The 82169-nt window shown below is 46.8% G+C and carries 64 protein-coding genes; 19 read left to right on the forward strand and 45 right to left on the reverse strand.

The features are described from left to right. Positions 1 to 841: 841 nt before the first annotated feature. Together M2137_RS11255 and M2137_RS11260 are read left to right on the forward strand one after the other, a co-directional pair. The gene (locus M2137_RS11255; protein WP_280766542.1) at positions 842 to 1378 is read left to right on the forward strand and encodes a DsbA family protein; all 537 of its coding nucleotides are present in this window, start codon (positions 842 to 844) and stop codon (positions 1376 to 1378) included. Positions 1379 to 1709: 331 nt separating this feature from the next. Next, entirely contained in the window at positions 1710 to 2846 is a 1137-nt protein-coding gene (locus tag M2137_RS11260; protein WP_280766543.1) for a DNA alkylation repair protein, read from the forward strand. A gap of 12 nt (positions 2847 to 2858) precedes the next feature. On the opposite strand, the gene M2137_RS11265 is transcribed toward M2137_RS11260, so the two are convergent. Next, positions 2859 to 3497 carry a class I SAM-dependent methyltransferase gene (locus tag M2137_RS11265; RefSeq protein WP_280766544.1) on the reverse strand — a complete coding sequence of 213 codons (639 nt, stop codon included), beginning with the start codon at positions 3495 to 3497 and terminating at the stop codon, positions 2859 to 2861. 163 nt (positions 3498 to 3660) lie between these two features. Between M2137_RS11265 and M2137_RS11270 the strand changes: the two genes are divergently transcribed. The 3 genes from M2137_RS11270 (at position 3661) to M2137_RS11280 (ending at position 8504) form a co-directional block, all read left to right on the forward strand. Next, positions 3661 to 3858 carry a hypothetical protein gene (locus tag M2137_RS11270; RefSeq protein ID WP_280766545.1) on the forward strand — a complete coding sequence of 66 codons (198 nt, stop codon included), beginning with the start codon at positions 3661 to 3663 and terminating at the stop codon, positions 3856 to 3858. Positions 3859 to 4430: 572 nt separating this feature from the next. Next, on the forward strand, positions 4431 to 6968 hold the full coding sequence (locus M2137_RS11275) for a cellulase N-terminal Ig-like domain-containing protein (protein ID WP_280766546.1): 2538 nt from the start codon (positions 4431 to 4433) through the stop codon (positions 6966 to 6968). A 159-nt stretch (positions 6969 to 7127) separates the two neighbouring features. Next, positions 7128 to 8504: an MFS transporter gene (locus M2137_RS11280; protein WP_280766547.1), complete on the forward strand. Its 1377-nt coding sequence runs from the start codon at positions 7128 to 7130 to the stop codon at positions 8502 to 8504. On the opposite strand, the gene M2137_RS11285 is transcribed toward M2137_RS11280, so the two are convergent. From M2137_RS11285 to M2137_RS11310, 6 genes are all read right to left on the reverse strand, one after another. Then, entirely contained in the window at positions 8501 to 9007 is a 507-nt protein-coding gene (locus M2137_RS11285) for a hypothetical protein (RefSeq protein ID WP_280766548.1), read from the reverse strand. The two genes, M2137_RS11280 and M2137_RS11285, sit on opposite strands and share 4 nt — an antisense overlap. A 45-nt stretch (positions 9008 to 9052) precedes the next feature. Beyond that, entirely contained in the window at positions 9053 to 11239 is a 2187-nt protein-coding gene (locus M2137_RS11290; protein WP_280766549.1) for a TlpA disulfide reductase family protein, read from the reverse strand. A 120-nt stretch (positions 11240 to 11359) separates the two neighbouring features. Next, on the reverse strand, positions 11360 to 11722 hold the full coding sequence (locus M2137_RS11295) for a GntR family transcriptional regulator (RefSeq protein ID WP_280766550.1): 363 nt from the start codon (positions 11720 to 11722) through the stop codon (positions 11360 to 11362). Continuing rightward, the gene (locus M2137_RS11300; RefSeq protein ID WP_280766551.1) at positions 11719 to 12450 is read right to left on the reverse strand and encodes a hypothetical protein; all 732 of its coding nucleotides are present in this window, start codon (positions 12448 to 12450) and stop codon (positions 11719 to 11721) included. The genes M2137_RS11295 and M2137_RS11300 overlap by 4 nt, the downstream gene beginning before the upstream one ends. Next, positions 12447 to 13136 carry a hypothetical protein gene (locus M2137_RS11305; protein WP_280766552.1) on the reverse strand — a complete coding sequence of 230 codons (690 nt, stop codon included), beginning with the start codon at positions 13134 to 13136 and terminating at the stop codon, positions 12447 to 12449. Before M2137_RS11305 ends, M2137_RS11300 begins: the two co-directional genes overlap by 4 nt. Before the next feature lie 12 nt (positions 13137 to 13148). Continuing rightward, entirely contained in the window at positions 13149 to 13976 is an 828-nt protein-coding gene (locus M2137_RS11310; RefSeq protein WP_280766553.1) for an ABC transporter ATP-binding protein, read from the reverse strand. A gap of 1208 nt (positions 13977 to 15184) precedes the next feature. Here M2137_RS11310 and M2137_RS11315 point away from each other — a divergent pair. From M2137_RS11315 to M2137_RS11340, 6 genes are all read left to right on the forward strand, one after another. After that, positions 15185 to 16291: a 6-bladed beta-propeller gene (locus M2137_RS11315; RefSeq protein WP_280766554.1), complete on the forward strand. Its 1107-nt coding sequence runs from the start codon at positions 15185 to 15187 to the stop codon at positions 16289 to 16291. Between the two features lie 143 nt (positions 16292 to 16434). Beyond that, the gene (gene ileS / locus M2137_RS11320) at positions 16435 to 19854 is read left to right on the forward strand and encodes an isoleucine--tRNA ligase (RefSeq protein ID WP_280766555.1); all 3420 of its coding nucleotides are present in this window, start codon (positions 16435 to 16437) and stop codon (positions 19852 to 19854) included. Between the two features lie 112 nt (positions 19855 to 19966). After that, entirely contained in the window at positions 19967 to 20347 is a 381-nt protein-coding gene (locus M2137_RS11325) for a TraR/DksA C4-type zinc finger protein (protein ID WP_280766556.1), read from the forward strand. 115 nt (positions 20348 to 20462) lie between these two features. Continuing rightward, on the forward strand, positions 20463 to 21092 hold the full coding sequence (locus tag M2137_RS11330) for a lipoprotein signal peptidase (RefSeq protein ID WP_280766600.1): 630 nt from the start codon (positions 20463 to 20465) through the stop codon (positions 21090 to 21092). After that, positions 21082 to 21927, forward strand: a complete 846-nt coding sequence (locus tag M2137_RS11335; RefSeq protein WP_280766557.1) for a DUF4296 domain-containing protein — start codon at positions 21082 to 21084, stop codon at positions 21925 to 21927. The genes M2137_RS11330 and M2137_RS11335 overlap by 11 nt, the downstream gene beginning before the upstream one ends. 10 nt (positions 21928 to 21937) lie before the next feature. Continuing rightward, positions 21938 to 22258 carry a hypothetical protein gene (locus M2137_RS11340; protein ID WP_280766558.1) on the forward strand — a complete coding sequence of 107 codons (321 nt, stop codon included), beginning with the start codon at positions 21938 to 21940 and terminating at the stop codon, positions 22256 to 22258. Here the strand turns inward: M2137_RS11340 and M2137_RS11345 are convergent. After that, positions 22190 to 22948, reverse strand: a complete 759-nt coding sequence (locus M2137_RS11345; protein ID WP_280766559.1) for an RNA methyltransferase — start codon at positions 22946 to 22948, stop codon at positions 22190 to 22192. The genes M2137_RS11340 and M2137_RS11345 overlap by 69 nt on opposite strands. A gap of 77 nt (positions 22949 to 23025) precedes the next feature. On the opposite strand from M2137_RS11345, the gene M2137_RS11350 reads away from it, so the two are divergent. Continuing rightward, positions 23026 to 25380, forward strand: coding sequence for a BamA/TamA family outer membrane protein (locus tag M2137_RS11350; protein ID WP_280766560.1), 2355 nt, complete (start codon positions 23026 to 23028; stop codon positions 25378 to 25380). A 1261-nt stretch (positions 25381 to 26641) separates the two neighbouring features. Here the strand turns inward: M2137_RS11350 and M2137_RS11355 are convergent. From M2137_RS11355 to M2137_RS11410, 12 genes are all read right to left on the reverse strand, one after another. After that, positions 26642 to 28489 carry a hypothetical protein gene (locus M2137_RS11355; RefSeq protein ID WP_280766561.1) on the reverse strand — a complete coding sequence of 616 codons (1848 nt, stop codon included), beginning with the start codon at positions 28487 to 28489 and terminating at the stop codon, positions 26642 to 26644. 12 nt (positions 28490 to 28501) lie between these two features. Further along, positions 28502 to 29653, reverse strand: coding sequence for a hypothetical protein (locus M2137_RS11360; RefSeq protein ID WP_280766562.1), 1152 nt, complete (start codon positions 29651 to 29653; stop codon positions 28502 to 28504). A gap of 18 nt (positions 29654 to 29671) precedes the next feature. Further along, positions 29672 to 30904 (reverse strand): hypothetical protein, encoded by a 1233-nt coding sequence (locus M2137_RS11365; RefSeq protein ID WP_280766563.1) that lies wholly within the window; start codon positions 30902 to 30904, stop codon positions 29672 to 29674. 9 nt (positions 30905 to 30913) lie between these two features. After that, the gene (locus M2137_RS11370) at positions 30914 to 32056 is read right to left on the reverse strand and encodes a fimbrillin family protein (protein WP_280766564.1); all 1143 of its coding nucleotides are present in this window, start codon (positions 32054 to 32056) and stop codon (positions 30914 to 30916) included. A 5-nt stretch (positions 32057 to 32061) separates the two neighbouring features. Continuing rightward, positions 32062 to 33633 (reverse strand): fimbrillin family protein, encoded by a 1572-nt coding sequence (locus M2137_RS11375; protein ID WP_280766565.1) that lies wholly within the window; start codon positions 33631 to 33633, stop codon positions 32062 to 32064. Between the two features lie 52 nt (positions 33634 to 33685). Further along, the gene (locus tag M2137_RS11380) at positions 33686 to 34786 is read right to left on the reverse strand and encodes a fimbrillin family protein (protein WP_280766566.1); all 1101 of its coding nucleotides are present in this window, start codon (positions 34784 to 34786) and stop codon (positions 33686 to 33688) included. Between the two features lie 35 nt (positions 34787 to 34821). Continuing rightward, positions 34822 to 35898 (reverse strand): hypothetical protein, encoded by a 1077-nt coding sequence (locus M2137_RS11385; RefSeq protein WP_280766567.1) that lies wholly within the window; start codon positions 35896 to 35898, stop codon positions 34822 to 34824. A gap of 64 nt (positions 35899 to 35962) precedes the next feature. Continuing rightward, positions 35963 to 36916 (reverse strand): fimbrillin family protein, encoded by a 954-nt coding sequence (locus tag M2137_RS11390; RefSeq protein WP_280766568.1) that lies wholly within the window; start codon positions 36914 to 36916, stop codon positions 35963 to 35965. Continuing rightward, on the reverse strand, positions 36913 to 37773 hold the full coding sequence (locus tag M2137_RS11395) for a hypothetical protein (RefSeq protein WP_280766569.1): 861 nt from the start codon (positions 37771 to 37773) through the stop codon (positions 36913 to 36915). Before M2137_RS11395 ends, M2137_RS11390 begins: the two co-directional genes overlap by 4 nt. A gap of 87 nt (positions 37774 to 37860) precedes the next feature. Continuing rightward, the gene (locus tag M2137_RS11400; protein ID WP_280766570.1) at positions 37861 to 38535 is read right to left on the reverse strand and encodes a DUF3575 domain-containing protein; all 675 of its coding nucleotides are present in this window, start codon (positions 38533 to 38535) and stop codon (positions 37861 to 37863) included. Positions 38536 to 38887: 352 nt separating this feature from the next. Next, complete coding sequence (locus M2137_RS11405; protein ID WP_280749524.1) at positions 38888 to 39748, reverse strand: RNA polymerase sigma factor RpoD/SigA; 861 nt, start codon at positions 39746 to 39748, stop codon at positions 38888 to 38890. A 125-nt stretch (positions 39749 to 39873) separates the two neighbouring features. After that, complete coding sequence (locus M2137_RS11410) at positions 39874 to 41397, reverse strand: Do family serine endopeptidase (RefSeq protein ID WP_280766571.1); 1524 nt, start codon at positions 41395 to 41397, stop codon at positions 39874 to 39876. 502 nt (positions 41398 to 41899) lie between these two features. Here M2137_RS11410 and M2137_RS11415 point away from each other — a divergent pair. Beyond that, positions 41900 to 43144: a DUF1080 domain-containing protein gene (locus tag M2137_RS11415; RefSeq protein WP_280766601.1), complete on the forward strand. Its 1245-nt coding sequence runs from the start codon at positions 41900 to 41902 to the stop codon at positions 43142 to 43144. 66 nt (positions 43145 to 43210) lie between these two features. Here M2137_RS11415 and metH read toward each other — a convergent pair whose 3' ends face one another. The 8 genes from metH to M2137_RS11455 form a co-directional block, all read right to left on the reverse strand. Then, positions 43211 to 46930, reverse strand: coding sequence for a methionine synthase (gene metH / locus M2137_RS11420; RefSeq protein ID WP_280766572.1), 3720 nt, complete (start codon positions 46928 to 46930; stop codon positions 43211 to 43213). 84 nt (positions 46931 to 47014) lie between these two features. Next, positions 47015 to 47476, reverse strand: coding sequence for an SsrA-binding protein SmpB (gene smpB, locus M2137_RS11425; RefSeq protein WP_280751041.1), 462 nt, complete (start codon positions 47474 to 47476; stop codon positions 47015 to 47017). A 12-nt stretch (positions 47477 to 47488) separates the two neighbouring features. Then, positions 47489 to 48055: a Yip1 family protein gene (locus tag M2137_RS11430; protein ID WP_280766573.1), complete on the reverse strand. Its 567-nt coding sequence runs from the start codon at positions 48053 to 48055 to the stop codon at positions 47489 to 47491. A gap of 37 nt (positions 48056 to 48092) precedes the next feature. After that, a complete protein-coding gene (locus M2137_RS11435) occupies positions 48093 to 48851 on the reverse strand; it encodes a hypothetical protein (RefSeq protein WP_280766574.1) in 759 nt (252 codons plus the stop codon). A gap of 192 nt (positions 48852 to 49043) precedes the next feature. Continuing rightward, positions 49044 to 49829: a hypothetical protein gene (locus M2137_RS11440; protein WP_280766575.1), complete on the reverse strand. Its 786-nt coding sequence runs from the start codon at positions 49827 to 49829 to the stop codon at positions 49044 to 49046. A gap of 49 nt (positions 49830 to 49878) precedes the next feature. Next, complete coding sequence (locus M2137_RS11445; RefSeq protein WP_280766576.1) at positions 49879 to 51180, reverse strand: porin family protein; 1302 nt, start codon at positions 51178 to 51180, stop codon at positions 49879 to 49881. After that, entirely contained in the window at positions 51170 to 51718 is a 549-nt protein-coding gene (locus tag M2137_RS11450; RefSeq protein WP_280766577.1) for a sigma-70 family RNA polymerase sigma factor, read from the reverse strand. Before M2137_RS11450 ends, M2137_RS11445 begins: the two co-directional genes overlap by 11 nt. Positions 51719 to 52069: 351 nt before the next feature. Then, on the reverse strand, positions 52070 to 52351 hold the full coding sequence (locus tag M2137_RS11455; protein WP_280766578.1) for a hypothetical protein: 282 nt from the start codon (positions 52349 to 52351) through the stop codon (positions 52070 to 52072). 503 nt (positions 52352 to 52854) lie between these two features. Here M2137_RS11455 and ribF point away from each other — a divergent pair. From ribF to M2137_RS11475, 4 genes are read left to right on the forward strand one after another with little or no spacing between them, the layout of a single operon-like run. Next, positions 52855 to 53781, forward strand: a complete 927-nt coding sequence (gene ribF / locus M2137_RS11460; protein ID WP_280766579.1) for a riboflavin biosynthesis protein RibF — start codon at positions 52855 to 52857, stop codon at positions 53779 to 53781. Between the two features lie 29 nt (positions 53782 to 53810). Beyond that, entirely contained in the window at positions 53811 to 54878 is a 1068-nt protein-coding gene (locus tag M2137_RS11465; protein ID WP_280766580.1) for a M20 family metallo-hydrolase, read from the forward strand. Continuing rightward, on the forward strand, positions 54875 to 56371 hold the full coding sequence (locus M2137_RS11470; RefSeq protein ID WP_280766581.1) for an oligosaccharide flippase family protein: 1497 nt from the start codon (positions 54875 to 54877) through the stop codon (positions 56369 to 56371). Before M2137_RS11465 ends, M2137_RS11470 begins: the two co-directional genes overlap by 4 nt. Further along, positions 56368 to 57990 carry an asparagine synthetase B family protein gene (locus tag M2137_RS11475; RefSeq protein ID WP_280766582.1) on the forward strand — a complete coding sequence of 541 codons (1623 nt, stop codon included), beginning with the start codon at positions 56368 to 56370 and terminating at the stop codon, positions 57988 to 57990. The genes M2137_RS11470 and M2137_RS11475 overlap by 4 nt, the downstream gene beginning before the upstream one ends. A gap of 27 nt (positions 57991 to 58017) precedes the next feature. Here the strand turns inward: M2137_RS11475 and M2137_RS11480 are convergent, their stop codons facing one another. The 8 genes from M2137_RS11480 to M2137_RS11515 form a co-directional block, all read right to left on the reverse strand. Then, positions 58018 to 58707 (reverse strand): hypothetical protein, encoded by a 690-nt coding sequence (locus M2137_RS11480; RefSeq protein ID WP_280766583.1) that lies wholly within the window; start codon positions 58705 to 58707, stop codon positions 58018 to 58020. Between the two features lie 507 nt (positions 58708 to 59214). Further along, positions 59215 to 61068, reverse strand: coding sequence for a beta-L-arabinofuranosidase domain-containing protein (locus tag M2137_RS11485; protein ID WP_280766584.1), 1854 nt, complete (start codon positions 61066 to 61068; stop codon positions 59215 to 59217). A 35-nt stretch (positions 61069 to 61103) separates the two neighbouring features. Beyond that, positions 61104 to 62648 (reverse strand): alpha-L-fucosidase, encoded by a 1545-nt coding sequence (locus M2137_RS11490; protein WP_280766585.1) that lies wholly within the window; start codon positions 62646 to 62648, stop codon positions 61104 to 61106. A gap of 34 nt (positions 62649 to 62682) precedes the next feature. Further along, positions 62683 to 63069 carry an L-rhamnose mutarotase gene (locus M2137_RS11495; protein ID WP_280766586.1) on the reverse strand — a complete coding sequence of 129 codons (387 nt, stop codon included), beginning with the start codon at positions 63067 to 63069 and terminating at the stop codon, positions 62683 to 62685. A gap of 15 nt (positions 63070 to 63084) precedes the next feature. Further along, a complete protein-coding gene (gene fucP, locus M2137_RS11500) occupies positions 63085 to 64341 on the reverse strand; it encodes an L-fucose:H+ symporter permease (protein ID WP_280766587.1) in 1257 nt (418 codons plus the stop codon). Between the two features lie 53 nt (positions 64342 to 64394). Then, positions 64395 to 65315 (reverse strand): amidohydrolase family protein, encoded by a 921-nt coding sequence (locus tag M2137_RS11505; RefSeq protein ID WP_280766588.1) that lies wholly within the window; start codon positions 65313 to 65315, stop codon positions 64395 to 64397. A 4-nt stretch (positions 65316 to 65319) separates the two neighbouring features. Beyond that, the gene (locus M2137_RS11510; protein ID WP_280766602.1) at positions 65320 to 66336 is read right to left on the reverse strand and encodes a zinc-binding alcohol dehydrogenase family protein; all 1017 of its coding nucleotides are present in this window, start codon (positions 66334 to 66336) and stop codon (positions 65320 to 65322) included. Between the two features lie 37 nt (positions 66337 to 66373). Further along, positions 66374 to 67306: an aldo/keto reductase gene (locus M2137_RS11515; protein WP_280766589.1), complete on the reverse strand. Its 933-nt coding sequence runs from the start codon at positions 67304 to 67306 to the stop codon at positions 66374 to 66376. Positions 67307 to 67437: 131 nt separating this feature from the next. Here M2137_RS11515 and M2137_RS11520 point away from each other — a divergent pair, with 131 nt between their 5' ends. Beyond that, positions 67438 to 68298 carry an AraC family transcriptional regulator gene (locus M2137_RS11520; RefSeq protein WP_280766590.1) on the forward strand — a complete coding sequence of 287 codons (861 nt, stop codon included), beginning with the start codon at positions 67438 to 67440 and terminating at the stop codon, positions 68296 to 68298. A gap of 299 nt (positions 68299 to 68597) precedes the next feature. On the opposite strand, the gene M2137_RS11525 is transcribed toward M2137_RS11520, so the two are convergent. The 3 genes from M2137_RS11525 to M2137_RS11535 are packed head-to-tail and all read right to left on the reverse strand — an operon-like array spanning position 68598 to position 74238. Then, positions 68598 to 69974, reverse strand: a complete 1377-nt coding sequence (locus M2137_RS11525) for a glycosyl hydrolase family 28 protein (RefSeq protein ID WP_280766591.1) — start codon at positions 69972 to 69974, stop codon at positions 68598 to 68600. Between the two features lie 24 nt (positions 69975 to 69998). Then, a complete protein-coding gene (locus M2137_RS11530; protein ID WP_280766592.1) occupies positions 69999 to 72833 on the reverse strand; it encodes a glycoside hydrolase family 2 TIM barrel-domain containing protein in 2835 nt (944 codons plus the stop codon). A gap of 7 nt (positions 72834 to 72840) precedes the next feature. Continuing rightward, the gene (locus M2137_RS11535; RefSeq protein WP_280766603.1) at positions 72841 to 74238 is read right to left on the reverse strand and encodes a glycoside hydrolase family 28 protein; all 1398 of its coding nucleotides are present in this window, start codon (positions 74236 to 74238) and stop codon (positions 72841 to 72843) included. A gap of 202 nt (positions 74239 to 74440) precedes the next feature. On the opposite strand from M2137_RS11535, the gene M2137_RS11540 reads away from it, so the two are divergent. Continuing rightward, entirely contained in the window at positions 74441 to 76258 is a 1818-nt protein-coding gene (locus tag M2137_RS11540; RefSeq protein ID WP_280766593.1) for a YgiQ family radical SAM protein, read from the forward strand. A gap of 9 nt (positions 76259 to 76267) precedes the next feature. Here M2137_RS11540 and M2137_RS11545 read toward each other — a convergent pair whose 3' ends face one another. The 6 genes from M2137_RS11545 to coaBC all read right to left on the reverse strand — a co-directional run bounded on the left by M2137_RS11545 (position 76268) and on the right by coaBC (position 81917). Next, entirely contained in the window at positions 76268 to 76645 is a 378-nt protein-coding gene (locus M2137_RS11545) for a RidA family protein (protein ID WP_280766594.1), read from the reverse strand. A 13-nt stretch (positions 76646 to 76658) separates the two neighbouring features. After that, positions 76659 to 77396, reverse strand: a complete 738-nt coding sequence (gene rlmB, locus M2137_RS11550; protein WP_280766595.1) for a 23S rRNA (guanosine(2251)-2'-O)-methyltransferase RlmB — start codon at positions 77394 to 77396, stop codon at positions 76659 to 76661. 80 nt (positions 77397 to 77476) lie between these two features. Then, complete coding sequence (locus tag M2137_RS11555) at positions 77477 to 78040, reverse strand: hypothetical protein (RefSeq protein WP_280766596.1); 564 nt, start codon at positions 78038 to 78040, stop codon at positions 77477 to 77479. Positions 78041 to 78145: 105 nt separating this feature from the next. Next, complete coding sequence (gene recN, locus M2137_RS11560; RefSeq protein ID WP_280766597.1) at positions 78146 to 79807, reverse strand: DNA repair protein RecN; 1662 nt, start codon at positions 79805 to 79807, stop codon at positions 78146 to 78148. Positions 79808 to 79812: 5 nt separating this feature from the next. Further along, positions 79813 to 80718 carry a DUF4835 family protein gene (locus M2137_RS11565; protein ID WP_280766598.1) on the reverse strand — a complete coding sequence of 302 codons (906 nt, stop codon included), beginning with the start codon at positions 80716 to 80718 and terminating at the stop codon, positions 79813 to 79815. Further along, entirely contained in the window at positions 80715 to 81917 is a 1203-nt protein-coding gene (gene coaBC / locus M2137_RS11570; RefSeq protein ID WP_280766599.1) for a bifunctional phosphopantothenoylcysteine decarboxylase/phosphopantothenate--cysteine ligase CoaBC, read from the reverse strand. The genes M2137_RS11565 and coaBC overlap by 4 nt, the downstream gene beginning before the upstream one ends. Positions 81918 to 82169: the final 252 nt, after the last annotated feature.

Here is an 82169-nt window from a genome sequence, read left to right on the forward strand (position 1 = left end):
GTATATACCCTCCTAACATATATTATATGTATAGAAAGCATACACGCGTTTCTTGTACTACTTTGTTGATTATGTAATTGTTTCAAAGAACTCTTCTCTTTTATCTCACACCCACTTCAGGCATCAAAACAAGAAATTAAGGAGAAAAAAGAAGCAAATGATCTCACATTTGCGGGTGCAAAGATAGGGCTATAAAACATACAAAACAAAATTTATTGAGAAGTTTTTTCAAAGTTTTTTAGAGAGAATGCATCAATCAGTTGAAATCAAGAGAATTATAAATTATTTTTTTTGATATTCGACTGCATTGTTTGTGCAACGGCCTACAAAGACGACGTCCTTCTTGGGACACCTGCGAGTATCAGATATGAAAAGATCAACAACAAACACTGAATAGTTAGGTCCCTTATAATAATGTAAACAAACATTAAATCACCCATTTTCAACAAAACATCCAATTTACGATTTGTAATTTCGGTGGGAGTTTGCGCGCAAAAAAGCGGGACTTTGAAGACAAACTCCCGGGAGAAACACTTTTTAACGTATGGGATTGTAAGTAAAACGATCGTTTTGCTTACAATCTATATTTTAACATTTCATCATTTGCCATGCATCTTTTTGATCCTGAGCCCAATCAAAACAGAAATCGCTTAGCGATTCAAATTCATGCGCTGGTTTCTTTCAAAAATATGGGATCGTAAATATTTTCCCGGTTGGGGAATTTTTCCTCAAATATTCTCATTAATAAACACTTAACTAAAAGAACAAAACATTTATTTTGTATGTTATAAAGACATAAAGAAAAAGTACAAAACTGTTTTAGACAAAAAGAAAAAAGTGTATGAGTATTGACATTATTTCCAAGGATCATGTATTAGGCCACCTGAACGCCCCAGTAGTATTGATTGAATATGCCGATTTTCAATGTCCTTATTGTAAACGCGCATATCACATATTGCGAGAAGCTAAAAGAATTATGGGAGATCGCTTGGCCATTGTATTTCGTCACTTCCCTTTACAAGAGTTGCACGCGAACGCAGTTCATGCGGCCATCGCAGCTGAAACAGCAGGCGGGCAAGGTAAATTTTGGGAAATGCACGATGCACTTTTCGAACATCAGGATTGCTTGGAGGATATATGCCTGATTGAATATGCAGGTAAAATCGGACTGGATGTAAAACGTTTTGAGAAACGCTTCGGGGAAGACCCCTATTTTCATAAGGTGAACAGGGATTATGAATCCGGATTGCACAATGGAGTGGATAGCACGCCAACCTTCTTCCTGAATGGAAAAAAGTACGAAGGCAACTGGATGTCCGTTTCATTTATTGATCATCTGCAGGAATTGGCCGAACAGCATCTGAGCGTAACAAAATAAACGCACACAAGTAAGACCTTACTATACGTTCCTGAGCCGGGAAACAGCCGAAAGGTTGTTTCCCGGTTTCTTTGTAACTAATCCTACTATTCCAGTTTTTTTGTTTTTTTTAGACGGGTTGATTTCTAAGAGGAGTTCGACTCAGTGCTTGAGTTGGTCATTATTGGCTAATGTTTTATTTCCTATGATGATATTATATATATGCCGGAGAAGTTGTAAATTTGTAGATTAAGTAATTGAAAGCTTAGAATAAGAAGTACTAAAAGCTCCCTAAGAGAGTACAATTGAATATTTAGAAAACAATCCACTACAAGAATTAAAAGTATAAAATATGGCAGAGCCCTTTAAAAACATGTACAACAAGCAATTATTTGATCTGTTCACGAAAGACTTAAAGCTCATCATTCCCGACTTAGATACCCGTACATTCGTGTCGCAGGTAATGGACAAGGAGTGGGAAAACAGAGAACTCAAACAACGCACGGCACATATTGCAACAGTACTCAAAAGGTTCTTACCGGCAGACTACAAAGATGCAATGGCAAAAATACTCGAACTACTGGATCATATAGAACCCCGCTATCCGCATTGTTTCAAGATAGATGACACGAAGTTTGGCTTACTCTTAGAGTATGGAGGAATATTAGATAACTACGTAGAGCAATATGGGCTGGACGATTACGAGACCTCTGTTAAAGCCATAGAGAGAATCACCCAGTTCACAAGCTGTGAATTTGTGACCCATCAGTTCATTGTCAAATACCCCGATGCTATGATGGCACAAATGCTCATTTGGTCGAAGCATGCACATTGGGGAGTCCGTCGGTTGGCATCAGAAGGTTGCCGCCCACGCCTACCCTGGGCAATGGCTTTACCAAGCTTGAAAGCCAACCCTTCCCCTATCATTCCCATACTGGAAAATCTAAAAAACGACCCGGCACGGTTTGTGCGGCTGAGTGTTGCCAACAACCTGAATGACATAGCCAAAGACAATCCCGAAGTGGTGATTGATTTGGCAAAAAGATGGCAAGGAGAGTCCGAAGAAGTCGATTGGATCATTAAACACGGTTGCCGGACACTCCTTAAACAAGGCAATCCGGAAGTGATGGAGTTATTCGGCTTGGGTTATACGAAATATATAACTATTAAAGACTTTCAGATCGCAACCCCCAAAGTGGAAGTCGGCAGTTCGTTGGAGTTTAGTTTCAACCTATTGAGTAACAGCAACAAGGAAACTAAAATAAGACTTGAATACAGCTTGTATTACCAAAAGGCGAATGGCACCTTATCGAAGAAAGTTTGTAAAATCAGTGAGAAAGACTACGCCGCCAACTCAACCACACCCATCACTCGGAAACACTCTTTCAAGGTAGTAACCACCCGAAAACTTCACCCCGGACTTCATCAGGTCGCTGTTATAATCAACGGGAATGAATTTGCCAAACATGATTTCGAGCTGGTAGAATAAGGGAATTTCTGTTCAAATGACCTCCGGCTTTTTACATATAATGAGTGTAAACTTCATCGGAGGGCGAGATTTCATCTGTTTTACAGGTTCATCTATCTTCTGGATATCAATCGAACCGCAGTCGCGAAATTCTCGTTTTATGGAATCTTCGTCATAAAAAAACAATTTTGCACCCTTTATACGTTCAAACCGGTCTTTACTAAGCTGTTTTCCTTGCCCGAACGAGGCATCTTCTTTAGAGATGGTAGAAAAGACCATATATCCGCCGGGCTTTAACTGTTGAAAACAATCAACTATAAGTTTCTGCCTCTCATGCACATTCAACAAATGTATAAGGGCATAACAGAAAACAGCATCGTACAACTCGTCATCGAACGGCATATCGGTTACAGAGCCATGATACACTTTTGCCGTTTCGCCAAAATGTTTTTCAGCCAGTTCGATAGCCGTTTCTGATATTTCTATTCCAGTTATTTCAAAACCATTGTCAAGAAACGGCTTTGCATTTCTTCCATATCCGAATCCGGGGATCAGTATCTTCTTTATTCCGTTCTTGCGGAATAATTCCAATGCGATATAAGCAGAATCAGCCGCTTCCAATCCCCACATAATCTGCTTGTCCCTAAAACTTAATTCCCAAAATTCAACCATCTTATCTGTTTTTATCGTATTTGTTTACTTTCATCATCCTCCTCTTTTATAAAGGCATCTTTTAGTCCGTAAATATCTAAATAGTTTTTTGATTTGAGGATAAAAGCACTCAATAACAGTAATGTATTTACTAAATTTATAACCTTACATAAGAAGCCATAATATGAATATAATTACAGGAGCCAGCGGAAAGGTAGGTTCGGCATTAGTAAAAGAATTGGGTAACTTTGAGCATGAACAGAAAATACCGATGGTTTCACCACAGGATATAGCCAAGTTTATCGCTTCTGTTTTCATGAAGCCAACTTTTACTGAAAAGATTATTGAACTTATGCTGTTATGGCAGGCAGAGCATATTTAGATTTCTATTACCGTTACACAAAATTTATCTCATAAAACTATGGCTGAAGTATTTTACGATATATTCTTGCCATTATGGGAGCTTCCCCGTTGCTCTTAATCGCATTCTTTTTAATGTAGAAAAGAATTTTAAATGTACTACGTATAATGATTCGTTCATTTTCGCACACTAAAATCCAATATGTTAAAATATCGATTGTAAGCAAAACGGCCGTTTTACTTACAAACCCATACGTTAAAAAGTGTTTCTCCCGGGAGTTTGTCTCCAAAGTCCCGCTTTTTCACACGCAAAGTCCCACCGAAATTACAAATCGTAAATTGGGGGTTTCGTCGGAAATGGGCAAATTAACGTTTGTTTACATTGATTCACTTTACACTCTACGTCCTCCCAACTTTGGCTGAACAGTTGCCAATCTGCCTGTTATACGTTAAAAATGCGAAAATAATTTGCTGGTTTCGAGCGCGTATGCTTTCTTTGGTTTGCAAAAAATTTCCTTAGGGGAAAGCTTGATATATAGTCAGTTTTAGAGTAAAAACCATTCGTTTTTTCCAACAGGAGCAATATTAATGTTTATGAAAAAAGTACTATTCTTTTTAGCAATTGTATTTCTATCGGCATGCTCACAAGAGTCTGGCCAAAAGGAATTGATACTCAACGATCTTGAGTATTTCGAAACACAAGGATTTAATGTATTGGTGTACAACAACCCGTTTACCGGTGGGTTTAACGATGAGAAAACAGCCGGTTTGGAGTTGATCCACCATGGTGTGCGGACATCGACAGGAGGAGGCATCAGGCTTTCCAACACACCCGAGCAATGGGACCTTGTTCCTCAAATGAAAAACCGAGTTGTCAACAAAGAGGCAAAGACCATCGAGGTGACGCTTAGTTATCCGGATTACAATTTTGATGCTCGCATGGTTGTTGCCGCCAAAGGCAAAGGGGTGGAAATTTCTATTCATCTCGACAAACCCGTTCCCGCGGCACTTGAAAAGGCTGCCGGCTTCAACCTGGAGTTCCTGCCGTCGCAGTATTGGGGCAAGACCTACCTGATGGATGGACGCGTCAGTTTGATTCCACGTTATGCCGTAGGCAATACCGTTACGCGGCCTAACAGCGAAAAGCCCAAACAATACAAAGGTTATGTCACTTACGACGACAGAGGTACCGACCGCTTTGTCGATCCACTGCCTTTGGAAACAGGGCGTACGATCGTTCTGGCATCCGATTCGCCCGAGCGTATGGTAAAAATCACTTCCGAGGAGACCGACCTGTCGCTTTACGACGGCCGCATCCTGGCACAAAACGGCTGGTTTGTCGTGCGCAGTATGCTTCCGGCAGGGAAAACAGGGAAGGTATTGACCTGGACACTCGAAGGGAATACCATCGACAACTGGACGAGAGAACCGAATATTGGCTTCTCACAAGTGGGTTATATTCCTTCGCAACAGAAGGTTTCCGTGATCGAACTCGACAAAAAAGACAAACCTCTGGCGAAAGCATCTGTTTATAAAGTGGACGAAGGAGGAAAAGCAACCGAAGTATTCAGCGGCAAGGTGGAATCATGGGGTGACTACTATAAGTATCACTATGCAAAATTCGATTTCTCTGCGGTCAATACACCCGGTGTTTATTATATTAAATATGGTAATCTGCAGACAAATCATTTCCTGATTGCAGACAACGTGTATAACAAGATAACCGATGCTACCAGCGACATCTGGATCCCCATTCACATGAATCATATGTTTGTGAACGAGGGTTACCGGGTATGGCATGGCGAACCGTTCAAAGAGGGTTACTTGCAGGCTCCGCCTAATACCGACCACTTCGACCTGCATGGTCAGGGGCCGACCACCGACACCAAATACAAAGGATTGGAACATATACCGGGATTGAACATCGGTGGTTTCTTCGATGCCGGAGACTTCGATATCGAAACAGGAGCCAACATCGGCGTAGTACAGAACTTTGTGCAAACATGGGAATACTTCAAACCGCTGCGCGACCAGACTTTTGTTAGCCAGGAGCAACGTTATGTTGACCTTCACCGTCCGGACGGAGCGCCTGACATCCTGCAGTTTATTGAACACGGAACATTGCAACTGGTTGCCCAGGCAGAGATCCTTGGCCACATGGCGCAAACCCTCTCCAACTCGGTTCTCGACAACTACCACCACCTGGGCGATGCCGCTTCTATCACAGACGGCCGTATCTACGATCCGAGCCTGGGTCCTTACGAAGTATCTCGCGATGGCAAGAGAAGCGGTGTGAAGGATGATATGTGGGCCTTTACCAGCCGCAATCCGGGACTCGACCTGCGGGCTGCCACAATGTTTGCTGCTGCAAGCCGGGCTCTCGAAGGATACAACGACGACCTCTCGGCAAGAGCCCTGACACAGTCGAAAAAACTATTGAAAGAGGCGACCGAACTGTTGGCAAAACAGCCGGCACGTGGTGGCCGATCCGGTAGCGGAGGTGGAGATATGACCACCAACCTGCAATTGTATATCACCACGGGTGAGCAGCAATATATCGACAAATTCCTGGAACTCCTATGGCCGGCACTCGATCGCAACGTAAGTTCCACCATTCTGACCGCCCTGCACGCCATACCGCATCAGGATGCGGCTTTCAAAGAGAAACTCCGCCCCTATATGCTGAAATACAAGGAGTTTATCGAAGGACTTGATAATGATAACCCGTACGGAGTGCCTATCGGCATGGGCAACTGGGCAGGCAGCGGAGGCATTGTAAACTTTGGTACGACCATTTGCTTTGCCAACAAGCATTTCCCGGATATTATCGATGCCGGTCATGCGTTTAAAGCCACCAACTGGCTGTTTGGCTGCCATCCTTACCACAATTATTCGTTTGTGGCAACGGTTGGCGCTACCCGCCCCAAAGCAGTATTCTACGGTAACAACCGTGCCGACTTCTCTTTCATTCCGGGTAACGTGGCGCCGGGTCTTCTGTTCCGTCAGCCCGACCACTTTGAAAACTATGACGACTGGCCATTCCTTTGGGGACAAAACGAAGGAACTATCGGTGGAAACACGGCCTATCTGATCTTCGGAAGTGCTTTCAAAAACATCATTATTTCTGAATAAACAGAGACGATGATAATCCATTCACGACACATATAATCAGTAAGAGAGGCCCAAATCGTGGCCTCTCTTTTTTGCATGTATGCTAATTCTGTACTATTTTTGAGCTCATTTTTTAAAAACGAAAAACACATTTACAATTACAATCTTACACAAAGTCACATGGGAAAAACTAAAAATCAGTGGAGTAGAGCATTCAAAGTCGCGTGCCTTGTTGAACTTTTCGAGCGAGCCGCCTATTATGGCGTATTTATTGTTATCACCCTTTATCTGAGCAGAATCCTTGGATTCAATGATATTCAGGCAGCAAGCATTGCCGGCGTATTCTCTGCCTGCCTCTATTTGCTTCCTACCTTTGCCGGTGCGTTGGCAGATAAGATCGGCTTTCGTAGCTCGATGCTATTGGCCTTTTCTTTGTTGACACTGGGATATCTGGGGCTCGGCCTGTTTCCGACCATGCTTGAGTCGGCGGGATTGGTAGAATACTCGATGACGACCAAGTTTACCGGTCTGTTGGAAAGCAGCGCACGCTACGGCATATTGCCCATTATGGCGTTGATCGTTTTGGGGGGATCGTTTATCAAAAGTGTGATTTCCGGAACAGTAGCGAAAGAAACCACGCCCGAGAACCGGGCTAAAGGCTTTTCGATCTTCTATTCGATGGTGAACATCGGTGCCTTTTCAGGGAAAACCATTGTGAAACCTCTGCGCGATGCGATGGGGAACGAGGGACTTATCACACTCAATTACTTTTCAGCGTCCATGACATTCCTGGCGCTTATTGCCATCTGGTTCTTCTACAAAAGCACCCAGCATGCCGGAGAAGGGAAATCGTTCCGCGATATCTTCCGTGCCTTGGTGAAGGTGTGTAGCAACGGACGTCTGATTATTCTGATCTTTATCATTACAGGATTCTGGATGGTGCAACATCAGTTGTATGCGACCATGCCTAAATATGTGTTGCGCCTGGCGGGCGAAGGCGCCTCTCCCTCCTGGTATGCCAATGTAAACCCGCTGGTGGTGGTATTGACGGTAAACCTGGTGACGCAGCTTATGCGCAAGAAGACAGCACTTACCTCAATGACGTTCGGTATGTTTATCATGCCGGTGTCGGCGCTTTGCATGGCCTATGGGAATGTATTGGATCCCTCGCAGTCGATTCTGGGCATGCACCCGGTGGCCTTTATGATGGTGGTGGGAATTGTTTTCCAGGGATTGGCCGAAACATTTATCTCGCCTCGTTTCTTAGAATACTTCTCTCTTCAGGCTCCTAAAGGAGAAGAGGGATTGTATCTCGGCTTCAGCCATCTGCATTCTTTCCTCTCTTCGCTCTTCGGATTCGGGCTGTCAGGCTTTTTATTGAATAAGTATTGCCCCGAGCCCATGTTGTTCAATAGCCATGCCGAATGGCAGGCAGCCAGCGCAAACGCTCATTACATCTGGTATTACTTCGGAGCCATCGCCCTTGTTTCCGCTATTGCCCTGATTATTTACGGAATAGTGGTGAAGAAATTGGATAATCGGAAACAGGCTATTTAGAGACAGCCGCATCCATCTTCGGAACGGATAAGCTCATAACTCCATAAACGTTGCAGACGGTCAGCTTTTGAAAAGAAAAGCTGACCGTCTTCGCTATGTTGCTCTGGAGCATAGATATCGATATTGCCAAGGTAGATTTGCCCGTCGCTTTTATACACTGTCGGCACAAACAGATAAGAAGAGAGCGGATCTTTGGCGCCGGGCACATCCTGAATATACAGGTAATAATAGGTTTCTCCCTCGTATGCATAAGAATCAATGAAGCTCCGGGGATAAGAGATCCCACCTGTATAGTCGACCCGGTTATAGAAATCCAGGTTCTTGTCGAGATAAGCTTTCACATTGCTCTTTGCCTCATTCAGCCAGGGAACCCTGTTCATGGGATTATCCGTATCCTGATTCACTATTTCAAACCAGTCATATGAGTTGATACGCTCTTTCTGACAGGAGGAGAACGATACAGACAATAGGACAACCAACAGCCATCCCCCAAATGATTTCACGAATTTCATTTATACATACATGAACCTACCCATTCGGCAGGCAAGTTAATCATTTTCTTCTTTCAACACTTTTTCCAAAGTCTGCTCGAAATTATACATTTGGAAATTATCATCCATGATGCGCCCTTCGCGGTCGACCATCACATAGCGGGGGATACCATTGAATTTAAATAGCTCCCGCAGATATACGTAGTCATCCTGTTTTATCCGGTAGACGTTGGTCAATTCCTGTTCTTCAACAAACTTCTCATAATCCTTTAAAGGCGACTCTCTATCATTGGTGATAAAGAGAAAGGTCACATCCGGACTATCTTTGTATTTGGCGCGAGCCTCTTTTTGGCTTTTGATGCCGGAAATACAGGGCCCACAGGTGGTTGCCCAGAAATCGACAAAGATATATTTCCCTTTGAACTGGTCTGCCATACTGCGGAATATATCCGTTCCTTTCCCCGGAGGCAGCTTATAAGCTCCTTTCGACTGGGCAGCATAGGTGTCATTATATAATCGTACCGCCTCTGCTTTCAGGAAACTATGGGGAAGAGGCAGGATCAACTTGGCCAAGAAGTCCAATGCTTCTTCTTTTCCCAACTGCTCAAAATCAAATTTCATTTCACGCACCTTCGCTATATCATACATCAGACTGGGCGGCAATCCTAACACATGCGTATAGACAGAGTCTTTCTGTTGCCAAAGAGAGAGGTACATCGCCCCGAATTCCTGCTTCACATATTTTGCCATATATGCTTCAACCTGTTCTTTGTATTTAGCATTAAACGCGTTTGCGAGGCTCATAATCTCCTTTTGTTCCTCTTGACTCGGATCTTCTTTTTTCTCTGCCATCTTATTAGAATAGGCTATATATTCTTCATCGGAAGCCTCTTTCGGGAGCCCTAATTCATTGAATAGATAGTCAAACAGGCTTATCTTCGGTTGTGACATAACGACAAAGCTCCTTCCTCCTCTGAGTATATCCATATATTCAAAGCGGTTTATCAGTGTACTAAAGGATGAAGTCATCAGCAGTTTCTGGTCATTCAGGGGTATTTTATGCAGGAAATCATAGAAAGAGAGAGGCAAAGACTTCACATCAGTCTCCCCTTTCTGCATACGATCCATTTTATAACGCATTTCGTATTCAAGCAAATAAACATAGTATTGTACCATATTTTCTACCTGAATGATATCTCGTGTATGGGGAAGAAGCGCTTCCGTATCGAGAATTTTTTTGAGCGTTTCTTGCTTATTGCGCATAATCGAATCCAATAGAAGAACATAGTTGCCTGGTTCCAAAGAAATGTTATCATACAGTTTCATATAATCAACTTCAGGCAGACGGCTTTGGATACCTGCCAATTCCTTGTTGACCTCAGCCGCGGCACCGGCATATTGAATGTTTTCGAAACTATACCGGCGATTGCGGTAACGATCGGCCTTGCGAAACTCTTCCCAGTCTATCACCATCGACAAGGTCTGCCCCGGTTCGATATAGAAGTTGACAATCTGGTTCTGAAAAACAACATACTTATAGATCGGGTGTATCAACGGTATCTCGCCTTCGAAACGTCCGTCTTCATGTATCTGAATAACAACCGGCGAGCTTTCCCTCGTCAGCTCATTTTCGGCATAGACAATCCCCGACGCAAACCCGGCTTGGGGATGATAGCCCTTTATATACCCGATCAGCCGTGCCGGTTGACGAGAAAAGAAATCCTCACTATCCAGATCGATCAAGGTCTGCTGCGGTGCTTTCTTTAGTTCCTGTTCGATCCATTGGCGAACCTCTTCCGGCATCTCGCCTTTCGGTGCTGCTTTCGCTTTCGGATTCAAAGAAACTCCATACACAATGGTTCTGTCGCCTTCTCCGTAGTTTATCGTTTTTACCTTTTTGGAGTCTATCGGAGGGAAAATAAGGATCATGGTCGAGTCGCCCGATGCCGACATATAGATTTCTTTGTCCAGCTCTCCTTTTTCCATACCGGTAACGGTATAACGCTCGCCGGTATCCGCATCTTCAATAAAGGTAGCAGAGGGGAAACTTACCCACCAATGCGGAATAAATGTCGAATGAATATGCAGACGCGTCTCATTCGGAGTAATCTCTATTTTGGCTATATTCGTAATACCCGAAGCATTGAACTCATAAACCGGATTCGTAATAATCACATTCTTAGCCGATAGGCCGATCATTCCGGTAAGGAATAACACAAAAAACAACAAGATACTCTTTTTCATACGCGCAACGTTTTACTCATGTTTTATAAATATATCAAACACAAAAATATACGATTATTTAATAGTTTCGTATCGATTGTTCATTTTTTTTGAGTCTATCTATTTTTGGGGGATTTATATTTATTTGTTTATATACCGTTCATAAGCCTTTGAGAGATCTTCTACGCTTACACCCAGTAGCTGCATTTCCTTGAAAACCGTAGGCAGGATCTCTTCCACAAACTGTGTATAGCGCATTTTCCGGATCTCTTCCCCGGCCGAGGGCGAGACGAAATAGCCGAGTCCCCGCTTGTTATAGATAATTTCATTAGCTTGCAGACGCTCGAAAGAGCGCATCACTGTGTTCGGATTCACTTCCATTTCAACAGCCAGTTCGCGTACCGAAGGAATACGCTCGTCGGCTTTGTACTCTCCACTGAGGATACGATCGCATATCCGATCGGCAATCTGGAGGAATATCGATTGGTTGTTTGTATAATTCATCGGATCTGCATCTTTTTTAGTCGGACATACGCCGCATAGAATAAAAGAATAGAAAAGACATATAGGATCGTATTCATATGATCGACCAGGAAGTATAGGGGATTCTCTACCGCTATATAGGGTATCGTTACATCACCGGTAGAGAAGATATTCGTGAACAGATACATCTTCAGATAGGAATAAAGTCCGACGACAATCGCTTCCACGGCCATAGCAACGACCAATGCATATTTACGGAAAGATACTTGCGCTAAGAAGAAATAGGCAAAATGGAAGATAATCAGCGCAAGAGTTCTCATTGCAAGCGGAAATCTAAAGCCATCTATTGAAACGTTTGATGATTCCATACCAAATAAATGGACGATAGGTCTGTCGTTCAAGCGAAAGGCAACTTGTGTAGAAAACCAAAATACAAAGATAAAGATGCCTATATAGAGTAATCCGACAATCAATAAAACTGTATACTTCTCTAAGGTAGAAGCAGGCAAAGTCAGCCACCGGCCTCTTAAAAGATGTATTTTCAGGCCGACATACCCAAAATAGCTAATTATTGTAAAAACAACCCCAAGCATAAAAAGATTCCTATGCGTGTGAATACTACCATTCCACATCAGTAGCAGGTAACCTATTAGCAACAAGGCGATAGTCAACAGAAACGATTTCTTGTGCTCGATCCAATCTGTTTTCAGAATCAGACCAATGCGTTTTATATTAAATGTATTGTTCATCGTTGTTGTTTTTTAAGTTGTACATAACCGATATACAAGAAAAGGAGAGCAAATAGATAAAAGATGATATCTGTCTGTTGCCCTAAGATATAATACGGGGCATCAAACACATGGAAAACAGAACCCATTGTGTAGATTTCCCAATGGCCATTCATCAGACAATCAACAATAAAGGTCAGCCCCCCTAAAAACAAGGCCTCTATCAGGAAAGCAGCTCCCAGCGCATTTTTTCTAAAAATCGTCGTTATCATTAAACAGTAAGCAAAATGGAGAGTTATAAAACCAAACCCTTTCAAAGGTTCTGCGAGTTGCTTCATGGAGTAAATAGGTGCATCTTGCAACAAATAGAGCACGACACGAACGAGGTGAAAAAGAAGTAAAAATGCACTGACATATACGATGCCGGCTATTAACAGAGCAACATATTTTTCCAGCGTTGTCGCCGGCAGTGTCAACCAAAGGCCTTTTGAGTGATGTATTTTTTGGTCGGCATAATTCTGATATACAAGCAAGGTCAAAAACAATCCAAACCATAAACCCGTAAACTGGGAAGGCTCTGTTCCCGACCGCATCACAAGTAAAGAAGGAACTATCATACAAACTGCTAAAGAAATCAGTTTTGTATATTCTTTCCAATCTGCGCGTAAGATCCAACCGACACGTTTTATATTGAATTCAGCATTCATCGTCGCTTCCGTTTAACGGGTGAATATTCGATTGATTTCTTTCGGCTGTTGTGTGACAGCCTGAAACAGGAGTTCCAAGGAAACAGGCGTCTCTTCATTCAAGACATTTTCGCCTACGCCCATGGTGCCCATTGGTGTCTGTTCCGTGTAGAACACGTTGTCGTCGGCAGTGACCGGACGGAAGAACAAACGCTTCGAAACTTCGTCTAAGGAGCTGTTCAGAAGAATACGCCGCCGCTCCATAATCAAGACCGAATCGATCAGACTCTCCAGGTCGCGCACCTGATGTGTGGAGATGATCACCGTCTGCTCATCGTTCATACTCGATGCCACCAGGCGGCGGAAAACGGCTTTCGACGGAATATCCAAACCGTTGGTCGGTTCATCCATCAACAACAAAGGGGTATGAGCAGCCAGTGCCAGCGTGATAGCCGCCTTTTTGCGTTGCCCCAGCGACATCTTCGACATCCGCCTATCGGTCTCTATTTCAAACGATTCGATACAGGTATCCCATATATCTTTCCGGAAATCGGGAAAGAAGGGCGCATACATACGACCATATTCCACGATCGTGACATCCGGCAAACTCACCTCTTCCGGCAACAGATAGATTTGCTGTAGAAATCCGACCGCCCTTTCTTTCGGCACATAACCCATCACACGGCAATCGCCCTGTTGCGGAAACAACAACCCACACAACACATGCAACAACGTTGTCTTCCCCTCTCCGTTTTTGCCCAATAGGCCGTAAATATGCCCTGGAGTCATTTTCAGGTTTAACTTGTCAAGCACCGGAGTGTTTCTTTTGTAAGCAAAGCTTACCTCTTTTAATTGAATCATATTTTTAAATTTTTAGTGTATTAGTTCATTAGTACACCGCAAATGTAAGTCTTTTTTCAAGACAAACAAGTATTTTTCTATTTTTTTCGATCCGGAAAGCAAAAAAAAGAACAAACACCCTTTCAAACGCCCATTTGACAATACATAAATATAAAGGCGACTATGATAATATGTCAAATTGAATCCCCACCGGTATATAATGATTTTGTCACTTTACAATAATGTGAATATATGTTAATTTGCCCGTTTTCGGCGAAACCCCGAATTTACGATTTGTAATTTCGGCGGGAGTTTGCGCGCAAAAAAGCGGGAGTTCGGAGACAAACTCCCGGGAGAAACACTTTTTAACGTATGGGATTGTAAGTAAAACGGGCGTTTTGCTTACAATCCGTATTTTAACATTTCGAGAGGGTGGAGTGCGAAAATGAACGGTGAGATCGTTAAATTGGATAGGATGTAAAGATGTCATCTCTTTATGCGAGGCTTGCCGAGCTATCAATTGCCGTCGGTTTCAACCGACGGATCAAGGATGTTTTTCTTCATGGCTTTAGCCAAAACATATTACACATTTGGCTAAAGCCATTTCATTTTGCCTTCTCTAACCGTCGGTTGAAACCGACGGCAATTGATAGCTCGGCAAGCCTCGCATAAAGAATGAAAAATCTTTACATATTACATAATTGGAAGATCTCCGCAGATGTCCCGGGAGGGACATCATCTTTGTAGGCCGTTGCTTTAGCATCGGTATATATGTCCCAAATCCAAACCGGGCGTGCCGCAGGTATGCCATCATCACAGATCGCGTACCTGCGGCACGCATATAATGGAATTCAATGCATTAATACCGATGCTAAAGCAACGGCCTACAAAGATATACAACCGTTCCGGTTGCACTATCCACCTTCACATATTACAATATTTGAATACCCTTTCCTGTTTCGCCCCAACTAACCACTAATCACTAATTCCTTTCTCCCTTCTCCTTTCTCCCTTTTCCCTATTCCCATCCTCCCATTCTCCCATCCTCCCATCTCCTTTACTTCGTGTAATACCTCCTCCATATAAGTTTACAGATAAATCCTCCGACATTCTTTTTCTTGAAAGAATTTATACCTATTTTCACTCGCTAAATAGAGACATTATTCCATCTTCTTTCATGGCATCCATGCGGAAGATTATTTTAATCACAGCGTAATAGTTCAATAGTTATGAAAAAAGTTTTATTCATTCTTTTTGTGTTAGCCCTGTTCTCTTGCAAAAAAGCGAATACTTCGCAGGGTGGCAAAACCGACAGCGCGGCAGTGACAACGCTGAAATTCAATCCCAAAAAGTTTGTTTCTATTTACGACACGCCTTTCTTTGAAAAGAAAAAGGTAGTAACATTAGAGGTTTCAGACGAATCTTTAGTTGCCGGATATCCCTCTTTATTTCAGGACGAAACTCATTTTTATATTTACACCCCCAACCAGCCGGCTCCGGTTCTCCGGTTCGACAAAAAGGGGCATTTTGTAAATGCCATTGGAGCCATAGGAGAAGGCCCGGCGGAATATGTTTTATGTTCGGATGTCTTGTATGATGAAAAAGAAAAGCTGATCAATATATTGACAGATGTAAAAATAAAACAATACAAGCCTGATGGTGCTTATCAGCAATCGATCGATCATGATTTGCCGGCCAGTACTTTTGTAAAAGACGAACAGGATGATTGTTATTGGTTCTATATCGGCAACAACAGCATGTATAGTCCCTATAAGTTGTTTAAACGGAATTTCCGGACAGGAACGGTCGAAAAGTATTTATATGAAGAGTCACAATTATTCCCTATGATAGAAAATAATTTTTCAAAATGTGGAACAACTACCTTTAGGGAGACTTTCAATAACAAACTGTACCATATCGCAAACGGGCAGTTGACGGAACGATTCACTGTTGACTTCGGCTCCTTATCACTGCCCGCTTTCATACACCAGGAAGATCCTATGTCGGTGTTAGACAAACTGAATAATACACATTACGCCACCATAAGAGGGTTTTACGAGAACGACAACTACGTCTATCTCCTTATCTCCGAAAAAACCAAAGAGGATCCGATTCCCTTCTTTTACCATTGGATCATTAAAAAGGAAAACAATACAAGTCTGTTAATCAAACAGGTCAAACATCTGTCGGAAGAGTCCTATCTATTCTTCCCTCAGTTTCTGACAGACGATGATGATCTTTACTTTATCGGTTACATCCTGGAACAGGAAGAAGCGTTGGGTAATCCCGAAGAAAACCCTTCTATTGTCAGTATAAATCTGAAAGAACTGTTGTAAGGGGCGGTGAATACAGGCTTGTTATAAGGCCTGCATTTCTTATGGGAATTATATGAATTCCTTTGCTTTCTGTCTTTTCATTGTCGAATAATATGAGTACCTTTGCGCAATTTTTAATGTGAGTCATAAAGTTTGAAGAAAAGATGAATAAGAAGTTTACCGAATATTCGAAGTTTGACCTGTCGGGTGTGAATAAAGAAGTGCTGAAAAAGTGGCAGGATGGCGACATCTTCCATAAAAGCCTTCAGATACGCGAAGGCAAGCCGTCGTTTGTGTTTTATGAAGGGCCTCCTTCAGCCAATGGTATGCCGGGTATTCACCATGTGATCGCACGCTCAATCAAAGATATATTCTGCCGCTACAAGACCATGAAGGGTTTCGAGGTGAAACGCAAAGCGGGTTGGGATACCCATGGGTTGCCTGTGGAGCTGAGTGTGGAAAAGGCATTAGGGATAACCAAAGAGGATATCGGTAAAAAGATTTCGGTGGCCGACTACAACGCCGCCTGCCGGAAGGATGTGATGAAATACACCAAAGAATGGGAAGACCTGACGGAGAAGATGGGCTACTGGGTGGATATGGATGACCCGTATATCACCTATGAGAGCAAATACATCGAGACGTTGTGGTTCCTATTGAAGGAGCTTTACCAAAAAGGACTTTTATATAAAGGATATACCATTCAGCCCTATTCTCCGGCTGCCGGGACGGGGTTGAGCACACACGAATTGAATCAGCCGGGATGTTACCGGGATGTGAAAGATACGACCTGTACGGCGCAATTCTATATTCAGGATCCTAAGCCTGAGATGACGCAGTTTGGCGATCCTTTCTTCCTGGCCTGGACAACGACTCCCTGGACATTGGCCTCCAATACGGCGCTTTGCGTTGGGCCGAACATTACCTACGTGGCTGTTCAGTCTTACAATCCCTATACGGGTATGCCGATCACGGCCGTACTGGCTAAAGACCTGGTGCCTGCTTATTTCAGTGAGAAGGCAGCCGATCTGGCATTGGAAGACTACAAGCAGGGCGACAAACTGGTCCCTTTCAAGGTAGTAGGCGAATGGAAAGGTTCCGAATTGGCCGGCATGCGTTATGAGCAACTGATCCCCTGGGTGAATCCGGGCGAAGGGGCTTTCCGCGTGATCACCGGTGACTTTGTGACGACCGAAGACGGTACGGGTATCGTACATATAGCGCCCACCTTTGGTGCCGACGACGACCGGGTGGCGAAAGCCAACGGTGTGCCTCCCCTTATGATGCTCGACAGAGAGAAGGTGATGCGCCCCATGGTCGATCAGACCGGAAAGTATTACCGCCTGGAAGACCTGGATCCTATCTTTGTACAAAAACATATGAACGCGGCTGACTACGACCCGTTTGCGGGAAGTTTCGTAAAGAACGCGTTTGATAAAAACCTGACCGAAAAAGACGAAACACTGGATGTACGTCTTTGCATGATGCTGAAGGTGCAGAACCGTGTGTTCCGTATCGAAAAGCAGGTGCACAATTATCCGCACTGCTGGCGTACGGATAAGCCGGTGTTATACTATCCGCTGGATAGCTGGTTTATTCGCACCACGGCCTGTCGCGACCGGATGATCGAACTCAACAACACGATCAACTGGAAACCGCAGAGCACCGGAACAGGGCGCTTCGGTAAATGGCTGGAAAACCTGCAGGACTGGAACCTGAGCCGCAGCCGTTATTGGGGTACTCCGCTGCCGATCTGGCGCACGGAAGACGGATTGGAAGAGATCTGTATCGGCTCGGTAGCCGAACTGATGGAAGAGATTCGGAAGTCGATCGATGCGGGTATCATGGAAAATAATCCGTTTGCAGACTTTACCCCCGGTGATTACTCGGAAGAAAACTATAAACGGATCGATCTGCATCGTCCGTATGTGGATGAGATCGTATTAGTTTCAACCAGTGGCAAACCGATGAAACGTGAGGCAGACCTGATCGACGTGTGGTTTGATTCGGGCGCTATGCCTTATGCACAGATTCATTATCCGTTTGAAAATAAAGAGATTCTCGATAATAAAACCGTTTACCCTGCCGACTTTATTGCCGAAGGGGTCGACCAGACACGCGGTTGGTTCTTTACCTTGCATGCACTGGGCACGATGATATTCGACAGCGTAGCTTTCAAAGCGGTGGTGTCCAACGGACTGGTGCTCGATAAGAATGGCAATAAGATGTCGAAACGCCTGGGCAATGCGGTGGATCCGTTCGATACAATCGAAAAGCATGGATCCGATCCGTTGCGTTGGTATATGATTACCAATGCCTCGCCTTGGGACAATCTGAAATTCGACGCGGAAGGAATGGACGAGGTGCGCCGTAAGTTCTTCGGTACGCTTTACAATACCTACTCTTTCTTCGCCCTTTATGCCAATGTGGACGGATTCGACTACTCCGAAGCCGATGTAGCCTGGGAAAAACGGCCGGAGATCGACCGTTGGATCCTCTCTTTGTTGAATTCGCTGGTGAAGGATGTCGATGGCTATTATGACACATACGAGCCGACACGTGCCGGACGGGCTATTTCAACCTTTGTCAACGATCACCTGAGCAACTGGTATGTGCGTCTGAACCGTCGCCGTTTCTGGGGTGGAGGCATGACGGAAGATAAATTGTCGGCCTATCAGACGCTATATAGCTGTCTGGAAACAGTGGCTAAACTGATGGCTCCGATTGCTCCGTTCTATGGCGACCAATTATTCCTCGACCTCGTGGGCGTTACCGGACGCGAGAAGGTAGAATCAGTGCATCTGGCTGATTTTCCGGCTTACGACGAGGCGAAAATCGACAAAGTACTCGAAGAACGTATGCAGATGGCACAGGATATCTCTTCTATGATATTGGCCTTGCGTCGTAAAGTGAATATCAAGGTGCGTCAGCCGCTCCAAACCATTATGGTTCCGGTATTGGATGCGACCCAACAAGAACATATCGAAGCCGTAAAAGCGCTTATCCTCAATGAGGTGAACGTGAAAGAGATGCAGTTTGTTGACAATGCGGCTGGTATTCTGGTGAAGAAGATCAAGCCGGACTTCAAGAAACTGGGACCGCGTTACGGAAAGATTATGAAGAGTCTTGCGGCGGCTATTCAGGCGATGACGCAGGATGATATCAACCTGTTTGAAGCCAAAGGCGCGTTTACCTTACCCGTCGAAGGACAGGAGGCAACCCTGGAGTTGGCGGATGTGGAAATCATCTCCGAAGATATCCCCGGATGGCTGGTGGCCAATGAAGGCCGTTTGACCGTCGCGCTCGATATCACCATTACGGAAGACCTGCGTAAAGAGGGCTTGGCACGCGAATTAGTGAACCGTATTCAGAACCTGCGTAAGAGTAGTGGCTTTGATATTACGGACAAGATTCAGGTGACTCTGCTCTCATCCGAAGAGATGGATGCGGCTGTTCAGGCATTTGGCGATTATATTTCCAATCAGGTATTGGCCGAATCGATCGAGGTTGTTGATGTGATCAGTGACGCTATCGAACTCGATTTTGAAGACTTCCAACTGTCTGTTCGGATAGAAAAGGTATAATAAATACCGCTTGGGTATAGAGAGTCTCGAAAATAGAATTATATTTGTATATAGTAAACAAGTATTGCATATAGAGAAGAAAATTAATTGTTGAACCGAAAACAGTAGAACCATGGCAGAGAAAACAAGATATTCGGATGCTGAACTCGAGGAGTTTCGCGCCATTATATTAGAAAAGTTGGAGAAAGCGAAGAAAGATTATGAATTGTTGCGCTCGGGAGTAACCAATTCCGACGGCAATGATGTGTCAGATACTTCGCCTACTTTCAAAGTATTGGAAGAGGGAGCCGCCACCTTGTCGAAAGAGGAGGCAGGCCGTTTGGCACAGCGTCAGATGAAGTTTATCCAGAATCTGCAGGCCGCTTTGATCCGTATTGAAAACAAAACCTATGGTGTTTGCCGTGAAACCGGTAAGCTGATCCCGAAAGAACGCCTGCGTGCGGTGCCGCATGCCACATTGAGTATTGAGGCAAAGCAGGGTGGAGCAAAGTGAAAATTGATAATTGAAAATTGATAATTGGCAGACCGTTCGTTTAGCGGGTAAGGCAATTGGCAAGGAAGATTTGTCGTAATTGAGATAATTAATGAAAAATTCAACAGGAACTTTTATCAATACACATAAAGGATGGGGAGCAGTGTTTATTGTAATGCTGCTCCTTCTGCTTGACCAGGCGTTGAAGATCTGGGTAAAGACTCACATGGAGCTGCATGAGAGCATCCGGATCACATCGTGGTTCTATATCTACTTCACGGAGAACCCGGGCATGGCATTTGGGATGGAGGTGATGAGTAAATTATTCCTCTCCCTGTTCCGGATCGTAGCGGTGGGATTCATTGGCTATTACCTGTACACACTGGTAAAGAAAGATTTTAAAATGGGCTTTATCGCGACAATAGCCCTTATCTTTGCCGGAGCGATTGGTAATATTGTCGACTCTGTTTTCTACGGAGTGATCTTTGATCATAGCTACGGACAGGTGGCGACACTCTTCCCGGAAGGCGGCGGATATGATACCTGGTTGCATGGAAAAGTGGTCGATATGTTCTATTTCCCGTTGATTGAAACGACCTGGCCCGATTGGATGCCTATCTGGGGAGGCAAGGAGTTTGTCTTCTTCCGTCCGATCTTTAATCTGGCAGACTCGGCCATTTGCGTCGGAGTCTTTATCTTACTCTTGTTTTACCGGCATACCCTGTCGGTAAGTTTGTCGAAAGAAGAAAAAAAGGATGTGGAATAAGCAACACATACTCTTTCATTTTTTTCAGAAAACCCTGCTTTCACACCTGAAAAGTGGAGGTGGGTGTCTCTTTGTATTGTCTTTTTTCTTTTTAGGGCTGGCTTGTAGCAAGGCACCGAGCGGTATTCTCTCGGAGAAAGAGATGCAGCGGGTGCAAACGGATATGATGATTGCCGATGCCCTAACCAATATAAACTATAAAGATTTCTCGAACGATACGGCTAAAATTGCCTTATACGAATCGGTCTTCCGTAAGCATAAGATTACGCAGGCGGTGTATGATAGTTCGCTGGTTTGGTACGGGAAAAACCTCGATATCTATATGAAGATGTACGATCGTATGTTGGCAGATGTCAACCGGCGTATCCGTGATCTGGGTGATATACAGGCAGATGCTGCTCCTACCTCGAACCGTGACTCGGTCAACATCTGGCCTCGCCGCAGCTTTATGGTATTCCAACCTAAAGCCTTGTTCAATGGGGTTACTTTCGATATCAAGCCGGAGCAGAACTATGCTTCGGGCAGCTCCTTTGTGTTGGGTATGCGCGTTTGGGGTATGCCGGACGATATGCGTTCCCATCCGGAACTGCGTATCAGTGTGGTGCAGCGTGATACGATCCTGACCGAGCAGGCAACAATCGAAAAGGACGGCTACTACGAACTGGCCTTATCCTCTATGCCTACCCGCCAGGTGCAACGTGTTTACGGATATGTCTGGCTGAACAATAACGACTCTGCCTATCATAAGATTTATATTGACGGGCTGAAGCTTACGCGTTATAACTACGGCACCACTTTTGAAACCCAGTGGGGCGAAGCCGAATCGACCGAATAACCCCTCTCTCATGCGTCGGATAGCCTCCCATTTTATCTGGTATCGCCATGTCTACACTTTACATTACCTGGAAATTGACGAGCGGGGATGCTTCCGCGGTGTGTATCCTTTATGTGAAGAGATAGCCGGTACCGCCTTCTTCGACGGGGTATTAATCCCTGTTCCTATCGATTTAAAAGAAAATTTCCATCCGGACGAATGGGAAAGTGCCACGGAGAATCTCCGGATAGGTGATCCGGTTCAGGTGATCCGTCTAACCGGTTTAGAGGCTTCGGCGGCGAAACTCGGCGCATACGATGGCCGTTGCCGTTGCCACATTGAGCGACTCTGAGGTGTCTCTGCCGGCAGGAAAGCTGGGGATAAATAGTTTTTCGTTCACCAAGGCCTCTATCTCAGGAGAAATGCCATTCCCTTCATTGCCCATAATAAGGATACCTGTTTCGGTAAGCTCCTTGGTGTAGATATTCTCTCCATCCAACAATGTACCATATAGCGGTATATTCTTCTCCTTTTGCTGCGTAAGCCATTCGACCAGATCGGTATAAACCACCTTGACACGGGCAAGCGCCCCCATGGTAGCCTGCACCACTTTGGGATTAAACACATCCGCCGTGTCAGGACTGCACACAATCGACTCCAGGCCAAACCAATCGGCTATGCGAATGATCGTGCCTAAGTTGCCGGGATCCTGCACCCCATCCAAGGCCAGTACCAACTGACCGGCCGTATCGACCGCTTCGATCGACCAGTCGGGTTGCCGGAAAACAGCAATCACATCCTGCGGGTTCTTCAACAGGCTCGCTTTGCGGATATCCTCTTCATCAGCGTCAAGTAATTCGCGGGCGGGCAGGTCACCCTGCGTCGCCAGCCAGGATGATTTGGCAAGGATAAGTTCCGCTTCGAAAGCAGGCAACATGTCGGCCACCAGTTTGTTTCCTTCGGCCAGAAAAAGCCCCGACTCGTTCCGTTGCTTTTTCTTTTCTAACGATTTGATCTGTTTAACCCTGTTTTTGCTTATCATATTTGCCTGTTTTACGCAGCAAAAGTAGATGAAATTATTTAATTTCAGTACTTTTGCTTTCTAAAAGCAAAGAAAGGATGAAAGGTTTGGTGCGTTTACTTTGTTGCTTGATATTTGCAGCTGTTTTAGCTTCCTGTAGCTCTACTAAATTTGTGAGCGAAGGAGAATATCTGCTTGACAAGGTGCAGATCGATTCCGACAATCCCGACTACAAACCGACCGACCTCAAGCCCTACCTTCGACAACAACCCAATTTTAAGCTCTTCGGATTGGTCAGATGGCAGCTTTATGTCTACAACTGGTCTGGCCGCAACGATAAGAACTGGGTCAACAAACAACTCCGTCGAATCGGTGAAAAACCTGTATTGCTGGATACTACTTTGGTCGAACAGTCGGCGGACGAACTGAGCCGTTTCCTTTACAATAAAGGCTATATCAACGCAGAGGTAAATGCTTCTGTCGATACGTCCCGCCATAAAAAGGCAACCGTTACCTATCATATCACATCCAACGATCCGTATCGCATTCGCCAGTACAATATGGAGCTCGACGATCCGCGCGTCGATAGCATTGCCCATTTGCAGCCACAACACCGCTCGCGCTTGTCCGCAGCCTTCCGCTCCGCACCGGAGGGCCTTACCCCTTTGGTCAAAGAGGGTGCCCTTTTCGACCGCGATCTGCTCGACCAGGAGCGCCAACGCCTGACCACCCTCTTCAGGCGGCATGGCTACTATGCCTTCAACCGCGATCACCTGGCCTATTGGGCCGATAGCTCTTTCCAACAAAATGTGGTGGATATGGGCATGGTGTTGCGCCCATTCAGACGGTATCAACCCGACGGGACATACGTCGATACGCTTCACCGCCCGTTTTATATCCAGGATGTCACGATCCTGACCGACTATAACGCCCTGGATCTCGATGCCGATTCGCGCTTCACGCAGACCGATTCGGTGACAAACGGTAACATACATATACGTTATGGTATTTCGGGCAAGAGCATCCGCCCCGGTGTTTTGCGCAATGCCACCTACTTAGTGCCCGGCCAGATCTATAACGAGCGACAGGTCGAGCAGACCTATTCCGCCTTCTCTTCCTTGCATGCCTTGAAGAATACCAATATCCGCTTTGAGGAATTTGAAGAGAACGATACCCTGAAATTGCATGCCACCATCCTGACATCACCGGCCAAACCGCAGAGTTTCGGGGTCGACCTGGAAGGAACGCATAATGCCGGTGACCTGGGCTTTGCCTCCAGTCTCAGCTATCAACATCGCAACCTCTTCAAGGGTGCCGAAGTGTTTACTGCCCGTATCCGCGGTGCGTACGAATCGCTTTCGGGCAACCGGGGCAGTGGACTCGACAGCTATTGGGAGTATGGAGGAGAGGCCTCCATCCGTTTTCCCAGCTTCCTCTTTCCGTTCATCAGTCATGATTTCAAACGTAAGCTGCGTGCTTCGACAGAATTGAGGGTCAGTTATAACAACCAGAGGCGTCCGGAGTATGAACGGGCGATCGTGTCGGGAGGCTGGAACTATATCTGGCAGGATAGGAGCAATGCACTGGCGCGCCATACCTTCAAACTGTTGGATGTCGATTATGTTTTCCTCTCGCGTGTGCAGAGCTCTTTTATCGATTCCCTGCCGGCTTCCATGGTGTTGTATAATTATTCTGATCAGTTTATCGTTTCCTCCGGCTATACCTACTCGTTCAACAGCTATACGCCGCAGAACCGTATGCGCAATACCCATTCATTGCGTATCTCTTTCGAAGCAGCCGGTAATATATTGTACGGCCTATCTTCTCTTTTGAATGCCGACAAGGACAAAAACGGCCGTTATAAACTGCTTGGTATCAATTATTCTCAATTTGTGAAGGGAGATGTCGATTTCAGCAAGGGAATTATCCTCGACAACCGCAACCGCCTGGCCTTTCATGTGGGAGTAGGAGCCGCCATCCCGTATGGCAATGCCGAGATGATGCCTTTCGAGAGACGTTATTTCTCCGGAGGAGCTAACAGCGTGCGCGGTTGGTCGGTGCGTACCCTGGGGCCGGGAAGTATGCCACGCACATCGGCGACCAATTTTGCTTTGCAGGTGGGGGATATACGTCTCGATCTCAACCTGGAATACCGCACCAAACTGTTCTGGAAGTTTGAACTGGCCTCCTATATCGATGCCGGAAATATATGGACTATTCGCAAATACGAAGACCAGCCGAATGGTAATTTTGAATTCAAACGTTTCTACAAAGAGATAGCCGTCTCTTACGGCTTGGGGCTTCGACTCGACTTCGACTTCTTCTTAGTGCGTTTAGACACGGGAATGAAAGCCTACAACCCGCAAGAACGCGGCGATCGCCAGTGGCCCCTCCTGCATCCAAAACTCAGCAAAGACTTTGCCTGGCACTTTGCTGTGGGTTATCCGTTCTGATCATTTCCTCCTAACTATCCCTTTCCCCTTCCCCTATTCTCTTCTGGGGAATCGGTGTAGCTAAACAGCGACAAGAACCAATTTCTCTTCCAGTAAGGTAAGAAGAGAAAACTTGTACCTGCTGCATATTGTGCCGCGGGAGCCACACAGACACGATGAAGGAATAACGGGCGGAAAGGTTGTTTTCCGGTACGTTGTAAATTAAATAGGGGTAGCTTCGATTATCCTCTTCTTCTTCCAATTCTTCCATTCTTTCAGTAACAACAACGAACGATCCTTTCGGAAAGTTCTCTTGATGGAGTGAATAAGCGATGTTGGTCGTTCCTCCTTCAAGAGTCGGAAAGCCATTGACAGCGGGGGGGAGCTATACGGACTAAAGACACATGGTTTGGAGCCAAATATACATCCTATATGCATCGAAGGATGCCGGCTCAAAAAGCGCTTATTGCTATTGCACGCAAAATACTGATGATCGTATGGCATATTGTATTGCACATAAATGCATATTTACCTATTGAAAAAACCTCTTTTGAGGATCGGATATACCTAAAGTCAGATCAGAAGGGATCCTGGAGTTATTTAATTATAAAGGAAATGTTAAAATATCGATTGTAAGCAAAACGGCCGTTTTGCTTACAAATCCATACGTTAAAAAGTGTTTCTCCCGGGAGTTTGTAAAAAAAGCCCTGCCGGTTCGGAAAAAAAGTCCCGCGTTTTTGACAAAATGATATTTGGCTAAGGCCGATCTTCGATTCGCTTAGCGCAGCGTAAAGCAATTTGATAATCGCTTAACGAGCGAAGCGAAGTGCAAAGCAAAATGATATTTGGCTAAGGCCGATCTTCGATTCGCTTAGCGCAGCGTAAAGCAAAATGATATTTTGGAAATCTTCAAAAAGGGAAGGATTGGAAGATCGTGTTATTGACAATTTTTGGTGACAAAATTTCTCCTCCTTAGCAAAGGAGGAGTACCCGAACGAAGAGAGGGGGAGGTGGTTTGATCATTTATATATTTGTCAACAACATAACATATATAGAGTTACACCAAACCACCTCCCCCCTCGTACCTCGGGGTACTCCTCCTTTGCTAAGGAGGAGAAATTTGGATACTATTTTGTTACTAAAAAACCTTCACATTTTCCCAGATTGGAAGATCAATAGCAATCGCAGAATAGTTACAAGAGGTCACTTTTCTTCCTTTAAGGCAAGAAGAAGAGAAACGTAAAAATCTGAGTTTTAATGGAGGGCAGCCCTTTGTCTTTGCTTATCGGAAGTAGGTGATAACAACATATCCGTTGGAAGATGGCCGTGTTGTATTGGTTGGAAGGGTGAGGCCGGGGTTGGGCGCTTGAGTAGCGACATAATTCTGGCCACCTTTGCCACCGCCGCCGCCTCTGGAGTTTGATCCTCCACCAGCTTTTCCTCTTGCTCCGCCATTTCCTCCGTATAGGTATCCACCGCCACCGCCGCCACCGGCTCCGCCCCACGCGGCAACCCCACTTCCGGTCTCACCATTAGCTCCTGCACTACCATTAGTGTCGCTACTCGCTGTTGTAGCTCCGGCTCCTCCACTATTAGAGGCATTATCCCCATTGTCGGCATTACCATCACCTCCCATGCCACCGCTGCTGCCGGTACCTGTTGAATTTCCACTACCACCACCACTGCCTGCTGCACCGCCGGAGCAAATTAATGTTCCGCTCAATGCGTTAGATGAAAGCACGAATGTAGCTGCTCCGCCTCCTCCTCCTGCTCCGGCATAGTTATAGCCTGAAAGGCCTACCCAACCTCCACTGGCATCACCACCTTTTCCTCCATTCCCATAACTCCAATTATTGGTTCCTCCATTTGCCCCGGTTCCAGATCCTTGATCACCAGAAGCCATACTAGCTCCGGCTGAACCTACATATATAAACAATGGTGTATCTTTCTCTAATTTATATAACCCGGACGCTTTTATCGCTTTTCCTCCATCTCTTTGAGTGTTCGAAGACCTCTCTCCTTTTCCGCCTTTACCTCCATCACCTCCCCAGGCTTCGATATAGTAGTAGCCGGATTTAGAAACCGTAAAACTTGTACCTGCTGCATATTGTGCCGCGGGAGCCAGACGGATCCGGTGAATCTTGCCTCTTTCGAAGTTTACTCCGGAGGTGGTGTATAATGTTTTGTAAGCATTACTGGAGGAGGCCGTAGTGAATGTGAATGTTAATGTTTGTCCGGATAGATCTTTCACGGGCATAGGGATATACACTGCGCTTCCATCGCCTGCGGTAAGGCCGCCATCCGATATATTGACAGTCACGCTGTTGGAACCTCCTGAAAGTGTATAGGTGCTATCCAGCGGATTGTACTGCATAGTGCCATTGATACGGGTTGCATCGCTTGTGCTGCTTCCAACCGTCATGGTAATAGAAGTGACGGCATCCGGCATAAGCCGTACATCCATCTCGATGGCTGCATAGGAGAGGATATGCTCGTAGTCGAAATGCAGTCCGCCCAACTGATAAACAGGGTCTACATCGCCTTCGGGGAAAAATATCTCCGGTTCTTCATTCTTTACAACAGCAACCATGGGTGCATACTTCGCCGGTACAAATGTATTGGACGCGATGGTGTAGGAACTCAGCATCGTGAATTGCAGGGTAGAAGGGAAAGAAGCAGAAGCCAGGCCATTGATGTTATGGGGAAAGAAAGAGTAAAAGTCGAAATGGGTTCCCGCATCCATTAAGTTTTGGTATTGGACTTGAACAAGATCAGTTAGAAAAGTGGTACGCAGGGCAGGCTCCAGATTCATTGCTGTCAGCTCCATATTTTTGAAGCCTGAAACAATATTTACTGGCTCATTCACCTTCGTGACAGACATAACCACTTGATCTCCCTTGTCCCACCAATACTCATACGTATCCAGATTCAACGTGGCACGCGTATCGGGCATTTCCCCTTTTGTCTGGCTGCGTCCTCCGGACACGATGAAGGAATAACGGGCAGAAGGGTTGTTTTCCGGTTTCCCTTTTTCATTATTCTTATAGATACCTTCTTCTTGCGCGCACGACAAGGCACACAAAGCAAGGATAGCCATCCATATTTTCCGTATATATAGGTTTGTCTTCATTACTCAACAGTATTAAAACTCATATATATCCTCTCCATCTTCCGGTGATTCCAGATCTCCGCTTATTACCACATTCAGATACATCCGGCGAGAATCGTCCTGCACATTGGAAACACCGTCCACATAAACGTTTACTCTGTATATACAGTTACGATCGATATCAAAATTACCATACAATGGAGTACTATTTTCGTATCCCTTACCAACAAGCACGTAGGTTTGAAGCACCTCGTTATCTTCAGCATTTCCCTGAAAATTGAATTCAAAGGCGAATTTAGGAGCCTTTGCCTTTCGATCTTTCGCATTCAAATTCGCAACAGTTCCCCTACGGTTCTCGAGACAATAGACTTCAAGGTAATGCCATTCATATCTATTAGGAGGTTGTTCCTCGATGGGGTGGTTAACAACGCGGCGAATATCAGTTAGGGAAGAGCGGTTGTAACCTGCAGTAACAGGCGTAAGGGATTGGGGATAATCATCTTTAGCTCCAATTTCATCAATGGTCGTGTGACGTTCGACGATCCAGGAGTAGGCGGGAAGATTGTTTGAATAGCACGAGAGCAATTCCACACTGGAAAGATTATTTCCCGAAGCATCCACCAGATTGTATATATTAACTTCCATTTTGGAATACAGGCTGCGCAGTTTGAGTGTAACAGTCGTTGTCTGGATTGGATTGTTTAATGTAACTACTGCAAACGGACTGGTTTTGGAACCACTGATCATCGGCATTTTAGTAGGTGCTTTACCTGGTTCTGCCGAAGAGATAAAGTATTTATTGTTAAGGTGAGCTATATTGGTTACATCATCGAAATAGGTCTCCGCCGTATAGTCGTCGGGGCAGTTGGCATCGACGAGGTTAGCGATAACAAATACCCGGTAGGTACCGCCCCTTTTTAAATATACTCTCTCGCCGTCGGTATACTTGATAGTCCGGCGATGAAGCACCTTATCCTCGGTTCCGTCAAACACGATAATGGTAGCGTTTTCAATCGCGGTTAACGAGGGATCGATACCGGCACGTGACACCTGTACCGATCCGTTTAACCCCACCAGTTCGATAGCAACCAGCTCCTCTTCTTCGATCGGCAGCTCCGTCTTACTGCATCCTGCGAAGAGGACCAACAGCAACAAAGCATATATTATATATCGTATCGTTTTCATCTTCATATCTCAAATCTGTTAATCGTATCGCTGATCGAACCACCATTCCTCCGCCTCGGCCGCTTCGAGTCGGATCTCCGCCGTTTCTAATAATTTGAAGGCCAGGTTATATATTTTCCCTGCTAACGGCATGACGCCAGTCTTCTCCGGATCGAAGTCATAAGTAACATACACCGGATTATTCTTACCTCGGATGGAAGTAAATATACTGAACGTATAGGTTTGCGCAGGCATAGCAAGCATATAGCCGAATTCCACCGCTGCGGCCGTAGCGTAGGTAGTAGGTAGTGACAAAGAGCCTGTCACCGGATTACCGTTCGTGTCTTTGGGACGAACTGCCGGGTATTCGGTGGTTAATCCCCGCTCCGCGTCGAAAAGCTCATCATCATATTTACCTGCGTCAGCCTGTTTACCTATATTCAATCCTATTCTCTTTGGCTGATTAATAAGTTTCACGGAGTCGATGGTGCCATAAAGACTTTTCGCCAGTGCGCTCTCGGCAAAGAAATGACACCGCAAGGCGGTGAGCTTGTGCGAAAAGGTCAGTGCCTCAGTGAAGGGATGCTCAATATTTCCTCCTCCCATAGTCGAAGCCATGATGTCCTGACTTCCGTCTACCTCGAAGACTACCGCCGCCCCTAAAACATCATCCCAGATGATGGTTCCATTCTCATCCTCTTCAACGTTTTCAATATCATAGATAGCATGATAGGGATAGAATGCCACCATGTAATAGTAGATCCCCATCTCGTCGTAAAAAACCTGTTGAATGGCATCTCCCTTACGGTTGGTATATTCGATATTTCCCGTCCAAACGGTAGGGCCGGTGGCACCGGCATGAGGATCGGGGGTTATAGGGTCATCGGATGCTTCTTCGGTATAATTTCCAGGTTTGTCGTTTGGGGATTGCCCCCCGAAGAACCCGTAGTCAAGGTAAGTAGTCGGGTCATTCCATTCCGCGACGGTAGGGGGAGTATTATTTTCGTAAGAACCAAACTCTATCGTCACGATCCCTATTTTCAACTGATAGGGCGGGAGCCCGTCGCTGTTTGGAATGGGATGAATCATACCACCGGGATCGTTATACTCGTCATCGGCGCGCGTGGGGATACCCGGAGCCGGCAAAGAACCGCTCAACTCAACACGTGCCTTTTCGGGTCTCTTTGTCGGAATGGGTGTATCTTCCTCATCGTTGCATCCAAAGAGCAGCGTCAGGCAGCATAAGGCGATTATATAGAGCGTTTGTCTCATATCCAATTATTAAAATCCCTCAATCTCCCGTAGTGTCTCATCTTCCAGCCATTCATCTATGGGGTTACTACTCTGAAATTCAATCCACGCCCCCGAGATGGATAACTTCACAATGAATGTCATCACATAGCCCGGCTTATTCAGCTTCACGTCAGGGAAAGGCATCGTTATATAATGTTCCGTATTCGATGGGGAATCCGAGGCATCGTGATGGATGAACGCGACGTTTACCGCCGTAAAATTCTTACTAAGCTCGATATTCTGCGGAATGATCATCAGGCAATTTGCATAATCTCTTCCACCCATAGGCTCTAATGCACCGGCATCTACCATCAACGGATCTTCCCATAGGTAGTCGAACGCGTAGTCTGCGGGTTCGTATCCTTCATCATCATTCAATTCGGGTATATTGGTCCAGGTGGCGGTAGCCATATCAAACCGGCCGGTATTGATAATGCGTCCCGCTGTCATATTAAATTCGGTGACTTCGTAGCGTTCGACCTCGTTCGGTAAAGGATCATCATTCTCTACCAAAGGGGCAATCATAAAGCGAAGCCAGAGCAGCGCGTGCTTCATGTTGTACTTCACGCTGCCATTGTTTTTTTCGTAGTTGATGTTTTGCACATCCGCATTATATTCCGAATAGAGCAGGTCGATCTGCTCGCTCATATTTTCCGGTACGCTGTAAATTAAATAGGGGTAGCTTATAGTATCCTCTTCTTCCAATTCTTTTATTTTCTCAGGAACAACAGCGAACGATCCTTTCGGAAAGTTCTCTTGATGGGGTGAATAAGCGAAGAAGGTATTCTTTATCGCTGGGTTGGCGGGCCAATAGGCTATGGGGGTGTAACTCCAGGATGATAACTCACCGGTCTCTTCATTCACAACCATTCGTTCGGCAAGCGCGTTATCGAATAGGTTGGGCGCTGTCTTACCATTAAAATCGTCCGTTCCCGTTGAGTAACCGATAATGCCAAGCGAGAGTATCTGGTCGGCCGTAGTCGTAACCTCCGCTTTGGTCAGGTCGGCATCTACATATAAACCGATCTTACGCGAGTTGTCCGGTGGTGTAGGCTCCTCTGCTTGTTCTTTGTCGCAACCCCATAACAGAGTTGCAAACAGGAATAATCCGATATATATATTACGGTTCATCATCATCATTTTTTTCTTATGATAAGCGTTCCTGGGTTGGTAAGCACATCCGATGGGTTGATGTTGGTCGTTCCTCCTTCAAGAGTCGGAAAGCCATCGACAGCGGGGAGTGTGGCAGACGTGGTGCCGTCTACATCATCTATCTCATAGCCTCCTTCACTTGCCCATTTCTCCCAGTCGATTCCCGGATGATCGCCTGTCTTGATCGTCTGTTTGGCTGACACAAGATCCCAATTCTCTTGATAATTCTTCAGGACAACAGTAGATTGCCTGGTTGGGTCATCATGATCATTGGGGTCGGTGGGGTCGCCGTGGTACGTATCCCATTTGCGAATCAGTTTCTTCATGTCGAACATAACATGCTGCCCCGTCTTGAAACTGGATAACAGACCCGCAGTGGTCAGCACTGCCACATCAAACTCCATATCGTGGGTTACATCGTTCACACCATACAAGCCAAAATACTTGTATGTATGCGAAAAACTATTTGCGTTGATCTTATTGAGTACATCCAGGGCGAATAGCATGTTTTCCGCATCTTTTTTTCTGTACATGGTAAGCATAATCGTTTGCAACACAAGGCTGGTAGCCCACTCGCCGATTGTTATATCATCGGAATCAGCCACCTCGACGCTGATTTCGTTTCCCCGGAAGTTCAAGGTGACATTAAATGAACGGCCTTGCGTAGATCCTTCAAAGGGAGTACTCTCCGTTTTCAGATCCAGTCCAATTGTTTTGTCGCTTCCATTGGAGGTCTTAATGCGCAACGTATATTCATTGCCGTCACCTGCCGTAACCGGCGCAGCAAGGATATAAGCTTGTGGTGCCAGATCATCACTCTTCAGGGCGATAGGGATCCCGGTAGAATAGTTTGAAACCGGTGTATCGTCTGCTACCAGATGTGCGCTTAGCGTGCTGATACTATTGTCTACCGAATAGGCGGAGTTCACGGGAACCGCTGCTCCCATATTCGCAGCACCCAATGATACGGTTACTTTGTTTTTGGTATTCGTCAATTGTAAATCCGTAATATCTCCCCAAGCCGCCGGTATACCAGCGTTTTCAGTTACCAGTGTGATATGCAGCTTTGTCAACAGGTGGTTGAATGTAAATTCCGGCTTCTCCGCCGCCTGCGAGATGTCCGAAGAGGTTTGCAGGGCAAACATCACATCCTCTTTACCGGTAAAGGTAAAAGAGGCGGTGGTAGTCGGAGAAGCGCTCCAGCCGGTAGCTGGATAGAGGCCGCAGAAATAAAGCGAAGAGCCATCGAGTTCATAAAAACTCTTTCCCGAAAATCCTTCCGTATCATACGGTGTTCTTCCTGCCCCTGTGAAGGTCATCGTGCCGTCGGCATGAAGCTTGCCGGTTGACGCCGTATAATCACCGGAGGTTTTCGAGGCAAGTACCCGCGCCTTTAACGGACTATCCACGCTCGGGCTCGTCTCGTTATAGGGCGCTTTGGTCTCGACGGAAGGTTGACGCAGGGAGGTAGCACTGGCGACAATCTCCGCCCCCGTATTGCCTCCGATGAAGTCAGGGTCATTGTCTGAACAACCAGACAAGAGCCCTAATCCCATCAAACAAAGAAATAGTATGTGTCTACCCTTTTTCACGCTATAAGTTTACTACTTATTCTACATCTACCGCAGCGCCGCCCGATGCAACCCATTCCGCTACAGTAGCCGTAGCCGTAATGCCTGTTGCTTGGAATGTTAATGCGATCTCAAAAGATTTACCTTGGGTAGATCCCGTAAATTCAGTAGATGGCGCATCCTTTTGCCTTAAATTTATCTTTACTTCACGACCTCCCGTATAAGTAGAAGAATAGATTTTTAATGTAAAATCAGCTGTTCCGGTTGCTGTGATGGGTGCCACCATAGCGTAAGCGTTAGGAGAGTCAGGGAAATTAGTGCCCAATGTTATAACTTTATCTCCATCTCCACCAGTTTCTACTTCTGAAACCGCAACATCTGTTCCCGTATGATAGAAGGGGATAACGACCGTTGTTGATCCACTTTTGGAAGGAACCACGGCTGGTATAGGGGTGCCTTCTGCCGGCTTTGTTGCCATCGTTACTGTTACCGTATTAAGCGGTTCTACCGCTGCTCCTCCAGCTTTTATTAAATCTATCCCTGTGATATTCCCCCAAGCAGCTTTCCCATCAGTATCCGCTTTCACAGACACATTCAACAGGGTCAATAGGTGATTGAATTCCAGATTAGGAACAGTTCCACCAAGAGCAGCATCTTTTGTATTGGATACCTGCCAGGCATACATTACATCTTCTTTACCGGTAAAGGTAAAAGAGGCTTTTTTAACAGCATCACCGCTAGCATCCGAAGCAGGAAGCGTCCATGTATCATACGGATGGAATCCGCTGAAATAGATAGCTGAATTACTCCCTGGATAATAGGTGGTAGTGGAAGGAGTAGTTTCATAACCTACCGCAGTAGGCGTTCCTTCAGAGCTTATGAAAATCATTTTTCCGTTTGAATAAAGAGACTTATACTCAAGCGATGTTGCTGAAGAAACAACCCGTGCTGTCAAATTCGCAGTTGTTCCCGGCGTTGTATCCATATACGGTGCCTTTGTCTCTACGCCAATCGCCAGGCTTTTGGCGCTTAGGGTGATCGCTACCGGATCGGTCTCTTCGGGTATCAGTTCATTATCTCCCGAGTTACAGGCACTCAACAGACAAATGGATAATGCGAATACTAAATACTTTTTCATTTTTGTATGTATTTAAATTGTTCTTTATTTATTTTTTATTCGATAGTACCTGCTCCTGTTCCGCCGGCTACCCAATCGGTCACTGTTGCCGTAGCTTTGATTTCTGTTCCTTTGAAAGTAAGCGTAACATTAAAAGCATATCCCGCCGTATTTGTTACTTCAGCATTTTTTGGGGTAAGCTGTACTGTAACAGGGATGGCAGTCGTGGCAGTCGTTGTTTTTATATTCAGTACATAAGCGTTTTGTGCGTCTGTACCAGACAGCGTAACCGGTGTTACCAATGAATAAGCCACCCGTGCTGCTGCAGTGGGGATTTCAATACTTTTCTCTCCCAAATTGGCAACAACAGTATCTTTAGCATGATAGGCAGTTGCACCTGCTTTGTAGAAAGGAATAGTTCCGGTAGTACCGAATGTAACAGCGTTTGTAGAGAAAGTCACGGTTGCGATCGTATTTACCGCAGCAAGCCCTGAGCTACCCTTTGCCTGCGTTAAACTAAGATCGGTGATTTTGCCCCAGGCAGCAGATGTTTCTGCTTTAGCCGTAGCATCATCACCGCCTGCCACCACCAATATATTCAGTTTTGTCAGCTTATGTGTGAAGGCTAACGTAGGATAAGAAGGGGTCGTGCCCGTTGCTGCAGATTTACTGGTACTCACTTGCGCCGCTGTCATAATATCGCTCTTCCCGTCAATCGGGTGAGTCGTTGCTGTTCCAAAAGTGCTCCATCCGCCGGTGCCAATGGCAGCCGGATAAAGCCCCACCATATAGATGGTCTGATCCCCGGGAAAAGATTTGTTTCCACCGGTTTCGATAGAGGCAAAAGCGACAGGTGTTTCTCCATTAGCCGTAAATGTCATCGTCCCGTTTGTATGGAGCGCTGAATAATTATCTTCTGTTTTAGAGACCAACACCCTTGCGGTTAAATTGTTGGTGCCGCTAATCGCCCCTTCAAACGGTGCTTTTGTTTCCACCTCCAAGGTCAACGCTTTGGATTTAGCCATAATTGCTACCTCCTGCGTGTTGTCAAAACCGTTGTCATCCTTTGAGCAACCGGTCCATGCCGTAGCCATTCCTATGGCGGCTACCATCCATAAATAACTTTTCTTCATGATCATTCTTTTTTAAATTATTACTTGTTTTTATTATTTTCTTCTTTTATAGTTGTTTTTACGCTTATCTATCTATCGTGCCCGATCCTTCGCCTCCCTCTTTCCAGGGGGTGACCCAGGCGGTCGTTTCTATATCCACCTCTATCTCTTCCTCTTTTTTCCGGAACGTCAGGGTGATCTCATACGAATGCCCCGCGGCAAAAGTGGATTCACCCAGAGGGGTTATGCATACATCCCGGAATATGCCTTTGTTGTCGGTCGCGATGTCCAGATAGAACTGTCGCAATCCGGGTTGCAACATCAGGCTGCCGGCAATCTTCTGTGGCTTCTCCTCTGTGCCCGTTATCTTCACGGGATAGGAAGAGGGGAGAGCAATATGTTGCGGATTAGACCAATCACCCAAATTGCCATCTTCGATATACAAGACAGAAGAGGTATTGACATCCCTGAATGTGATACTTTCTATGGCCGTTTCGCTAAAGTCACCCTCATCGATCAAGACAAAATGGAACTGGCTCAACAGATGGTTATAGGCTAAAGAGGCCGGTATTTTATTGTCGGATCCGACCACCGGATCGGCATACATCAGGTCTTCCTCGCCTGTCAGGGTGAAGTGAAGTAACGGAGCGGCTCCCGTTTGCTCTTCCATATAGTTCGCCCCTGCTTCGCCGGTCGGCGCATACGGATAATAGGAGTAGAAACGTACCTCTTCGCGGTAGGGATAATAATAGGTTCCTTCCCACTGAAGCCTGCCTGTCTCTGTATCGACAGCAGTTGTGCGCACATGGGGCATCACCGCCGGTAGCGACCAATCGGTGATGGCATAGATGCCTATCCGGTCGCCCATCTTGGCCAGGTCGGAGAGATCGTTGACGGAGGCACGCGATTCATAGGCATCAGTTTTCACCCCCAGCGTTATTTTAGCGCAAGAGGGCACCGGTGCCGTCTCCTCTTTCACGCAAGAGAACAGGGCGCAGATGCCAAAACAGGCTACTATGAATCGTTTAGTTTTCATCATTCTGTTATATCTCCCGTACCTTTTCCCTCTTCCCAGGGTTTAACCGTTGCTGTCAGGCCACCGTCGATCACCTCCAGCTCTACCTCAATCTCAACGGGAATATCGATTGGTATATCACCTTTGTTGCTGTCCAGTATGTCGGTTATAACCTCGCTCAGGTCGACCTCTGCCCAATAAGTGTTCGATTCGTCGTCTTCGAGTACCACATGCATCTTGTTATGATAATGCGTTCCATTGGACGGATTATAGAGTCCCAATAGGTGAATAACTGCCGTAGCCGTATTATCCTCGCTTAGTTCAATGTCAAAAGGGATCTTCCAGTCGGTCTCATCGCCAACGGGCAGTCCGGTCGCCAGGTAAACAGCATAATAAACACCTTCGAGCATACCACTTATGCGCTGATATTCATCGCCATTTGTAACACTAAACTGTAGGAAAAGCGTTCTTGTCAGGGCATACATCCGGGAATGTACGATTGTTTCCTCTTCGGCAGTAACCATGGCTGATTCCACTGCCAGGCGGAAGGCGTTTTCGGAAGGGAGGAGTTCTTTGGCGTCAGTTTTTGTCTGATCGACCCGGATAGCGGTTGCTTTCGCCTGATGGTAATCATCGAGATCCGTAAAGTCGAGACCCAAGGTATTGGTGTTATGGCTGATAAGGGAATAAATGCCTGCTTCGGTAGTGATACTATATTCCGACGAAGCGGTTTCCAGGTGTAAGGGGGTCGCCTCCATCTGGTAGAGATGGGTATTAAGCACAGGGGTTACCTCTTGTTCTTCCCACTCGGGATAAACATGCAGTATGCCTTTTGTCTCCTTAGTCTTCTCTTGCAACGTAGCTTCCGTGCAAGCAATCATAAAAAGAACAAAGACAAATAACCCTATTACTAAAAATCGATTCCTTACTTGCATTCAATTATATCATGAATCACTGATATCTTTCCCCTAAAATCGGTAAGCCAGGCTGATATTCCACTCCATGACTCCCCATTTGTTCGCTTTTTCTTCTCCGATATAAAATTTATCAGGATCGCTCCACTCATACGCGCGCGCGTTAGAATCTCTATATCCCGCGCGAACGCCTGTTTCAACACCTAATCCTTTATAAATAGTCCAATAGTATCCAACAGAAAGCCCAGCCTGCCAATATTTTCCGGTATAATTATCCGTTGGGCGGGTCGCATTTGCTGTTTTACTCTTATTGCGCACATCGTAATCTCCGGCTCCTATAAATGCCCCGACATAAAGCCCGGTATTTTTATTCCCCATCAACCAACGACGTGGCTCCATACTATAACCAGAAACGCCCCAAAATGTTCGCTCAGCCCCGTAATTCCAATACGCGTACATCGCAGACGCTTGTAGCGACCACTGGGAAGAAATGAAATATTCAACTGTGAGATTAGGGGTAAAAGCGGTATGCTTGAACTCCGATGTGAATCCGATCCAACGTAAACTGTTTGTTTTAAAGGCTAATAGAGGAGATTCCTTTTCTTTTACTTCCTGAGCACCTGATTCAAGAATCTCTTTTTTTTGCTCAGCATGAAGCGGAACAAAACTCCATAGTATAAAAATCAACACATGCAATATACCCCTACTCTTATTGTAAGCATTATTCATTAATACGCTCTATTATAGAACCATATACACCCTTCATCAAACAATAACAAAAAATTTCCCCCTTATATTCAATAAAGTTTGTACACTTACCTGTTAAATTAAAAATACAGCCAATGAATTTCCACACTTATCCTTCTACAAAGGAAGGCATTTTATTTGATAATACGAAAAAAACCAGCGATTTATCATTGGTTTTCTCTACAAATTGATCATTTCACACTTCTTTCGCTTCATTTATAGTCCGAAGCACCCACCTGGGAGCCTCTCGTCCGCTGAAAAAGAAGGGATAAGAACAAAAAAACTGCCACCCCTCAACGGGATGGCAGCACAAATAATTTCTTTTGAAGAGGTTTTACCCTAAATAAGTTTTTAGGAGCTTGCTACGTGTTCCTTGTCTCAATCTTCTGATTGCCTTTTCTTTGATCTGGCGGACGCGCTCTCTTGTGAGGCCAAATTTGTCGCCAATCTCTTCTAATGTCATTTCCTGACAGCCAATACCGAAAAACATTTTGATTATCTCACACTCTCTTTCGGTCAATGTAGCAAGCGCTCTATCAATCTCCTTAGCTAATGATTCGTTCATCAACGACCGGTCGGCGATCGGAGCATCATCGTTCACAAGTACGTCTAAGAGGCTGTTGTCTTCGCCTTCCACGAACGGAGCATCCACCGAGATATGACGTCCGGACACCTTCAGGGTATCGGAAATCTTATCAACAGGGATATCCAATTCATCTGCCAGCTCTTCGGGAGAAGGACGACGTTCGTTTTCCTGTTCGAATTTCGAGAAGGCTTTGCTGATCTTATTCAGCGAACCTACCTGATTCAACGGGAGACGAACAATACGTGACTGCTCTGCCAACGCCTGCAGAATAGACTGGCGAATCCACCATACCGCATAAGAAATAAACTTAAAACCACGCGTCTCGTCGAATTTTTCTGCCGCTTTAATCAAACCCAGGTTGCCTTCATTAATCAGGTCGGGCAAACTTAAGCCTTGATTTTGATATTGCTTTGCAACAGAAACAACGAAACGCAAATTGGCTCTTGTCAATTTCTCTAATGCTTTACGGTCTCCTCTTTTAATAGCCTGTGCCAATTCTACTTCCTCTTCCACCGTGATAAGATCTTCACGCCCAATCTCTTGGAGATACTTATCAAGGGAAGCGCTTTCGCGATTGGTAATGGACTTGGTAATCTTTAGTTGTCTCATCCAATTTGTTTCATTGAAAATATGGGGTGCAAAGTTACACTTTTTTTCGGATAAATTGGCTGAATGCACCCCACATCCAGCCAATTAAGTACCTTTAACAATCTTTTTACCCAAAAGACGAACGCCTATTCTGCTAAATCGATCGCATAATACCTCGAACGTCCATTCGGATACATCCCTTTAATAAACAACACCTGGTCATCCGTCGACTTCATCACATTCTCCACAATCTTTTCAAATTCCTCCGGAGTAGACACGCGTTGATCATTCACGACCATGATAATATATCCTTTCGTAATACCGGTTTCTTTAAACTTTCCATTGGAAACACCGGTCACCTCGATACCATATCGAATACCATATTGTCTTTTCTGACTATCTGTCAGTTCCTTAAAGGCAGCACCCAACACATCGGCCACATCACCACGGTTCTTCACCACCTCCGTATTGCCCTGCGCATTTCGCAACTCTACGGTAAAGGTTTGTTTCTTACCATAACGGTCTACTTCAACCTTCACCTTATCACCCGGACGATACTTACTAATCTGTTCCTGCAATGCGCTTGCCGTACGGATAGTTACATTATTCACGCCAACAATCACGTCACCCACTTCCATACCGGCTTCCCGGGCAGAGCTGCGATCGGTAAATTCGGCAACATACGCACCTTCCGTCACCTTCAGATTTTCCTTGTCTTTTTTCACTTTTTCATCCGAAGAGAAAGGCATATTTTGTATATCAAGCATAGAAACCCCCATAATAGCCCGTTGCACCACGCCGTACTGTTTCAGGTCTGCCGCTACTTTTCCGGCAATACTGATAGGCACCGCAAAGGAGTATCCGGCAAAATTTCCGGTTTCCGAATAGATCGCGGTATTGATACCCACCAGTTCTCCTTTCGTATTCACCAAGGCGCCCCCACTATTACCCGGGTTCACCGCTGCATCTGTCTGGATAAACGACTCGATTCCGCCATTCGTGCGGGTGATACCACCACGTCCTTTGGCGCTGACAATACCGGCGGTCACCGTCGATGTCAGGTTGAAGGGGTTACCGATAGCCAATACCCACTCACCCACTTTCAGGGCTTCCGAGTCACCAAACGGGATCGTTGCCAGGTCGTTTGCCTCAATCTTAATCAGGGCAATATCGGTTTGCGGATCGGCCCCGATCACTTTCGCCGAAAATTTCCGGTTATCGTTCAGGGTCACTTCCAATTCATCTGCCCCGTCGATCACATGGTTGTTGGTCATAATATAGCCATCTACCGAGATGATCACGCCCGAGCCCGAACCCACACGGGGTTGCGGTTGCATCTGTCCGCGACCGCCAAAGCCAAAAAAGTATTCTTCCAGCGGATGTACATATTGCCTTCCGCTACGCTGCTGCGCTTTGGCCGTTGCTTTAATATGCACAACAGCATGCACCGAGTTCTCCGCAGCTACCGTAAAATCGATATTCTCTGCAGCCACGGTGTTATAATTGGCATAATGAAATGGTTGTTGTTTAAACCCATATTCCGAGTCCACCGAATAGGTCGGCTCCGACAATTTTTTATTTGTCAGGTATGAACTCGTACCAATAGCGGCACCTACACTAATAGCTGCTACTGCCACAACCCCTAATAGATTCTTCCACGCTTTCTTCATACACTTTCAATCTTTTAATTAAACACTTAATTTTAACATTTTATTTATGCACAAATAAACTCAAAAATCGTGCTGTTATTCCCTACTCCACCTCCTTTTTCAACTCTTTTAACGCCTTACAGGCTCCGCTTAACGGGGATTAACAGTACTGTGCATAACAATGTACTCATTTCGAATCCTCCTGCCATTTCGACAGTCGTCCATATATAGAACAGACAAACTTCCCGAAGGTTTAAACCATTTTGTCAGTTTAAGTCTTTTTTAGGATAATGCAAGCAATTTGCTGGCTGAGCATGGTCGCCTGCAAATTCTCTCGACAAAAATAACGCCGACAGAAATAACAATTTTGATAGAACACTATAAATCCCGTAGATGAATAAGAGGGGGAATAGTTACGTTAATTTCAATTAATCGACTATTTATGGTATTTTTGTAATTCTCAAACATAAGTAAAAATCTAAAATACAAACACATGAAACAAATCAGCAAAATCATCACCGTCATGACCACAGCGGGGTTTCTTTTCCCTTCTTGTATCAGTTCACAACACAACACGCTGACGGAAGCAGAAAAAGCCGAAGGATGGCAGCTATTATTCGATGGGGAAACCATGCAAGGCTGGCGGGATTACAACGGAACCACGCTGACTGAACCCTGGCATGTGGTAGATGGTTGCATTCAGGCGGTAGGTAAGGGAAGCGATGGGAACGGCTATATCGTGACCGAGAAGATGTATGAGAACTTCGAGCTTTCCTGGGACTGGAAACTGACGAAGGGGGGAAATAGCGGCATGTTGTATCATGTGGTGGAACGCCCGCAATACAAAGTGCCATACGTGACCGGGCCAGAATATCAACTATTGGATGTGCCTAATTTCGAAGGTGAATTGGAAGAATGGCAAAAGTTGGGCGTCGACTATGCGATGTATCTGCCTGACCAGTCGAAAATGAAGGTGAATCCGTACGGAAAATGGAACAACTCGAAGATCGTTTTCGACAATGGCCATGTGGAACATTGGTTGAACGGGCAAAAGATCCTTGAGTTTGAGGCCTGGACAGACGACTGGCATAGCCGTAAGAACAGTGGTAAATGGGCGAATGCTCCGGAATATGGTTTGGCCAAGAAGGGAGTAATCTGCCTGCAGGATCATGGCGACCCCGCCTCGTTTCGCAATATCAAGATCAAAGAGCTTCCACATAAACCAAGCAAAGAGAGGTTGCTTTTCAATGGCATCGACCTACACGGATGGGAAGCCTACGGAACGGAACTCTGGTATGTAAAAAACGGTTTATTGTATTGTGAGAGCGGACCCGACAAACAATATGGCTACCTGGCCACGCGTGATTACTACGACAACTTCGACCTGACGGTTGAATTCAAACAGGAGGCCGACGGTAACTCCGGCGTGTTTATCCGTTCTTTCATTGAAGAGAAGGTGAAAGTGAACGGCTGGCAGGTTGAAGTAGCGCCAAAGGGACACGGAACGGGCGGCATTTACGAATCGTACGGGCGCGGCTGGATCGCACAGATTACGAAAGAACAGGAGGAACACCTGAAAGTGGGCGACTGGAACACGATGCGTATCAAGGTTGCCGGCGACAACATAAAAACATGGCTGAATGGCCATCCGATGATCGACCTGACAGACGAGAAGATAGGCAAAGGCCAGGGACGTATCGCGTTGCAGATCCACGACGGAGGCGGCATTAAGGTGGCATGGAGAAACCTGATTCTTAGTGACGAATGATGAATTATGAATGATGAATGATGAATGATGAGAATTCGCGACTTTTCATAATTCATAATTCATAATTCATAATTTATTCACCATCTTACGTGCCTCCTCCTCGGAGAGACGACGGCGGGAGGCATAGTCGGCAAGCTGGTCTTCGCCAATGGCTCCGATGAGGAAATAATCGGCTTCAGGATGGGCGATATAGAGTCCGCTGACAGAGGCTGTCGGCAACATGGCACCGTTCTCCGTCAGGCGAATGCCGATGCGGGAGATATCCAACAGGCGGTCAATCGTGAAGTTCAGTCCCTGATCGGGCAAGGATGGATAACCAATGGCCGGACGGATCCCTTGGTAGTGCGCTTTGAATAGCTCTTCCACCGGTAAAGACTCCTCGGGGGCATATCCCCAGAACTCCGTTCGTACCTTTTTATGGAGGTACTCGGCAGTGGCCTCGGCCAGGCGGTCGGTTACTGTTTGCAACAACAGGGCATTGTAGGTATCGCCATCGGCTTCAAACTGTTGCTTCAGGTAATCCATGCCGGCTCCTCCGGTTACGGCAAAGGCGCCCACATAATCGGTTCTGCCTTCTGTTCGCGGCATCACATAGTCGGCCAGCGAGCGGCAAACCGCTTCGTCGCGCTTGGCTTGCTGACGCAACATCGGGAATGACTCCTCGCCTATATAGAGCGTATCGTTCTCACTATAAGCTGGAAAGAGGCCGTAAACCGCCTTGCAATATTCCGCTTTCAGTCCGACAAGGCGATCCAACAGGCGGTTGGCATCCTTATAGAGCTGCATCGCTTCAGCCGCTTTGCCTCTTTTCTCTTCCGGAAACGAGGAGAGCCAGGAGGCACGACAGGCATCACAACCGTGCAAACGGGTGATCTCCGCATAGGAGGCGCCTAACTTCCAGGCGGAAAAGAAATAGGTCCAATTGATATAAGGAATGACCTCTTCCACGGGGATATAGGAAATTTCCTGGATTCCTTTCTGTTGAGGCTCGACAGGCGAATAGGTTTGCCAGTCGATTGAAATTCGGTTTTCACGCGCTTTTTGCAAAGAAAGAAGAGAAATCTCTTTCTGGTTTACGCCCAAACACAAGGCTTCTTGCTCTTTGTTTAATTCTTCGATAAAAGCATCGCGTGTCAGGGGATTTAATAGTTTGGCAGCCACCAATGGAGTCTGCGACGCATCGACCACATGGATCACCGGATAGTTATAATGAGGAGCGATCTTCACAGCCGTATGCAACTTAGAGGTCGTGGCTCCACCGATCATCAACGGAATCTGCAAACCGGCTTTCTGCATCGCGTCGGCTACCTGAACCATCTCGTCCAACGAGGGGGTAATCAGGCCGGAGAGGCACACCAGATCGGGTTTTTCCTCGATGGCTTTGCGGATAATCTCTTCTGCCGGCACCATAACACCCAGGTCGATCACTTCGTAATTGTTGCAGGAGAGGACGATAGAGACGATGTTCTTGCCGATATCATGCACATCACCTTTCACGGTGGCAAACAATACCTTACCGGCTTTCGAGGAGGCCTCGGCGGCTTTCTGCTTTTCAATGACCGGTTGCAGAATGGCAACCGCCTTTTTCATCGTACGGGCTGTCTTCACTACCTGCGGGAGAAACATCTTGCCTGCCCCGAAAAGCTCACCGACCCGGTTCATTCCGTTCATCAGCGGGCCGTCGATAATGTCTACCGCCTGCGGATATTGCTGCAAAGCCTCTTGGATATCGGCCTCCAGCCAATCGGTAAGGCCTTTCATCAAAGCCTGCTCCAGTCGTTCGCCGACCGGGCTTTCGCGCCATATCTCTTGTTTCTTTTCAAGTGTATCGGGTGTTTGTGGCTGTTGGTTCTGCGCATAGGTGATCAATTCGTCCACCGCTTCCGCACGGCGCGCCAGGATTACATCCTCCAAAAGACTGCGTAATTCGGCGCTTATATCATCGTATTGTACAGCTGTCGAAGGGTTCACAATGCCCATATCCATGCCTTTCGCTATGGCGTGGTAGAGGAATACGGCGTGCATCGCTTCGCGCAAATAGTTATTGCCCCGGAAAGAGAAAGAGAGATTGCTGATGCCGCCGCTGACTTTAGCGCCCGGCAGGTGCTTTTTGATCCATTCCACCGTACGAATAAAGGCCAGGGCATACCCATTGTGTTCCTCGATACCGGTGGCAATCGCCAGTACATTCGGGTCAAAAATGATATCCTGCGGAGGGAATGCTATCTTCTGTGTGAGCAAACGGTACGCCCGTTCGCATATTTCAATCTTGCGCTCGTAGGTGTCGGCCTGCCCTTTCTCGTCGAAAGCCATGACAACGACGGCGGCTCCTAAGCTGCGAATACGCGTTGCACGAGCCAGAAACACCTCTTCGCCCTCTTTCAGTGAGATGGAGTTGACGATGCTTTTGCCTTGTACACACATCAATGCCTGTTCGATCACCTCCCACTTCGAGGAATCGATCATCACAGGGACACGGGCTATATCGGGCTCCGCGGCGATAAGATGCAGGAAGTGACACATCTCCTTCGCGGTATCCAGCATACCATCGTCCATATTGATATCGATCACCTGCGCACCATCTTCCACCTGCTTGCGGGCAATCGAGAGGGCTTCTTCCTGTTTCCCCTCTTTAATCAGACGAAGAAACTTGCGTGAACCCGCCACATTGCAGCGTTCACCGATATTGATAAAGTTATTTTCCGGTTTTATTTCAAGCAGTTCCAGACCCGACAGCCAAAGATCAGTCGGCTTTTCTGCCGGGATATGCGGCTTAGCTCCCCGTACAAAGGCAGGGTATTGGGCGACATGATCGGGCGTCGTGCCGCAGCATCCGCCTAAGATATTCACTAATCCCTCTTCGACAAACGGCCGGACATGCGTAGCCATCAATTCAGGCGTCTCATCGTATGTGCCGAAACTATTGGGAAGCCCCGCATTTGGGTAGGCACTGATATAGTAAGGTGCTACGCTGGCCAATTCCTTCAGGTAAGGTTTCATATCGGCCGCGCCAAACGAACAATTCAATCCGATGCTAATGATCGGCGCATGCTGCACAGAGGCCAGAAACGCAGCCAGTGTTTGTCCGGAGAATGTGCGCCCCCCTTTCCCGGAAAGGGTGACGGAGAGCATGATCGGAAGCTCTTTATCTTTTTCTTTCAATACATCCACAGCCGCTTCCAATCCGGCTTTGGCATTGAGCGTATCGAATACGGTCTCGAAAAGAAGAATATCCACGCCTCCATCCACCAATGCCTCGATCTGTTCCTTGTAGGCGTCGTAAAGATCGCGATAGCTTACCGCCCGGTAGGCAGGATCATTCACATCCGGGCTCATGGAGGCGGTCTTATTGGTCGGACCGATAGAGCCTGCCGTAAAGAGTATACGATCGGTGCCGGCGGCACAGCTGTCTACCGCCTCCCTCACTAACCGGGCAGCGGCCAGGTTAATCTCCCGTACCTGTTGTTGCATGCCATAATCAGCCAGTGATATGGCATTGGCATTAAATGTATTAGTAGTGATTATATCCGCGCCGGCTCGCAGGTAATCCGCATGGATGGAAGCAAGCACATCGGGGCGTGTCAGGCATAAAAGATCGTTATTCCCTTTTTGTTGTTCCGGAACGTCGCGGAATTGCTCTCCCCTGTAATCTTCTTCCGTCAGTTGAAAGCGTTGGATCATCGTACCCAATCCGCCATCCAAGACGAGGATGCGAGTTGATAATTGATGACTGAATATGGATAAAGGAGAGGAGGGTGAAGGGGTTATTTGCTTATTTGTATGCATATTGTCAAAGTAATTATAGTGTAGAGGATTTATTGTCAATAGCTTATCAGTCATCCATTGTCAATTATCCATTTAAAAACCGCTTTAGCGTTTAAACGCCCTGTCCATTTCGCGTTTATCGTCACGCTCTTTGATCGATTCGCGTTTGTCATACACCTTCTTTCCTTTCCCGATGGCGATGACGACTTTTGCCAATCCCTTTTCATTGATAAACATGCGGGTCGGAACAATGGTAAAGCCACTATTTGTTGTCGCGCCCTCCAATTTGCGTATCTCCTTGCGGTTCAATAACAGCTTTCGGTCGCGTCGTGCCGTATGATTATTGTAGGTGCCGTAAAAATACTCCGCGATATACATATTCTTGACCCACACTTCGCCCCTTTCCACTACGCAATAGGTATCCACCAGGCTACCTTTCCCCAGGCGAAGGGATTTGATCTCCGTTCCCGTCAGGACTATGCCTGCCGTAAACGATTCGAGCAACTCATAATCAAAAGTTGCCCGTTTATTTTTGATCTGTATGTTATTTGATATCTTTTCTTTCATTTTTTCGCTATTTCAAAAACGTAATCCGGGCATCAATAGCTTCAGAATAATCTCAATCACATTCGGCACAAGCAGAATCATACCCGTAACCACCGCTACAAACTTCACCTTCTCGTTCTCTTCAACCTGCATATAGGCGGGTGCCCCTTCCCAAACGATATAGAATGTATAAAGAACAAATATTTTCAAAAAGAAAAACTCCGGAACCAACATCAACAGAGCAGTAAGCGCAAACAGGAAGGAAGAGGAGTAACCTACAAAATACTGCCAGCGTTTCAGGTCTTTCTCGCGCTTAAACCATCCGCTACCTATCTCATTCAATAAATAGACCGTCAGGTGATATCCGCCGAAGAAAGCAACCAACGTGCGGATAGAGGCTTTCAAGGCCACCTCCACATCGAACTCTTTCCGGGTTACTAATATTCCCAAGAATGCAGCCACCGTAAGCAATCCCATCAAAGGATACACGAATCGTCCCAGAAAGTCTTCCTTTCCTTCTTCCTTATTGGCCAGTTCTTCCCAGGCTTTTCTGGGTTGCCAGGCGAGCGAAACGACCCATTTGAATATCTCTTTAAACATAATTTCGTCACACAATTGGTTCTACAAAAGTAGCGAATTAATCGATTTCCGATAACAGAACACCATACAAAGCGGTAGACGACCAACTCAAAACACTATCGCCATCTACCACCTGCACCCGGTTTGCATATTGAAACCGGAAAAATAACGAGTCTTTTCCTGCTTCCTGCTCTTTCAGGGCAGCTTCTTTGAGGAAAGAGCCCAGATTCAATGCATGTATCTCTGTTACAGTCGACTTCAGCGAGTCAACCCCTCCTTCACGAATGGCACGCAGACAGAACTCGTAATAGCGGCCTGTTTCTTCCGTTTCACGGAACACACTATCGCGGTTAAACGCCAGCGTAAAGGCTTCCGTTTGCCCTTCGCGGTGTTCTTTCTGGTCGATATGCACAAAAAAACGTCCTTTCAGAAGTTGTCCTTTATTCATATTCAAGGTCAGAAACTGCTCGTTTGCGGAAGGAACCGTATCGGGAAGCGCCTCTTCCGTCTCCTCCAACTGATGTTGTCTGACCGGTTCCAAGGTCGACATTTCTACGGTATAGACTCCTGACTTCGCAGGCTGACTGAAATCGGCTTTAAATTCGACTAAGAAACAATCCCCAGCCTGGCTTCCGTTTAGTTCCGGAAAAGATATCTGTCGGATATCCACTCCGTCTGAGGTAGACAGACTCAAAGAGGGTTCTGTTGTAACCACGCCATAGCGGAAATACCCCATACGGTCGCTCGACTCGCCCATACAAGACGTAAGGCAGAATAAAAGCAGTAGATAGAAGCTATTGAATAAGAAATTTCTCATGACGGATGCCTTTTAGCTGGGGCAAAGATAGTGAATGTTGAATGCAGAGCCAAGCTTGCTTGAGCTATGCTGAGGCGCATCCTATCTTCGCAGCATTTATATTGCAAATATACGAAAATAAACAAAAAGAGGCGTAACAATGCAGAAACTCTGCCATGTTACGCCTCCGATTATCGCTGAAATGGTTTATTCTTATTGCTGTGGTGCGTCAACTCTTAATCTGTAAGTAGTCACATTATCCCCCCAAACAGGAGCACCGGTCTCTTCATCAAAATCTTGCACATGTTTGAATTCAAGGGCAAAGATTGTTCTTCCTGCCGCATATTCTTTATCATTAATCCGCGTAAGATGGCCATAGGTATAAAAAGGACTGATATCGGCTAAATCCTTATCACTTCCTTCGCCTTCCGTTTCCATAACACCTCGTACATAGAAGGTATATACGTAAACCCCGTCTTTCATAACAGGTTCCGCAGAGGGATCATAGTATAAAGACCAGCTATTTTTCTGTTTTTCCTTTCCAACATATACAGGTGTCAGAAAAAGATAATCGCCAATAGCCGCAAAATATTGTGGCGATTCCACACCATAGGCTCCGTGTTTTAAGGCTATTTCACCCGGCAATGCTTCATCTAAATTAGAAACTACCGGATTAAAGTTTCCCTTGTCTAATTCAACCGGTTTCTGCAACAGGGTAACATAAGCAAATCCATTGGTTGCACTATTCGCATTATTCGGATCGGCTGTGTCATATTCGAAATTCAACCAAACACAATCGCCGTTCATCAGTGTGTCAAAATCCGTAGCATAAAGCGCTCCCCATCCGTAAACATGTGCAACATTCCTAAACATAGCGCCGTTATTTATCACACCAAATCCATACCCTTCTGTTACCGTGTTCGTATCCCCCAAACAAGAGGTAAGCAACATAACTACGGCAGCCATCATGGCCACTCCCAACATCTTAATCTTTTTCATTTCTTTTTTTACTGTTAATAAATTGTATGATTCATATTTGTTTTTTCATCTAAAATCCCAAACGGAAACCCAGCTGCACACTCAGATTAAATGGTTTTTCCGAATAGATGATCGGATTATCGCTCTTTTCGTCCATAAAGCTACTGCCATTATCGAAATGATAGCCGGCTCCCACTTCGCCATAGGCACTTAAGAAACGAAGAAGCGGATAGCTCACGCCGGCGCGCGCATTCACCGAAAGCAATGGTTCTTTCATTCGTGTGGATTTCTTACTATCGTCCCAGGTCACATTCTGTGAGTTTATATCACGCACCAGTTCACCCTTCTGAGTACCTGCCACGTTCAATTCCGCCAACACACCTGCCGAAGCATACACCATAAACCGATTCCATTCTGCAATCTTATAGGTAACCGACAGAGGAATACCGACCATGTGCAGCTGTTGTTTCACCTTCACCTGATAGCCTCCTTCCACCGGTGTCGTATTCCAGTTAGAAGAAAGATAAGAATAATTCAGACCGCTTTGCAATGCCCAGCGATCGTTCAGGTAATAGTTGATACCCAAGCCAAAAGAGACTGGTTTGTTGTGATGAATATCCGTTTTAGGCAGCGGCTTGTCTTCCGAGGCGGCATTCAATATAATCAGATCCTCGCTGCGCAGTCCCATGGTGCTTACCATGTAGTTCGGCACCGAATTGCTGGCTCCTACCGAGACACCACCCGCTCCCATGCCAAAGCCCCAACGGCGGGGTACTTTTTCTTTTTCCGCCGGGCGGGTCGCCGCATCGGCTAAAAGGACAGGAGCTTCCTGCTCCCTGTCGCCAGGAGATTTCGAAGCCACATCTTCACGCTGCTTATCCACTTCACTTGTGGCTTCCGAAACCTTCCGTTCATCATCACCGACATCTATAGTCTTCAACTCTTTATCCTCTTCACTTTTCCCAACCGGGAAAATCTCTCTCACTTTTCTTATTTCTTTCTTTCCGGCAGATTGATTGGCCAAAACCGGGCGAGTGGCCAGTTCCGGTTGAACCGCCTGATAAGTATCATCCACCACATCTACACCTTTCTCCATCCGTGTCTTGACCTCTTCTGTCCGGCGTTCTATTTCCTGAGCAATCTGCGGCGAAACATCTTCTGAGTCAATCATAAACAGACCGCCTATCGTAAGCAAGATAGCAATCGCCGCGGCCGCCACCCAGACTCCGGCTTTCCGATAGAAGGGAACAACCCTGCCAACTGGAAGTCTGCCTGCAATGGCATCCCAATCACTGTCTATCGTTTCGGCCTCAAAATCATATAATTTCGACCGGAACAGATCATCAATACTATCTCTTTCTTTATCGTTCATGTACATTATCCTCAAATAATTCATTAATCTTACGTTGTAGTATCTGTTTGGCACGAGTGTATTGCGAGCGCGAAGTACTTTCAGTTATACCGAGTGTTTCCCCGATCTCTTTATGCGAATAGCCCTCGATCGCAAATAAGTTGAATACCGTACGAAAACCCACCGGCAGCTCATGCACCAACTGCATCAATTCACCGGCTGTCATGGCTGATATCACCGTATTGTCGGCAGAGGCCAGCTCCGCCGTGTTATCGAGATCGGTTGATTCCCGCAATACATCTGATCGCCTCAGATATTCCAACGCATTATTAACAAAGATCTTTCGCATCCAACCTTCAAACGAGCCTGCACTGGCATAAGAGTCCAGACTGGTAAACACTTTTACGAAACCATCCTGAAGCAAATCGCGGGCGGTCTCCCTATCGCTTATATAGCGCAGGCAAACTCCCAACATCTTGCGGGAATATGTCTCGTAGAGCTCTTTTTGAGCCCGTCTGTTCCCCTTCCTACAACTCTCTATCAGTTGTTTCTCGTTCATTCAGTCGTGCCATCACTGCCTCCGCAGAGGCCATACAATTAGTATGATGTTTGTAAATACAGAAACGCTGCATGGCTTACAAAAATCGTCTGTCAAAAAAAACAAAAACGATTTTCGCTTTTGCAAAACAAAGGCAAAGATAAGGGCAAGCAGATAATAACAGTTCGTTTGATAAATATATTTAACGTATATCCACCTGCTATTTTCCGAAACAGTCCACTATCTTTTTTTCAAAAAAATAACGGAACACTAAAGAGTGGGGGTACTCTTTAAGTTCCGTTAGAGGGGGTGTATATAGTAAAGGGGGTTAGTGAAGCACCTTTTTAATATCAAACAAGTACATACTTCACTTTAAAAACTTCTATATAAAGAAAAATCCTCATGCAAATCACGAAAAGTCGGATTATAATAGCGAATCGTATGATACAGGCCTTTGCTACTTAATGTATTCAGAAGCTGCTTATGAGCCAACCCTTCATCGGTCGAATTAAATTGCTCAAAGTAAAGCAATTCACACCCGTCACTTTCCTGTAACACTTGGGAGAAGGTCTCTGCCGACCGAATACACAAAGGGTGGTCAGTCCCCTTTTCCCGGTCTATGTAGACCCAGCAATAACGATTCTCGCATTTCATGATTAAAGAATTTATCCAGTTGAACACAGAGCAAAGATGAAAAGAAAAGCATCAACGCATGTTGCAAATTAGAAAAAACTTGTTTCAATTTCAAAAAAAGCACATCTGTTTGTGTCTTTTTACATCAATTTTAAACGGACTTTTGTCTAATCTATTACAAAACAGTCGATTTACGCTGATTGCATTCTTCCCTTCCGGAATACAACAGTTATGTGAAACAGGTTCGATATACAAGAGATGGCACCCTATACCTAAAAAAATCTCATGTTTTTTTGAGCCTTGAGAATTCTTTCTCACGATTTTTTCGACCCTGAGAAAAAGTTCTCCCCCGCGTGAGAAAAAATTCTCTGGGGCTAAAAATTTGTGAGAATAATGAAACTTCATTTTGTTGATTGGAATAAGAAGAAAAAGGAACGTCCTGTCCAAATAAGAAATGCCGGGCTGTTTGTAGGCAAAAATAGCTATCTTTGCTCCTATATTCTATTGTAGTGGATATTTTCCTGATGAAAATTATTAAAGACACGAAAGAATTACAAGGTATCGAACTGGCTGTTACGGCCGGTTTCTTCGATGGCGTACACAGAGGGCATCGCTTCCTGATCGAACGTTTACAAACCATGGCGTCACAAAGGGGTCTTCCCACGGCGGTCATCACCTTTCCACAGCATCCGCGTAAGGTACTTCAGGCGGATTATCAGCCGAAACTTCTGAATTCCTTTCCGGAAAAACTGCAACACCTTGAAGAAACAGGGATCGACTATTGCATCCTGCTTGACTTTACACCGAAATTATCGCGGTTGACAGCCAAAGAGTTTATCCGTACGATCCTGGCCGATCAGCTGCATACCAAGCTATTGCTTGTCGGCTACGACCATCGCTTCGGGCATAACCGGGCAGAGGGGCTAACGGAATATATGGCTTACGGGAAGGATTGCGATATAGAAGTCTTGCCGGGTGAAGAGCTCGAAGCGGGAACATCCGCTGTCAGTTCTTCGGAGATACGACGGCAACTCCTTTCAGGCCATGTAGAAACGGCTGCCCGCTTGCTCACCTATCCCTACCAGATCAAGGGGCATATCGTCGGCGGTCACCAGGTAGGGCGCAAACTGGGTTTCCCTACGGCCAACATCCGGGTGGATGAACCCTTCAAAGTGATCCCGGCGATCGGCGTCTATGCCGTCAGCGTGTATATACAAGACAATGTCTATGCCGGCATGTTGTATATCGGCAGTCGCCCTACGCTCAACAATGGAGAGGATATTACGCTTGAGGTCAACATTTTCGACTTCAATGAAGATATTTACAATAACGAGATTAGCGTTTCGTTTATTCATTATGTGCGAGGAGACATCCGGTTCGATTCTCTGGAAGCCCTGAAAGATCAATTGGAGAAAGACCGTCAGACGGTAAAAGCACTGATGCAGGGTTGACCGGATAGTTTCACGAAAAACACCATACAATGGAACATTACTACGAAGCAATCGATATACTGAAAGGCATGATCCGCATACCTTCCTTTAGCCGGGAAGAGGAGGCGGTGGCTAATTTTCTGCAGGAAACCTGGCAGAAAGCAGGGCATAATGTTCACCGGAAGGGAAATAACCTTTGGCTGATTGCACCCGGATTCGACTTTTCCAAGCCGACCATCCTGTTGAATTCCCATATCGATACCGTAAAACCGGTTGCCGGATGGACAAAAGACCCCTTTGTTCCTACGGAAGAGGAGGGCGTGATCTACGGTCTGGGCAGCAACGATGCCGCTGCCAGTGTCGTGTCTCTGTATGAAACATTTGTCGTTATCAGCCGGAAACAACAAGCCTATAACCTGATATTTCTAGCCTCTTGCGAAGAAGAGGTATCCGGAAAGCAAGGCATCGAATCGGTATTACCTGACCTGCCCCGTATCGATTTCGCCCTTGTCGGCGAACCAACGGGTATGCATCCGGCCATCGCTGAAAAGGGATTGATGGTATTGGACTGCACCGCCATAGGCAAATCGGGCCATGCCGCCCGCAACGAAGGCATAAACGCCATTACATTAGCCTTGAAAGATATCGAATGGTTCAACTCTTATCAGTTCCCAAAGCAGAGCGAACTCCTGGGACCTGTAAAGATGACCGTAACCATGATACAGGCGGGCACGCAACACAATGTCATACCGGATCGCTGTGAGTTTACGGTAGATATCCGCACCAACGAGTATTATCCGAACAAGGAGCTCTTCGAATTGATCGCAAAAGCGGTTGATTGCGAAGTAAAAGCGCGTAGTTTCCGACTCAATTCCAGTTCGATTTCTCCGGATCACCCTTTTGTTGCCAGGGCGGTTATGATGGGAAAAACACCTTTCGGTTCCCCTACCCTGAGCGATCAGGCGTTGATGTCGTTTCCTTCCGTCAAGATCGGTCCGGGCGATTCCGCTCGTTCCCACTCGGCCGATGAATACATCGAAGAGATAGAAATCAGGGAAGCTATCGATACATACGTGCGATTACTGGATGGATTACATCTTTCTCATGGCGATAAATGAAAGGATTAATCAACGATACAAGCAACCAGACACAGGTTTTCTGGATCGGTCTCGGTAAACTGAGTTCATTTGCGCTTGCCTTTGTCAGTGCCGCCATCCTGTCGCGCTACCTGAATAAAGAAGATTACGGCACCTACAAGCAGGTGATGTATATCTATTCCGCTTTTGTTCTTATCTTCACCGTCGGGCTTCCGGAAACGCTTACCTATTTTCTTCCCAAGCTAACCAAAAGCGAAGGGAAACATTTAGTCAACCGGTTTGAGTTGACATTCGTACTCCTGGGGCTTATTTTCTCCGCTTTTATCTATTTCTCTTCAGGTATTGTAGCAGACATACTCAACAACCCCGCCTTGGAAAAGGCATTGCGCATCTATGCTCCTGTTCCGCTACTGCTTATGCCGACCTTCTCTATCGAGAGCGTTTACCTGCGGGAACAGAAAACCCACTACCTGGCCATGTACACGGTCTTTTCCCGTATCGTGGTATTACTTAGCATCATACTGCCGGTTATCCTCTACAAGGCCGACTGCGAAACGGCCTTGCGTGGATTGGTTCTCTCCTCTTTCCTGATGCTTCTGGCTGCTCTTTTTCTTATCTACCGTCCATACAGAGGCTACCGTGCGGAGCCTTCATCGCTTCACCTCCGGGATATAGCCGCCTATGCTATTCCGCTTATGGGCGCCGACTTATGCATTATGCTCTCCGGTTCGGCCGATCAATTCTTTGTAAGCCGCTACTTCGGTGAGGTCACCTTCGCGGAATTTGCCAATGGGTATATGCCATTTCCACTGGCTCCTATGATCACTGGCTCGGTAATGGCGGTGTTGATCCCGTTGTTCTCCCGCGCCAATACGCCACAACTGTTCGGGGAAGCGATCGGTTCGTGGCAAAAGGCAATTCTGAAAACAAGCCTGATCCTATATCCTTTATTAATATACAGCCTTTTCTTTGCGACGGAAATCATTGTTTTCATTTACGGAAAGGAATACAATGTTTCGGCCATCTATTTCCAGATAGCCCTGATAAGCAATTTTGTCAATATATATCCCTTCCTACCTATTATCTTAGCGCTGAAAAAGATGAAGATATATGTCGGTTTTTACCTGATATCAGCTATTTCTATCTGGTTGACGGAAGCCGTCACCATCGTTCTCTTTCCGTCGCCCGTCGTTATAGCCTGTGTGTCGGCTGCAAACTCTATCTTGCTATACGTCGCCTTTTATAGCTATATCAGATACAGGCTTCACATCCATGTGTTTACAAAAAAAACGGTTTTATCGCTATCAAAAATAATCGGTCACGCCATCCTGATCATCCTGCCCGTCAGGTTGTTGCTATTCCCCCATATCGAAACATTGCCTTTATTATTGAACCAGACGATCGCATTCGGCCTGTTCTTTCTGGCAATTCTTCTTACCGGGAGATGGCTGGGGCTCGATTACAAAAGCATTATATGGCCTATATTTCAATCACTATTAAAGAAAAAAGAATGATACATATAGATCTTTACAGAAAAAATTGGATCACCCAAGGCGCGGTGTCAACCATCGGCTGGGCCGAATGGATGGGGAAAAGCTACACCGGAGAAGCGTTTAATCAATTGATCCTATCCAGTATCCGCCAAAAAGAATACACCCTTAGCCAATTGGCCTCCGGATTGAATGGAAACTATGCCATTGTCATACATTCAAAGACCTCGGCATTCCTCATCTCCGACCATATCCGCTCCTACCCTCTTCTCTACTTGAAAGAAAAAGGAGATATCTATATTACGGACAATCTATTGGCTTCTTTTGAAAAATATGACTTGACCCCTACTGTTGATATCCGCAAAGCCGAAGTGTTTCTGACAGCAGGAATGACATTGGAAGACTCGACCATTTACGAAGATATATATGCCCTTCAGGCCGCTGAGATAGTTCGAATAAACGATCAGGAGACAGAGAAGAAGCGCTATTTCACCTATTCTTCGAATTTTGATCCGAAAAGAAAACTATCTGTCACAGAAGAGGTGGAAAAGCAAAACGAACTCTTCACCCGCCTGTTTCGCCGTATGCAGGAAAGTGCTCCGGATGTACGCAACTGGATCGTTCCGTTGAGCGGCGGACATGACTCCCGGATGGTGATCAATCAAATGCATAAACTGGGTGTCAAAAACCTGATTTGTTATTCCTATGGTTCGCCCGGCAATAAACAATCCCGCTTGAGTCAGCAAATTGCCGACGCATTGGGTTATGCCTGGCACTTTGTGGAATATACACCGGAGAAATGGCAAGAGCTACGCGAAAGTCCTGATTTCGATCGTTACTTCGACTTCGCGTTCAATGGTGTGAGCGATCCGCATATTCAAGACCTATTGGCTGTATCCGAATTGAATAAGCAAGGCATTCTGCAACCGGGCGACATCTTTATACCCGGCCATACGTTTGATTTCCTCACCGGAGCCTATTGCTTCGACGGGATAGAGAAACTGCGATCCAAACAGCAGGTCTACAACTACCTCGCCCCCTACTTCAATCAATGGGAATCAACGAAGAGAGGCGCCACAGTCTTTGAGGAGTTATCGGCTATGATCGAACATTTTCAGCAGTCGCCACGCAACTTTCCCGAATATTTTCACTGGCAGGAACGCCATGCCAAATTCATACAAAACAGTGTGCGGGTTTATGAATATTTCGGGTTCGACTGGCGTACGCCACTTTGGGACAAAGAATTGATGGCGTATTGGCAACAGATTCCGGTCAAAGAGAAGAAATATCGGCGCTTCCTTTATGCCTGTGAGAAAAACGGATTGTATGAAGAACCGCTTCGTTCGATTCCCTTCGACATGAGAATGAGGCCGGCAAGCACAAAAACAAAATTAATAGCTGCGCTGCCCGATTCCTGGAGGCGCAAACTAACCTATCACGTACGAAAAGAGACACCTCGTTCGGATGATGCCCTCTATATGGTGTATGCCGCCGGTTCGCCCCGTTTCCCGGAACAGATGCCATACGACAAGCTGCCCAACAGGCTACGTCGTTACCTGAAACCTTATGTAAAACGTCCCCTGCATTGGTTTCCGGACAACGACAATAATACCTTATACGCCATCCGAAAGGTTCGATTTTGAAGCTGTTTTGAATTTTATGGGAGCTTCTTAATCTGTTTGTACAGAGTCAGGAAGCAATTCCGGAACAGAGTCTTTTTTCACCCATAGCGTGACCAAAGGCAAAGGCAATGCCTCCTTTCTCCGGTGGTAGGTGGCCGAATCGCTTGCCACGACTAAACGTTCCGTTCGGGATGTAGCATAGCTTTGCATCTTTTTCTTTTGTTCCCGAGAGGGATTTTCGTTGTAATTCTTCAGATTCTTCGCCGTCAGGGAGTTTTTATAGAACTGGCGGTATGTTTTGCTGAAGAGCATATTCAACGGATGCACAAAATCAGTCTGAAAAACACCTGCAGGTCCCTCAAACGTAGTACCTCCCATCGGAAGCTCCAAAATCGGAGGGGTTGGTGGATTAAAGAAACGGATAAAAAGAGCCGGAGGCAGATCCGTCCAGTCGAATTCACGGGGCACAGCCGAATCAATCGACTGGAAGTATTCTTCAAAATCAATCAATAAGGGCAACTCCCGCGCCGCTTCCATCATGGGTGTGACCGGCTTGTTCCCAGGGTTAATCAATAACCCCTTCTGAATAGCATCCATGGTTTCCGGATTCAACCGCAAGGTATCTTTCCCGCTCAATACATTTTTCAACCACAGGGAATCTGTCAGCGTCCATTGTGCCCATAGGTTCCCTACCGTAAGAAAACCAAAGACTAAGAAAAAAAGTAATCGTCTGTTCATCTGCACGTGTATCTGCTGCAAAAATAAAACAGTTTTTGACGTAAGCCACTATATTTTAATTAATTTACCTTTACGATAAGTATTCTTAAGGGTTTTTAGCCGATAGAAGCCAACCCGAAAAGGCTAACGCGTATTAATGTAAACAAATGTTAATTCACCCATTTTCACCAAATACCCCAACTTACGATTTGAAATTTTCGCGGGACTTTGCGCGCAAAAAAGCGGGACTTCGGAGACAAAGTCCCGGGAGAAACACTTTTTAACGTATGGAATTGTAAGCAAAACGGCCGTTTTGCTTACAATCAATATTTTAACAATCGGAAATCGCTTAGCCGTAGGCGCAGAGCAAATAACATTCGCTTCCCGAAGGATCAGAAGCAATTGGATTTTTGGGGTCTGGAACTTACATCACCCTATGGGTTATTTGTCGCTTATTCTAACTTTTTTCCCGGAGGAGATGGTTATTGTGAAATCATATCTGTTCGATTTGCTGTCAGGTCGGTCGATTCAATAATTCCGGATGGTCGCATAGACACCATACGACTCCTTATCTATATCAAAGAAGGGACGAAGCGGGTATGTGTTTCCGTCGTTCACTAAGCGGAAGCGTGCCTGTTCCTCGTCCGTAACAGAGAGATTTGTCAACAGCTCTTCCGCCCTGTTTCCTTTCAAGACAACCTCTTTGTTGCTCTCGAAAGCCAAAAGCATTGGGCCGTAATAGATGGCAAATACCTTCGGGGTGTCGGGCATGGCCTTCAGGTGGAAGTCATAATGGAATACAAGCGTTACCTCATCTTTGTCGCGCCAAGTCCGGTTTAATTCGAGGTAAGAGGCGGGCGATGTGTTGACCGCTTGTTTCTCTTTGTTGACATACACTTCTACCTCATTCGCCCAGGAGGGGATGAATAGTTTCAGGGTGAATGTCGATTTCTGTTTGGTTGAAACCGTAAAACGAACAGCTTTGTCTTTCGGAAAATGGCTATCCTGCGCCAATCGCACTTTCTTTTCTTTCCAATTCACTTCGGAAGGGGTATAGAGATTCACCCAAAGTGCCGAATCATCATGATAATAAATGCCGGAATTAAGTTGCGAAAAAGCCTCGACAGACGAGCCACTACAACAGAAGAAATCATTCTCTTTCAGGTATTTCTTATTACGTGGCGAACCCAAAGGCAGATGATACACATAAGAACCGCTATGATCACTTTGCGTCGGAAGCACGGCATTGTAGAACATATTCATATAGACATCCGCATAAGCCGGGTCGGCTGTCCACGAAAAGAGATACGAGGTCAGCTTTTGCGTATTATGCGACACGCAGCTCTCGGCAATCTCCTTGCTTAAGGTATTGCAAAGATGATCGGGTTCGCCCCAATGTTCCGCCGTGACAGAGGTCGGGGTGGTCGCAATCGGCCGCGGACCACTACTCGAACCATTCGCATAGGCATGCCGGTGAATAAGCATATCCCAGAAATGAATAACAGCGTTATGGTATTTTTCTTCTTGGGTGATGGAATAGCGTTCGGCAAAACCATTGACAAGCACCAAGTGGGTGTTGGCATGAAGTCCCGACAAAATATCTTCATTCCGGGACAATGGCGTGAGAAACCACTCCGGATCGAACAGCTCAGCTAACGCCAGATATTTCGGATCGCCGGACAGTTTGTACAACTTATACAACAGTTCATTCATGGCGCCCATCTCATTCTGCGGATTGGCAACAGCCGTGTACATCATTTTCCGGATCGTTTCTTCATCTAATTTGGACATACGATTATCGGCATAGGAGGCCATACCAAGCAAGATATCATACGCTTTTTTATTGCCCGTCCGGGTGTAAACGTCCAATAAACCCTGCATAATCTTCTGGTAGGTGTAATAAGGCGCCCAGACTCCTGTGAACTTCTCCTCCAACAGCTCGAAGCTCTTCGCAGGGAAAGCGCTTAAATAACCTCCTCCCAGGGCTTGTTGGCATCGGTACAATTCATCGATCAGGTATGTCAGGCGTTCATTTAGTTGCGGATCCTGGTATTTCTCCACTAAGGTGGACACAGCAGAGAGATAATGCCCCACGAAATGTCCTCTCAAGCCAATACCCGGAGATTCCCAACCATCTAAAGGCGTAGCCTCCGAGGGCAGACCGGCTGTCACCCGGAAGTTATGCAACAATCTGTCGGGATCCAATGATTTCAGGTAGGCCGTGTTAAGCTCTTCCCGGTCTTTTACCCAGGAAGGCTTTAACACAACCTCTTGCTGGCTAAAGGAGGAAACCTTTTCTACCGGCTGCTTGTATGTCGGATTCTGCGCAAATGAATAAAAACAGACAAACGATATGATGCCTGTAATAATAGTTTTTCGCATATAATTCTTTTATTAAAAATCCTTCTCCTGTGTTCTTACGAACCATGCTTCATCACTTCGTTGACTGCTTCGGATGCCAGATGCTGGCCAACCGGCTTATCGAAAGTAATCTTGAAGGAATAGGCATATGCACAAGGTTTGTTCTTCGGAAAAGAGAGCTTCAGCCCTTTATCGGTCTGTTCCCAGGCGATCTTCTCTTCGGATCCCAACAGTGTGACTTGCTGTATCTTCGCATCCGCGATAGCCTCCTTATCTAAAGAGGTGACAAATACGCCTTTCTCATCCCAGTTCAACACAATGGCATAGAAATCATTGCCTTTGGTTGTGAAACGAATATCGCGTGTGCTGTAGGGCGTGGCCGTATTATCCGTAAAAGAGCCTTTTGTCGGTTCAGCATCTCCTTCGCCAAATTTCTTCCAGCAACGCGTACTGTAGATAGCCTCTCCGTTTACCTCCAGCCATTTTCCGATCGAGAGCAATACCGCTTTCTGTTCGTCCGTAATGGTTCCGTCGGCACGAGGGCCGATATTCAACAACAGATTCCCGTTTTTACTGACGATATCAATCAAATCATGCACGATCTGTTCCGGGGTTTTATTCTCTTCACCATCGATATACGACCAGGATCTCTTTCCCACCGAGGTGTCGGTTTGCCAGGGAAACTGCATCATCTTACCTGACTTGCCGCGCTCCACGTCCCATACATGTATATGGGTCGGATAGCCTTGCTTGGTATTTACCGCCACTTGGTCGCCCCAATCCAGGGCATTGTTGTAATAATAGGCCAAAAACTTATTGAAATAGGGCATCAGCACCGGGTTATTCACTGTCCAGTCGAACCAGATCAGCTTGGGTTCGTACTTATTGATCAACTCATACGTGTGGGTAAGCCATTCACGGGCAAGCTCTTCTGTATACTTTTCGGTTTCATAGCGGCGACCGTAGAGCGAGATACTCATATCCTGCACATCTGACGGAAACTGCATGCCGCCATTGAAGAACCAGGCATTCTCCGCCCTGTGGGTAGACAGACCGAAGACAAGTCCCTCTTTTTCGACAGCCGTCTTCAATAAACCCACAATATCTTTCTTCGGTCCCATTTTCACGGAGTTCCACTCATTGAGATCACTATCGTACATGGAGAATCCATCGTGGTGCTCGGCTACGGGCACAACATATTTAGCACCGGATCTTTTAAACAGATCAGCCCATTCGTCGGCATCAAACTTCTCCGCCTTAAACATCGGAACAAAATCTTTATACCCGAACTCCGTGTGAGCGCCCCAAGTCTTTATGTGGTGTTTATACTCCCGGCTATCCTGCAGATACATAGTCCGGGCATACCATTCACTGCCGTAAGCCGGCACGGCATACACACCCCAATGGATGAAGATACCAAACTTCGCATCGACAAACCATTCGGGGAATTGATAATTCTCCGCCAGGTTATCCCAATTGGGCTGAAACACTTCCGTGCCTTTAGGCGAAGCGACGGAATCAATGTTGTAAGAGACTTTTTTCTCCGGTTGGCAAGCCACAAGACAAACCGGCACTAACAACGCTGTTAAAAGTTTTTTCATTTCTAATCTAAGTTTTAAAGTATAACTGTTTTGACTACTCATACAGATGGAAAATCCGATCCATCTGCTTCCATTTTTCCGAGGAACTCGCCTTGGGATCAGCCACCTGAAAGATCGACATATACTCTTCCCATTCGGCTTGACGGGGAAGGGTTGCCAGCTTTTGGAAGGCCGTCTCCCATTCAAAGTCCAAAGGGGTCTCGACGATCATAAACAACCGTGTTCCCAACAGGTAGATCTCCATTTCCAAAATACCGACCGACTGGATGCCTTCTTTGATCTCCGGCCAATGACAAGCTTCGCTATGTCGTTTCACATACTCCTGTATTAATGCAGGATCCTCTTTCAGATCCAATGTCTGGCAGTAACGTTTTGTCGGAACGGAATAGATCTTTTGCGGATATCCTTCTTCTTTTTTCATCTTTATTGTATCTGTTTAATCTATAACCTTATACCCTTTCCAACCATAATAGGCACAGAAAATGAAACATATCAACGGAACAAAGTAAGCCAGATGGTAGAATTGTTCATTGATATCCATCAGATGCCCCGTAAGCGGTGGAAGCACAACATTGCCGACAATGGCCATCACTAAGAAAGCAGAGCCGCTTTTCGTCTTGCTTCCCAGCCCTTTGAGCGCCAGGGAGAATTGAGTCGGATACATAATCGACATAAAGAAAGAGACACCCAGCATGGCATACAAACCGATCATGCCACCGAAAGCCATAATAACGCCGCATAAGAAGATATTGGCAAGCGCGTAAACCACCAGCATATTCTGCGGTTTGAAACGAACCATCAACAGCGTACCGATCCAACGTCCAAGAAGGAATGCCAGCATATACAATCCGAAATAGGTCGTAGCCGTACCTTCCGACAGGCCGACATATTTGCAACAATAGATCAGGAACATGGCATTGATCGCCGTTTGCCCACCATTGTAAAAGAATTGCGCAATCACTCCCCAACGCAGATGAGACGATTTGAGTACACTGAAATCAATTAGTTTCTCCCCTTTCGCATTGCCTTCTTCCTGTCCACCTTCCTGAATTTTCGGCAAATGCGAGAAGATAAACACCACAGCAATCAGAATCAACACAATAGCCAACACCAAATAGGGCGTCTTCATGGCATTGGTCTCGAATTGAACAAAGCCTTCCCAACCGCCTGGATAGCTGGCCGGTATCGTTTCACGGGTATAATCATGCCCGCTTAACACCAATTTACTCAAAAACATCGCAGCAATAAAGGCACCCAACCCATTGAACGATTGTGCCAAATTAAGCCGACGCGGAGCCGTAGCCGGGTCGCCTAAAACCGTTACGTAGGGATTAGCTGCCGTTTCCAGGAAGCACATACCCGTCGCGATAATAAAGAAGATCGCCAGGTAGGCCCAGTATTCTTGAATAATCGCAGCCGGAAAGAACAACAATCCCCCTAAGGCAGCGATAGACAATCCCACGATGATACCTGCTTTATAGCTGTAACGCTTCATAAACATGGCAATCGGAATGGGGAAGATAAAGTAGGCAATCCAATAGGATGCCTCTGTGAGCGATGCCTGGAAGGCACTCAACTCAAAGGTCTTCATCAACTGACGGATCATAGTCGGCAACAGATTGCTGCTTATGGCCCAGATGAAGAACAGACTGAAGATAAGTGTTAAAGCGAATGTTTGCTTTTTCTTTTTCATGGATTCAATAGTTTTTCTAATAGTTTTTCTTTTACCGGAAGAGTCCGGCGGATTTATTCCGACATATTCTTAATATAGGGAAGCTGCGGCAGGTTCTTTAGTCCATAGAAAGCCTCCGCATTTTTCCCCAGGAATAAGGATTTTTCCTCTTCCGAAAGCAGATTTGATTTGATAACAAAATCGTATGACATCCGATAAGTAATAGCAACAATCGTGCGCGGATAATCGGATCCCCACATCAATTTCTCCATACCAACCAGTCCGGCTGCTTCCTGAATAGCCCGAACGGCTCCGGTGAAGGGATAAAACTCGTCATTAAACAACCAGGTGATACCACCCGATTCGATCCGGACATATTCGTTTCGTGCCAATTTGATCTGTTCCTGCCAGCCTTCTCTCGTCACCATTCCGAAATGCCCGATAGCAATCTTCAACGAAGGGCATTCGGCAATGATCTCTTTCATCTCGGCTACCTGCTCCGCTCCATCGGCCAGGTCGATCGAAAGGATGATGTTATTCTTTTCCATCAAACGGAACATATCCATCATCTCCTTTTCGGTCAGCCATACTCTGCCCGCTGCTGTCACCAAACGCTGTGCCGGTATCTTGATAGCCCGAAATCCCTGAGCAATCAGTGCTTCCGCATGGGCGTAATAACCCGGCTTGCGGGCATCGACCATACCGCAACAAAAGAAGCGATTCGGATATTGCTGTTCCACCTTCAGGAGGTACTCATTCTGCATACCATCGATATACTCCTGCGTAATAACAGCCGCCGACACCTGGGCATAGTCCATATTCGCCAGAAAAGCCTCCGCCGTATTCCTGCCATCTACCAGAAAGGGCGGGATCATCTGGCGTATTTCTCCCATAAACTCGGAACGCCCGTTTTCAAGCGTCCTGATCTTCTTTCCTTCCACTATCGCCTCTTGGTGAAGCCAAAGGTGGGCATGCGCGTCGATTATCGGATACATATGATCAAAACTCTATTAATAAGCGGAATACCTCTCCCGGATTGATAGCCCATTTTTCCAACGCCTCCAACGCCTTTTCAGGGGCATATATCGCTGTAATCAGTTCGTCCACCGGGCAGTTTCCCCGTTTCATATACTCCATCACCGCTTTGAAGTCGTTCGGCATCGCATTGCGGGAGCCACGGATATCCAATTCTTTCTTCACAAAATAGGAGGTATCGAACGGAATATTTTCTTTGGCATAGCCGATATACACCACTCGTCCGGTGAAAGCCACTTCCGAAATGGAAGCCACATAGGTCTCCGGACGGCCAACGGCCTCGATCACCACATCCGCACCAGCGCTGCCAGTGATCTCCATCACCCGCTCATGCAGGTTCTCTTTCAAGGTATTCACGGAGTATTGCGCACCCAGGCGCTCGGCCAGATCCAGTTTCCTGTCATCCACATCGACCGCAATCACCCGCGCACCACGCAAGGCGGCACGCACAATAGCCCCTAACCCGATCATACCGCAACCGATCACCATCACCGTATCGCTATCGGTCACCTCTGCGCGATTGACCGCATGAAACCCGACACTCATCGGCTCCACCAAAGCAAAGTCGCGTACCGAAATGGCATCGTCGGCAATCACCTTTTCCCAAGGCACAAGCAGGTATTCCGCCATAGCGCCATCACGCTGCACACCCAGGGTCTGATTAAACTCGCAGGCATTCGGCCGACCGTTGCGACACGACGGGCAATGGCCGCAATTAGTATACGGATTCACCGTGGCATGCATACCCGGCTGTAAATGATCAGGCACATCCTCCCCCAGTGCTTCCACCACCGCCCCGATCTCATGACCCGGAACAATCGGCAGCTTCACCAGCGGATTCAGCCCTCTGAACGTATTCAGATCAGAACCGCAAAATCCTACATAGCCTATCTTTAGTAACACATGGCCAGGCTTCACCTCCGGCTTTGGCATCTCCGTCACCCCTGCCCTGCCCTGCTCAGTTATTTGTATCGCCTTCATCATTATCAATTAACAATTATCCATTATCAATTATCAATTAACTATTCACCCACGTATCTCTAAACCCCGGTTCAAAGATCCGTTTCACCTCAGCCAATAGCTCTTCATTCAGCGGTGTTTCGGCATAACGGATCGTTTTCAATACATTTTCCGGGTTGGTGGTGCTGAACAGCGTCGTGGCAATGCGCGGATTATTGACCGAGAATGCCACCGCTAATGCTTCGATAGAGGTTCCTTTCGATTTACAATAGGCCGTAGCCTTCTGCGCCAAACGCTTCAATGCCTCCGGTGCCGGATGCCAATCGGGCACACCCCGTTCGGTCAACAGCCCCATCGAAAAAGGAGAGGCATTGATCACCCCGATCTCTTTCGATTCAAAATAATCCAATGAATCCACCAACGCATCGTCGTTCAGGGTGTAATGACAAAAAGAGAGCACACTCTCCACCGTTCCGGCCGGCACATGATCGATCACATAGTGGAAATGCCGCAGATTCAGGTTGGTAATTCCTACATGTTTCACCACTCCCTCGCGACGCAGATCCACCAGGGCAGGCAACGTTTCGTTGCATACCTGCTCCAGGTCAGCAAACTCTATATCGTGGATATTGATCAGGTCGATGTAGTCTACATGGAGTCGCTCCATACTTTCGTATACGCTTTCTTTGGCTTTACGCGCTGAATAGTCCCAGGTATTTACCCCGTCCTGTCCGTAACGGCCTACCTTTGTCGAAAGATAATAACGGCTGCGATCTATATTTTTCAATGCTTTTCCCAATACGACCTCCGCTTTCAAGTGTCCGTAATAGGGAGAGACATCGATGAAGTTAATCCCGTTATCGACCGCCGTATGCACCGCTTCTATTCCTGTTTCTTCTTTTAAAGAATGAAAGACACCCCCCAGGGAAGAGGCACCAAAACTAATCGCAGACACCTTCATGCCTGTTTTTCCTATTTCTCTGTATTGCATGGTATATATTTAACGTGAAACCTTGTTTTGCAAAGCTACAGGATGTCGATTTCTTTTTCTTTGTTATTATCGACCAAAACTTGTACTTTATCGATATAATTCCGTATGTTTACACCTCAATCGTCTTGATAATGATCAGAAAAGAACTGAAGAGAGATTTCATTTTATTGAATGTGGGCTATGCCTATCATAATGCGGACTGGAACTGGAAAAACATACATAGTCCCTTTGCCCGGATACATTATGTAAAAAGCGGAACCGCGAAGATCATACGGGAAGATGGTTTCTCCGAACTGAAAAAGGATCACCTCTACCTGACCCCTTCATATACCAAACATGCCTATGAGTGCGATGGCATGCTGGAGTTATACTATATACATCTATATGAAGACCTCGGGAAAAACATCAGCCTCTTCGACCAGATTGATTTCCCCGCGGAGATAGAAGCTGACCCGTTGGATATCCAGCTGATAGAGCGGTTGATCCGGATCAACCCGGAAAGAGAATTGCAGTATTACGATCCGAACTCATACGATAATTCTGCACACGTAGCCTACAATATGGCGCTCCAGCAAAAGACCCCGCTGGCTTTTGAAATGGAATCGCATGGTATTATCCAGCAGATCATCTCGCGCTTCCTGGCTCGTGCCGTCTTTAAAAACGAACACATGGAGGAGCGTATCGTGAGAAGCCTGCACTATATCCATAAAAACATCGACAAACCCATAGAAATAGAGCAACTGGCTGAGATCTGCTTCCTCACGAAAGACCATTTCATCCGCCTGTTCAAAAAAGAGATGCATTGCACCCCCGGCAAATACATCAACCAGAAAAAGATCGAAACGGCTCAGTTAAGGCTATTGCTCAACCAGGAGCACATCAAAGACATCGCCTATGGACTGGGATTCGATAACATCTCCTACTTCAACCGCCTCTTCTACAAAATGACCGGCGAAAGCCCCGGCAGGTATAAAAAACAAAGGATGCTTTAAAAAAAACAGCAATCATTGTATAGGTACTTAGACTCCGTAACGATTGCTATAATAACGTGAACAAATGTTAATTTGCCCATTTTTGACAAAACCCCCAATTTACGATTTGTAATTTCCGCAGGACTTTGCGCGCAAAAACGAGGGACTTTGGAGGCAAACTCCCGGGAGAAACATTTTTTAACATACCGGATTGTAAGCAAAACGGCTGTTTTGCTTACAATCGCTATTTTAACATTTGAAAAATCGGAATGTGAAATCCACCGTCAAAATGAGGGTGAAGGACCATAAAGAATCGGGAATTATTCCTCCCATTGATTCTTTGTTGCATTGTCGGAAGCCGACTTTTTCCGGTCGCCGGTAAACGGTTGGTTGTTGATGGTGACGTTCTTCAGTGTCAGATCCCGGATCATACCCGTTCCCTCGGCAGAAATCTTGCCGGCGTTGACCTGCAGATTCTCAAAAGTGAAGGCGGAGAGCTGATACTGGTCGGATTCGATCACGTCGAAAGCGGTAGTGCATTCTAATTGAATGTTACGCATCACAATATCATTCGCATAGGAAACACGGATGCCCTCCTCCCCTTTCAGGTCGAAGAATTGCGTCCAGGGCTTCACATCGAGCATACTGCGCGTATTTCCTGAAATATCTTCCAGGCGAATGAACTCATAATGTTGCGGCGTGTCGGGACGCATCTTGAGCTGAAGCAGCCGATGAGCGTCTTTGACCGTGGAACGGCGAAACAGGATATTGTAATTGTGAATCGCTTCGCTGCCGCAGGTCAGGGCGCTATGGCAGAAGCCGTAGGTACAGTCTTCGATCAGGACATTGCGGTTCTCACCGTTGTTTTCGTCCTTGTCGGCAAAAGGTCCTTTCCCGCCTTTCAGGGCAACCGCGTCGTCGTTGACCGCCATATAGCAGTTCTTGATCAGGAAGTCGGTGCATACATCGATATCGACCGCGTCCGTACTGGGCGCCTTAACCGGACTAGCCGGCGAGGTAATGGTGAGATCAAGCAATTTCACCCGGGAGCATTTATAGAAATGCGTGGTCCAAAAAGGAGAATTTTGCAGGTGAACACCCGAAAGTTGCACGTTTTTACTATTAGAGATATAGACCAACCGGGGGCGCATCTCGTCCATATTGGTGCATTTGGAATTGAACTGCCGCCGCAACCAGAAGGCTTTCCAGTAGCGTAGTCCGTTGCCGTCGATCGTTCCCCGTCCGGAGATCGTAAACCCGTCGACTCCGTCTGCATTGACAAGCGCCGCGAAGTATTTCAATGTCTGCCCCTCCATGCGGGTCATAACGAGCGGGAAGTGGCTGATATCATCGCTTCCTTTCAACACCCCGCCCTCTTCCAGGTGCAGGTGCGTGCCCTGACGGAAGAAAAGCGAGCCGCTCAGGTAGGTTCCCCGGGGAACGACCACCACTCCCCCGCCCTGCTGGTGAGCTTGGTCAATAAGGGCTTGTATCTTATCTGTTTGCAACAGGGTGCTATCGCCAACAACGCCATAGTCCGTCAGGCGGTAGTGTTTTCCTAACTCGTTGATATTCGTTGGTTGCGTCTCCTTAAACCAGTTGGGTATAGGTGTCCCGTCAGGAAAGAGATCCTGTGCGGAGATGGCAAAGCAGGAGATAGAAACGAACAGGGTAATCCAAAAACTACGATTCTTCATTTTTCTTTTGTTTGTTATCATGCTCTACTTTTCAACGCTGAAATCAAACCAGAGATCCATGTGTACCCCTTCGTCGCCCACCTTGATCCGGATATTGGAGGGCTGGCTTTTCGGTCCCTGCTGAGAGATCGGTTTGAAGCAGCGCATAGCCGGTATTTCATACAGGAAGGATATATCTCCTTCCGGAAATTCGGGATTGGCCGACCAGTTTGTTTTATTATCTTTCGGTTCTTCGGGCGTGAACACGCGCATAAAGACACCGTCGCTGGCGCTAAATACGGTAAAAGGCGACTCCGTCGTATGGAGGCGGCTCCAATACATATTGCCATGATAGCCTTTAAATTCCGGATAAACCAGATTATTAAAGTCGGCTCCGGTCATTGTGTTGTTGTATTCTTTTTCCCATACGCCGTAGTTGGCGCCGCGGATACGGTTTCTCCACACACGGTAAGGGCCACGGCCGAACCAGTTCATGCCCTCGACCTTTTCTTCGGGGTACGAGAAGGTGAATCCGAAGTTCGAGATATGATCTTCAAAAACCGCCTCATCGAAACCTTTTCCGGGATTGGACTTATTGAGTGTCACGGCGTACATATGAAGCAATCCGGCGGGCGTCATTTCCCAACGGATGGAATCGACCGCACCCAGGTAATAGGCTGTAAACACCGCCTTCTCGCCTTCCTGGCGATACTGCACCTCTCTCACGCGGGCTTTCATGCCTACCGGTATCGGACCATTGGCAAACGAAACGATGCCTGCCTTGTTTTTCACCTCGGTGATCAATCCGTCCGCTTCGTTAAAACGCACCGTCACATCCTGTCCGGAAAGGACTACCTGGCCGTTCTCCTGATGCACGGTGGCTCTGCCCGCCTGGTTTACCTCAGCCAATTGCCCCTGCGTGTATTCGCCGGCATAATGGATAGGCCATGTCCAGGTACAGATCTCTTCACCATGTCTGTCCCGGGCGGTTATCTCCAGGATATCACCCTGGAAGAAATTGGCGGGCAACTGCATGCGCGCTTTGCCTGCCTCACGCGGATCGATGGCAGGAAGAGTTACTGTTCCGGTCGCTATCTCTTCCGGTTTTGCCTCTTTCATCAGCGGAGAAGGCGCCGTAAGCACCCGGTAAGCCATTTTGCAGGTGTTGAGATTGGAGAACAGGTAATCGTTGCGCACGATAAACTCCCCGTTAAACGACGGAGTGATATAGAGCTGTTCGAACTGGATCGGCGCCCACACATCGCGCACCGTGTAATAGCTGCCCTCTTTTTGGCGATAAGGTCCTACGATTCCGTCCGTACCGTTCGAACCATCCGAATCGAGTATGCCTCCTTTGTCGCTGCGTCTGACCGCGTTATCGGAGAAGTCCCACATAAAGCCTCCGGCAAAAAGCGGATGAGCCGTGTACTGGTTCCAGAAGTCTTCCAATCCGGCACCGTGCCCCTGGTCGTACATACCATGTTGAAATTCAGTCGGCATAAACACCTTATACCCGTTTACAAAGCGAGCCACCCCTGTGAGGAAAGTCGGATAATGGTGGGTATCCAGGTTATCGAAGTCAGCCCAGGCGTGGATCACATGGCGCTTTTGCGGATCGTATTGACGGTAGACCGAGCCGAGATCGTGGTTGAAGCCTCCCTCATTACCATTGCTCCACAGGATAATAGAGGGATGATTCACATCGCGTGTCACTAATTCCTTCACCCGCTTAGTGCCAATCTCCGTGCCGTAGGCATTCTGCCAGCCAGCCAGTTCGGAAACCACAAAGATCCCCAACGAGTCGCAAACGTCCATAAAGTGTTTGTCCGGTGCGTAATGGAAGCGCACGGCATTGATATTCATCTCTTTTATCAGCTTCCCATCCATCAGGCTCACCGCTTCGTTGGTAGTACGTCCTCCGTCGGGATGGAAGGAATGGCGGTTGATGCCTTTCAAAACCACCTTAGTCCCGTTCACATAGAGGCCATCTTTGACGCGGAATTCCACCGTGCGGAATCCGATACGCTCTTTATAAATATGCTGTGTTTTATTGTCTTTATCCTTTAGTTCCAGCTCCAGCCAATAGAGATTAGGCGTTTCCGTGTTCCATACATCCACTTGATTCCATTTGTATTGCACGGCATGTTCGCTTCCCGCTTTCAGGGTAACCGATTGCGAATCGGCTTTTTGCCCGTTTGCCTTTACCGGCGTCAGATGCGCTGTCAGGGTATATCCCTCTTCCAAGGGCGAGGTAAACACATCGGCATACAACGATCCATCGGCTTTGGCATCGACTGCCATCCGTTCGATATGTACAGCCGGCTTCGCTTCCAAGTAGACCGGACGATAAATACCGCCAAATATCCACCAGTCGGCTTTGCGTTCGGCCGCATTCACCAGCCTATCGGACGATTCTTTGCTGACCTTTACCTCCAGATCGTTCTTGCCATTTTTTATTTTGTCAGTAATATCATAGGAAAAACGGTTGAATCCACCCTGATGAATCTCACCGGCGGATTGACCATTCACCAACACCTCCGTATCGGTCATGACCCCTTCAAAGACAATCGTTATCTGTTTACCTTTCCATCCGGACGGGATCTGGAAGGTAGTGCGGTAGATACCGGTTTCCATTGGCGGGTTTTTGATACTTCTGTCTGTATACCACCGCCCGTAGCTGTATTCACCGAATCCCTGCAATTCCCATTGTGAGGGCACTTCGATCTTCGACCATTTCTTACTGTTCATACCATCGCTGCAGTAGAACTTCCAGGTTTTCGTATCTCCCAGGCCTTTGCCCGACAGGTAAAATATCTCCGTTTGCTGAGCTATGGCAGAATAGGAGATCAAAAGACTGATTAATAGGATAATCTTCTTCATATATTTTTTATTTATTATTCAAATAACGATCCAGGGTAGAGGCAGCTTCGGTGTTGATCTCATCGTAGGTGATACCCTCCAACAGGACATTCTCCGCATGCGTGATACGTCCCACCTCATCGGTCACCACACCCACATGCACATTCTTTATCTCTATATCCCTGATCGGCAGGCGTTCATCACCCTTGATCTCATAGACCATCTTGGCCGAAGCACATTCGATTTGATTCATATGAATGCCCGCGATGCGGGTGATACTCGTCTCGTAGGTCGGCACCAGGTCGCGCCATTGGTAGAGCACCTCGGTATCGATCTCGAACACCCGCAATGTCTCACCGGCTGTCACACGATCCATATAGATATTCTCCACAAAGCCGCCGCGACGGTGGTTGGTCTTTACAAAGAAAAAGCGGTGTACGGAATTAGGTGCGTCGCAGTCGTGCATATACACATTGCGTACGCCGCCCGACATCTCGCTGCCGATACCCAACAGGGTGTGTCCGGCAAGAATCTTACAGTTGCGCACCACGACATTCTCACTCGGTGTGTTCAATCGCCAGGCATCGCGGTTGCGTCCCGCCTTGATCACAATGGCATCATCGCCCTGATCGAACAGGCAATCTTCCACTAAGAAGTTACGGCTCATTTCCAGGTCTACCCCATCGTTGTTGTGTCCGTGTGCCTTTACATCTAAGTTGCGCACCACGCCTCCTTCACACATATAGAGGTGAACCGTCCAAAAAGGGCTTTCGCGGATCTTGAAGCCATCGAGCAATACGTTTTTACAACGATTGAAATGGATCAGGTGGGGACGAAGATTATTTTCTCCTGTTGCCATCTGACGCTCTTCCACAGGCACATCGGTAGAGGCCATGGTGTAGAGTTGCGCCAATGCATCCATGTGAGGTTTCGGACGGCCAAACCATATTTTCCAGGTATCCATACGGGGCTTCAGCGTACCGGTGCCGGTAATGGCTACATTCTCGCAATCGAAAGCATACAACAGGGGCGAATAATTATAACATTCCATCCCTTCCCACGAGGTCATGACAGCAGGCAGGTAGTCGGCCGGATTGTCCGTAAAACTCAGGACGGCGCCTTCGGAAAGATACAGGTTCACATTACTCTTGAAATGTATCGGTCCGGTAAGCCATTCGCCGGCAGGAACCACCACGCGGCCTCCTCCTTTTCTGTGGCAGGCATTGATGGCTTTGGCGATGGATTCGGTATTGATCACCTCTCCACCCTCAACAGCGCCATAGTCAATTATATTAAAATCCTTTTGCGGATAGACAAACACTTGGATAGGTTCCATCGGAAAGGGAGCTTCCACTTCGATCGTTTCATACCGGGGGGCAGGGGCTGTGCATGAAAGGAGAAATAGTCCCAGGCACATCCAGCTCATGTTTTTCAGAAAATTCATCTTAACTCAATCTATTATTTTGTTATTAAATCAGATTTCAGGTTGCTTTCCAGCAATGACAAAAGTAGCGTAAACCTCTAAACCCCGACACGTAAATACGTACAATAACCTGTAAAATGGTGCATCCACAATATAGATTGTCCCCGATCAAAAGGGCAATTCGGAAATTTCCTATCTTTGTGGCATGAATCATCTATCACCGCAGGCATGGCTCCCAACTACCAAGAAGGAGATGGAGACCAGGGGCTGGGATTGGGTCGATGTGATCCTTTTCTCGGGCGATGCCTATGTGGATCATCCGTCGTTTGGCGCGGCGGTGATCGGGCGTATATTGGAGGCGGAAGGACTGCGCGTAGCCATTGTGCCGCAACCCGACTGGCGGGGCGACCACCGTGACTTTAAAAAACTGGGCGTGCCGCGCCTCTTCTTTGGCATCTCGCCCGGAGCGATGGATTCGATGATCAACCATTACACCGCCAACAAACGACTGCGCAGCGACGATGCCTACACACCCGATCGCCGTGCTGGTATGCGCCCCGACTACCCTTCGATTGTCTATACCCGCATCCTGAAAGAGCTCTTCCCGGATGTTCCCGTTGTATTGGGAGGCATCGAGGCTTCGCTTCGCCGCCTGACGCATTACGACTACTGGCAGGATCGCCTGAAACCGGGCATACTGGTTGAGAGCGGCGCCGACCTGTTGATCTATGGCATGGGCGAACTGCCACTCAGAGAATTGGTCACACGACTAAAAAAAGGAGAGCCCTTTGCCGCCATCAAAGACATCCGGCAAACGGTCTACATCGCAGATAAAACAGCCATTTCACCGGACGATATCGAACTTTTTTCGCACGAAGAATGTCTGAAAGACAAACTGAAACAGGCAAAGAACTTCCGCCATATCGAAGAGGAATCCAATAAGTGGGAAGCCAAACGCCTATTGCAAAAGGTAGGCAAACAGACCTTAGTGGTGAATCCGCCCTTCCCGCCTATGACGGAAAAGGAGATCGATGCCTCGTTCGACCTGCCCTATACCCGCCTGCCCCACCCCAAATACAAAGGGAAAGAGATTCCAGCGTTCGAGATGATCAAATTCTCCGTCAATATGCACCGGGGATGTTTCGGGGGCTGTGCCTTCTGTACGATCTCTGCCCACCAGGGGAAATTTATCGCGTCGCGCAGCAGGGAGTCGATCCTGAAGGAGGTGAAAGCGATCACACAAATGCCCGATTTCAAGGGATACCTAAGTGATCTAGGCGGTCCGTCGGCCAATATGTACCGAATGAAAGGCATCAATCAGGAGATCTGCCGACAATGCCGGAAACCATCCTGCATCTTCCCGGTGGTCTGTAAGAACCTGAACGCCGACCATGCCCCGATGTTGGAGATATACCAGGCGGTCGACAATCTGCCGGAGATAAAGAAATCGTTTATCGGAAGCGGTGTGCGCTATGATCTATTGTTGCACCGCTATGGGGAGGAAAAGTTGAACCGGTCGGCACGCGCCTATACCGAAGAGTTGATCGCGCGGCATGTATCAGGACGTTTAAAAGTAGCGCCGGAGCATACACAGACGAATGTATTGAATATGATGCGCAAGCCGCCTTTCGCGCAATTCCATCAGTTCAAAAAAATATTCGATCGTATCAATCAGGAACAGGGATTGAACCAACAATTAATTCCCTACTTCATCTCCAGCCACCCGGGATGCAGCGAGGCCGATATGGCGGAACTGGCCGCCATCACCAAAGGGCTTCATTTCCAACTGGAGCAGGTGCAGGACTTCACGCCCACCCCCATGACCTTGGCAACGGAGATCTATTATACGGGATACCACCCCTACACGCTGGAGAAAATATATACGGCTCATACCAAAGAAGAGAAACTACGCCAACGGCAGTTCTTTTTCTGGTACAAGCCGGAATTCCGCCGTCAGATCATGCAGGCATTGCAAAAGATCGGACGGAAGGATCTGATCACTAAACTGTTTGGAAAACGCTAAACAAAGGTATTACTTCGCTGCGATAAATTCGATCTCCACCAAACCATTCTTCGGCAGCGTCTTGACAGCGACAGCCGAACGTGCCGGGAAGGTGCCTGTGAAGTTGGCAGCATACACCTCGTTTACTACCGCAAAATCGGCCATATCCGCCAGGAATACGGTTGTTTTTACGATATCGTCGGTGGTATAACCTGCCTCATCCAATATAGCCTGAATGTTCTTAAATACCTGGATAGCCTGCTCTTTCACGCCGCCTTCCACAAAATTGCCGGTGGCCGGATCCATACCGAGCTGGCCGGAAGAGAATAACATATTGCCTGTTTGAATAGCTTGGCTATAAGGTCCGATAGCCGCGGGTGCGTTGTTTGTTGAAATTACTTTTTTCATGACTGTTTAAGTTTTATATGTTTCGTTGACGAATCACTTCATAAATCAAAATAGAGGAGGCAACCGAGACGTTGAGCGAACCAATGGTGCCGTATTGTGGTATTTTCACCATTTCATCGCATATGCGCAGGTTTTCCATCGATACGCCTTTGTCTTCGGCACCCATCACGATGGCTACCGGGCCATCGTAAGAAACCGCGGTATAGACATGGGAGGCCTTCTCGGTAGCGGCAAACACTTTCACGCCGCTCTCCTGCAGGAAACGGATCGACTGGTTGATATTTTTCTCCTTACAAACCGGGAGTACATGCAGAGCACCGGCTGATGTTTTCATTGCATCGGCATTGACTGTCACGCTTCCTTTGGCAGGGATCACGATCGCATCGACCCCGGCACATTCGCAGGTGCGGGCAATGGCTCCGAAATTGCGTACGTCGGTCACCCCGTCCAACAGGACAATGAAAGGGTTCTTGCCCTGCTCATACACAAAGGGGATGATATCTTCCAGGCGATGATAAGTGATTGAAGAGATAAAAGCGATTACCCCCTGATGATTCTTCCGGGTAATACGATCAAGCCGCTCAACGGGAACCCGCTGAACGGCTATATCTCTTTCTTTCAAAAGGGCGAACAGTTCACGGGAGAGTTCTCCCTGAAGTTCCCTTTTCACCAATATTTTATCGATTTCTTTGTCTGCTTGTATGGCCTCAATCACGGCACGGATGCCAAAAACCACGTCGTTTTCTTTCATGCGATCGCTTTACTTAATTGTTCTTTGCGTGCAAAAGTACAACTTTTTGAGGGCGTTACCGAAAGAATGGAGCGTTTTTATTAGCGGCGTCCCGAACGGTTGTTGTTACGATCGTCGCGTCGGTTGTTGGGCTGTCGATCAGGCCCCTTCTTGGGTTGCTGCGGGCGGTTATCGTAACGCGGCGCCGGCTTCAGGTTCCAATGGTAGGTCCAGTACTGACGTTCCAGCCTTCTCCAGTCCGGCGAGTGACGGTAACCGGCATAACGAGGATTTTCATACCAGCCATTGTAGTCGTGAATACGTTGCGGACGTTCCTGAACCGCATATACATACATACCGAACTGCTGCGGAGTGAGCATACGTTGTATCTTGCGGTCGCGATCCATACGCAGGTCATAGATCTTACGGGCGGCTTTGTCCCAATGTTTATAGTCGCGGCGAGCCTCTTTCTCTATCTTCTGTCCATATTTATGTACCACCTTCTGATAATCGCGGGCCTGCTTAGGGCTTAAACGAAGTGATTGCGCCATCGACGCGCACTGGCGGCATTGTGTTTCATGCCATCCGAACTCAATCCAAAACTGGCTGTAACCGGGCAAACTACATAGAAGCAGTAATAATGCTATTACACTTAATCGTTTCATGGCTTTCATTTTTTAGTTGTTACTACTCTGTTTGTTACTTTTTGGACTGTACGAAGAACAATCCGTTTAATAAAAGACGAATGAGGCGGCGTTTTATAACTTCTTTTAGGAATTTTGCAGCAATTCGCGCGCGTTGGTCATCGAGGCCTCCGTTAAAGTTGCCCCACTCAGCATACGGGCAATATCGCGAACACGTTCTTCGTCGGTTAATGGCTTGATGTAGGTGTTGGTCTGTTCGGCGGTGTCTTCTTTATAAACCAAATAATGCGTGCGACCTTTCGAAGCAATCTGCGGCAAATGGGTAATGGCTATCACTTGCATATTCTTAGCCAGTTGCAGCATAATTTCCCCCATTTTATCGGCCATATCGCCGGAAACACCGGTATCCACCTCGTCGAAGATAATAGCCGGCAGCGCCGTATACCCGGCCATCATAGCTTTTATGCAGAGCATCAGGCGGGATATTTCCCCACCGGAAGCCGTTTGTGCCACCGGCATCAATTCGCCTGCCCGGTGCGCGGAGAAAAAGAAGGCGACATCATCCATGCCGTCCGCACCCGGTTCGGCTTTTTTCTCTATAGCCACCTGGAAACGGGCATGGGGAATACCCAAAAGGGCAATCTGCGCGGTCAATTCTTCGGCAAACTGTTTCGAAGCGGCCAGGCGGCGTGTATGAAGCGCTTCAGCCTGTTTCAACAACTCCTTATAGGAAGAATCTTTTTGCTTTTCCAACGCATCGATCTGTTCGTCATACGAATCGATCTCTTTGAGTTGCCCCTCAAAATCGCTTTTCAGGGCCAATAATTCACCGATAGTCGATACACGATGCTTCTGTTGAAGGGAATAAAGCGTATTCAAGCGATCGTTGACCCAATCGAGGCGGTCGGGATTGAACTCAATACCCTCCTTTTGTTTATCTGCTTCCGAGGCCAGGTCGTTCAAATCGATGTAGGCGGTCTCCAGTCTTTCAACAATCTCCTCCGCGGGAGCATAATAGGAAATCATGGCACGCGCAACCGAAAGCGCCTCTTTCAAGAGCATCACGCCTCCCCGATCCTCGCCATTTAATAGTTCTTGGATCTGAAAAAGAGACAATTTGATTTCTTCAGCATGGGAAAGCATCTCCTGTTCCCGCTCCAACTCCTCCTGTTCCTCTTCCTGCAGGTTGGCTTCCGCCAATTGCTCCCATTGGAAACGGAGAAAGTCTTCCTCTTTTTTATTTTGATCGGCCGTCTCCTTCAGCCGCTTCAACTCTTTCAACAAGGCCTGATAGGCGGTATAGGCTTTTTTGTATGTTTCAAGAGAATCATTGTTCTTCGCCAGAATATCTACCACGCGCAATTGAAAACGATTGTCACCCAATAATAGATTCTGATGCTGCGAGTGAATATCGATCAAGCGAGAGCCCAGCTCTTTCATCACCGGAAGGGAGACAGGCGAATCGTTTATAAAGGCGCGCGACTTTCCCGACGCGTACAATTCACGGCGAAAAATAGAGGTGACCGGATCATACTCCAGGTCGTTCTCTTCAAAAAACGCCTGCAATTGATAAGATGATATATCGAAATGGGCCTCGATCACACACTTATCTGCTCCATGCCGGATGCTTTTCCCATCGGCACGTTGCCCCAACACCAACCCCAAAGCGCCAAGCATAATCGACTTACCCGCGCCGGTCTCACCTGTAATAACAGATAATCCTTCATGGAAGCGGATATCCAGCTTCTCTATCAATACGTAGTTCTGAATATATAACGACGACAACATCTTTCTTATGGCTGTGTAAGTGGTTCCAAACGCATTTGTTCTGCCGGGAAGAGATCCGAAAGCATTTTGTAGCCCTCTTGCTTCTCCTGGCTGGTTGCTTTTGAATAGATAGCAACGACCTCGTCTAATTTCGCATTGACAAACATCTGTAGGATCACGGATGTCGGCCGGGCGCTTTTCACCTGTTGCAGGCCAGGCAATGCTGCAATGATATTGGCTCGCCCACGATCGGCATTTGCCGCCATTTCATCGAGCCCCCGGCGATGGTAAGTATACCACATCTCGCGGAAAGCCTCCGAGGTATTGTCGGTCAGGGCAGTAATAATGGCATGTCTGTTCTGGTCGTTCTCAAAGGCTTTCCAGCCGGTCCACGACACCTGCGCCTGCGCCAGGCTTACGACCTGCTGTGCCTGCTGCAGAAAAGGACTTCCTCCCTGCGGAGAAAAACTATCGAAATCGAGCCCCAAAATCAGGTAAATATAGAACACCATGGTGGCAGTCAGATTGCTTGACAGCATATTTTCGGCATATTCCAGGGGTTCAAACTCCGCATATTCAAAGTCGAAAGCGCGGTCGCTGATATTCAGAATCGTCGTCGTATAACTGGAATTATAAACCGGACGGCGTGCCTGTATCTGTAATTCGCTTTTGAAACTATTATCCGCCTGTTCGTTGACAATGATAGTCATTGTACAATCGATCCGCTCATTCACCGTAAAAGTGGCGTCTGTCCACTTCTTATTATTGACAAACTCCGTCAAAGCAGTTTGCAACGTGGTAAACACCTGTTTGTTGGTGCCCTGAATCTTATCGCTGTTGATGGTGATACGGGCATTCAATTCCTGTGCCTGCAGGCCTACGGAGAGCATACATGCCAGAAGAATTCCTATCATCTTATTCATTTGCTTCATTGTAACACTTTTGCTAATTGATCGATAATATCTCGAGCCACCTCCTGTTTACTCTTCAAAGAATACTCAGTGATACCTCCGTCTCTATCCAATATCGTCACCTTATTGGTATCTACACCGAAGCCGGCACCTGCATCTTCCATCGAATTCAGCACGATGAAATCGAGGTTTTTGCGCTGCAGCTTGCCTTGCGCATTGGGAATACCGTCTTTTGTTTCGAGGGCAAAACCTACCAGCACCTGATCGGCTCGCTTCATTTCACCTAACGTAGCGGCAATATCCTTATTAGCCACCAGACGCAGTTCCATCCCTTCTGTCTTCTCCCGCTTTATCTTCTCCTCTTCACGCTGCTCAGGGCGATAGTCGGCTACGGCAGCGCACAAAAGAGCAGCATCTACCTGCGGGAAATACTTAACAGCCTCTCGATACATCTCCTCAGCCGATTCGACATCGATCCGTCGAATACCCGGATGAGAGGTATTCAGAGAGACCGGCCCTGCCACCAAAACGACCTCTGCTCCCCGCGAAGCACAAACTTCCGCCAGCGCAAAACCCATCTTGCCGGAAGAGTAATTACCTATAAAACGTACGGGATCGATCTTTTCATATGTCGGACCGGCTGTTATCAGCACTTTTTTTTTTGACAGATCTGCCTGAGCGGCAAAAAAGACTTCCAGGTAGTCGATAATAGCCTCCGGTTCTTCCATCCGCCCCTTACCGATCAGTTGACTGGCCAATTCGCCTTCGCCCGGCTCGATAATCTGGTTGCCGAAAGAACGCAGACGTTCGATATTCTGTTGTGTAGCAGGATGGGCATACATATCCAGGTCCATCGCCGGAGCAACAAAGACAGGCGCTTTGCAGGAGAGATAGGTCGTGATCAACATATTGTCGGCTATACCGTTTGCCATCTTACCGATCGTAGCAGCTGTAGCCGGCGCAATCAGCATAGCATCGGCCCAAAGCCCCAGGTCGACATGGCTGTTCCACGTGCCGTCGCGGTTCGAGAAAAACTCACTGATCACCGGGTTACGACTCAAGGTCGACAGGGTCAAAGGCGTAATAAACTCCTTGCCGGCCGGTGTAATAACCACTTGCACTTCCGCACCTTTCTTCACCAATCCTCGGATAATCGTCGCCGCCTTATAGGCCGCGATACTCCCGGTCACACCCAGTATAATATGTTTACCTTGCAGCATAACACTCTTTTTTGACGCTTCAAAGGTACGATTTCTACCGGATAATTGACAATGGTTGATTGAAATTGGCAAAGCCTGTGGTATTTCAGGAAGAAAAAATAGCTCATCCCGAGAGCGCAACAGATACATGGTGTCAACTTTTATAGTAACATGCGGGAGCATTCTATCGTCGAGGGGGGGGGGGGGGGGGGGGGGGGGGGCGGGGGCGGCGGGGGGGGGGGGGGGAGGCACCGAACGTTCGTCGGGAGGCGG

It is taken from the genome of Parabacteroides sp. PFB2-10 (assembly GCF_029893085.1).
In the GTDB taxonomy this organism is placed as follows: domain Bacteria; phylum Bacteroidota; class Bacteroidia; order Bacteroidales; family Tannerellaceae; genus QVMG01.

Coding starts and splice junctions, on each gene's coding strand:
- M2137_RS11255 (WP_280766542.1), top strand. CDS start 842: ATGAGTATTGACATTATTTCCAAGGATCATGTATTAGGCCACCTGAAC.
- M2137_RS11260 (WP_280766543.1), top strand. CDS start 1,710: ATGGCAGAGCCCTTTAAAAACATGTACAACAAGCAATTATTTGATCTG.
- M2137_RS11265 (WP_280766544.1), bottom strand. CDS start 3,497: ATGGTTGAATTTTGGGAATTAAGTTTTAGGGACAAGCAGATTATGTGG.
- M2137_RS11270 (WP_280766545.1), top strand. CDS start 3,661: ATGAATATAATTACAGGAGCCAGCGGAAAGGTAGGTTCGGCATTAGTA.
- M2137_RS11275 (WP_280766546.1), top strand. CDS start 4,431: ATGAAAAAAGTACTATTCTTTTTAGCAATTGTATTTCTATCGGCATGC.
- M2137_RS11280 (WP_280766547.1), top strand. CDS start 7,128: ATGGGAAAAACTAAAAATCAGTGGAGTAGAGCATTCAAAGTCGCGTGC.
- M2137_RS11290 (WP_280766549.1), bottom strand. CDS start 11,239: ATGAAAAAGAGTATCTTGTTGTTTTTTGTGTTATTCCTTACCGGAATG.
- M2137_RS11295 (WP_280766550.1), bottom strand. CDS start 11,722: ATGAATTATACAAACAACCAATCGATATTCCTCCAGATTGCCGATCGG.
- M2137_RS11300 (WP_280766551.1), bottom strand. CDS start 12,450: ATGAACAATACATTTAATATAAAACGCATTGGTCTGATTCTGAAAACA.
- M2137_RS11305 (WP_280766552.1), bottom strand. CDS start 13,136: ATGAATGCTGAATTCAATATAAAACGTGTCGGTTGGATCTTACGCGCA.
- M2137_RS11310 (WP_280766553.1), bottom strand. CDS start 13,976: ATGATTCAATTAAAAGAGGTAAGCTTTGCTTACAAAAGAAACACTCCG.
- M2137_RS11315 (WP_280766554.1), top strand. CDS start 15,185: ATGAAAAAAGTTTTATTCATTCTTTTTGTGTTAGCCCTGTTCTCTTGC.
- ileS (WP_280766555.1), top strand. CDS start 16,435: ATGAATAAGAAGTTTACCGAATATTCGAAGTTTGACCTGTCGGGTGTG.
- M2137_RS11325 (WP_280766556.1), top strand. CDS start 19,967: ATGGCAGAGAAAACAAGATATTCGGATGCTGAACTCGAGGAGTTTCGC.
- M2137_RS11335 (WP_280766557.1), top strand. CDS start 21,082: ATGTGGAATAAGCAACACATACTCTTTCATTTTTTTCAGAAAACCCTG.
- M2137_RS11340 (WP_280766558.1), top strand. CDS start 21,938: ATGCGTCGGATAGCCTCCCATTTTATCTGGTATCGCCATGTCTACACT.
- M2137_RS11345 (WP_280766559.1), bottom strand. CDS start 22,948: ATGATAAGCAAAAACAGGGTTAAACAGATCAAATCGTTAGAAAAGAAA.
- M2137_RS11350 (WP_280766560.1), top strand. CDS start 23,026: ATGAAAGGTTTGGTGCGTTTACTTTGTTGCTTGATATTTGCAGCTGTT.
- M2137_RS11355 (WP_280766561.1), bottom strand. CDS start 28,489: ATGAAGACAAACCTATATATACGGAAAATATGGATGGCTATCCTTGCT.
- M2137_RS11360 (WP_280766562.1), bottom strand. CDS start 29,653: ATGAAAACGATACGATATATAATATATGCTTTGTTGCTGTTGGTCCTC.
- M2137_RS11365 (WP_280766563.1), bottom strand. CDS start 30,904: ATGAGACAAACGCTCTATATAATCGCCTTATGCTGCCTGACGCTGCTC.
- M2137_RS11370 (WP_280766564.1), bottom strand. CDS start 32,056: ATGAACCGTAATATATATATCGGATTATTCCTGTTTGCAACTCTGTTA.
- M2137_RS11375 (WP_280766565.1), bottom strand. CDS start 33,633: ATGGGATTAGGGCTCTTGTCTGGTTGTTCAGACAATGACCCTGACTTC.
- M2137_RS11380 (WP_280766566.1), bottom strand. CDS start 34,786: ATGAAAAAGTATTTAGTATTCGCATTATCCATTTGTCTGTTGAGTGCC.
- M2137_RS11385 (WP_280766567.1), bottom strand. CDS start 35,898: ATGAAGAAAAGTTATTTATGGATGGTAGCCGCCATAGGAATGGCTACG.
- M2137_RS11390 (WP_280766568.1), bottom strand. CDS start 36,916: ATGATGAAAACTAAACGATTCATAGTAGCCTGTTTTGGCATCTGCGCC.
- M2137_RS11395 (WP_280766569.1), bottom strand. CDS start 37,773: ATGATTGCTTGCACGGAAGCTACGTTGCAAGAGAAGACTAAGGAGACA.
- M2137_RS11400 (WP_280766570.1), bottom strand. CDS start 38,535: ATGAATAATGCTTACAATAAGAGTAGGGGTATATTGCATGTGTTGATT.
- M2137_RS11405 (WP_280749524.1), bottom strand. CDS start 39,748: ATGAGACAACTAAAGATTACCAAGTCCATTACCAATCGCGAAAGCGCT.
- M2137_RS11410 (WP_280766571.1), bottom strand. CDS start 41,397: ATGAAGAAAGCGTGGAAGAATCTATTAGGGGTTGTGGCAGTAGCAGCT.
- M2137_RS11415 (WP_280766601.1), top strand. CDS start 41,900: ATGACCACAGCGGGGTTTCTTTTCCCTTCTTGTATCAGTTCACAACAC.
- metH (WP_280766572.1), bottom strand. CDS start 46,930: ATGCATACAAATAAGCAAATAACCCCTTCACCCTCCTCTCCTTTATCC.
- smpB (WP_280751041.1), bottom strand. CDS start 47,476: ATGAAAGAAAAGATATCAAATAACATACAGATCAAAAATAAACGGGCA.
- M2137_RS11430 (WP_280766573.1), bottom strand. CDS start 48,055: ATGTTTAAAGAGATATTCAAATGGGTCGTTTCGCTCGCCTGGCAACCC.
- M2137_RS11435 (WP_280766574.1), bottom strand. CDS start 48,851: ATGAGAAATTTCTTATTCAATAGCTTCTATCTACTGCTTTTATTCTGC.
- M2137_RS11440 (WP_280766575.1), bottom strand. CDS start 49,829: ATGAAAAAGATTAAGATGTTGGGAGTGGCCATGATGGCTGCCGTAGTT.
- M2137_RS11445 (WP_280766576.1), bottom strand. CDS start 51,180: ATGAACGATAAAGAAAGAGATAGTATTGATGATCTGTTCCGGTCGAAA.
- M2137_RS11450 (WP_280766577.1), bottom strand. CDS start 51,718: ATGAACGAGAAACAACTGATAGAGAGTTGTAGGAAGGGGAACAGACGG.
- M2137_RS11455 (WP_280766578.1), bottom strand. CDS start 52,351: ATGAAATGCGAGAATCGTTATTGCTGGGTCTACATAGACCGGGAAAAG.
- ribF (WP_280766579.1), top strand. CDS start 52,855: ATGAAAATTATTAAAGACACGAAAGAATTACAAGGTATCGAACTGGCT.
- M2137_RS11465 (WP_280766580.1), top strand. CDS start 53,811: ATGGAACATTACTACGAAGCAATCGATATACTGAAAGGCATGATCCGC.
- M2137_RS11470 (WP_280766581.1), top strand. CDS start 54,875: ATGAAAGGATTAATCAACGATACAAGCAACCAGACACAGGTTTTCTGG.
- M2137_RS11475 (WP_280766582.1), top strand. CDS start 56,368: ATGATACATATAGATCTTTACAGAAAAAATTGGATCACCCAAGGCGCG.
- M2137_RS11480 (WP_280766583.1), bottom strand. CDS start 58,707: ATGAACAGACGATTACTTTTTTTCTTAGTCTTTGGTTTTCTTACGGTA.
- M2137_RS11485 (WP_280766584.1), bottom strand. CDS start 61,068: ATGCGAAAAACTATTATTACAGGCATCATATCGTTTGTCTGTTTTTAT.
- M2137_RS11490 (WP_280766585.1), bottom strand. CDS start 62,648: ATGAAAAAACTTTTAACAGCGTTGTTAGTGCCGGTTTGTCTTGTGGCT.
- M2137_RS11495 (WP_280766586.1), bottom strand. CDS start 63,069: ATGAAAAAAGAAGAAGGATATCCGCAAAAGATCTATTCCGTTCCGACA.
- fucP (WP_280766587.1), bottom strand. CDS start 64,341: ATGAAAAAGAAAAAGCAAACATTCGCTTTAACACTTATCTTCAGTCTG.
- M2137_RS11505 (WP_280766588.1), bottom strand. CDS start 65,315: ATGTATCCGATAATCGACGCGCATGCCCACCTTTGGCTTCACCAAGAG.
- M2137_RS11510 (WP_280766602.1), bottom strand. CDS start 66,336: ATGAAGGCGATACAAATAACTGAGCAGGGCAGGGCAGGGGTGACGGAG.
- M2137_RS11515 (WP_280766589.1), bottom strand. CDS start 67,306: ATGCAATACAGAGAAATAGGAAAAACAGGCATGAAGGTGTCTGCGATT.
- M2137_RS11520 (WP_280766590.1), top strand. CDS start 67,438: ATGATCAGAAAAGAACTGAAGAGAGATTTCATTTTATTGAATGTGGGC.
- M2137_RS11525 (WP_280766591.1), bottom strand. CDS start 69,974: ATGAAGAATCGTAGTTTTTGGATTACCCTGTTCGTTTCTATCTCCTGC.
- M2137_RS11530 (WP_280766592.1), bottom strand. CDS start 72,833: ATGAAGAAGATTATCCTATTAATCAGTCTTTTGATCTCCTATTCTGCC.
- M2137_RS11535 (WP_280766603.1), bottom strand. CDS start 74,238: ATGAGCTGGATGTGCCTGGGACTATTTCTCCTTTCATGCACAGCCCCT.
- M2137_RS11540 (WP_280766593.1), top strand. CDS start 74,441: ATGAATCATCTATCACCGCAGGCATGGCTCCCAACTACCAAGAAGGAG.
- M2137_RS11545 (WP_280766594.1), bottom strand. CDS start 76,645: ATGAAAAAAGTAATTTCAACAAACAACGCACCCGCGGCTATCGGACCT.
- rlmB (WP_280766595.1), bottom strand. CDS start 77,396: ATGAAAGAAAACGACGTGGTTTTTGGCATCCGTGCCGTGATTGAGGCC.
- M2137_RS11555 (WP_280766596.1), bottom strand. CDS start 78,040: ATGAAACGATTAAGTGTAATAGCATTATTACTGCTTCTATGTAGTTTG.
- recN (WP_280766597.1), bottom strand. CDS start 79,807: ATGTTGTCGTCGTTATATATTCAGAACTACGTATTGATAGAGAAGCTG.
- M2137_RS11565 (WP_280766598.1), bottom strand. CDS start 80,718: ATGAAGCAAATGAATAAGATGATAGGAATTCTTCTGGCATGTATGCTC.
- coaBC (WP_280766599.1), bottom strand. CDS start 81,917: ATGCTGCAAGGTAAACATATTATACTGGGTGTGACCGGGAGTATCGCG.